Below are 115,343 nucleotides of genomic sequence, written 5' to 3' on the forward strand. Positions count from 1 at the left end.
GGGTAGTTTACAAATTATAGAAATTTCTCAAAAACTTATTTTTTACGGTTGCAAAAAATCTACGCCAATAGCGTTAATTAGTCAAGGTACTACTATAAATCAAAGGGTAGTTATAGGAAAGTTAGGTGAGACTAGTAATATGATTAAGAACATTACTACTCCATCTTTATTAATAATAGGAAGAGTAGTTTTACTACATGAAAAATTAAAATGGTTTAATTTATCTAATAGATCAAACAATATTAAGAATATTTATTCTGTAATAGATTAGATCGAAGGAAAATAAATGTTTAACAAAAGCACTACTCATTTACGTCAATTAGAATCAGAAAGTATCTACATTTTTCGAGAAGTAATAGCTGATTTTAAAAATCCTGTTATGCTTTATTCCCTTGGAAAAGATTCTTCTGTAATGTTACATTTAGCTAAAAAATCTTTTTATCCAGGTAGTTTACCTTTTCCTTTATTGCATATTGATACTGGATGGAAATTTAAGGAAATGTATGATTTTAGAGATTATATAGTTAAAAATTTTAAAATTGAATTAATTGTTCATTTAAATAAGAAAGGAAAAGCGCTTGGTTTAGATCCTTTTAAGGATGGTGGTTCAAAATATACTGAAATAATGAAAACTGAAGCATTAAAAGAAGCAATAAATAAATATGAATTTGATGCTGCTTTTGGAGGAGCTAGGCGAGACGAGGAAAAATCACGATCTAAAGAACGCATTTATTCGTTTCGAGATTCATTTCATCAATGGGATCCCAAAAAACAACGCCCAGAATTGTGGTGGAATTATAATGGTGAAATTAATAAGGGAGAAAATATGCGTATTTTCCCTCTTTCAAATTGGACTGAATTAGATATCTGGCAGTATATTTTTTTAGAGAATATTAAAATTGTTCCGCTGTATTTTTCTGATATCCGTCCAGTTTTAAAAAGAAATGGATCGTTACTAGTAATTAATGATGAACGTATTAATATTAGTTCAAAAGAAAAAATAACCAAAAAAATGGTAAGGTTTAGAACCTTGGGTTGCTGGCCTTTAACAAATGCAATAGAATCAACAGCAAAAACTATACCTGATATCATTTTAGAAATGTTATCAGTTAAAACTAGTGAGCGAGTAGGTCGAACAATTGATCAAGATCAAAAAAATTCCATGGAATTTAAAAAAAGACAAGGTTATTTTTAAAAGGCCAAATATTAAATGAGTGATATTAAAAAAATTAATTCGTATAACAGTTTTAAAACTTGGTTAATTTTAAACGAAAAGAAAATTTTATTAAAATTTTTAACATGTGGTAGTGTAGATGATGGAAAAAGTACTTTAATTGGTCGTTTATTGCATGATACAAAACAGATTTATGAAGATCAGTTATTCTCTTTAAAGAATGATAGCAGACGTCATGGAACGCAAGGACAAGAGATAGATTTAGCACTTATAGTAGACGGACTTCAATCAGAAAGAGAGCAAGGTATTACAATTGATGTAGCATATCGTTATTTGTCTACTGATAAAAGAAAATTCATTATTGTAGACACGCCCGGTCATCAACAATATACACGCAATATGGTAACAGGAGCATCTACATGTGATCTTTCTATTTTATTAGTAGATGCAGAAAAGGGTTTGTCTGAACAAACTTATAGACATGCTTTTATTTCTGCATTGTTAGGAATTAAATATTTAATTGTTGCTGTAAATAAAATGGATTTAGTAAAATATAAAGAAAAAATATTTTTTGAAATACAGAAAAAATTTCTTCTTTTTTCAAAAAAAATTAATAAAAATTTAAAATTTTTTTTTATTCCTATATCTGCATTAACTGGAGAAAATATTGTTTTTAAAAGTAAAAATATGCTTTGGTACCAAGGTTCAACACTATTAAATTTTTTAGAAACGGTAGAAATTGATGATTTATCTAATTCTGAAAAAATTAGATTTTTAGTGCAGTATATCAATCGACCTAATTCAAATTTTCGAGGATATTCAGGTATTTTAGTATCTGGAAAAATGTACGTAGGGCAAAAAATTAAAATATTACCTGAAAATATTTTTTCATATATTTCTCGTATTTTAATATTTGATAAAGATGTAAAAAAAGCAGATTCTGGAGAATCTATTACAATTGTTTTAAAAGATGAAATTGATATTTCACGCGGAGATTTTTTTGTAAATACTGATTCCAAATTAAAACCTGTTCAAGAAGCTATTGTTGATATTGTTTGGATGGATAATAATCCTTTAAAAATAGGACAATCGTACAAAGTTAAAATATCAGGGAAAAAAACTCGTATTTATGTTAAAGAAATTTTATTTAAAATAGATGTCAATACGTTAGTTAAGGAAGAAACTAATATTCTTATGTTGAATAATATTGGAAGAATAAAAATTTTATTTACTGAACCAATGATTTTTGATGATTATATTAAAAATAAAGTAACAGGTAATTTAATTTTTATTGATTTCCTACAAAATACTACTGTAGCCGCTGGAATGATCAAAAAGTCTGTAAAAAATAAAGAAAGCAATGTTTATAATACAAAAAAAGATTTTGAATCAGATTTATATAATTTAATTGTAAAATATTTCCCACATTGGAATATAAAAAGATAGATAAGGTTTTATTTAAAATGAATAATATTTTAAAAAAAAATATTGTTTGGCATAATAGCTCTATAACACGTTCTATGCGTGAGAAAAGAAATGGTCATAAAGCAATAGTAATTTGGTTTACGGGATTATCGGGATCTGGAAAATCCAGCATTTCTAATTATTTAGAAGAGATTCTTTTTAAGAATAATATTCATACTTGCTTACTAGATGGAGATAATATTAGATTTGGTTTATCCTCTAATTTAGGATTTGATATTTTAGAGCGAGATGAGAATATCAGACGTATTGGAGAAGTAGCTAAATTAATGATAAATATAGGAATGATAGTCTTAATATCGGTAATTTCTCCGTATAAAAAACAACGATTTTCTATTTTAGAAATGTTAGGAAAAAAAAATTTTTTAGAAATATTTGTTAATACTCCTATTGAAGTTTGTAAACAACGAGACCCTAAAAAATTATATAAAAAATCTCTTTTAGGTAAAATATCAAATTTCACTGGTATTAATTCTATATATGAGGTTCCAGAAAATCCAGATCTTGTTTTAGATGGAACGATGCCATTAAAAAATAATGCAAAAAAAATAATTAAAATTTTATATAGAAATAATATTATATCTTTTTTGAATATAAATTAAATGTCTTTATTTTAAATAAAAACTATTTAGAGTGATGTATGAAAATATTAAAAATATTTCTATTTTTTTTATTGTTTTTATTGCAGTATTCTCTTTGGATTGGAAAAAATGGTATTTTAGAATATATCAGTATTTATAAAAAAATTATTATTCAAAAAAAAAAAAATAAAGAAATTGAAGAAAAAAATAATCAACTAATCTTAGAAATTCAACGCTTAAATGATAAAATTAAAAATTGTAAAGATAAATCTTGCATTCATTAAAATTTTTTTTAAGTAACCCTTTTATTAGATAAACAATGAGGTTAATTCATTCATTGAAATTAAATACTATAGCAATAGTACCGGCTGCAGGAATAGGAAGAAGAATGCTATTAAATTTTCCTAAGCAATATATAAAAATTAGAAATAAAACAATTATTGAATATACACTAGAAACTTTATTATCACATCCTAATATTACTCGCATTATTGTAAGTGTGCATCAAGAAGACATTTTTTTTCATAAATTGCCTATATCATCGCATTTTCGTGTTTTATCAGTAATTGGTGGACAAAAAAGAATAGATTCTGTTCTATCTGGATTAGCTATTGCAAAAGAAGTAGATTGGATTATGATTCATGACGCAGTACGTCCTTGTTTGACTTATAAAGATTTAGATAAATTAATTGATTTAGCTCAAAAAAATAAATTTGGCGGAATTTTAGCTAGACCTTTATATGACACTATTAAATATGTTTCTAAAAAAAACAAGAAAGTACTTTATACACTACCTCGAAAAAATTTGTGGCGTGCTTTAACTCCGCAACTATTTCCAATAGATTTATTACGATTTTGTTTACAAAAAATTATTAAAGACAAAGTAGATATAACAGATGAATCATCAGCATTAGAGTATTGTGGATATAGCCCTTTAATAATCATGGGAGGTGAAGAAAATATTAAAGTAACTTCTCCCGAAGATATTTTTTTTGTAGAATATTATCTCAAAAAATTATTTAATACTTAACAGAGATATATTAGTAATGAAAATTGGATACGGTTTTGATATTCATGCTTTTGGCGATGTAAAGCCTTTAATCATTGGAGGCGTTCAAATTCCACATCATCAAGGATTAATTGCTCATTCAAATGGTGATGTATTAGTTCATTCATTAATAGATGCATTATTAGGTGCTATGGCTATGGGTGATATAGGAACTTTTTTCCCTAGCAGCAATGAAATATATAAAAATATTGACAGCAGAGTTTTATTAAAAAATGTTTGGAAGATGATTCATGAAAAAAATTATTTTATATCTAATATTGATATTACAGTAATTGTTGAAACACCTAAACTTTCATCTCATATTTTTAATATGAGATCTAATATTGCATTAGATCTTAATACTAAAGTAGATAAAATTAGTATTAAAGCCACAACTTCTAAAATGATAGGTTCTATTGGCAGAAGAGAAGGTATAGCGTGTCATTCAATTGTGATGCTTTTAGAATTTTGAGCGCTTTTTCTAGGAATTTTTTGTATAAATTTTTAATAGTTAGTTATTAACTAATATACATTTAATTATATACAATATTTTATAAAAAATTTTTTCTATTTTTTTTAAAGGATCGATATCATGCAAGATATAAAAACTATTATTTTTAAAGATTTTCAATTTGAAGCTGCACATTACTTGCCGTTTGTTTCGAAAACACATAAGTGCAGACGATTACACGGTCATTCATTTTTTGTACGATTAGAAATTGAAAATATAATTGATAAAAAAACTGGTTGGATAATGGATTATTCGCATATTAAATTAGCTTTTAAACCTATTTATAAGCAACTTGATCATTATTTGTTAAATGATATACCTGGTCTAGAAAATCCTACAACTGAAGTTTTAGCACGTTGGATTTGGGTTCGTTTAAAACCAAATTTACCTTTTTTAAAAACTATTATCGTTAAAGAAACTTGTACTTCCGGATGTATTTATCAGGGTTTTTAAAATTCATTTTTTACCTTATTTGAAGATATTTATGTATTTGTATGGAAAGTCTCCAATTTTTTTCCGTACATTTTTTTATACATATTGCTAATGCTTTTTCATTTTGACTGATTGGTTGTAAAAAAATAAGATTATTTTTTCTTTTTTTTATCATATGCAAAATTTTTTTTAAATATAAAAAGTCTTGTTCGATTAAAATAGGAAATTTTATTTCGTTAGCACGCAATATTGAAGATTTTAACGTAGTTTTTTTTTGTTTAGGAGAAAGTGTAACCCAAGTATTTAATGAACATTCAATTAGTTCTGTACCACTAGTTTCTATTTGACAAAAGTATCCTTTTTCTTCAAGAAGTGTAGTTATATCTAACAAATTATACATACACGGCTCTCCTCCTGTAATAACAATGTGTTTGGCTGTCCATTTTAACTGTTTTATTATTAGAATAATATTTTGAGTTGTCATGTAACTCCATTTTTTATTTGATTTTTCTTTTTTAATTATTTCTTCATTAAGAATTTGGTTTTCATAAGAATTTTTCCATGTATATTTAGTATCGCACCATTCGCACGCTACTTTGCATCCTTGTAATCGAATAAAAATTGCAGGTGTTCCAATATAATAACCTTCACCTTGAATGGTTTGAAAAATTTCATTTACAGGGTATTTCATAATTTTACTCATTAATAAATTTTTTTAATGAAGAAACAGGTATATTTTTACAATACCTGATTCTTTATAAAGATATTTGTTTATTTTAAAAATGTAGTTTCATTTCCTTTAATCCATTAAAAGGAGCATTTTTTTCGCCTATTCTTTCTTCTATTCTAATAAGTTGATTATATTTTGAAGTTCTATCAGATCTACTCATAGAACCTGTTTTTATTTGTCCTGATGCAGTTCCAACAGCTAAATCTGCTATTGAAACGTCTTCTGTTTCACCCGAACGATGCGAGATAATAACATTATAGTTGAATTTTTTGGCCATTTGTATAGTTTTTATTGTTTCAGTTAATGTTCCGATTTGGTTTAGTTTAATTAAAATAGAATTTGCAATACCTTTTTTAATACCTTTTTTTAAAATATTGGTGTTAGTGACAAATAAATCATCTCCTACTAATTGTGTCTTTTTACCTAATATTTTAGTTTGATATAAAAATCCTTCCCAGTCAGACTCATGTTGTCCATCTTCTATAGAAAAAATAGGATATTTTTTACATAAACTTTCTAAATAATGTGTGAATTCTTTAGAAGTAAATTCTTGATTTTCTCCTTTTAAATAATACTTTTTTTTATTTTTATTGTATAGTTCTGAAGCAGCACAATCTATAGAAAATGTTATATCTTTTCCTAGTTTGTATTTAGTTTGATGTATTGCTTCTATGATCGTATCAAAAACTTCTCTATTAGAATTAAAATTGGGTGCATATCCTCCTTCATCACCTACAGTTGTGCTCATACCTTTATTTTTAAGAATTTTACCTAATGCATGAAATACTTCTGAACCGATGCGAATTGCTTGTTTAATTGATTTGGCATTAATTGGTTGAATCATAAATTCTTGTAAATCAATATTATTATTAGCATGTTTTCCCCCATTGATTATGTTAATCATTGGAAGAGGCATTGAAAATATGCCTGGTGTATTATTTAGCTCTGAAATATATTCATATAAAGGAATATTTTTAGAAGATGCAGCAGCTTTTGCAATTGCTAAAGATACTGATAGAATTGTGTTTGCACCTAATTTAGATTTATTACTAGTTCCATCTAAATCAATCATTATTTGATCAATATCGTTTTGATTTTGAGCATTTTTGTTTTTTAAAGCATGGTATATTTCATTATTAATAAATGAAATTGATTTTTTTACTCCTTTTCCCATAAATCTATTTTTGTCATTATCTCTTAATTCTAAGGCTTCTAATGTTCCTGTAGAAGCTCCAGAAGGAGATGACGCTATTCCAAAAAATCCTCCTTCAAGATGTACTTCAGACTCTATAGTTGGATTTCCGCGTGAATCTATTATTTCTCTACCTATTATTTTTAATATTTTAGCCATGTTCTATCCTATTTTTCAAAATTATTGTATTCTGATGTTTTTTCGCTGACTTTATAAAATCTATAAATAATGGATGTCCATCGCGTGGAGTAGATGTAAACTCTGGGTGAAATTGACAACCAATAAACCATGGATGATTTGAGATTTCTACTATTTCAACTGTATTATTATTTTCAGATATTCCAGCGATTTTTAAACCGTTTTTTTCTATTTTTTTTAATAAAAAATTATTTACTTCATAACGATGTCTATGTCTTTCTATGATAATATCTTTTGCGTATAATTTTCTAGATAAACTATTAATTAATAATTTACAAGGTTGATTTCCTAATTTCATAGTACCTTTTAACTTAGAAGTTTTTTTTGTTTTTTGATTAGTATAATTTTCTATATTATTTTTTTTGTTTTTAATTAAATGAATGACAGGAAATTTGCATTGAGGATCAAATTCTGTAGAATTTGCTTCTTTAATTCCTATAACATTTTGAGCAAATTCTATAATTGCTATTTGCATTCCTAAACAAATACCGAAGTATGGAATATTATTTTCTCGAGCATATTTTACAGATAGTAATTTTCCTTTTACTCCACGATCTCCAAAGCCACCTGGTATTAAAACGCCATTAAGATTTTTAAGTAATTTAAAATTTTTGTTTTCTATGTCTTGAGAGCTAATTAATTTTATATTAATTTTTACTTTATTTTTTAAACCTGCATGTTTTAAAGCTTCTACTACGGATTTATAAGCATCAGGTAATTTTACATATTTTCCAATTATACCAATAATAATTGTTTTTTTAGAGTTGTCTTCTTCATAAATTACTTTTTCCCATTCTTGTAAATTTGCTTCTGGGATTTTTAACTGAAAATATTCACAAATATAATCGTCTAACTTTTGGTCTTTAAGTAATTTTGGGATTTTATATATTGAATCAATGTCTTTTAAAGAAATTACAGCATTAACCGGAACATTACAAAACAATGCAATTTTTTCTCTTTCATTTATTGGAACAGTTTTTTGAGATCTGCAAATTAAAATATCTGGTTGTATTCCAATGGATAATAATTCTTTTACAGAATGTTGAGTTGGTTTAGTTTTAATTTCGCCAGCTGTTTTTATATAAGGAACCAGAGTTAAATGTATATAAATTACGTTCTTTCGACCAATATCAGACGCTAATTGTCGAATAGCTTCTAAAAAAGGTAAAGATTCAATGTCGCCGACAGTTCCTCCTATTTCTACAAGAATAATATTTTTATTTTGAGCACATCGAATAATTCTTTCTTTAATAGCATTTGTAATATGGGGTATAACTTGTATAGTTGCACCCAAATAGTCGCCTCTTCTTTCTTTTTTTAAAACTTCTGAGTAAATACTACCTGTAGTAAAATTATTTAAACAAGTCATTTTTGATCGAATAAATCGTTCATAGTGTCCCAAATCTAAATCAGTTTCAGCACCATCTTCAGTAACAAAAACTTCTCCATGTTGAATAGGGCTCATTGTTCCTGGATCGACATTAATGTAGGGATCTAATTTCATAATAGTTACTTTTAAATTTCGAGCTTCTAGTATGGCCCCCAATGAAGCCGCTGCAATTCCTTTTCCTAAAGACGATACTACACCACCAGTTATAAAAATATAGTTTGTAGTCATTCTAAGTATAAAATTTTTAGTTGAGATGAATAAATAATTTAAAGAAAATTTTTTCTTTAAATTGAATTTTTTAAAATGTGTATATTAAACATTAAATTTTTTACCAATATGTAAATAAAAAAATCATAATTTATTATGAATAGTTTTTTATATTTGAAGAATCTTTTAAACGAACTGTTTGATTAAATATCAAATGGTTTTTCTTTGAATCAATTTGATCAATACAAAAATAACCAATTCTTTCAAATTGAAAAAATAAGTTAGCAATATTATTTCCTATTTTGTTTTTTATTTTTTGAGCAATATTTATTTCAATAAAACCTTTTTTTATTATTAATGAATCAGGATTTAGAAAAGATAAAAAGTTTTCTTCTTGTTCAGGATTTTTTATATTAAATAATGAATTATATATTCTAAATTCTGCTGGGAATGAATGTTTTAATGAAATCCAGTGTATTACTGAAGGATTTTTTTTATTGCTTGGTTTTTTTCCTAATGTATTTAAATCACAAAAACATACTAAAGAAATAATATTTCCATTTTTATCTTTTTTTATTTTTTCTGCTTTTATTATGTATGAATATCGAAGACGAATTTCATGTCCAATTTTTAATCTTTTATATTTTTTATCGTATTTTTCTTTAAAATCTTTTCGTTCAATATATATAGTATTAGTAAAAAAAATTTCATGAGTACCTAAACTAGGATCATTTGGATGATTTGGGACAATAAGTTTCTTTACATAATTATCATCTATATTGTATAAAAATATTTTAATTGGATCTAGTACAGCCATTGTGCGCACAGATTTTTTATTTAATTCATTTCTGATACAATATTCTAACATAGAAAATTCTATTAAATTATTTTGTTTAGTAACGCCGATTTTTTTGCAAAACGTACGAATAGATGATGCTGTATATCCTCTTCTTCTCAAACCAGAAATAGTTTGTATTCTCGGATCATTCCATCCATTAATAATTTTTTTATCAATTAATATTGAAATTTTTCTTTTAGATAAAATAGAAAATTCTAAGTTTAATCTAGAAAATTCATATTGTTTCGGATAATGTGAAATGCTAGTATTTTTTAAAATCCAATTATATATTTTTTTATTATCTTGAAATTCTAATGTGCAAAAAGAATGTGTGATTTTTTCAATAGCATCAGAAAGGCAATGTGCAAAATCATACGTAGGATATATACACCATTTTTTTTTCGTTTGATGGTGCTCTTTAAAAATAATACGATATAAAACAGGATCTCTCATAATAATATAAGAAGATTGCATATTAATTTTAGCTCTTAAACATGCTTCTCCTTCACGGAAAAATCCTTTTTTCATTTTTTTAAATAGTTTTAAATTTTCTGAGATACTTCTATTTCTATAAGGACTATTTTTTCCTGGTTTTTTTAAAGTTCCCCTATATTCTTTAATTTCTTCTTTTGTAAGTTCATCGACATAAGCTAAGTTTTTTTTAATTAATTCTTTAGCATATTTATACAATATTAAAAAATGTTCTGAAGAATAGTGAATATTTCCATCCCATTTGTAACCCAGCCATTTTATATCGCGTTGAATAGATTTAATATATTGAGCATTTTCTTTAACTGGGTTTGTATCGTCGAAACGAAGATTGCAATATCCATTGTATAATTTTGCTATTTCAAAATTTAAGCATATTGATTTAGCATGTCCAATATGAAGATATCCATTAGGTTCTGGCGGAAAACGTGTACGCAATAATAAATTTTTATTTTTTTTAAGGTCTTTATTAATAATATTATGAAGAAAATTATTGCTATTGTTTTTTATATTCATTTTTTTCCTAAAATAATTTTTTTAAAGGGTTAATAATTTATAAAAAGTATTTTATTTTCAATTTGATTATTTTTAATAATTATTGATTATTTTGTTTTTATATTATAAAATAAAAAAATATTTAATTTATATATTTTTAAAAAATAATAATTTATTTTAGGCTACGTAGCTCAGATGGTTAGAGCACAGCACTCATAACGCTGGGGTCATGGGTTCAATTCCCATCGTAGCCACTATTTTTAAGCGGGAGTGGCGAAATTGGTAGACGCACCAGATTTAGGTTCTGGCGCCGTAAGGTGTGCGAGTTCAAATCTCGCCTCCCGTATTTTGAAAAATTCTTCCTTAATTTAAGTAATTTTATGGGGTATAGCCAAGTGGTTAAGGCACCGGTTTTTGATACCGGCATCCCTGGTTCGAATCCAGGTACCCCAGCCATTCTAACATGATCCAGTTCTAATTAATTTCTATTAAAAAATTAAAATTATTTTAATAAATATATTATTATTTTTTAGATTGAAATTAAAATCTATTATTTTTCTATTTTAGAGTAGAATGAGATTTTATATCATGAATCTAAACGAATACAAAAAAAAAGCAGCATGGGCTGCATTAAACTATATTCATCCTGGAACTGTAATTGGAATTGGTACAGGAAGTACAGTATTTTATTTTATTGAAGCATTAAGTACTATAAAAAATATAATATCTGGCGCTGTTTCTAGTTCAAATGCTTCTACTGTACTATTAATTAAAAATGGAATAAAAGTACTAAATTTAAAAAAATTTGATCAATTAGAAGTGTATGTTGATAGCGCCGATGAAATTAATAATAATATGCAAATGATTAAAGGTGGTGGAGCAGCTCTTACTAAAGAAAAAATTATTGCAGCTATGTCAAAAAAATTTATTTGCATTATTGATAAATCAAAAAAAGTAGAATTTTTAGGTTCTTTTCCATTGCCAATTGAAATTATTCCGATAGCTTTTTCTTATATATCTAAAGAGATAATTAAGATAGGTGGTACACCTAAGTTAAGAAAAAACGTTGTGACAGATAATGGTAATATAATTATAGATATATATAACTTAAATATAAAAAATCCTATATCTATGGAGAAAAAAATTAATTCTCTACCTGGTGTAGTTACTGTAGGATTATTTGCTGAAAGAGGCGCAGACATTGTTTTAGTAGGAGATAAAAAAGGGGTAAAGATTTTAAAAAAATAAGTTTTTTTCAATATGAATTAATTTTAGGTTAAAATAAATATATGAAAAAAATACTACAAAGCCGTAAAAAAATTAGATCTGATATACGTATTCTTAGAAGATCATTAAGTTTTTTTGAAAAAATCAATGCAGCAAACAAAATTGTTCAGACATCGTGGGATTTTAAAATTTTTCACATAGCTAAAAATATTGGTTGCTTTTTATCATTTGATAGTGAAATTGATACATATCCATTAATTAAAAAATTGTGGTTAAATAAAAAAAATGTATTCGTTCCTGTTATACGTTCCTTTTCTAAAAAAAAAATATTTTTTGTCCCATTTACTTCACAATCTATTTTACATCCTAACAAATATAATATATTAGAGCCTTATTTTGATGATAAAGATATTATTTCAGAATTATATTTAGACATAGTAATCGTCCCCTTAGTAGGATTTGATCTAAAAGGATTTCGATTAGGAATGGGAGGAGGTTTTTATGACAATTTTTTAAGAAATTGGAAATTAAAAAAAATTATCCCAATAGGTTATGCATATGATTTTCAATTAATTAAATCTTATATGATTGAAGAAAGTTGGGATATTTCATTGCCAATTGTTTTAACACCTAAAAAAATATATTTTTTTAGTAAATTTTAAGATAAATCTCCGAATTTTATTTGTAATGCTGTAATTGAAGCAATTACTGCAGTTTCCGCTCTCAAAATTCTAGGTCCTAATTGCAGTACAATAAATTCGTATTGAATAATTTTTTTTATTTCTGAAGATGAGAATCCGCGTTCAGAGCCAATTAATAAAAAAATATTTTTTATATTTTTTTTTAAATTATTAATAGTCAATGTAGATTGTGGATGAAAAACAATTTTTGTAGATTTTTTATCTATTTTTTTACACCAAGAAAAAATATTTTCTAGATCATTAATTTTTGGAATAATATTTCTACGGCACTGCTGACAAGCAGCAATAGCTATATTTTTCCAACGTTTATCTTTTTTTAAACTATATCTTGTTTTTTTATTAAAATTATCATTTTCGAAGCATAGCGGAGTAATAGAATTTACACCTAATTCAACAGATTTTTGAATAGAAAAATTCATTTTTTCAGATTTTGAAATTATTTGTCCTAAATGTATTATTAATGATGATTCAATGTTTTTTACTTCTTTTTTTAAAATTTTTAGCTCAATAATTTTTTTTTCAATTTTAGTTATTTTAGATAAAAATATACTATTAGTATTATTAAATATTTCTAATTTTTCTTCAATGTTCATGCGAAGTACTTTTTTAATATAATGTAAATGATTACAATGAGATAACAAAACTTTTTGATGTACTTTTAAAGACTGAGAAATATAAATTCTTGGAATATTTTTTTTCATTATTAATTTTTTAAATTTTTATAAGGCAATCTTAGATTAAGACATTTTTTATAAACATAATTATTATGATTGCCCTGTTTATGAAATATTAAATTTTCTCTAATACATTCCCATTTAGTTACAGGAAATTTTATGTCCCATTTTTTAAATAACAATTTTTCATTCATGGATAATTTTATATTATATCTTTTAAGCATATAAAAATAAGTTCTAGCTATAGCTCCCTTTGATCGTTCAGGTGGTTCTGCTAATTTTTTTTTAAAATCTATTTTCATTGTGCACTTTCCATATTCTTGGAAATTATTGTTTAATTCGCTATATATAAAATTTGATCGATCACTATTAATTTCTCCAATAACAGGCTGTAAATTGTGAAGATCAAACTCTATTTTTTGATATAATTTATTTTTTAAACATTTTTTCCGACCTCCTTTCTTCCAACATTGTTTTTCATGTCCAAATTGCCATGAAGGAACTACGTGTTCCCATTCAATTCTTGTTGCTCTATTTTTATTTTTGCGTATTTTGTATCCACATGATGATAAATCAGGTATTCCCTTTTTTCCATGCCAAATAATTTTACAACCACAATAAAAAGAACCAGGTGCATTTTTGTGTATTTTAATAGCTACAAGTTTATATTTTTGAAAACTTTTTATGTTTTCTTTTTTAAAATTATTTTTTTTAATTGAGAATAAAAAAAATATAATACTTATAACAAAAAAAATTTTCTTTATCATATTTTCTACTTATTAGTATGTTTTAAAAAAGATATTCTTTATTATTTAAACAAACTCTAATAAAGTATCATTTTTAATGATATTTTAAAAATAAAAATTTTGATATTTTTTATATTAAATTATTTTTTTAATTTATAAAAATTAAATTTATCTTTTGTTAAGTATTTTAAAAAAAGGAAAATAAAATGACTGAATATTTTTTTACATCAGAATCAGTTTCAGAAGGGCATCCTGATAAAATTGCAGATCAAATTTCTGACGCATTATTAGATGAAATTATCAAACAAGATATTAAGGCGCGAGTAGCTTGCGAAACTTATGTAAAGACAGGAATGGTTTTAGTTGGAGGTGAAATTACGACTACTGCGTGGGTTGATGTTGAAGAAATTACTAGAAATACTATTAATAATATTGGTTATATTAATTCCGAGACAGGATTTGATGCAAATTCTTGTGCAGTTCTTAGTACTATCGGGAAACAATCTTTAGACATTAATAGAGGAATAGATCGCTCCAATCCCTTAGAACAAGGAGCGGGTGATCAAGGAATTATTTTTGGTTATGCAACTAATGAAACAGATGTTTTTATGCCTGCGCCAATTACGTATGCTCATTTACTAGTAAAAAAACAATCTGAAATAAGAAAAAATAATACTTTATCTTGGCTCCAACCAGATGCTAAAAGTCAGGTAACATTTAAATATAAGGATGGTGTCATTTTAGGTATAGATACAATTGTTTTTTCTACTCAACATAAAGAAAGTATTTCTCAAAAGATTTTAAAGGAAGCCGTAATGGAAGAAATTATAAAACCTGTTTTACCGAAGAAATGGTTAACAAAAAATACTAAATTTTTTATTAATCCCACTGGTAGATTTGTTGTAGGTGGTCCTATGGGTGATTGCGGTCTTACTGGTCGTAAAATTATTGTAGATACTTATGGAGGTATGTCAAGACATGGTGGAGGTGCTTTTTCTGGAAAGGACCCATCTAAAGTAGATAGATCTGCAGCGTATGCAGCTAGATATGTTGCTAAAAATATTGTTGCTGCTGGTTTGGCTGATCGCTGTGAAATTCAATTATCTTATGCCATTGGAATAGCTAAACCCATTTCTATTATGATAGAAACATTTCAAACTGGCAAAATTAGTACTTCTTCTTTAATTAATTTAGTGCGTGATACTTTTGATCTGCGTCCTTATGGATTAATTAAAATGCTTAATTTGCTTCAGCCTATCTATCTTAATACTGCAGTGTATGGGCATTTTGGGAGAGAAGAATTTCCATGGGAAAAATTAGATAAGGTAGATGCGTTATCTCAGTGGTAGTGATTTAATTGCCATACTTTTAAATTAAAAAAATTTTGTCTATAATTTTTTATTATTCACAATAAATATATTATTTTTTTAAAATATCCCATGTTGATTAGCATGGGGAAATAAATTTACATTTGAAATAATCTTCAAATTTAATTTTTTCATTTTTTTCTATTTGAGATTTTTTTTCAATTGAACATATAGTTTCTTTTTCTAACATATTTTTATGATGATTAAATGGAAAATAATTGATTAATTTATTATGATATTTGTTTGCTAAGTTTAATCCTGTTTTTTCGATGCCCTTTTCAATAAAAAATTTTAAAAACTGTCCAGAATATGTTAATTCTGGATTATAAAATAATGGCATTATTTTTTTGCACACTTGCTGATATTGAGTATTTTGAGATTGCTTATCTAAAATAATAGCAATTTTTTTTAGATCTCGAAAAATTTTTGTTGCTATTTCTATTATTGTTTTTTTTTCGTATTTTTCATTAACGTAAATTTTTTGATTAGGTTTTCTGCCTTCAAAAATGATTTTTTTCCAATTTTTCATAACTAATGAAAATTTTTTTTTATTCATTTTGGGTGCTTTAACAAGCGCACACCAAATTAAAAATAAATCTAATAAAAGTATTTGATTTTTATTGATACCAATAGGTGAAAATGGATTAATATCTAAAGAACGTATTTCGACGTATTCTATACCTTTTTTTTGAAGTTTATCTAATAAGTGTTCTCCATTTTTAATGTTTCTTTTGGGTCTTATTTGGGTATATAGCTCACTTTCCATCTGTAATATATTAGTATTAATTTGTTGTAGTACTCCATTTTTGTCTCTTAATCCTATATTTAAAAATTTATCTGATGGTGTATGAATTGCTTCATGTAAAGTTTTTACATAAGATTCTAAATCGTTGAACATAATATTAAGGTCTATAATTGAAGTACTAGTATAACCTATATCGCTTAGTCTTAATGAAGTAGACCAAGGTAAATATAGTATGTTTTCTTTATTTTTTTTAAAGCAAGGTACCTTATTTTTTAAAAAATGTTTTGATATTGCAGGTGATGATCCAAATAAAAAAGGAATAATCCATCCAAATCGATAATAATTTCTAATTAAGTTTAAATATCCAGATGATACATAATCTTTATTATTATAAATTTTTTGGCTTTTCCAAAATATTTTAGGTAATGAAAAATTATAATGCACACCTGAAATAGTATTTACTAAATCTCCATATCGACTTTTTAAACCTTGTCTATAAAGTGTTTTTATTTTTGCAATATTTGATGTACCATATTCGGCTATTTTAATATTCGTAGATCGATTATAAAGATATGGTATGCTGAATGGCCATATTCGTTCTGAATTTATTTTATAAGCTACAAAAGAATGAAGATCTGTTAAAAATTTTAATAAGTAGTTTACGCTATTGCTAGTAGGTGTGATAAATTCTAATAAGTTTTCTGAAAAATCGGTAGTAATCCATTGATGAGTTAAGGGCGCGCCAAGTGATTTCGGATGCGAAATGTCAGAAAAGCTTCCATTTTTTTTGATTCTTAAAGCTTCTCGTTCAATGCCTCTATTGATATTCTTTAAAACTATTGGATTATTTTCTAACCAAGCAATTTTTTTTGAGATATCCTCTATCAATTTTTTCTCCTAGTTTATTGTTGATTTTTTGTTTTTTAATGCTTGGTGAAATGATTAATAACGTAGATAATATTATTTGCATCCGGAAGGATTCGAACCTTCGACCTCTCGGTTCGTAGCCGAGTACTCTATCCAACTGAGCTACGGATGCAATAAAAAATTACGGTGAGAGAGGGATTCGAACCCTCGATGCAGATTTTTTCTACACACTCCCTTAGCAGGGGAGCGCCTTCATCCTCTCGGCCATCTCACCTGAGATAATAAATTTTTATTATATAATTTTACTTTTTTTTAAATATAAGTCAATTTTTTTTTAAATAATTATAAATTTTGAAAAAATAGAAATATATATTTTATTGAAGTGCATCTTGCCAAATCTTAGCAAGATGCGGTATTTTTATTTTTTTTTAATTTTTTTTTCAGCCTGAATTCGTTGATATATTTCTTCACGATGCACTGAAACTTCTTTAGGCGCATTTACACCAACACGAACTTGATTACCTTTTACCCCTAGTACCGTAACAGTAATTTCATCTCCAATTATTAATGTTTCGCCAACTCGACGAGTGAGAATAAGCATTCTTTGTTCCTTGAAAATAAAAGAATTCGGCCGATTTGATTTCTGGTTTAATAAATATGATAGAGGGCTAAATGTAAATTATAAAATATTTTAATGATGTGTAATTAGATAAACATTTTTTATTATAAGTCATTTAGTTTAAATATTTTATAATTATTTTATTTAAATAAAATTTATTTTAATTATTTAAGCGCTTATTGTTTAAAATATATTATTTTTTAATTTTTCAGTGATCCATTGTTTAATATTTTTTACAATAATGGGTAATTTAGCATTATTCATTCCTCCTCCTTCAGCAATTTCTTTTTTTCCTCCTCCTTTCCCTTGGGTTTCTTTAATAAAAATGTTAACAATATCTATTGCGGTTATAGAATGAGTTAAATTTTTTGTAACTCCACAATTAATAGTATAACTATTATTAATTTTATTTATGAGTATAATAATTGCATTTTTTAGTTCTTTTTTCAATTGATCTACTATTATTCTTACTGATTTTTGATCATATTTATGTAATATATGAGTTAACAATTTTATGTTTTTTATATTATCCACTTTTTTTAGTAATTTTTTAATTTGGTTGGTATTTTCTTTATTTTGTAGTTGATCTGCTTTTTTTTCTAAATTTTTAACTTTTAGTATTAAATTTTTTATTTTTTCTTGTATGTCAGAATTATTAGATTTTAAAATTAAAGATATATCTTTTATCAAAGTATCTTGATAATGTAAATAATTTATTGCGTACTGTCCAGTTAATGCTTCAATTCTTTTAATTCCTGATGATACATTAGATTGCCCTATAATTTTAAAAATACCAATTTTCCCTGTCCTATTGGTATGTGTTCCTCCGCAAAGTTCTATGGAAAAATCTTTTATAAATACAACGCGAACTATATTATTGTACTTATGATCAAATAATGCTATTGCTTTGTTCCGTTTAGCTTCTTCTATGTTTAAATTTTTAGTTTTAATTAAATGATTATTACGAATTTCTTCATTTATAACATTTTCAATTTTATGTATTTGTGAGAAATTTATATTTTTTGTATAGGAAAAGTCAAATCTTAAATGTGTATTGCTTACTAAAGATCCTTTTTGTAAAGCGTTATTTCCTAATATTTTTTGCAGCGCAGCATGTAATAAATGTGTAGCTGAATGATTTAATTGAATTGAATTTCTATGAATTTTATCAATTTTACAATATATTGTACTTTTTTCTTTTATCGTTCCTGATATTACTTTTCCAATATGTCCAATCATATTTCCAAAATTTTGTGTATTTTCTACTAAAAAACACGTTTTTTTAAAATATAATTTTCCTATGTCTCCTATTTGACCGCCGGATTCCGGATAAAAACATGTTTTATCAAGAAAAATAATACCTAATTGATTTTCTGAAATTGACGAAACTGCTTTATTTTCAACAAAAATATACTTTATTAATGATTTTATTCTATTTTTTTTATAACCACAAAAAACAGATCTGTCATTAATTATAATATCTTGATTGTAGTTTTTATAAAATTTTTTTCTAATATTTGATTGTTTTTTTTGTTCATTTTTGTATTTATTATAATCATCGAGGTCTATTTTTATACCCCTTTCACGGCATATATCTTTTGTTAAATCAATAGGAAATCCAAATGTATCATAAAGATAAAATGCAGTTTTTCCAGATATAATATTATTAGAAATTTTTTTAACTTCTTGATTTAGTATTTTTAACCCTTTATTCAATGTTTGAGAAAATTGAAGTTCTTCTTTTTTTAATATTTTTTGTATTATTTTTTCTTTTTCTTTTAGAATTCCAGAAGGAATATTTATTAATTTAATTAATTTAGGTATGATTTTATAAAAAAAATTTTGATTGATTCCAATTTTATAAGCGTGTCTAAGTGTTCTTCTAATTATTCTTCTTAAAATATATCCACGATGTTCATTTGATGGAGTAATATCTTCTGAAATAAGAAAGAAAATTGCTCTGATATGATCAGCCACTATTTTTAAAGAGATATTATTTAAATTTTCTATATTACTAAAATAAGATATTTTTTTAATTAATTCTTGAAATATATCAATTTTATAATTTGAATTTACATTTTGTAAAACAGAGGCTATTCTTTCTAAACCCATTCCTGTATCTATAGATTTTTTTGCTAAGGGTATAATTTCTGTATTAGAAATTCTATTAAATTCTATAAAAACAATATTCCAAATTTCGAGTAGGCAGTTGTTATTATTAAATAGTTCTTGAGTTGTTTGAGTATAATCGATTTTAAATTGATAAAATATTTCTGTAGAAGGTCCGCAAGGACCAGTATTGCCCATTTGCCAAAAATTATCAGAATTATATTTAATATTGTTTTTGTCACCAATTTTAATAATTTTTTCGATGGGTACTTTAATAATATTTTTCCATATTTTATAAGTTTCTATATCATTTTCATATACTGATATCCATAGTTTATTTTTGTCTAAATTAAACCATTTTTTTGATGTTAATAACTCCCATGCATACATTATTGCTTCTTTTTTAAAATAATCATCAAAGCTAAAGTTGCCAAGCATTTCAAAAAATGTATGATGTCTTTCTGTATATCCTACATTTTCTAAATCATTATGCTTCCCTCCAGTTCTCAAGCAATTTTGAACAGTCGCTATTCTTGAATAATTTTTTTGTTTCTTGCCTAAAAAAAAATCTTTAAATTGATTCATTCCTGCATTAGTAAATAGCAAAGTTGAATCATTTTTTGGAATTAATGAATCACCTGGTAAAATAGAATGTCCTTTTTCTTTGAAAAAATCTAAAAATTTTTGACGTATTTCATGTGTTGTATTTTTCATTTTTTTGATTTTTTTAAAATATATATTAATTAAATTAATATTTTTTGAAGTAAAATTTATTTGTTTTAAAATTACGATTTATTATAAATATGTTTTTATATCTAAAGTAACTTAAAAATTTAATAGTAACAGATAAAGAAAGAGAAACTCTGAAAAAATTTAATTACTATTTAATGAAATAATTCTGGATATTTTTTCGGAAGTATTAAATATTTTTAATGCAAAAAAAGATTTTTTTATATATTCAAGTGTATTAATTACTTCTGGAATTTCCGGATATTTTTGGAGTATTTTTTCTCCACGATTAATTACTGCTATATATTGATTATGTAAAAAATAATATTTCATTATTTTAAAATCATATGTCATTAGTCTTTTTTTTAAATAAAATAATTCTTTTTTTGCATTTCTAACATAAATACTTCTAGGATAATGATTTATCAAATTTTTTAATTGAAAAAACGCTATTTTAGCGTGAATAGGATTTATTTTATAATGTTTAATAGAAAAATTATTAAAATATATATTTTTATCTAAAGATATATTGATTAAACTTTGTATATATAAGACATAATCTATATTGGGATGTTTAGGATATAATTTAATAAATTGTATTATTTGTTTTTGTGCTTGGATAAAGTTTGAAACTTTATAATAAGAGTAAATTAAATAAATTTTAATTTTTGCAGAATTTAAATAATTAGTATTTTTTTTATTCAATAGTTCTAAATGATTTATTACATTAAAGAAATTTTTATTTTTTAATTGTTTTCTGCATTCTTGATCAAAAAATTTATTTTGTACGATTATATCTTGTACTATGTTTTTTGAATAAACTTTAAAAGTTAAAAATAATATTGTACATATGATCATAATATTTCTTTTTTTTTTCATTGGAATCGTCTTTTAATAAAAAATATTTTTGAATAATATTTATCTTTAATTATACATAGAATATCATGTCCGTTTGGAATTAAAGATGTAAATTTATAGATATATTTAAAAAAATTTTTTAATGATAAAAGGATTATTGTATTGAAGAAAGAATTATACGCATTTGTACCTTATATTATATTATCACAAAAAAGGTTAGATAAAATATTATCAAATCTTTTTACTATATATTCTCGTTCTTGTTTAAAAAAGTGGATTTTAATGAATCGTGTATATGTTGATGAAAAAATTTGCAATCAGCCCGATAAAAAACTACTTGGAGGTGAAAAAATTACCATTTATCCCATTATTGAAGAAACGATTTCTAATTTGCCTGAAAAAATTTATTTAAATATCATTTATGAAGACAATCATCTAATGATTATTAATAAACCTGATGGTTTAGTTGTTCACCCAGGAGCTGGTAATAAGAAGGGAACTTTATTAAATGGTTTACTATATCATAATAGTAATGCTAAAAATCTTCCTCGTTCTGGAGTTGTTCATCGTTTAGATAAAAATACAAGTGGTTTAATGGTTGTTGCAAAAACAATTTTTTCATATAATAAACTAGTTCGGTTATTTAAAAAAAAAAGAATTATTAGAAGGTATCAAGCTATTGTTAAAGGACATCTGCTTTCTGGTGGCACTATTAATTATCCTATAATGCGTCATTCGTCTAAAAGAACGTGCATGATGACTCATTTATTAGGAAAAAAAGCAATAACACATTATAATATTATTAATCGTTTAAAATATCATACGCATATTTCTTTACAATTACAAACAGGTCGTACGCATCAAATTCGTGTGCATATGTTACATATTGGATATCCGTTAGTAGGTGATCCTTTATATGGTGGAATTAATTACAAATTTAATCAAATTGTAAAAAATAAAAAATTTTTTATAGATGATACATTTAAACGTCAAGCATTGCATGCTAATTATATTGAGTTCCTTCATCCTGTGACTAAAAAATTAATGCATTGGGAAATTTCTTTACCTGAAGATATAAAAAATCTTCTATTACGTTTAAATCAGTAAATATATTAATTTTTTAAAAAATTTAAAGTTTTCTCTAAAATTATTTATATTATAAAAAACTAAAGAGTTGATAATTCTATGTTAGAAGAATTAATAAATAAAAAGTATTCAATAATAGATAATGGAAAAAATTACAAAGATAAAATTATTAAAAGACCTTTGTGTGTAGCTATCAAAAAATTTTTAGAGAATTATTTATTGCATATAAATAAAAACGAATATCAAAATAATTTATATCAATTATTGTTATCTGAATTAGAGCGCCCATTATTAGACACAGTCATGCAATATACGCGAGGAAATCAAACACGAGCGGCTTTAATAATGGGTATCAACCGAAGTACTTTGCGAAAGAAGTTAAAAAAGTATGGTATGAGTTAAAATTTAAGAAAATATTTTATTTTTAAATTAAATAAAATTTTCTATATCTTTTTCTTTATAAAAAATTTAATCAACTTTTAAACATCTTTTATATATTGTTTCTAATGCCCAATAATAACCATCTAAACCTAAACCAGTGATAACACCTTTGGAAATATCTGATAACCATGAATGAGAACGAAAGTTTTCTCGGCCGTAAATATTAGAAATATGAACTTCAATAAACGGAATATCTATAGCGATTAGTGCATCACGTATGGCTATACTGGTATGTGTAAAAGCGCCTGGATTAATGATAATATAATTAATTTTATCGTTTTTACAGGCGTGTATTTTTTCAATTAAAATATGTTCGGCATTAGATTGAATATGATTTAATGATATATTTAACTGTTTTGATCGTTTTTTTAAACCACTTATTAAATTAAAAAGATTTTCATTGCCATAAATTTTTGTCTCTCGAGTTCCTAGGAGGTTTAAATTAGGTCCATTAATTAATAAAATTTTTATGTTTTTTTTCACTATTTTCTCAATTTTTGTAAATTTAATTTAAATAATTTTTTAAAAGATATTATATTATATAATATGTTTTTTAAAAAATATTTTTTATTTTTATATTTTATCATTTTCATTAAAACTATTTCATAATAAGTGAGATCAAATGACATTAGAACTAGTTAGTGAACATTTATTAACTTCAAATAATATAAAGCATCAGGACATTTTATCTTCTCTAGAAGATCTTCGTATACGTAATTCAGACTACGGTGATTTATACTTTCAATCCCGTCTCTGCGAATCTTGGGTATTAGAAAAAAGTATTATTAAGGAAGGTAATTATCATTTAGATCAAGGCTTAGGAGTACGAGTAGTTTCTGGAGAAACAACAGGCTTTTCATATGCTGATCAAATTTCTATTCATGCAATAAGACAAAGCTCTGATATGGCTAAAAGTCTTTTTAATCAAAAAAATAGAAAAAAAATTCAAATTAAATCTTTATCAGAGAAAAAAAATAATTTGTTTTATTCTTCTATAAATCCATTAGAAACGTTAACTTCTAAGGAAAAAGTTGATCTACTCTATCAAGTAGACCATATAGCAAGAAATATCGATCATCGTGTTATTGAGGTAAATGCAACACTAAGCGGAACTTATGAACAAATTTTAATTGCTTCAACAGAAGAAAATTTAGCAGCAGACATTAGACCATTAGTAGAATTTTCAATTAGCATTTTAGTTGAAAGTAAAGGAAGAATAGAGCAGGGTCGCAGTGGTGGCGGAAGTCGTACTGATTATAAATTTTTTATCAATAAAGACGATGTTTCGAAAGAAATAAGAATTGATTTTTGGACAAGAGAAGCAGTTAGGATAGCACTTTTAAATTTATCTTCAAAAGAAGCTCCTTCAGGAAGTTTTCCAGTGGTTTTAGGTTCTGGATGGCCTGGTGTATTGCTTCATGAAGCAGTTGGTCACGGCTTAGAAAGTGATTTTAATAGAAAAGGAACCTCCGTATTTACAAATATGATTGAAAAAAAAGTTACCTCAGAATTATGCACTATAATTGATGATGGAACGGTACCAAATCAGCGAGGTTCTTTAAATATTGATGATGAAGGTACTTCTGGTCAATACAATGTACTTATTGAAAATGGAATTTTAAAAAAATATATGCAAGATAAAATTAATGCACGTTTAATGGGTGTAACGCCAACAGGCAATGGACGTCGTGAATCTTATTCTCATTTACCTATGCCTCGTATGACCAATACGTATATGTTACCTGGTGAATCAAAATTAAAAGACATTCTTCAAAGTATCGATTATGGTATATATGCCGTAAATTTTTCTGGTGGTCAAGTAGATATTACTTCTGGGCAATTTGTATTTTCTACTTCGGAAGCTTATTTAATAGAGAACGGAAATATTTCTATACCACTTAAAAATACAACTCTTATAGGATCTGGAATGGAGGTTATGCAAAAAATATCTATGGTTGGTAATGATTTAAAAATGGATTATGGAACAGGAATGTGTGGTAAAGAAGGTCAAAATATTCCAGTAGGAATAGGGCAACCGTCTTTAAAAATAGATATTTTAACTATTGGTGGAACGATTTAATATTTTACTGTAAAAAATAATAAGAGTGCAGTCAAGAATAAAGTCATGACTGCATATTTATTTTTTTAATAAAAAATTACATTCTTTCTTTAATACGTGCAGATTTTCCAGTTCTGTTTCTTAAGTAGTATAGCTTTGCTTTTCTTACCAATCCTTTTCTTTTGATTAAAATATTATTAATGCTGTAAGAATGGGTTTGAAAAACACGTTCTATTCCTTCTCCATTAGAAACTTTTCTTATAGTAAAAGATGAATTTAGGGAGCGATTTTTAATGGCGATTACTATTCCCTCAAAAGATTGTAAACGTTTTTTTGTACCTTCCACTACCCATACTCTCACTTCAACTGTATCTCCTGGTCGAAAATAGGGTATATCTTTTTTTAATTGTTTTTTTTCTATTTCTTGAATAATATTTTTCATTTTTTCGCCTCGAAATAAAAAATATTTAAATTATTAATTATTTTTTATTGTTTTTTTTAATTTCATTTAATAAAATTTTTTCTTCTTTGCTTAAATTTTTATTTTTTAGCAAATCTGGTCTTTTTTTCCATGTGTTTTTTAATGATTTTTTTAAACGCCATAAACGAATTTCATTATGATTTCCTGAAATTAAAACGTCTGGAACTTTCATATTTTTTATTGTTCTAGGCCTAGTATAATGCGGATAATCAAGTAAATTATGATAAAAAGAATCTTCGTTCACTGATGTTTTTTTTATAAATCCAGGAATAAATCTTGAAATTGAATCTATAATTACCATAGCGGCTAATTCTCCACCAGTTAATACATAATCTCCTATTGACCATTCTTCATCTACTTGATCTTGAATAATTCTTTGATCAATTCCTTCGTATCGACCGCATATAAAAATAATTTTTTTATTTTGAATTAATTCATGTATTGTTTTATGATTTAATTTCTTTCCCTGAGGAGATAAATAAATTACTTTTGCTTGTTTTAGTAGAGATTTTATATATTGAATAGTTAAATATAGTGGTTGAAAGCACATCACCATTCCTGGTCCTCCTCCATAAGGACGATCATCTATAGTTCTGTGTTTATTATTCGTAAAATTTCTTGGATTAAAGCACTTGATTTCAATAATTTTTTTTTGAATAGCTTTTTTTATTACTCCGTAATTATTCAGTGCTTTAAAAATTTCAGGAAAAATAGTAATAATGTAAAATTTTGTCAAAATATTATACTTTTTTAAATTTATTGTTCATTTTCATTCCAGTTAACTATTATAGTTTTTGTTTTAATATTAACATTTTGAATAATTTTTTGGTCAATGAATGGAATTATAATTTTTTTATATTTTTTTTTTGAAAGATATTCAATAACGATAATATCGTTGTATTGTGTTCTTATTAAATTAATAACTTTTCCTAAGTATTTTTTTTGAGTATTAAATACGTTGCAAGAAATTATATCATTCCAATAGTATTCATCATGTGGTAATTTAGGTAATATATTCCTATTTATAAAAATGTTTAAATTAGTTAATTTTTTTGCTTCTGATGCATCAGAAATATTTTTTACACAAAAAATAAAATTATTTTTATAATTTTTCCATGCTTTTGGTTGAATTTTTTCCATTTTTTTTTCTTTTAGAATAAACCATGGTTTATAATCAAATATTTTTTCTTGATTTTCAGTAAAGGAAAAAATTTTCATCCAACCTAATATTCCATACGTTTTTCCAATTTTTCCCATTAAAATAAAATCTATTAATTTTTTGTTAATTTTTTTATCTCTTTTTATTTAAAACTTTAATAAGTTTTTTTGATCTTTCTGAAATTTGTGCTCCCTTGCTTTTCCAATACATAATTCTTTCTAAATTCAAATTAATTTTGAAAGCGTTTGGAGCAAGAGGATTAAAATAACCTAACTTTTCAATAAATCGACCGTCTCTAGAGCATCGACTGTCTGCTACTACCATTTTGTAAAATGGACGTTTTTTATTACCATATCGTGCTAATCTGATTTTAACCATATATTCCTCGGAAATGATTAATAAAAATTAATTTTTATACATTTAAAATAAACTCAAATTTTTTGCATACACAATTAAAAATTTCTTGGTAATATATTTTTTATATTGCGCATTATTTTTCTAAAACCTCCATTCTTTATTTTTTTCATTATTTTTTTAATACTGTCAAAGTTTTTTAATAGTTGATTTACATCTTGAATTTTTGTTCCGGAACCTAAAGCAATTCTACGTTTACGAGAACCCTTTATAACAGATGGATCAATTTTTTCTTTAGAAGTCATCGAACATATTATTGCTTCTATTTTTTTTAAAGTATTTTTATCTGCACCTAATAATGGATTATTAAGTAATTGTTGATTATTAGAAAATTTTTTTGCAAAATAATTTAAACCGCCAATTTTTTTAATTTCTTGAATTTGTATTAAAAAATCATTTAAATTAAAATTTTCTCCTTTTTTAAGTTTATTAGTTAATTTTTGCACTTCTGATTTATTTATTTTTTCTTCTATATCTTTTATTAAAGATAGAATTTGATTCATTCCTAAAATTCTTTCTGCGATTCTTTCTGGATAAAAAGGTTCTAATTTGTCTAATTTTTCTCCTGTTCCTATGAATTTAATAGGTTTACCTGTTATACAACGCATAGATAAGGCGACTCCACTTCTACAATCGCTGTCAGTTTTCGTTAAAATAATACCAGATATTTTCAAGTGATCATTAAATTTTGTTGCTACATTAACTGCGTCTTGTCCCATCATAGAATCTACTATTAATAATGTTTCAATAGGTTTAGCATAGTTTTGTATTTCAGAAATTTCATTCATCATATTTTGATCAATATGCAATCGTCCCGCTGTGTCTATTAATAAAACATCGTATAATTTTAATTGAGAAAACTCTATTGCTTTTTTGGTAATATCTATAGGTTTTTGATTTATATAAGATTGATAAAAGTCTATTGTAATTTGATCAGATAAAATTTTAAGTTGTTTTATTGCTGCTGGTCGATAGATATCAGTTGATGTAATCAATATTTTTTTTTTATTTTTTTCCTTAATTCTTTTCGCTACTTTTGCTAAAGTAGTTGTTTTTCCTGCGCCTTGCAAACCAATTACTAATATAATAGCTGGCGGTTGAACAGATAAATTTAAACTATTATTTTTTTCTCCCATGATTAAAATTAGTTCATTTTTTACAATTTTAATAAATTCTTGTCCAGGAGTTAAACTTTTATTAATTTTTTTTCCAATGGCTTTTTCTGTAATGTTGTGTATAAATGTTTTAATTACCGATAGCGTTACATCAGCTTCAAGTAGCGCTTTTCTTACCTCTCTTATACTATTTTTAATATTTTCTTCTGTTAATCTTCCTTTGTTAATAATTTTTTTTAAACTTTGAGAAAGACGTTCAGTTAAGCTATTAAACATATTAATCACTCATTTTAAAATTAATATTAAATAATTATTTCAGTGTTATTTGTTAATGATAAAAAAATTAAATTTTTATTTAATAAATGCATTAAAATAATTTATTTATTCTCTGTTATTATATTACCAGTTGCATAACAACCTAAAATTTTTAAAAAATTTGATATTTTATTAATTTCTATAATCGTATTTTGCGCTATATTTGATAATATATTGTCTTTAATATCAATAAAAAACGTTTTTTCTAATTTATTATTCATTTCGTAAATTTTTATTTTTTTTTCATTCAATTTATTAAAAATATTTTTTAAATTATACTTAGACTTGAATATTAAAGTGGTTTTAGTTGGTATTTTTAAAGAAAATTGGATAGGTTGTTTTGATAACACAATAAATCTTGTAGTATTGTTTTCTTTATTAGATAAATTTTTTAATAATATTTTTAATCCATATATTTTTGCACTAATTTCGTTTCCAATTGCAGCATTAGTATTGCTGTTGAGTCGGACTATTTTTTTCATTGCACTGGATGTGCTTTTAGAATATTGAATTTTCCACTGAGGGAAACGATTTATAAAATTACTACATTGTTTAAATGGTTGAGGATGACTGTATACGTTTTTAATATTATTTACTTTAGTATTTTTTGTTGCTACTAAACAGTGATTTATAGAAATTTTAATTTCTCCAATGATAAATAAATTTGTTTTTTCTAGTAAATTGACTGCTTCATCAATTAGTCCAGAACAACTGTTTTCTATTGGTAGAATAGCATAGTCTGATATATTATTTTCTACAGAAAACACTATTTCTTCAAAATTAAAAAATTCTTTTTCTGTATATTGAATTTTACTTTTTTTTATATACTGAAGCATAGCAATATGAGAATAAGAACCTTTTGGACCTAAAAAAGAAAAATTAGTATTAGGAGTATTTTTGCTTTCATAATGATAATTTTTTTGTAACATTTTTGTTTGTATTAATACAGATTCTTCAATAATTAATTCAAATAAATTTTTTATATAACTAGGATTTAAATGATTTTTTTTTCCTAGTTTAGTTAGCTCATTTAATAAGCTTTCTTCGCGTTTTTTATCTCGTATAGGTTTATTATTTTTTATTTTAGATTGCGCTATATTCAGTACTAATTTTTTTCTCTTTGCTAATAATTTAACTATATTAGTATCAATAGTATTGATTTCACTTCGAAAGTGTAATAAATCATTTTTAGACTGCATAATTTATTTACCTATTAAATATCTTAAATTTTTTATGCTAAGTATAATTTTTTAAATATATATTTTTTATAAAATTTCTTTTAGAATAAATTATAAAGATTATATAGTATAATTTTTAATTACATGAATTAAATATCGCTATTACTAAAATTTAAATTGTTTAAATTTTTCTAAAATATTTATATGCATATCTTTAATTACGTATATTTTATTGTTGGCAATATTATATAACTATGAAATTCTATAAAATAATTTTCTGTAATTATAAAAAGTTTTTAAGATATGTATATAGAAATATATTAATTTAGTAAAATATATTAACTATATCTTATTAACGAAGATCATAGTATTATTTTTTTTAAATGAATTTTATTTTAAAAGAGATGTAAATGAAAACTTTTTCTATTAAATTAAATAATATAAAAAAAAATTGGTTTTATGTAGATGCAACTAACAAGGTATTAGGTCGATTTGCAAGTGCTTTATCTTTACGTTTACGCGGAAAACATAAAGTTGAGTATACTCCTCATCTTGATACAGGAGATTATATTATAGTATTAAATGCTTCTAAGATATTAGTCACTGGACATAAGAAAATTAATAAAATTTACTACCATCATACAGGTTATATAGGTGGTATAAAAAAATTAAATTTTTCAGAGATGTTATCTAAAAATCCTAAAAATATAATTGAAATAGCTGTTAAAGGTATGTTACCAAAAGGTCCATTAGGTCGTTCTATGCTTAAGAAATTAAAAATTTTTTCTGATGAACATCATGATCACATTGCTCAGTGTCCTAAATTTTTAAATATTTAACAAAGGAATAAACAATGATAAAAAATCAAAATTATGGCACTGGACGCCGAAAAAGCTCTTCAGCTAGAGTTTTTCTTAAATCTGGAAATGGAGAAATAACTATAAATAAACGCTCTTTAAATGAGTATTTTGGCCGTGAAACTGCTTGTATGATTGTACGTCAACCACTAGAATTAGTGAATATGACTAATCATTTTAATATTTATATTACGGTCAAAGGAGGGGGTATTTCTGGTCAAGCTGGTGCTATTCGTCAAGGAATTACCCGTGCTTTAATTAAATATGATCAATCACTATACTCAGATTTAAGAAAGTCTGGTTTTGTTACACGTGATTCTAGAAAAGTGGAAAGAAAAAAAGTGGGTTTTCGTAAGGCAAGAAAGCGTACACAATTTTCTAAGCGTTAATTTTTATAATTATTTAAAGAACTTGGTTTTTTTAATGAACCGAGTTCTTCTTAATTTTATTTAAAATAAAGAAAATTTTTATTTTTTTAAATATGAAATTATATCAAGACATAATTGATTTATTCCTATTTTTTTAGTAGCAGAAATAAAGTAATATTTTTCTTTGAGTTCAAATTTTTTTTTAATTTCTTTAATTATTTTTTTTTGATCTAAAGACTTTATTAAGTCAATTTTATTAAAAATTAACCATCTTGGTTTTTCATATAAATTCTTACTATGTTTTTTTAATTCTTGTAAAACAGTTTCTATATTTTCTATAGGATTAGAATAATTTATGGGAAATAAATCAACTATATGCAATAGTATTTTGCATCTTTCTAAATGTTTTAGAAATTGTATACCTAAACCAGATCCGCTTGATGCTCGATATATTATTCCTGGAATATCAGCTATAATAAATTTCTTATTATTTCTCACAACACTGCCTAAGATAGGTTGTAATGTAGTAAAAGGATAGTCAGCAGTTTTTGTTTTAGCATTAGATATATTTTTTACTAAACTAGATTTTCCAGAATTCGGCATGCCTAACGTTCCTACATCTGCTATTAAGCACAATTCTAATTGTAAGTATCTTTTTTCTCCTGGTATCCCCATAGTTCTTTTTCGGGGAGTTCGATTGATTGCTGATTTGAACCGAGTATTTCCTAATCCATGCCAACCTCCTTTTGCAATGAGTATTTTTTGTTCTTTTTCGGTCAAATCTGCTATTATTTCTTGTGTTTGATAGTTAATTATTTTTGTTCCGATAGGAACGTTGATTGTGATATCTTTTCCTTTTTTTCCAGAGCAATTTTTTCCTGATCCGTTTTCTCCGTTAAAAGCTTTAAATATTTTTTTAAATCTTAGATCTATCAAAGTATTTAAATTTTTATCAGATTTAATCCAAACATTTCCACCGTCTCCACCGTCGCCTCCATCGGGGCCGCCTTTGGGTATGTATTTTTCTCTTCTAAAACTAATACATCCATGTCCACCATTTCCAGAAATAACTTGAATTATTGCTTGATCAATAAATTTCATTGAATATGCCTAAATACTAAATAAATTTTTTTTATAAATTTTTAAAAAAAAGAATAACCCCTTTTTAATAGGGGCTTATTTAGAGTTTTTAACTCTAAAATTATTGTTTAATTATATTAATATATGTTCTTTGTTTAATGCCTCTTTTTTTAAATTCCACTTTTCCTTTAATAGTAGCAAATATAGTATGGTCTTTTCCGCAGCCAACATTTTTTCCTGGATGAAATTTTGTTCCACGTTGTTTAACAATAATGCTTCCTGATGAAATTAATTGACCTCCAAAACATTTAACACCTAGTCGTTGTGCATTTGAATCCCTTCCGTTTCTTGTTGATCCACCAGCTTTTTTGTGTGCCATTTTTAATTTATTCCTCGTTATGATAATTTATTTTTATAATCTTTACGTTAGTAAAATTTTGACGATGACCTTGCTGTTTTTTATAATGTTTTCTTCTGTGAAATTTTATTATTTTTATTTTTTTGGATTTTACATGACTTTCGATATAACCTTCCACTGTGCTTTTTAATAAAAATGGATTTCCTATTTTTACTAAATTTTTGTCAGATATCATTAAAATATCATTGAATTCAATAGTTTCTCCAGGTAATTTTTTTAATTTTTCTAACTGAATGGTTTGATTTTTTCTTACTCGATATTGTTTTCCGCCACTGATAAAAACTGCATACATAAAATGCTCCATTTTATTTTTATTGAATATTAAAATTAGTAATTTATTTACAATTATAAATTATGATATTATGTATTTTGAATATTCGCTCCTAATTTATTTAATTTTCTAGAGAATGACTCATAACCTCTGTTAAGGTGATAGACATTACTAAGTTCAGTTTTACCAATAGCAATGCATCCTGCTAATACTAAAGTAGCTGATCCTCTTAGATCGCTGGATGATATATTATTTGAATATAGTTTACGAACTCCTGTGCAAATTATAGATTTTTTTTTAATTTTGATTTTTGCGCCCATTTTAATTAATTGATCGACATACAGAAAACGATTTTCGAATATATTTTCTTGAATAGTACTTTTCCCTTGTGCAATAGAATTTAACAAAGTAAATTGCGGTTGCATATCTGTTGGAAAACCAGGATATGGAGAAGTTGAAATATTTACAGATTTTGGTATTTTATTTCTCATGTCTAATTGAATCCAATTTTTTCCAGTTTTTATTTGTGCTCCAGATTGTATTAATTTTGTAAGCACTTTTTTCAAATGTTTTGGTTCAGTTTTCTTACACAGAATATATCCTTGCGATATTGCGGCTGCTATCAGAAAAGTCCCTGTTTCAATTCTATCAGGTATTATTTTATGGGACCCCCCAAAAAGCCTTGATACGCCTATAATAAATATTTTATTACTTCCGGCTCCTTTAATATTAGCTCCTAATTTATTTAAAAATTCTGAAAGATCAACAATTTCTGGTTCTTGCGCAGCATTTTCAATTATAGTTAGTCCTTTGGCTAATACTGCTGCGCTGATCATAGTAATAGTTGCTCCGACACTAACTTTCTCCATAAAAATCGATGTTCCTTTTAAAAAGTTATCAACAGAAGCCATAATACAATTGTTTCTAAGGATAATTTTAACACCTAATTTTGATAAATTTTTGAGGTGTAAATTAATCGGTCTAGATCCTATTTTGCATCCTCCCGGAAAGAATATTTTAGCTTTTCTAAAACGTACTAAAAGAGGTGCTAATATCCATATAGAGGCTCTTATTTTTTTCATTAAATAATACGGAGGACAAAAAATATTTATTGATTTAGTATTAATCCATAACGTTTTCTTCTTCTGTATTATTTTAGCTCCTAAATGTTTTAATAATTTAATTGCTATAGAAACATCTGTTAATTCAGGAATATTGCTTATTTTTATAGTTTCAGGAATGAGTATAGTCATAAATAAAATAGGTAAAGCTGCATTTTTAGAACCAGAAATTACTACTGTTCCTTGTAATTTTTTAGATCCTTCTATATATAATTTATTCATCTATTATTAAATCTCTATCCAATATTTTATTTTTTCATAATTTATAATGCAAATTATTTATTGTTTATTTTCCACTCATTTGAAGTATACGATACTATAGATACAGCATGAATTTTTTTATTTGTAATCATACTAATCAAGGGTTTATAAATCATTTTCTGTCTTTCAACTGGACTAATATTTTTAAATATATTACTAACGGCAATAATTTTAATATGATTGCTATCGCCTGTAACATATATTTGTTTTAGATTTAATTTTTTTTCTAATATTATTGTTATTTCTTTTTGGAGTGTTATTTCTTCATTGTTCATTTTTGGATGCGCTTTAAATGTGTTAGTAAAAAAATAAATTTTTAAATTGAATTTTTAAAATTTTGATAAATTTTATTTTTTACATTAAAATAAATATATTATTTATTTTTTAAAATTTATTTAAATATTTTCATTTTGATAAATAATTATTTAAAATTTTTTAACTCAATCTTATCAATGATAAAATTATATTACTATATTTCAGTGATATTTTTTAAAAAACTTATCATTTTCAAAAGAAATAAAATAAATTAACTTTTAATGAAATTAATTTAATTTTTTTATTTCTTTAATAGAAAGTAATGGGGTATATGATATGGTTAATTTAATTCCAATGACTATTAGAGGTGCTGAAAAACTTCGCCAAGAGCTTGAACAACTGAAAAATGTAAAACGTCCTCGTATTATTGTAGAAATAGCAGATGCTAGAAAGCACGGTGATTTAAAAGAAAACGCTGAATATCACTCTGCTCGCGAAGAACAAAGTTTTTGTGAAGGACGTATAAAAGAAATTGAATTAAAATTATCTCATTCCCAAATTATAGATATCACAAAAATATCTAATGATGGCCGAGTGGTATTTGGCGCGACAGTTACTATTTTAAACTTAAATAATAAAAAAGTATTTACTTATCAGATTGTTGGCGATGATGAATCAGATTTTAAAAAAAAATTAATTTCTATTAATTCTCCGATGTCTAGAGGTTTAATTGGAAAAACTATCAATAATATTGCAATTATACGTACTCCTTCTGGTGATGTTAAATATAAAATTTTAAAGATAGAATATATTTAGATCAATTTTTTCTTAAATTATACTATTAAATAGCCTATTTTACAAAGATATTAACGATATGAAAAAAAAATCAAATAGTTCTAATCGTTGGTTATTAGAGCATTTTCAAGATAAATATGTTAAGGAGGCTAAAGAAAATAAAATACGTTCTAGATCTTGGTTTAAACTAGAAGAAATAGATCGAATTAATAAATTATTTCGACCGGGAATGAATGTAATTGATTTAGGCTCTTCGCCGGGTGGATGGTCTCAGTATGCATCAAAAAAAATTAAAAAAAAAGGATATGTTGTAGCTTTTGATATATTGCCAATGAAAAAAATAGAAGGTGTAAGTTTTATTCAAGGAGATGTGCGTAATAAAAAAACATTAGATTTGATTTTAAATAATTTATTTAATATTAAGTTTGATTTGGTTATGTCTGATATGTCTCCTAATATAACTGGATGTTCCCTTGTTGACATGCCGCGTATCATTGAGGTATGTAAAATTGCTTGTAATATATCTAATCATTTGTTATTTCAAAATGGTATTCTTTTAGTAAAATCATTTCAAGGAGAGGGATTTAATGAATTTTTTACAGAAATTAAAAAGTTATTTTCAAAAATTAAAATTTGTAAACCTACAACTTCTCGATCTAGATCGCGAGAAATATTCATTTTAGCAAATAAATAACATAATAATCTAAATTATTTTTTTAAATATAGATGCAATGAGAGGTTCTTCCCTTGAGTGACATGGTTAAAAACCTGATTTTCTGGTTAGTTATCACAGTTATTTTAATGTCTATTTTTCAGAATTTTAATGCTAACGATACAAGTAATCAAAAAGTAGATTACTCTACTTTTTTATCAGAAGTCAACCAAGATCAAGTTCGAGAAGTTTATATTAATGGACGAATCATTAATGTTATTAAAAAAGATAACAGAAGGTATACTACTTATATTCCTATTAATGATTCTAAGTTATTAGATAATTTACTAGTAAAAAACGTTAAAATTATTGGTGAAGCCCCTGAAGAACCAAGTCTTTTGATTTCTATTTTTATCTCTTGGTTTCCAATGTTGTTATTGATTGGTGTTTGGATTTTTTTTATGCGCCAAATGCAGATGGGTGGCGGAAAAGGAGCGATGTCTTTTGGGAAAAGTAAGGCAAGAATGTTATCAGAGGATCAAATTCAAACAACATTTGATGATGTTGCTGGATGCGATGAAGCTAAAGAAGAGGTTAGTGAATTAGTTGAATATCTTAAAGAGCCCAGTCGTTTTCAAAAATTAGGTGGAAAAATCCCTAAGGGTATATTAATGGTTGGCCCTCCCGGTACTGGAAAAACGCTATTGGCAAAAGCAATAGCAGGAGAAGCAAAAGTACCTTTTTTTACTATATCTGGATCAGATTTTGTCGAAATGTTTGTCGGCGTTGGTGCATCGCGAGTTAGAGACATGTTCGAACATTCTCGAAAATCTGCCCCTTGCATTATTTTTATTGATGAAATTGATGCTGTAGGTCGCCAAAGAGGTGCCGGTTTAGGTGGGGGTCATGATGAAAGAGAGCAAACACTTAACCAAATGTTAGTAGAAATGGATGGTTTTGATGCTAATGAAGGAGTGATTTTAATAGCTGCTACTAATAGGCCAGATGTATTAGACCCTGCTTTGTTACGTCCTGGACGTTTTGATCGCCAAGTAATTGTGGCTCTTCCGGATATTCGCGGAAGAGAGCAAATTTTAAAAGTTCATATGCGTAAAGTTCCGTTATCTAAAGATGTAGATCCCATGATAATTGCAAGAGGAACGCCAGGTTTTTCAGGTGCAGATTTAGCTAATTTAGTTAATGAAGCTGCTCTTTTTGCTGCTCGTTTAAATCATAGAACAGTATCTATGATTGAATTTGAAAAAGCTAAAGATAAAATTATGATGGGATCTGAGAGAAGATCAATGGTTATGAGTGATTTGCAAAAAGAATCTACAGCATATCATGAAGCAGGTCATGTAATTATTGGAAGACTGGTTCCAGATCACGATCCTGCTCATAAAGTTACTATTATTCCGCGAGGCCAAGCTTTAGGGATTACATTTTTTTTACCGGAATCAGATATATTAAGTGTAAGTCGTCAAAAATTAGAAAGTCAAATATCTACTTTATATGGCGGTCGATTAGCTGAAGAGATTATTTACGGTGCAAAAAATGTTTCTACTGGAGCTTTTAATGATATTAAAGTAGCTACAAATTTAGCGCGAAATATGGTGACTCAATGGGGTTTTTCAGATAGATTAGGTCCGTTGTTATATACAGAAGAAGAAGGAGAAGTATTTTTAGGGCGTTCGGTTGCTAAGGCGAAACATATGTCTGATGAAACTGCTAGAATTATTGACGAAGAAGTAAAGTTGCTTATCGAGGTAAATTATAATCGAGCTAGAAGAATTTTAAATGATAATTTAGACATTTTGCACTCGATGAAAGATGCTTTAATTAAATATGAAACTATTGATTCTTTACAAATCGATGATTTAATGGCACGACGAGATGTTCGAAAACCAAAGGGATGGTCGAGTATTGATTCTAGTAATACCCTTTAATTTTAATAAATAATTTTGATAGAATTATTTTTTAAAATAAATTAAAAAAATAAGATGAAGTGATAAAATTATTATCACTTCATCTTATTTTAGAAAAAATTTTATATTTTTATAAAATTTAGATTTTTTGAAAATATAGGTTAAGAGAAATTTAATCATGACGTTGTTAAAGTATTTTGGAACAGATGGTATTCGTGGAATTGCAGGTAAAAGTCCAATGACCCCAAATTTTATGATAAAATTAGGTCAAATTATCACAGAGGTATTTAGAAGTAATAAAAAAAAAATTATCATTGGAAGAGATACACGTATTTCAGGATCTATGCTGCAATACTCTTTAGAATTTGGTATCCTTTCCAGGGGATTTTCTACTTTATTGGTAAATTGCATACCTACTCCTGCAATAGCTTACTTAGTTAGGTTTTTCAATGCTTCTGGGGGAATTGTTATTTCTGGTTCTCATAATATTTTTTATGACAACGGTGTAAAAATTTTTTCTGAAGATGGAGTAAAATTATCTAATAAAAAAGAATTATTTATTGAAAAAAAATTAAAAAATTTTACTTATAATTGTTCTTATCAAGAAAATTTTGGTTTTTCTCAAATAATTAAGGACGCTTCTGAAAAATATATTAATTTTTGTAAAAATATTTTTTCGAATAACATTAATTTGTCTAAATTTACTATTATTATCGATTGTGCAAATGGTTCTACTTATAAAATTGCTCCTAAAATTTTCCAAGATCTGGGGGGGAAAGTAATTATAATTTCTAATTATCCGAATGGAATTAATATTAATAAAAATTCTGGTTCTACTAATATCAATCAATTGAAAAAATTAGTTATCTTAAAAAAAGCAGATATTGGATTAGCGTTTGATGGTGATGGTGATCGTGTTATTATGGTAGATCACTTGGGTAATAAAATAAATGGTGATCAAATTATTTATGTTATTGCTAAGTATTATTTAAAAAATAATCAATTATACGGCGGTGTAGTAGGTACTTTAATGACTAATATGAACATTGTATTAGCACTAAAAAAACTTGGAATTCCTTTTTATGCATCAAAAATAGGAGATCGATATATATATCAAACGCTAAAGAAAAAAAAGTGGCTTCTTGGCGCAGAACAATCAGGTCATATAATTTTATTAGATAAACATTCTACTGGTGATGGAATTATAGCTAGTTTACAAGTATTATTAATCATGATAAGAAACAATAAGTCTTTGCATTGTTTATCTAATCAAGTAAAATTATTACCTCAAGTACTATTAAATGTTATTTTTGATCGAAATAAAGATTTTGAAAAAGACACTAAATTTCAATATGTTATTAATCAATCTAAAAAATTTTTAGGTTTAAACAGTCGTTTATTTATTAGAAAATCTGGTACAGAATCTTATGTTCGAATTATGGTTGAAGGTGAAAATTATAACCGGATAAAAAAAGTAGCTCGTAGTATTGCTGATGTTATTAAATCTATTTAATTTTTAAAGATAAAAAATATTAAAAATAATAATTTATAAATTATTATATTAATTTTAGTAAATATTTTCAAATTAATCTATGCTATATATAAACATTTTTTAAATATATATTAGTGAATATATTATTTAAAAAATACTTTATAAAGGAAAAATAATTTTTTATGTATTTATTTTTTTTAAGTTTTTTAATTATGATTTCTATTGTTTTAATTTTTTTGATTTTATTACATCCTGGAAAAGGAATAAATAATGCTGTACACTTAAATTCATCAGGTACTGTGAAATTATTTAATATTATTGGCAATAATAATTTTATAACTAATACTATTAGTTTATTTGTTTGTTTTTTTTTAATTATTAGCATTGTTTTATGCAACATTAATGATAAAAAGATACATGTAGACTATTTTGGGGAAAACGATAAAAATTATTTATTAGACAATACAAAAAAATCTTTAAATAAAGAAGAATCAAGAATATCAAATAAAAAATTTTAAATTAATCATTAATATTTCCATAATAAAGCTCAAATTTTTAATAAAATATTATGCCGAGGTGGTGAAATAGGTAGACACGCTATCTTGAGGGGATAGTGCCAAAAGGCATATGGGTTCAAATCCCATCCTCGGCAAATTAAAAATATTACTATTTTTTAATAATACGCACACCATAAAACAACATTTAATATTTAATATTTTTTATAAATAGGGTGATATTACCTAACCCCGAATTGTCGGGGTTTTTTATTACAATATTTATTTAAAGTTGTTAGTTTGAGGTTGACTGAGATGAATAAAGAAATCTTAGCCGTTGTAGAGGCAGTGTCTAATGAAAAATCATTACCACGTGAAAAAATTTTTGAGGCTTTAGAAATTGCATTAGCAACAGCAACTAAGAAAAAGCATGAACATGAAATTGATGTTAGAGTTAGTATAAATCGAAAAACTGGAAATTTTAGTACTTTTCGACGCTGGATGGTTGTAGATATAGTATCACATCCTACAAAAGAAATTACTTTGGCAGCTGCATGTTTTGAAGGAGATCAAGTTAAAATTAATGATTATATAGAAGATCAGATTGAATCTGTCAATTTTGATAGAATTACTACTCAGACTGCAAAGCAAGTAATTGTTCAAAAAGTTCGCGAAGCAGAGCGTGCAATGTTAGTTGATCAATTTCGAAAATATATAGGTCAAATAATTACCGGTGTAGTTAAAAAAATTAATCGAGATAATTTAACTCTAGATTTAGGTAATAATGCTGAAGCGCTCATTCTAAAGGAAGGTATGTTACCTCGAGAAAATTTTCGTCCTGGAGATCGTATTCGCGGGATTTTATATGGAGTATATCCTGAAGCTCGCGGTGCTCAATTGTTTATGAGCCGTTCAAAAACAGAAATGCTTATTGAATTGTTTCGAATAGAAGTTCCTGAAATTGGAGAAGAAATAATTGAAATTAAAGCAGCTGCACGCGATCCAGGATCACGTGCTAAAATTGCAGTTAAAACTAATGATAAACGAATTGATCCAATAGGAGCGTGTGTGGGCATGAGAGGTGCTCGAGTACAAGCTGTTTCTAGTGAATTATGTGGAGAACGAATTGATATTATTTTATGGGATGATAATCCTGCTCAATTTGTTATTAATGCTATGGCTCCAGCTGATGTAGTTTCTATTATAGTAGATGAGGATCATCATACAATGGATATTGCTGTCGATTCTAATAACTTGGCTCAGGCTATTGGAAGGAATGGTCAAAATGTTCGTTTAGCTTCTCAGATTAGTGGTTGGGAAATTAATGTAATGACTACAGAAGATTTGCGTTCTAAACACAAAGAAGAAGCATGTGCTGCTTTTAATATTTTCAAAAAGAATTTAAATGTTAGTGAAAAAATTATTAAAATCTTAGTAAAAGAGGGTTTTTCTTCTTTAGAAGAATTGGCTTACGTGCCATTTCATGAATTATCATCAATTAATCACTTAACAAAAGAAGAAGCTATGTCAGTACGTGAAGGAGCTAGAAATGGATTACGTTTTCTCGAAATAGATGAGAAAAATAAAAAAAATAATAAAAAAATAGAAAACAATTTACTAAATATCGATGGTATGAATGATTTCTTGGTTTCAAAATTAGCTGAAAAAAATATATTTACTTTAGAAGAATTAGCCGATCAAGGAATAGATGATTTAATTGATATTGAAAATTTAAATTCTGAAAAAGCGGGTTTATTAATTATGGCAGCTCGTAACATTTGTTGGTTTAGCAATAAAACTTGATTATAGGAAGATGATATGATTGAAATAAATTTAAAGTCTTTATCTAATGAAATAAATATGTCTATCGAAGAAATCATAAAGCATTTTTCTGAGATTGGTATTTTAAAAAATAAAAATAACTCTATTTCTCAATTAGAGAAAAATTTATTGTTTAAACACTTACGAAATATAAAAAAATTTTCAGAAAATACTTTTGTTTTTCAGAGAAAAACTCGAAGTACTTTAAATATGTCTACGATAGGAGGCAAAAGCAAGTCTATTCAAGTAGAAGTTAGAAAAAAGAGAACATATATTAAGAATAACAAATCAGATTTACGATCTATGGCAAAACATCAAACATCAGTGCAAAAAAAAGAAAAAATTATTTTAAATTCATTTAAAAAAATTACTCCAAAAGAAAAAGTTCTTAAAAAAAATTATGAGAATATTTTAGAAAAAAAACCTAATAAATCTTCTTTAAATTTAAACAAAATAAATTTGTTAAAACGTTTTAGTACTATTAATAAAAAAACAGCTCAAGAAAATACTGAGATTAGTATATCAAATAAAGAAAATAATAAGAGTTACAATTCAACTTTTCTTAGAACTTATGAAAATATTAAAAATAATCACGAAACAGAAAATCATAAAAAAAATTATACTCGTGGTATAAAAAATTATCGTCAAAAAAAATATGGTAAACAAAATAATAACATAAAAAATAAGAAAGACGAAATACGTGTTACAAAAAATAAAAAAAATATTCGTCAGAAGAATAAATCAACTTTATTAAGACAAGCTTTTCAAAAACCTGCTTCTACTGTTAATAGAGATATCATTATTAATGATACGATCAGCGTATCTGAGCTATCTAATAAAATGGCAATAAAAAGCTCTGAAGTAATTAAAGTGATGATGAATATGGGTATAATGGCGACAATTAATTATATCCTTGATCAAGAAACAGCTCAATTAATTGCTGAGGAAATGGGTCATAAAGTTTTTTTAAGAAAAGAAAATGCATTAGAAGAATTAATTATGAAAGATCGAGATACAGGTAATAATATTCCTGTAATACGTGCTCCAGTAGTAACGATTATGGGTCATGTAGATCATGGAAAAACATCGTTATTAGATTATATTAGATCTACAAAAGTTGCATTTCATGAAGCAGGAGGGATTACGCAAAATATCGGAGCGTATCATGTAATTAGTGAATTAGGTTCGATTACTTTTTTAGATACTCCTGGTCATTCAGCTTTTACTAAAATGAGAGCTAGAGGAGCAGAGATTACTGATATTGTTGTTTTAGTAGTAGCTATAGATGATGGGATTAAACCTCAAACTGTTGAAGCTATTCAACATGCTCAAGCTGCTAATGTTCCAATTATAGTAGCTATTAATAAAGTAGATAAAGTCGGCTTTGATATAAATCAAATTAAAAATGATTTAACAAAATATAATATTGTTTCTGAAGAATGGGGTGGTGAAAACATATTTGTTCCTGTATCTGCTAAAACTGGTGAAGGTACTGACGAATTATTAAATGCAATTTTGTTGCAATCAGAAATATTAGAGCTTAAATCTATTTCTACAGGTATGGCAGAAGGAGTTGTTATAGAGTCCTTTCTTGATAAAGGTCGAGGCCCTATAGCTACTGTATTAGTACAAAAAGGAAGTTTAAAAAAAGGCGATATAATACTTTGTGGATGTGAGTACGGTCGCGTTAAAGCTTTGCGTAATGAAATCGGAGAATTATTAAATAGTGCTGGACCATCTATACCAGTAGAAGTTTTAGGATTATCAAAAGTTCCTTTATCTGGAGATAAAGTTACAGTTGTACGAGATGAAAAAAAAGCAAAAGAAGTAGCTTTTTATCGAAAAGATAAATATCGTGAAATAAAATTAGCTAATCAAAATAGATCTAATTTAGAAAATATGTTTGAAAATATTAAAAAAAGTAATTTTTCTGAATTAAAAGTTATTATTAAATCTGATGTTCAAGGATCTTTAGAAGCTATTTCTGGGGCATTATTAAAATTATCTACTAATGAAGTCAAAGTAAAAATAATTGGTTTAGGTATTGGTGGCATTACTGAAACAGATGCTTCTTTAGCATTAGCATCGAATGCTATTATTTTGGGATTTAATGTTCGAGCTGATTCTGCAGCTAAAAAAATAATTAATTTAGAGCGTTTAGATCTTCGTTATTATTCTGTAATTTATAATTTAATTGACGAAGTAAAGTCCTTTATGGCAGGTTTATTAAAACCTGAACGCAAACAAAATATTATTGGTTTGGCAGAAGTAAGAAATATTTTTAAGTCTCCTCAGTTTGGATTAATTGCTGGTAGTATGGTAACAGAAGGTATTATTAAGAGAAATAATCCTATTCATGTATTAAGAAACAATGTAGTTATGTATGAAGGAGAACTAGAATCGTTACGTCGCTTTAAAGAAGATGTAAGTGAAGTTCGTAATGGAATGGAATGCGGAATTGGTATAAAAAATTATAGTGATGTACGCGTCGGAGATATTATAGAAGTATTTGAAGTGAAAGAGATAAAAAGAATATTATAAGCTAACTGATAAAAAATTTTATATTTTAAAAATATTATAGATCTGGTAATAACATTATGGAAAAATTATTTAGTCGGTCTTCTCGAATTGCTCCGGAACTGCAAAAAAATATTGCTATCATAATACATTCGTATCTTAAAGACCCTCGTATCAAAACAATTATCACGGTTTCTGAAGTGAGAGTATCTAAAGATTTGTCCTACGCTCAAGTATTTATTAGTTTTTTAGAAAAGGACGATAGTTTGAATGTCAAAAAAATATTATTTTTATTAAACAAAGCTTCTGGTTATATTCGAAAATTATTATGCAAAAAAATGAAATTAAGAATTATACCAAACATTTCTTTTTGTTATGATAATTCTTTTTTTTATGGAAAAAAAATATCTTCTTTATTAAATCAAATAAGAAAATAATATTAATTTATGAATAAGGATAAGTTAATGGTTATCCATAAAAAACGCAATGTTCATGGATTTTTATTATTAGACAAACCTAAAGGTGTCTCTTCTAATAATATTTTACAAAAAATTAAAAAAGTTTTTTATGCAAAGAAAGCAGGTTATATTGGAACATTAGATCCATTAGCTACTGGTATATTACCTATTTGTTTTGGAAAATGTACAAAATTATCTCATGATTTGAATCAATTTGATAAAAAATATAGTGTGATTGCTAAATTTGGAGAAACAACCTCTACAGCTGATTCAGAAGGAATTCTATTAAAAAAAAGATCAGTATTTTTTACTTTTTCTGATTTAGAAAATGCTTTACAAAAATTAACTGGGTCAATCAATCAAATACCACCAATGTACTCAGCGATTAAATACAATGGTATTCCTTTGTATAAATATGCAAGAAAAGGATTAAATATTTCCAGAAATTCAAGAAAAGTTTTTATACACAATTTCTATTTTATAGCTCAAAAAAAAAATTTAGTTAAATTGGAAGTGCATTGTTCTAAAGGAACTTATATTAGAACATTAATTGAAGACCTAGGAGAAATACTCAATTGTGGCGCTCATGTTATTGCATTGCGTCGATTACAAGTAGGACTATTTCCTTTTAATAGATTAGTAAGTGCTTCATATTTATTTAATATAATGTCTAAAAAAAAAATTTATGACTTAGATTTTTTTAAAAAAATAGATTCCTTTTTAATTTCTGCTAAGAATATAGTTTCTTTTTTTCCTAAGATATATCTTTCTACAAAAGAGTTATCTTTTTTTGTATCTGGAAAAAAAATTCATATTATATCTGAAATAAAAAATAGTTTAGTACAAGTATTTTCGAAAAAAAGCGGATATTTTATTAGTTTAGGAAAAATTATTTTTAATAAAAAAGTATTAATATTGCATCGTTTTATCTCTATAATAAACTGATTAAGTTAATATCTATTAAATTCAAGATTGCCATGATATTATTTTGAAATAATTTTATTGAATTTTAATTGGTTAAATATAATTTAAAATATATGGAGTATTAAATGTCTCTTAATGTAACTAATGTCAAAGAAACAATTAAAAAATATGGTAAAAATAATAAAGATAGTGGTAATACTGAAGTTCAAGTAGCATTATTAACATATCAAATTAATCATCTTCAATTGCACTTTTCTCAAAATAAGAAAGATCATTGTAGTCGCCGAGGTCTTTTAAATATGGTTTCCAAGCGTCGTAAATTATTAAATTATTTAAAGAAAAAAAATTTATCTCGTTATTCAATATTGATTAATAGTTTAAATTTAAGACGATAAGAAATTTTTAAAAAAATAAGATTTAAGAATTTAAATATTTTATATTAATTAATAAAAATATTTTTAAAGGGCTTCTTAGCCCTTTTTTTATAATTTTATTAAGATATTTTGTAAACGTAGTTAATAATTATTTTTTTAAATAAAAAATTTTATTTATAATTTATATATTAAAGATTTTGAATATTTTTTTTAAATAAAAAGATCACAATCATTAAAAATTAGTTTTATATTAAGGATATTATTTTGTTAAATCCCATTATACGTAAATTTCAATATGGACAGCATACAATTACTTTAGAAACTGGAACAATGGCGCGACAAGCAACAGCAGCTGTTATGGCGAGTATGGATGACACTGCAGTTTTTGTTACTGTTGTTGGAGAGAAAAAAGTTCGTTTAAATCAAAAATTTTTTCCATTAACAGTTAATTATCAAGAAAGAACTTATGCAGCAGGTCGAATACCTGGTGGTTTTTTTAGAAGAGAAGGTCGACCTAATGAAAATGAAATATTAACTGCTAGATTAATTGATAGACCAATTCGACCTTTATTTCCTAAAGGTTTTTTAAATGAAGTACAAATTATTGCTACAGTAGTATCAGTTAATCCACAAATTAATCCAGATATTGTTTCTATCATTGGTGCATCAGCTGCTTTAAGTTTATCAGGAATTCCATTTTATGGGCCAATTGGCGCTGCAAGAGTAGGTCTTATTGGCGATCAATATGTTTTAAATCCTTCTAGTGAGGATATGAAATCTAGTTTTTTAGATTTAGTAATATCTGGAACTCAAAATGCTGTTCTTATGGTAGAGGCAGAATCAAAAATATTGAGTGAAGAAAAAATTCTTGGCGCAATTATGTTTGGTCACCAACAACAACAAGTAGTAATTAATAACATTCGTTCTTTGTCTAATGAAGCAAGTAAGTTACCTTGGGTGATATCTTATTCTGAAATTAACTCTGCATTAGAGTCAAGAATTTCAAAATTAGTTTATAAAGATATCAATTCTGCATATTTAATTTTTAATAAACAGGAACGATTTGAAAGGCTAAGCTCTATTAGAGAAGAATTAATTAAATTTCTTTCAAATGAAAATTCAAATATTGAAATATTAGAAATTGAAGAAATTTTACAAAAAATAGAAAAAAGCATTGTTCGTAAACGTATATTAAATAATGAAAATCGCATTGATGGTCGAGAAAAAAATATGATTCGCGCATTAGATGTAAGAACTGGTATTTTGCCTCGTACACATGGTTCTGCATTATTTACTAGAGGAGAAACTCAATCTTTAGCAGCTGTTACTTTAGGAACCTCGAGAGATGCGCAAAACTTAGATGAATTATTAGGAGATAAAACCGATAACTTTTTATTTCATTATAATTTTCCTCCATATTCTGTTGGAGAAATTGGAATAGTAGGTTCTCCAAAAAGACGTGAAATTGGGCACGGTCGTCTTGCAAAAAGAAGTCTTTTAGCAATTATGCCTAAATTAGATGATTTTCCGTACACTATTAGAATTGTTTCTGAAATAACTGAATCTAATGGTTCTTCTTCTATGGCATCTGTGTGTAGTGCATCTTTAGCATTAATGGATGCTGGGGTTCCTATTAAATCTGCTGTAGCTGGCATTTCCATGGGTTTAGTGAAAGAAGGTGATAGATATGTATTACTTTCGGATATTTTAGGTGACGAAGATCATTTGGGAGATATGGATTTTAAAGTTGCTGGTACAGAAAAAGGAATTACTGCCTTGCAAATGGACATAAAAATTGAAGGCATAACTAATCGAATTATGAGATCAGCTCTGATTGAAGCAAAAGCTGCTCGATTACATATTTTGAGTGTTATGAAGCAAGCCTTAAGCAAGCCTAGAAATGAAATTTCTGAATTTGCACCTCGTATTCATACAATTAAAATTAATCCTGAAAAAATTAAAGATGTTATTGGAAAAGGAGGTTCAGTGATTCGAATGTTAACAGAAGAAACAGGGACTATAATTGAAATAGAAGATGATGGAACGGTAAAAATATCAGCTTCAATTAGAGAGAAAGCAAAAAATGCCATTCGAAGAATTCAAGAAATTACAGCTGAAATTGAAGTAGGTCAAATTTATTCCGGAAAGGTAACTCGTATAGTTGATTTTGGTGCTTTTATTTCAATAGGTGTCGGTAAAGAAGGTCTTGTTCATATTTCTCAGATTTCTCATAAAAGAGTAGAAAAAGTAACTGATTATTTAAAAATTAATCAAGTTATATCAGTAAAAGTTTTGGAAATTGATCGTCAAGGACGCTTACGGTTGAGTATTAAAGAAGTATAATTTTTTATTATTTTTTATAAATCTATAAATAATTTTTTTATTTGGTATAATTAATTTTATAATTTTTTTAAATATAAATTTTATAAATAAAAAATAGATTTATTTTGTCGCAAATAGTAAAATGTACTCATTACATAAAAATATAACTTATTTATAAAATTTAATGTAATTTTTATAATTTAATAAAAATTTCTAATTTATTTATTTTATAAATATTTTAATTAAATTTTAAAATATATTTTATGTAAAAAATTTTTAGTAATAATTAATAAATATTATTAATTTTTTAGTATATTTATTAGATCATTTAATTAGCGCCGGTTCACACCTTTCAATGAGAATAAATTCATATTTTCATAAATGAGCTATGTAGACTGGCCACTGTAACTATAAAGGCATATCTATTGCATGACTCATATTGAAAGCACGTTTTCTTTTCTTGGTTTAAATCCTTTTCTTATTAAATCTTTAAATGAAATGGGATATGTTAAACCATCTCCTATTCAATCATCTTGTATTCCTTTGCTATTAGCGGGAAAAGATGTATTAGGTATGGCACAAACAGGAAGCGGGAAAACAGCTGCCTTTTCATTGCCATTATTGCATAATATTAATGTTGATTTAAAATTTCCTCAAATTTTAGTTTTAGCTCCGACAAGAGAATTAGCGGTACAAGTTGCGGAAGCTTTTTCAGTTTTTTCTAAATATATGAAGGGTATAAATGTATTACCCTTATATGGAGGTCAACGATATGAATTACAATTGCGTGCATTGCGACAAGGCCCCCAAATTGTTGTAGGTACCCCAGGACGGTTATTAGACCATTTAAAAAGAGGTACTCTTAATCTTTCTAATTTACATTCATTGGTTTTAGATGAAGCTGATGAAATGTTACGCATGGGTTTTATAGAAGACGTAGAAACAATAATGTCAAAAATACCTAAAGAACATCAAACTGCATTATTTTCAGCTACCATGCCTGAAGCAATACGTCGAATTTCTAAAAGATTTATGAAACAAGCGCAAGAAGTCAAGATACAATCTAATATTACTACGCGTCCTGATATTAAGCAGAGTTATTGGATGGTGTATGGGAAAAAAACTGATGCATTAATTCGTTTTTTAGAAGTAGAAGATTTTTCCGCAACTATTATTTTTGTAAAAACAAAAAATGCTACTCTAGAAGTTTCTGAGGCATTAGAACGAAATGGTTATAATAGCGCTGCTTTAAATGGTGATATGAATCAAGCCCTACGTGAACAAACATTAGAGCGCTTGAAAAATGGTAGATTAGATATTTTAATTGCCACAGATGTTGCAGCACGTGGTTTAGATGTTGATCGCATTAGCTTTGTTATTAATTATGACATCCCAATGGATTCAGAATCTTATGTTCATCGTATAGGACGAACTGGTCGTGCAGGTCGTGCAGGTCGTGCATTATTATTCGTTGAATATCGTGAACGTCGGTTATTACGTAATATTGAGCGTACTATAAATCAATCTATTCCAGAAGTTCAATTACCTAATATTGAACTGTTATGCCAAAAGCGACTTGAGCAATTTTCTAAAAGAGTGCAGCAACAATTAGAAAGTAGAGATTTAAATGAATATATTGATTTATTAGATAAATTGTATTCTCCTAATGACGTAGATGTTAAAACTCTTGCTGCTGCTTTATTAAAAATGGCTCAAGGAGAACGTTCACTAATTATTAAAAAAGATTTGTTTAAACGACCATCTAAAGATTTTCGTCTTAAAAATGATCGTAGATATGAAGAAAATCGTAGTTATAGATTACGTCGTGATTATCGTAATGCAAAAGATATTGATTTATATCGTTTAGAAGTAGGTCGTAATGATGGTGTAGAAGTACGTCATATAGTTGGCGCTATTGCTAATGAAGCTAATATTAGTAGTCGTGATATTGGAAATATCAAACTTTTTTCTTCTTATACTCTTATTGAACTACCTAAATCTTTATCTCAAGATTTATTTAAAAGTTTAATAAGAACTAAAATATTAAATAAATCTATAAATATAAAATTGTTAAGAAATGTCAAAAGTTATGATAACAGAAAGAATAATCGCACAGTTTTAAGTAAAGAAAAAAATTATAAGCGTCGATTTTCTGAAATTAATTCAAATCAGTCTAACAATGTTAAAAATGAATTAAAAAAGTCATTTTTTAGACGAAAAAATATCTAGTTTTTTTATGCCGCTTTGCGGCATATTGAACGCATTTAAGTATTTATTTATTTTTTATTGCTATTGCTTCTATTTCTATCTTTACGTTTTTTGGTAATTCTCGGACTTCTACACAAGATCTTGCAGGGTAAAATGATTGATTATCTGTAAAAAATTTTTCATATATCTCATTAATTATTTGAATTTTTTTCAAATGAGTAGTAAAAATTGTTATTTTAACAATATCTTTCATTTGATAATTTGCTTTTAAAATAATTGATTTTATATTTGTTAATACAACATGTGTTTGTTCTGAGATATTATTTGGTATACAACCAGATCTTACATCTATCGGTATTTGTCCAGATATAAATAAAAAATTATTCTTCATTATTCCTTGAGAATAAGGACCAATAGGTTTTGGTGCTTTTTTAGTTGTAATTATACGACTCATACATCACCGTTTTAATGACTAAGTGTAAAATTAAGTGTTATAAATTTTAAATACTTAAGATTATAAAACTATATTTTTAGAAAATTCTTTTTCACAGTATTGACATTTTAAATTAATATTATTTTGTGCATCTTTTTTGAAAATAAAGCTAGAAGTCGTAAAATTATTATGACTAATACAGTTACTATTTGGGCAAACTAAAATACGATCAATTTTTTCAGGTAAAGAAGGAAATGCTTTTCCCACTAAATTATATTTATGAATATAATTAACTGTTGCACAAGGAGCATAAATAGCTAGCTGATTAATTTGGTCATTACTTAAAAAACTATTTTCGATTTTTATAATGTCTTTTTTTCCTAGTTTTTTTGATGGTAAATTTAAACCAATGGTAATACGTTTTTCTGTTTCTGTAAATCTAAATAAAGAAAGTAATTTAAAACCAATATGTGCGGGTATATGATCAATAACGCTTCCAGATTTGATAGCTTCTACTTGTAATTTATTTATTTGCATATTTTATTTTTTTAAAAAATATTTTTTATTAGTACTAATGATAAGATTGCTTGACGAGCATAAATTCCATTTTCAGCTTGTTTAAAATACCAAGCATAGGGAGTAGTATCAACATTTTTTTCGATTTCGTCTATTCGCGGAAGAGGATGTAATATTTTTAAATTACTACGAGCTTTTTTTAAAGTAGAAAGACAAAGTATAAATTTTGATTTAGCATTCGCGTATTCAGTTGAATCTAGTCTTTCTTTTTGTACTCGAGTCATATATAAAATATCAATTTTAGAAATTATTTCTTCTATACTTTTGCATCGTTTCCAAGTAATTTTTTTTTTATCAAGCATATCATTAATATGATTTGGCATAATTAAAGCATCAGGTGAAATAAAGAAAAATTGGTTATTTTTATACTTAGCCAACGCTTGCGTTAATGAATGCACTGTTCGTCCATATTTTAAGTCGCCAACCATAGCTATATTTAAATGATCTAGTCTAGTTTGCGTTTCTTGAATAGTAAAAAGATCTAAAAGCGTTTGTGTTGGATGTTGATTCGCACCATCTCCAGCATTAAATACTGGTGTATTATTAGAGAATTCTGCAGCTAATCGTGCAGCTCCTTCTTGTGGATGTCTAATGATAATAGCATCTGCGTATGCACTTATTACTGATATGGTATCTGCTAATGTTTCTCCTTTTTTTCCTAAGGAAAGGTTATTTCCATCAGAAAATCCTATTATAGATGCTCCTAGGCGATAAATAGCTGTTTCGAATGATAAACGAGTTCTTGTTGATGCTTCAAAAAAACAGCTTGCAATAATTTTATTTTTTAATAACGTAGGTTGTTGTTTTTTTTTAAGAATTGCAGATTTTTTTAATACTAATTCTAATTCATCTCGATTAAGATCATTTATTGAAATAATATTTTTTTTATATAAAGGATTGTTCAACTCTTTTTCCTTTTTTATCGTGAAAAAGATAGTTTAAATGAAATATTATCTGAAAAATGTGACAAATATAATTTTTTTTAATATTTTTTATATTATTAATTATATAATTATTAAAAATTAACTTTTTCTAAGAGACTTGATAAAATAATAGCTTTTATCGTATGTAGTCTATTTTCTGCTTGTTCAAAAATAGTTTTTTCATGTTTTTCAAAAATTTCATGTGTAATTTCCATTCCACTTTTTAATCCATATTTTTTTAATATTTTTTTTCCTATATCTGTTTTATTATCATGTAAAGCTGGAAGACAATGTAATATTTTTACTTCGGGGTTATTTGTCATATCAATCATAGCTTTATTAATTTGATAATTTTTTAATAATTTAATTCTTTTTTCCCAATATTCTTGAGGCTCTCCCATAGATACCCAAACATCAGTATAAATAAAATCTGCATTTTTAACGCCTTCTTGTATTTTTTCAGTACATATTATACTACCTTTATTTTTTTTAATTATATTTTGACATAAAGTGATTATTTCTTTATTTGGCCAAAATTCTTTAGGAGATACTAAATAAAAATTTAATCCCATAATCGACGCTGCTTCTAAAAAACTATTTCCTATATTATTACGAGCATCACCAACATATGCACATTTTATATCAGAAAATTTCTTTTTTGGAAAGATTTCGTGCATAGTTAATAAATCAGCAATTAATTGTGTTGGGTGAAATTTATCAGTTAATCCATTCCATATAGGAACTGTAGAATATTTTGATAAATTTTTTATTGTCTTATGATTACCTCGGTATTGAATACCATCATATAATCGACTAAGTACTTTAGCAGTATCTTCAATTGATTCTTTTGTTCCAAGATGTGTACTTCCAGGACCAAGGTAAGTTACGTGTGCTCCTTGATCAAATGCTGCTACTTCAAATGAGCATCGAGTACGAGTAGATTCTTTTTCAAAGATTAAAGCAATATTTTTATTTTTAAGTAATTTAATTTCTTGATTATTTTTTTTCATTTCTTTCACTTTTTTTGACAACCTAAGTAGTTGATTTAAATCGTATGAAGTGAAGTCTAATAATCTTAAAAAATGACGTTTATAAAAAGCATTCATGATGTAAATTCTCGCAAAATATATTTGAATACTATTAAAATAGCTCTTAAAAATATTATTATATAGTATATAATATTTTTTTATATTTAATTTTATTTTTTAGTAAAAAATTTTATTTATTTTTTAAATATTTATTTCAAAATATTTATAAATTTATAATAAAATCCACTATTTAAAATAAAAATTTTTTAATTATATGAAAAGAGAAAGTATTATGAAATTTTATATAAAAAAGTTTGTCTTAGAAAAAGAACAAACCGACTGTATAATAATTGGTATTTTTGAATCACATGATTTATTAGGCTCAGCTGATCACTTAAATAAATGTAGTAATAATTATATTGGTAATTTAATAAAATCTGGCGATATTGCAGGAAAAATAGGAGAAACATTATTATTGTACAATGTTCCCAATATTGTTTCTAAAAGAATATTACTCGTTGGCTGCGGAAAAATAAATAGTTTAAATAGATTTTATTTAAGAAAAATAGTAAAGAGTGCTATGCAAGTAATAAATAAAAATTCTATTAAAAATATTATTTTTTCTATTGGAGAAATTGGTACTAAAGAATTTAGTACGTATTGGTTTTTTAGAATAATAATTAGATCTATTAAAGAATTTTTGTATGATTTTTGTTTAATTAATAATATATTTAAAAATAGTATTAATTTAAATTCGATTTTTTTTAATCTTGATAATCTTCAAGATTTTGACATTGCAAATATTTCTTTAAAACATGCACTAGCTATCGATGATGGAATCATCGCATCTAGACAATTAAGTAATTTACCACCTAATGTTTGTAATCCTTTGTACTTATCTTTACAGGCTAAAAAATTATCTGAAAAATATAAGGATAATATTAATTTTTCATTGATTGATATCAAAAAAATGAATTCATTGGGAATGAACGCTTATGTAGCAGTTAGTCAAGGTTCTAAAAATAAGCCTTATATGTCTATTCTTAAATATTTTGGAAACAAAAAAAATAATAAAGTTATAGTTTTAATAGGAAAGGGGCTAACATTTGATTCGGGCGGCATATCTATTAAACCTGCTAAAAATATGCATGAAATGAAATATGATATGTGTGGTGCTTCAGCAGTTTATGGAACCTTAATCGCAGCTGCAAAACTTAATTTACCTTTAACTATTATAGGTGTATTAGCGGGTTGTGAAAATATGGTAGGAGGTAATTCTTTTAGACCAGGCGATGTGTTGACTACTATGTCTGGAAAAACAGTGGAAGTACTAAATACAGATGCTGAGGGTCGTTTAGTTTTATGTGATGTTTTAAAATATGTAGAACGTTTTTCCCCTCATTTTGTAATTGATATTGCAACGTTAACAGGAGCTTGTGTAGTAGCTTTAGGTAATAATGTTAGTGGTCTTTTTTCTAATAATGAAGATTTGTTTCGAGAACTTAAAAAAGCTTCAGAGCAAACAGATGATAAAATATGGCGTTTGCCTTTATTCAAAGAATATGAAAAAGAATTACATTCTAATATTGCTGACTTGTCAAATATTGGTACAGGAAAAGCAGGAGCTATAACAGCTGCTTATTTTTTATCAAAATTTTCAAAAAAATATAATTGGGCTCATTTAGATATTGCTGGAACTGCATGGAGTTCTAATCCAAAAAAAGGAGCTACTGGTCGCCCAGTCGAGCTTTTATCTCAATTTTTACTAAATCAGTCAGAATATAATTTTTAAAAAATTTATATTACATTTTTATTAATCAGAAATTTCAATTTTTTAATATAGAAAAGAGTTAAAATGGAAAAAATTTATAACCCTAAAGATATTGAAGAACGTTTATATAATTCTTGGGAAAAAAGTGGTTGTTTTCAGCCTAATAATAATTTAAATAAAAAATCTTTTTGCATTATGATGCCACCTCCAAATATTACAGGAAATTTACATATGGGGCACGCATTTCAACAAACTATTATGGATATATTAATTCGTTATCACCGAATGCAGGGAGATAATACATTATGGCAGGTTGGTACAGATCATGCTGGAATTGCGACTCAAATTTTAGTTGAACGTCAAATATATTCAAAAGAAAAAAAAACTAAAAAAGATTACACCAGAAATAAATTTATTGAAAAAATATGGTTGTGGAAAAAAAAATCTCATGACATTGTTACTAAACAAATGCGGCGTCTCGGAAATTCTGTTGATTGGGATCGAGAAAAGTTTACTTTAGATCCAGATATTTGTAAATCTGTTCAAGAAGCGTTTATTATTTTATATCAAGACAAGTTAATATATAGAAGAAAAAGATTAGTTCATTGGGATTCAATATTAGAAACTGTAATTTCAGATTTAGAAGTAGATCATCGTTTAACACCAGGAAAAAAGTGGTTTATTCGATATCCAATTATTAAAAATAAACAATTTTTATCTAATGAAATTAAATATTTAATAGTTGCAACGACAAGACCTGAAACTATATTGGGAGATGTAGCTTTAGCTGTAAATCCTAAAGATTCAAAGTATAATCAGTTTATTGGTCAATTTGTTATGTGTCCAATAGTAAACAGAATTATTCCTATAATTGGCGATGAACATGCAGATTTAAAAAAAGATACTGGTTGCGTTAAAATTACTCCTGCTCATAATTTTGATGATTATAAAGTAGGTTTACGTCATAAATTACCAATAATTAATATTTTAAATTTTAATGGAACAATTAAACAACAATTAGAAATTTATGATTATAAAGGCAGGGAATCTGATATTTATAGTTTTTTTATTCCAGATTATTTAAAAAATTTAGATGTTTTAATTGCTCGTAAAAAAATTGTTTCTGAAGTAGAAAAACTGGGTTTTTTAGAAAAGGTGCAAAAATGTGATATTTTAATTCCTTATAGTGAAAGAAGTGGCGCTATTATAGAGCCTATATTAACTAATCAATGGTATTTAAAAACTTATGATTTAGCTAAATTAGCAATTAATGCTGTAAAGGAAAAAAAAATTCAGTTCTTTCCTTCTCAATATGAGAGTATGTATTTTTCTTGGATGAATAACATTGAAGATTGGTGCATTTCAAGGCAATTATGGTGGGGTCATCGCATTCCAGTTTGGTATGATAATAAAAACAATGAAGTATATGTTGGTCGCAATGAAAAAGAGATACGTCAAAAATATAATGTACAAAACGATATTAAACTTGTTCAAGATAATGATGTTTTAGATACATGGTTTTCTTCTAGTTTATGGACATTTTCAACATTAGGATGGCCTAAAAAAACGGATTATTTAAAAGTTTTTCATCCAACTAATGTTTTAATAAGTGGTTTTGATATTATATTTTTTTGGATTGCAAGAATGATTATGCTTACAATGTACTTTATTAAAGATTCTCAAGGAAATCCTCAAGTTCCCTTTAAGTGTGTTTATATAACAGGCTTGATACGTGACGAACAGGGAAATAAAATGTCAAAATCAAAAGGCAATGTAATTGATCCCATTGATATGATTGATGGTATTTCATTAGATAAGTTAATTCAAAAAAGAACAAAAAATTTATTGCAACCTCATTTTTTAAACAAAATACAGGAAAGAACTATAAAACAATTTCCTAATGGAATTGAAGGTGCAGGAACAGATGCATTGCGTTTTACTTTTGCAGCTCTTGCATCTAATACACGAGATATTCAATGGGATATGAATAGATTAAAAGGATATCGTAATTTTTGCAATAAGCTTTGGAATGCAAGTCGTTTTGTTTTAATAAATACAAAGAATCATTGTTTTTCTAATTTTACTATTGATAATAAAATGTTATTTGTAAATAAGTGGATATTAATAGAATGTAATAAAACTATAAAATTATATAGAAATGCATTAGATACATATCGTTTCGATATAGCAGCAAATTTATTATATGATTTTACGTGGAATATTTTTTGTGATTGGTACTTAGAATTTTCAAAATTAATTTTTAAATTTTATTCAGAAAAAGATATATATTGTACTAAAAATATTTTAATCTATGTTTTGGAATTATTATTGAGATTATCACATCCTATTATTCCATTTATTAGTGAATTTATTTGGAAACGTTTAAAAGATATTAATAATGAAAAAACAATTATGCTGCAATCTTTTCCTAAATATAATAACAAAATATTTGATGAAGAAGTGCTATTAAATATGGACTGGATAAAAAAAATTATTATTTTTTTAAGAAACACTAGAAATAAAATGAATTTTTCTCGAACAAAGTTACTACCATTGCTGTTTGTTAATATACATCCTAAAAAAGAAAAAATTATTTTAGAAAATATATTTTTTTTAAAAAAAATAGCTTTTTTAGATAAAATAGAAATTTTATCTAAAAATTATAATAAATCCTTACTATCTATTAAAAAAATTATTGATGGATCTGAAGTTATTATTCCTATATCTGAAATAAAAGATAAAAAGATTGATTTAGAACGTTTAATTAAAGAAATAAGTAAAATAAAATCACAAATTTTTTCGTTAAAAGAAAAGGTTTTAAATCAAAAATTTTTAAAATTTGCTCCTAAAAATATAATTTTTAGAGAACAAGAAAGATTAACTAACTTAAAAAAAACGTATTTAAAATTATGTGAACAAAAAAAATATTTTCATAAAGATTTTAAAAAAGAAAAATAGAATAATTTTGGTTTAAATTTTTATATTGATATTTTAGTTATTAAAAAATTAAAAGGATATATTATGTCAAACTTATGTAATCGTTATTCTAAGAGTCAGTTAAAAAAAAATATATTTAGTATTAAAGAGCGTCGATTAATACTTTCTTTTTATAAATATTTTTCAATTAAAGATCCTCAATATTACAGAGATGAAATTTATAAATTTTTTTTTAAAAATAATGTTTTAGGTAGAGTTTATATATCATATGAAGGTATAAATGCTCAAATTAGTATTCTTAAAAATTTTTATTTCTCTATGAAAAATTTTTTGTATAATTTTGATTCTGAATTAAATAATTTACGAATTAATGAAGCTTTAAGTCATGATAAAAATGCATTTTGGGTACTCTCCGTTAAAGTAAAAAAATATATTGTTAATGACGGTATCAGTAATCCATCATTTAATCTTAAAAAAGTTGGAACGTATATCAAAGCAAAAGAAGTAAATAATATGTTAAATGAAGGCGAAGCTTTATTTGTTGACATGAGAAATTCTTATGAATACAAAATAGGTCATTTTCAAAATGCGATAGAAGTTAAAAGTAAAACTTTCCGAGAACAACTAAAAAAAGTAGTAAAATTAATTGAATATGCTAAAAATAAAAAAATAGTAATGTATTGTACAGGTGGAATTCGTTGCGAAAAAGCTACTGCTTGGATGATATTTAATGGATTTAAATATATATATCATTTAGACGGAGGAATAATTGGTTATGTAAATGATGCTAAAAACAACGGATTACCTATTTATTTTAAGGGTAGTAATTTTGTTTTTGATAATCGTATGAGCGAAAAGGTATCAAATGATATTATATCTTTTTGTAAACAATGTAATCAACCTTCAAACAGATATACAAACTGTAAGTTTAATCTATGTCATTTACTTTTTATTCAATGTGACAATTGTCAAAGATTTTTTAAAAATTGTTGTTCTGTAAATTGTATGGAACATATTTAATATTTTTAAAAAAATAAAATTATTTAAATCTTTTAATATATTTTATAAAAAATAAATTTTTTATAATTTTTCTTCTAAGCTTTCCCAATATATTATTTTTTTTTCTAATTTTTGTTCTTCTTCATTTAATTTTTTTAAAATGGGCAACTGATCGTTAATATTTTTTTTAAAAAAATTAGGTTCATTTGTTTTTTTTTGCAAAATTATTATATTTTTTTCTATATTTTCTATTTTATTTAATGTTTTTTCTAATTCTTTTTTTATATTTTTTTTGTAAAGCAACAATAAAGGTATATTATTTTTTTTGTTTTTTAATAAAGATTTTTTTTGTTTTTTTTGTGTTTTTTTTTCTTCAAAGGAATAATCAAGTTTTTCAATATGTTTTGTTATTAATCCATTACCTTTAAAAAACCAGTATTTATTTACTGTTTTATGAATAAAATATCTGTCATGACTGACTATGAAAACTGTTCCTAAATATTGCATAATAATTTTTTCTAATAATTCTAAACTATTTATATCTAAATCATTTGTAGGTTCGTCTAGAATTAAAACATTACTTGGTCTTAAAAAAATTTTTGCTAAAAGTAATCTATTACATTCTCCGCCAGATAGCGTTTTGACTAAACGTCGTAGTTGATTTGGTTGAAATAAAAATTTTTTTAAATATCCTATTAAATTTTGTTCTTTTCCATTTAATAAAAAAGTTTCTTTTCCGTGATCAATATTTTCAATAATAGATTTTTCCGGATTTAATTCTGATCGATCTTGTTTAAAATACGCTATTTTGATATCTTTTCTATGATAAATGTTTCCGCTTTTTACACTTTTTTCTCCCGTGATTATTTCTAACATAGTGCTTTTTCCAGAACCATTGCTTCCAATTAATCCTATTTTTTCTCCATATTGTATTATTTCAGAAAAATTTTTAATAATTTTTTTATCTTTTATATTAAAACTTATATTTTTTAATTCAAATGTTATTTTTCCAGAATATTCTTTAATTTGATTAATTTCAATTTTATTTAAATTTTCTATTTTTTTATAGTTATTTTTTTCTTTACGTAACTTTTCTAAAAATTTTACTCTGCCTTCGTTTCTTGTACTACGCGCTTTAATTCCTTTTCGAATCCATTTTTCTTCTTTTTTTAATGTATAATCAAATAATTTTTTATGAATTTTTTCTATTTTTTTTTCTTTTCTTTTTAAACTGATATATCTTTCGTAATCTCCTGGAAAAGAATTTAACTTTCCTCGATCTAAATCAATAATCCTCGTACATATATTTTGAATAAAAGCTCTATCGTGTGATACAAATAATACACTTCCAGAAAATTTTTTTAAAAATTTTTCTAACCATTGAATAGTGTTAATATCTAAATGATTAGTAGGTTCATCAAGTAGCAATATATCAGGATTATCTATTATAGATGCTCCTAATAATACTTTTCTTAAAAAACCCCCAGATAATTCTGAAAGCAATTTATTTTTTTTTAATTTTAATTTTTCAATAATTTTTTCTATTTCTATTATTTTATTAAAATTTTTTGTTTTTTTATCTTTTTTAAAAATTTTTCTTTTAAAGAAATCATATGTAGAAATATTTAAATTTTCTGGATTTTTTTGGTTTAAATAAGATATTTTTATGTTTTTTTTATACGTGATATAACCATTGTCTAAATCTTGTTTTTTATTGATAATTTTTAATAGCGTAGATTTTCCAGATCCATTTTTTCCAGTCAAACAAATTCGTTCATTCGCTTCAATAAATAGTTTTTCATCGATTAAGATTTCTAAATCACTAAATGTCAAAGAAGCGTTTTGCATACTAATTAAAGTCATAAATATCTCTTTCTTTAATTTAAATATATTTTATTAACTAAGAATGTGATATTTTTTATTTAAATAACTTTTTATATTAAATAAAATCAATAATATTTTTTTCATGATAAATATTATCACATTATATTTATAATATTTAAGATAATTAATTATTTTTTTTATATTTTTAAAAATATTGTATACTTTAATAGATATTTTTTATTATTTTATGACGTCATGCATTTTAATTATGCATAAAAAAATTCTATTTTTTAAATTTTTTTATTTAAATATATAAAATCAGATAATTAATTTTCACTTTTTTATACACTAAACTAGAAATTAATATTTTATATGTTTCATTAAATTTATTTTTTAGAGTATTTAAATTGCATTTTTAAATTTAATTAAATTTATTGTATAATTTTTTAATTTGTTTTTATATTTATTTCAATATTACTCGTATTATAAAATGTTTTATTAAAAAACTATAAAGAGAGGTTTTTATATCAACTTTAAAAATTTTTTATTAAAAGATTAAAAATATACTATTTTTTTAATAAAATCTTTGTTTTAATTTAAAACAATAGATATCATATTTATATGATAACATGTTATAAATATATCGTTTATGAAAATATTTAGATTATTTTAAAAATATTTTTTATATATACTAAATAACTATATTTTCATTATTAATGTTTTAAATAAGTTATTTATAAAAATATTATTTTTTTTAAAGTTAAATAAAAATGTTTTTTAAAAAAATATTAATTTAATTAACACCAATCTTTATTATAAAGATTATTAAGATTTTTATATAAATTTTTTATTAATAAAAAAAATTCCTAAAGAAATTTTATTTTGTACAAAGATTGTATATACAGGTACATCTATTTTTCTATGATTAAGGCTGTTTTTTAAAAATTTCAAAGAACTTTTATTAATAAGTAAATAATTTATTTTTTTATATATTTTTAAATATCTATTTTGTAAAAATTACGTTATATATTTTAAATATTTTATAAACCTTTAATTATTTTTCTAATTAACTTTGGGCCATGATATATTAATCCAGAATATATTTGTATTAAATCAGCCCCTGATGAAATTTTTTCTTGAGCGGAATTTAAAGAGTTAATACCTCCGACTCCAATAATAGTTACCTTGTTTTTAAGATGTTTATTTAATATTGATATTACATTAGTACTTTTTTTTTGCAGAGGTAAGCCACTTAAACCGCCTTTTTTTTTTGTTTTTTGTTTAGTAGATAGAAGTGAATAATCTAATGTTGTATTTGTAGCAATAACTGCATCTATATTATAATAAATTAATTGACTAGAGATATAAATTATTTCTTTTTTAGATAAATCCGGAGAGATTTTAATAGCTATTGGAACATATTTATAGTGTTTTTTATGCATTTCTATTTGTTTTTTTTTAATATTTTTTAACAAATTTTTTAATTCACTACCGTATTGTAATTTTTTTAGATCAATGGTATTGGGCGAAGAAATATTAATTGCAATATAATCAGCATATAAATATATTTTTTCTATACATATTAAATAGTCATTTACTGCGTTTTCAATTGGAGTATTTTTATTTTTTCCTATATTGACTCCTATTATTCCAGTAAATTTAGATTTTTTTAAATTTTTAATTAAATTATCTATTCCTAAGTTTGGAAAACCCATCATATTAATAATGCCTTCTTTTTCATTTATTCTAAATAATCTGGGTTTCTTATTTCCATATTGAGGTAATGGTGTCACTGTACCAACTTCAATAAAGCCAAATCCAAGTTTTGACAAAGAATCTATATATTCTCCATTTTTGTCTACTCCGGCAGCCAAACCAATTTTATTATTAAATATTAAATTCATATATCTATTTTTTTTTAAAGGTAAGGATTTTAAAAAAAAATTCATTATTATTTGAATAATTTTAAAATTTAAGACTTTTAATATAAATGTATGTGCTTTTTCTGGTTCTATTAAAAATAAAAGTTTACGGATTAAATAGTAAAACATTATAATTTCTTTTTAGTTAAGTTAAAAATAAGTGTAATTAAAAATTTTTATTATTTTCAGATTCATATAAATAATTAATTATGTTTTAAAAAATATTAAATTTTACGTATTTTGAGTTATGAATTTTATTTTTTCTAAAATTGATAACTTTTTTTTTTATGTTATATTTTTATATGTAAATTTATATATTTAAAGTGTATTTGATAATTTTTTTAATATTTTTATGACTTTGAATATATAATTATTTTGAATTATTATGCTATAAAAAATATAGAATATAAATATATTATGAAACAATATAATTATCCAATAATTAAAACATTACTTGATACTGATGCGTATAAACTCCATATGCAACAAGCTGTATTTTATAATTATAGTAAAGTTAATGTAGTGGCTGAATTTATTTGTAGAGGGCCTAATATTTTAGGATGTTATTCTAATATTTTATTAGATCAAATCAACATGATGACATCTTTATCTCTGAGTGATAAAGAATATATCTATATGACATCTTTTCCATTTTTTAGAAAAGAATATTTACATTGGTTAAAAAGATTTCGTTATAATATCACACAAGTGCAAATTAAAAATAAAAATGGTCAATTGAATATCCGCATCAGCGGTTTATGGAAAGAAGTAATTTTATGGGAAGTACCTATTTTATCTTTAATCAGCGAAATTTTTCATAAAAATTCAAATCCTGATATTACTTCAGATATAGCTGTTCAATATTTAGATTATAAATTAAAAAAATTTTTTCAGAAAACAAAGAATTTAGATTTATCTCGTTTAAAAATTATTGATTTTGGCACTAGAAGACGATTTTCATACGATGTACAATATTTAATTGTAAAAAGATTAAAACAAAAATTTCCTTTTTTAATAGGTTCAAGTAATTATCATATATCACGTATTTTAAAAATATTACCAGTAGGCACACAGGCTCATGAATGGTTTCAAGCTCATCAACAAATCAGTTCTAATCTAAAAAACAGTCAAATTTTAGCACTTAGTACTTGGTTGAATCAATACAAAAATCATTTAAGTATTGCTCTTACAGACTGTATTAACATGGATTCTTTTTTACGTGATTTCAATTTATTTTTTTCTAAATCTTATCAAGGTATAAGACACGATTCTGGAGATCCCATAAAATGGGGTGAAAAAGCTCTTAAACATTACGAAAAATTAGGTATCGATCCTAATACTAAAACATTGTTATTTTCAGATAATTTAAATTTTAAAAAAATTATATCAATTTATAAAAAATTTAACAATAGAACAAATGTTATATTTGGGATTGGAACTCAATTGACCTGTGATATTCCAAATGTTAAACCATTAAATATTGTAATTAAATTAGTTAAATGTAATGGAAGACCTGTTGCTAAATTGTCTGATAGTCCTGGAAAAATGTTTTGTTTAGATAAAAATTTTATTAAATCTTTATATCACGCATTTAAATTGCCTTTTAACAATAAAATTTAATTCTATTTTTTACTTTATTATTTTTTTCTTATTTGATTTTAATGACCTCTTAGAAATAAAATAGAAGGAAAAACTATGAATGTAGTATCAATATTACAAATACATAAAAATGATATCGCCACAGATACTTTAATTACTGTACGTGGTTGGATTAGAAGTTCTAGAATATCTAAATCTGGTTTTTCTTTTATTTCGGTTTACGATGGTTCGCATTTTGATTCTATACAGGTTATTGCTAATAATCATCTATGCAATTATCATAATGAAATATTACGTTTAACTATCGGTTGTTCTGTTATAATTACTGGAGTATTAAATTTATCTCTTGGAAAAAAACAAAAATATGAAATTCAAGCAACAAAAATTCAAGTAATTGGGTGGGTTAAAAATCCAGATACATACCCGATTTCTGCAAAAAGACATACTATTGAATATTTAAGAGAAGTAGCACATTTACGTGCTAGAACAAATGTAATAGGAGCAGTAGCAAGAATACGTAATCATGCATTTCAAGCATTACAAAAATTTTTTTGTCAAGAAGGTTACTTGTGGGTACCCACGCCTATTATTACGTCATTGAATGCAGAAGGTGCCGGAGAAATGTTTCGCGTTTCAACCTTAAATATAGAAAATATTCCTAGAACAAGAGATGGTTCCGTGGACTTTAAAAAAGATTTTTTTTCAAAAGAATCTTTTTTAACTGTTTCGGGGCAATTGTATTTGGAGACATATGCTTGTTCTTTGTCAAAGGTATATACTTTTGGTCCTACGTTTCGAGCTGAAAATTCTAATACTAGTCGTCATTTAGCAGAGTTTTGGATGCTAGAGGTTGAGTCATCTTTTTGTAATTTAAACGAAATGTTAATTTTTGTTGAAAAAATGTTGAAATATGTTTTTAAATCTCTTTTAATAAATTGCATAAAAGATATTAATTTTTTTAAAAATTATTTTGATAGTGATATAATCATACGTCTTAAAAAATTTTTATTAAACGATTTTATTCATCTTAGTTATTCAGATGCTATAAAAATTTTAAAAAATAATCAAAAAAAATTTGATAAAAATATTGATTTCGGAACTGATTTAACTACAGAACATGAACGCTATCTTTCTGAAAAGCATTTTAAAAACCCTATAATAATAATTAATTACCCAAAAGAATTAAAAGCATTTTATATGAGATTAAACGATGATCAAAAAACTGTTGCTGCTATGGATTTGTTAGTTCCAGGTATTGGAGAGTTAATTGGAGGATCTCAGCGCGAAGAAAGAATAGAAGTATTAGATTCTCGTTTGCTAGAATTAGGAATGAAAACACAAGATTATTGGTGGTATAGAGATATTCGTCGTTATGGAACTGTACATCATTCAGGTTTCGGGATGGGCTTTGAGCGTTTATTATCTTATATTACTGGAATGTCAAATATAAAAGATACTATTCCATTTCCACGTTCTGTTAAAAATGCTAATTTTTAATTAACGCAATTAATATTTTTTTAATTTAATTTTAGTTATAATCATTGATGAGGAAATTTAAAAATTATGAAAAAATCTAAGTCATTATCAATTTTAATACCTATTTTGTTTGCCACAAGTGCTACAGTGAATGCTGTTGAAATCTTTAATAAAGATGGGAATCAATTAGAATTATACGGCAGTATAAATCCAAGTCACGAGTTTTCTAATAAATTTTTATCGACTAAAGTGACTTCTAAAGATGATAGTACAAATGCTATCATTGGTCTTTCAGGAAGAGTTAATATTACTGATAAATTATTAAGCTATGCAAAAATTGAATATAAAACTAATCTTTTTATGCCTGAAGAATTATTAAATCAACAGCCTAATATTATTCGGTTAGGATATGCAGGTTTAAAATATGGTAATTTAGGATCGATAGATTACGGTCGTAATTATGGTATTATTCATGACGCACAATCATTAACAAATCGCGCTCCATATATAATTAATAATAGTGTATTTGCATATAATGATAATTATATGATCGGTAGAAATAATAGTTTATTAACCTATAAAAATGATAACGTTTTTGGTTTAATAGATGGTCTGAGTTTTTCCTTGCAATATCAAGATGCTAACAAAGATAGAGTAGAATATCAAAAAAATGGTACAGGATGGGGCGCTTCTGTAAAATATGAAACTGATTCTGGATTAACCGCTATTGGTTCTTGCTTTACATCTAAGAAATTACAATCAGAATCTGATTCATCAAAAAATTTAAAAAATTTATCTGTTGATACATACGGATTAGGCTTTAAATATGATACTGATAATGTATATGTTGCTGCTTTTTATGGTGCTGCTCGAAATTTAACGCCATATAAACTAAAAAATGATACTTCTTATATCGATGAAACGCAAAATATTGAAGCAATTGCTGAATACAACTTTAAATCTGGATTTCATCCTTCTTTAAGTTACTTAGATTCAAAAGGACAAAATTCTGGTAGTGGACAAACGCCTGAAATAAATTTAGCCAAACAAATTAATATTGCTACTCGTTATGAATTTAATAAAAATATTTCAACATATATGAATTATAAAATTAATTTGTTAAAGGAAAATGATTTTAGTAAAAATAATAAAATTTCTACAGACAATATTATAGGTGCTGGAATAGTATATCGTTTTTAATATTTTTTTGAATATTTCTACATTTTATATTTAATAAATAAAATTTGTTCTAAGAGTTAGAGCTTTCTACTGATTTTTTAAAAGAAAAAATATTTTATATGTTTATCATATAAATAAATACATTTTTTATAGTTAATTTCAGTAGAAAGAACTGCTCTTTTTTATTAATTTTTTTATATTTTTTAAAAATAAATTTTTTTTGTTTTATAGAATAAAATTTCTCCAGTTTTAACAAGTATTAATTGTACTTTTAAAAAAAAAGGTTCTTTTTTTCCTGATATACAACTATTAAGGTAATATGTGATATTATTACTACGAGATAGTAAAATAGAAGTAGGAATATCCAATGCATTATTATTTATTGACGAACCTAGTTGTTTTTTTGTTTTATTTATAGTTTTATAATCAATAATTTTTATTTGATTTATTTTTTTTAAAATTTCCTTTTTTAGAATATTTGTTAATTTTTTATTTTCTAAAAAAATATTGCTTTTATTATTTATAATTCCGACATATAACGATATTTTTTTAGAAAAAATTATGTTTTTGTTATTTAGCATTGTTTTAATAATATCTTGAGCAGAAAGTTTGAAATTTAAAAATAGAGTTTTTTTTTCTGGAAAAAAATCTATTTTCTCTAAAAAAGAACAATTATTTAAAAAAAATATAATAATAATCCAAAATAATAAATTTTTATTCAAATCCTATCCTTTATATTTTAAAAATAATTTCATATCTAATACAGAGATTTTAATTTTTTACCTCCTAATAAATGCATATGAAAATAATTAATTTCTTGCCCTCCATTTTTATTGCAATTAATAATTATTTTGTATCCTTCTTTGCTAATTCTTTTTTCTTTAGCTATATTAACGATTACATATAACATATGTGCAAAAATATCTTTATTTTTTTTATTAATATCATTAGCTGATTTAATAAAATCGTTGGGTACAATTAATATATGTATAGGTGCTTTAGGTTGAATATCTGTAAATGCTGTCACAATATTATCTTGATAGACAATATTTGATGGAATTTCTTTTCTAATTATTTTTTGAAAAATCAAATGTTTATTCATGATTAAATTTTTTATATTCTAAGTGATTTTTTTAAAAGAAGTATTGAGGGCGAGTTAACTTTGACTCACCCTTATAGTTATTTATTATTTATATACTGATCCATTGCAGTTTTAATATTTTCAGATCTTGTGCCAAATACCACTTGTACTCCTGAACCTGAAATAACTATTCCCGCTGCTCCAAGATTTTTTAAAGAATTCTGATTGACTTTTGATATATTTATTACTGTAACGCGTAATCTAGTAATACATGCATCTAAATTTTTAATATTTTCTTTCCCCCCTAAAGCGATAATAATATGAGGTGCAATTTCATTATTGTTTTTTATCTTTAAAATATTATTTTCGTTCTTTTCTCGACCAGGTGTTTTTAAATTTAAAGTGATAATTAAAAAATAAAATAAAATATAGTATAACAAACCATATAAAATACCAATAATTGGAAAAAGAAATATATTATTACTATGTCCACTAAGAACTATAAAATCTATAAATCCATGAGAAAAACTAGTTCCAGCTCGCATATTTAAAAAAATACATAATGGAAACGATAAACCCGCTAAACAAGCATGAACAAAATATAATATGGGTGCGACTAATATAAAAGAAAATTCAATTGGTTCAGTAATTCCCGTTAGAAAAGCAGTTAAAGCCGCGGAAATCATAATACTACCTATTTTATTTCTGTTGCTTTTTTTAGAAGCATGCCAAATGGCTAAAGCAGCACCTGGAAGTCCATACATTTTAAAAATAAATCCTCCTGATAAATTTCCAGCAGTTGTATCTCCTGCCATATATCTTGCGATATCTCCATGAAAAACTTGCCCCAAAGAATTAGTATATTCTCCAATTTGCATTTGAAATGGAACATTCCATATATGGTGCAAACCAAATGGAACTAGTGCTCTTTCTACTAATCCATAAAGAAAAAAAGCAAAAATGGGATTTTGATAAGCAGCCCATTTAGAAAAAATTTGAATTTTATTTCCAATAGATGGCCATATACAAGATAAAATTAATCCTACAAATATTGCACATAAACCTGAAATAATAGGAACAAATCTTTTTCCTGCAAAAAAACCTAAATATTCAGGTAATTGAATTTTATAAAATTTATTGAACATGCATGCTGAAATTGCACCTGCTATAATGCCACCTAATATACCAATATCAGAAAAATTATTTTTTGTTTTTATATTAATAAAGTTGTGCAGTATAATTGGTTCAACAGCATGCAATGTTTGAATTAAGATGCTATATGCAACAACCGCAGCTAATGCAGCTACTCCGTCATTATTACTAAATCCAAGAGCTACTCCGATGGCAAAAATTAATGGCATATTAGAAAAAACAGATCCTCCTGTTTCTGCCATGATTTTTGAAATAATTTCTGGTATCAAACTAAAATGAGCCGATCCTATTCCAAGAAGTATTCCTGCTATAGGTAGCACCGAGACAGGTAACATAAGCGATTTACCAATCTTTTGAAGATTTGCAAATACATTTTTAAACATGTTAAAACTCCTAAATATATGTAAATCTCAAATTAATTAAATAGTATATTTTTAAAAGTTTAAATTAAATAACGTACAAAAATTTGTTTTTAAAATTTCAGTAAATTTTTTCAAATTTATTTTTTTTATGAATGAAATATTTTTTGCTATTTCAATTAGATATGCGGGTTGGTTTTCTTTTCCTCTATAAGGAACTGGTGATAAGTATGGCGAATCTGTTTCTATTAAAATATTTTTTAATGGTATTGTTTTTAATGTTTCTCGTAATTCTATTGATTTCTTAAAGGTGATGATTCCAGAAAACGAAATATAAAAATCTATATCTAATAATTTAAATGCTGATTTTTTATCTTCAGTAAATGAATGTATAATGCCCCCGCATTCTCTTGCATTTTCTTCTTGGAGTATTTGTATTGTATCGTTTATAGCATTTCTAGTATGTACTATAATTGGTTTTTTTAATTTTTTTGCAATTTGAATATGTTTTCTAAAAAAATATTGTTGTATTTTTTTACTTTGAGGTGAATAAAAATAATCCAAACCTGTTTCACCTAACGCTATAACGCGTTTTATATTAGATTTTTTTTCTAATTTATTTAATTCGTTTATTTGCTTTTCACAATATAAAGGATGAATTCCGCATGAGTAAAAAATAGATTTATATTTGTCAAGAAAAATTTTTATTTTGTTAAAATTATTTATAGAAGTTGATATTGTTAAAAATTTTTTTATGTTGTTTCGGTATGATTTTTCTAACATATTTTCTATACTTCCATGTAATAGACTATAGTTTAATCGATCAATATGGCAGTGGGAATCAATTAAGAACATAATTTTGTCTCTTTTTAAAAATTATGCAGAAGCTTGCTTAGTTTGCAAAATATAAAGTTTTTTCCCATATGAGCAATTTTTCTAGCAATAGCAATTCTTTATCAATTGTAGGAATTTTTAATGCTTGATTTTTACATTGTATCCATATATCAATACTTTTATTTAAAATAATGTTATTATAATGAGTAGACAAAAAATTAACTAATTCTAATTGATCAAGATTAATTATTTTTTTTTTGTCTTTAAAATTTGTTTTGATTGCATCAAATAATATAAAACATATCCAATCTATTTTAGAAATCATATTTTTTTGACATAAAATTGGTAATATTTTTAACAAATTTTTATTTTTAATAGATTCAAATAAATTTTTACATAGAATTTTTCTTTCATTCCATAAATCTCCATTAATAAACTTTTCAGAAGATAAAGGACATGACTGATTAATTCGTAGTGCTGTTATATTTGATGTATTTTTTTTAGTATTTTTATTAGATAGCCATTTTATACTATTTTTCTCTTTTGGAGGTAATAATCTGTATATAATGCATCGACTTCTCAACGTAGAATGTGATTTCAAATAATTGTAATCTATAAAAAAAAACCAAGTTTTTTTAGGCGGTTCTTCTAACGTTTTTAATAGTGCATTCATTGCTTGTTCTGTTAACTTTTTTGTATTTGAAAAAAAAATAATTTTAGATTGTCCTTGTTGTGCACTTTGAAATATTTTTTGATTTATTTTTCGAATATCATCAACACTGACAAAATTATTTTTTTCTATAGTAAATTCGTGCCAATCTGGATGATTTTTTGAAGACATTAATGTGCATCCATGACATCCTTCGCAAGGATATATTCCTTTTGGTTTAAGACATAGTAACCATTTACTGACAGCCCAAATTAAGCGAAAAACACCTATTCCTTTATAAGTTTTTATTAGAATAGCATGATGCGCTTTTTTTTCTTGGTGTTTTTGAATAATTTCTTCATATTTTTTTTTTAGCCAAGGATATATTTTCATTTGACCTTTTTTTGAAGCCAGTTTAAAATTTGTTTTTTTACTGTTTTCATAACGATTTTAATATTAAAATTAGCATTTATTTTTATGCTTTTGTTATCTAACTTTATATTTTTTAAATAAGCTTTTCTCGTTTTATAAAAAAATTTTAATGATCGACTTTCTATTCTATCTAAAGAATTTCTTTTTAATGCTCTTTGTAATCCAATTTTAGGATTAACATCTAAATAAATAGTTAAATCTGGATTAAAATTTTTTAAAAATAAATTTTTTAATTGCATGATTAGTTTTTTCTTTATTCCTAATCCTCCTCCTTGATAAGCCAGAGAGGATAAATCATGACGGTCTGAAATTACCCACATTCCATTTTTTAATGCAGGTTTTATTATAGTTTCTACTAATTGTATGCGCGCGGCATATATTAATAAAAGTTCTGCTTCATTAGTCAATTTTTCAGAATAAGAATTTTTTTTTATTAAATTTCTTATTTTTTCTGAAATTTTTGTACTTCCAGGTTGACGTACTAAAATAATTTTTTCTATATTACATTTTTTTAAAATTTTTTTTATATATAAACATGCATGACTTTTTCCAGCACCTTCTAATCCTTCAATTACAATAAATTTATTTTGCATTATTTGTTGTATTAATTGTTTATAAATTTTTAAAATTTATTTTTATATGTTGAATTAATATAATCAATAGCTTCTTGAACTGTATTGATTTTTTGGGCATGTTCATCCGATATTTCAATATTAAATTTATCTTCTAATGCCATAATTAATTCGACCACATCTAAAGAATCGGCGCTGAGATCTTCTGTAAAAGAAGAATTATTAAGAATTTTTTTGATATCAATATTTAGTATTTTGGAAATTATTTTTTTTATTTTTTGTTCATTATTTTTCATTTTTATTTTCTCTGTTATAAAATTTTATTTTATCATAAAAAAATAATATTCGACTAATGAAAAATTAACTCATATACATTCCTCCGTTTATATGTAATGTTTGTCCAGTTATATACGATGCTTTTGATGAAGACAAAAAAATTACAGCATTTGCGATATCTTGAGTTGTTCCTAACCGTTTCATAGGTATGAGAGATAAGTATCTTTTGTATTGAAAATAATTTAAATTTTTAATTAAATCAGTATTAATTAACCCCGGTGATACAATATTTACAGTAATTCCTTTAGAAGCTACTTCCAACGCTAATGATCTATGAAATCCAATCAGCCCTGATTTTGCAGCGCTATAATTTATTTGACCTTTATTACCAGTATAAGCAACTACAGAACTTATAGTAATAATGCGACCTTTTCTTTTTTTTATCATTGAACGTACGATTGATTTGGACATATAAAATACTGCTGTTAAATTCACTTTTATTGTATCCTCCCATTGCCTTGGGCTCATGTAAATTAATAAATTATCTTCATTGATTCCAGCATTATTTATTAAAATATCAATAAAATTTATTTTTTTAAATATTTCTTTAATTTTTTCTGGAATAGAATTTGTATTCTTAAGATCCAAAATAAATCCAAATCCATTTTTTTTTAAATATGAATTAATAACATTTACTCCATTTTTTGTTCTAGATGTACCAATTACTTGAATACCTTTTTTTATTAATTTTTTAGAAATTTCTCGTCCTATTCCTTTATTAGCACCTGTGACTAATGCAGTTTTTCTTTTTTTCATAATTTTTATTAATTATTTTAAATGATATTAAAAAATTTTTTAAGTTATTTGTGCTAAACGAAGTTATATTATTTTGATTTCGATTTAAATTTGTCAAAATCTTATTTGGGCCTATTTCTAACATTATAAAAACTTTATTTAACTTTATTAAATCAATTGTTTCACTCCATCTTACAGTGTTATACATTTGCTTCATTAATGCCATCTTAATAAGATGGCTAGAATGTTCTTTTTTAGCGTAAACATTGTTAATAACTGGTATTTCAGGTGATTTAATTTTAATAAGTTTTAATATATTATAAAGTTTTTCAGCTATTGGTTTCATTAAAATACTATGTACAGGAAAATTAATATTTAGATCGAATATATTTTTAACTCCGTTTTTTTTAAAACTTATTATTGCTTTTTCAATTGATGACTTTTTTCCTGAAATAATAATTTGATTTTTATTATTAATGCTTGCTATATAAATGTTTTTAGATGAAAATCTTAAACAGATATTTTCAATTATTTTTTGATCTAACCCAATAATTGCTTTTGTTTGATATAACTTTTTTTTAGCTAATTTTTCCATCCATTTTCCACGTAAAGAAACAATTTTTACAGCATCAGAAAATTGCATTGCGTTAGAACAAACCAAAGCAGAATATTCTCCCAAACTATGTCCAGCCATAAATGAAGGTATTTTTCCATTTCTTTCGACCCAAAAACGATAAATAGCAATTGATGAAGTTAATATTGCTGGTTGCGTATATTCGCTATAATTTAATTTTTCTTTAGGGCCTTCTTGTATAAGTTTTAGTAAATTAAATTTTATGTATTCTGATGCTTCATTGAAAGTTTTTTTAAATATATTATTCTTTTTTTGAAAAAAAGAAGATAACATATTTATATTTTGAGAACCTTGACCTGGAAATAACATGGCAAATGAACACATTAAAATAACCTTTTTTAACATATTACTTTTTTTTGAATAAAATTAAATATTTATTCCATTTTTTAAAAAATTTTTATTTTTTGGTATTAAAAATATTAATTAGATAAAACTTTTAAAATATATATTTATTTCTTAAAAACGACACTTATAAAAAGAGTCGTTTTAAACTTTAAATTACTTTTTTTCCTTTATAATATCCTTTAGCAGTAATATGATGACGTAGATGTGTTTCTCCTGAAAATTTATCTATCGATAATAATTTTTCTGTTAAAAAGTCATGAGAGCGTCTCATGCCTCTTTTAGAACGAGTTGGTTTGTTTTTTTGAACAGCCATTTTATTTTCTCTTATTAAATATATATTTAAAAATATTTCATAATTGTCATACAAGAGCATTTAAATATTTTTCAAGATTTAAATCTAATGGTGCTTTTATATTTATATTTTTACCATTTTTAGGATGTATGAAATTAATAGAGTTAGCGTGTAATAATAGTCTACTTAGTTTATTTTTATGTTTTATTTTTAAATCTAAATTATGATTTCCATAGCGTTTGTCAAATAATATTGGATGTCCTGCATATAAAGTATGTGCTCGAATTTGATGTGTTCTTCCTGTTATAGGTATAGCAGTTAAGAGCGTTGTTAAAGAATATTTTTTTTTTATTCTAAAATGAGTTTCTGAAAATTTTCCAGATGCATGAACTAAAACTTTTTTTTGTGTGTTATTTAACTTTTTTTTTAATAAAGGTTGTGATATTTTTTTTAAATTTTCTGGCCATAAACCATGTACTAATGCTATATATTCTTTTTTTATTTTTCTATCTCTTATTTGTTCATGCAACGATATAAGAGCCATTCTTTTTTTAGCTAACATTAAAATACCAGATGTTTCTTTATCGATGCGATGCACTAATTCAAGATATTTTTCTAATGGTCGCAATTTTCGAAAAGATTCTATAATTCCATGATTTATTCCACTTCCACCATGTACTGCAATACCAGAGGGTTTATTAATAATTAATAAATAATTATCTTCATATAAAATATTATTTAATAATTTTTTTTCTGAATTTTGTATTGAGATATTATTATTTTTTCGACATTTTATTTTTATTGGTGGGATTTTTAATTGATCTCCATTTTTTAATTTATAATCTGGTTTGATTCTTTTTTTATTAATTCTGATTTTTCCCGTTCTTATAATACGATAAATCATACTTTTAGGAACATTTTTAAATTTTTTCTTTAAAAAGTTATCTATTCGTTGATTTATCATATCCTCATTAATATATATAATAGATATAGGTAATATTTTATGTTTCATTAAAAAAATCTCTGTGATGAAGTAATTTTTTTAATTTTTATCAATTATAATATAATTAAACATATAAATATATTAGTATCAGCAATTAAATTGTATTTTAAGATTTAAATAACTTATTTTTATATATTTTAAATAACAATTATAAGTCGAATTTAAGAAAATAGATTTACTAAAGTTATATATTTTTTTGTTAATGTATTTGCTTATTTATAAAAATAAGAGAGAAAATGTTATAATGAAAAGAATGTTAATTAACGCAACTCAGCAGGAAGAGTTACGTGTAGCTCTTGTTGATGGTCAGCGTTTATATGATCTTGATATTGAAACTTCTAGATCAGAACAGAAAAAATCTAATATATATAAAGGAAGAATAACTCATATTGAACCTAGTTTAGAAGCTGCTTTTGTAAATTATGGAATAGAAAAACATGGTTTTTTGCCATTAAAAGAAATTTCTAGGAATTATTTTCCAAAAAATTATAATTTTGATGAAAAAATAAATATTAAAAAGATTTTGCATGAAGGCCAAGAGATTTTAGTTCAAATTAATAAAGAAAAAAGAGGTACAAAAGGTGCTTTTTTAACTACTTTTATTACGTTAGCCGGAAGTTATTTAGTTCTTATGCCTTATAATCCAAAAACTATCGGCATATCTAGACGAATTAAAAAAAATGATAGAGTAGAATTAAGAGAATTATTAATTTCTTTAAAAGTACCTGAAAATATGGGAATAATTATTCGTACTGCTGGGGTAGGAAAATCTATTGAATCATTACAATGGGATTTGTCTCTGCGATTAAAACATTGGGATACTATTCAAAAAGATTTGAAAAAAAAACCTACGCCATCTTTGATTTATCAAGAAAGTAACGTTATTGTTCGCGCTTTTAGAGATTATTTAAAAAAAGATATTGGAGAAATATTAATTGATAATCCTAAAATATTAAATTTGGCTCGTGAACATATTATTAATTTAGGTCGTCCAGATTTTATTAATAAAATTAAATTATATACTGGGGATATACCATTATTTAGTTATTATCAAATTGAATCACAAATTAATTCTGCTTTTCAAAGAAAAGTAAGATTACCTTCGGGTGGTTCGATCATGGTTGATAATACAGAGGCTTTAACAGCAATCGACATTAATTCATCTCGTTCTACACGTGGATTAGATATTGAAGCAACAGCATTTAATACTAATTTAGAAGCTGTAGAAGAAATTTCTCGGCAATTAAGATTAAGAGATTTAGGTGGTTTAATAGTTATTGATTTTATAGATATGGCATCAATTAAACATCAAAAAATTATTGAAAAAAAATTGCGTAATATTGTTCGAGAAGATAGAGCGCGTATTCAAATCGGAAGTATTTCTAGATTTGGTCTTCTAGAAATGTCTCGACAAAGATTGAGTTCATCTTTAGGTGAATCTAGTCATCATATTTGTCCAAGATGTACAGGTACGGGTGTAATTCGAGACAACGAATCTTTATCTTTATCTATATTAAGGTTAATTGAAGAAGAGGCTTTAAAAAAAAATACGTATGAAGTTCATGCAATTGTGCCAATTGAAATTGCTTGTTATTTATTAAATGAAAAAAGAGATGCTGTACATGCAATTGAAAAACGTCAGGCTGGTGGAAAAACTATAATTATTCCTAATAAAAATATGAAAACTCCACATTATTTTGTATCTAGAATAAAAAGAGGTGAACGAGTAAAAGCTACTAGCTATTATCTTTCTAATATAGAAAAAAATAGAAGTATAAAGAATTTAAAAAAAGAAGTTTTTGATAAAAAAATAATATCACGACCAATTTTAACTAATTTTAATTTATCTAATTATATTTTTTATCAAAAAAAAAATAATTTTATAAAAAAAATCAACTATATAAATTTGTTTTTAAATATTTTTTTAAATAATAAAAATATTTTTAAAAAATTTATTTTTTGGATAAAAAACAAATTTTTAATCAAGTGTCTTTTGATTAAAAATGAAATTTTAAACAAAAATATTTGTCAAAATAAAAAAAAAGAAATTTATCTTGAAAAGCCAAAAAAGATTCGTAAAAAATTTAGCATTGGTTTCGGTAAGAATACAAAGCTATTTTCAAATAAATTGCATCAAAATTATTTACCGAAGAAATATGACTTATTTAATAATCTTGAGAATATATATTTAAACAATTTTTTTGCTATAGAAGTAAAAGATTTAAAGAAATATTTTTATATATCTGATTGGTACAAATTTTTATTTCAGAAAATTAATAATGAAAATTTACTTAAAATATTATTGTTTTATAGTTTATTTAAACAAGAAAAATTTTTATTTGAAAAAAAAATAAATGAATTTTTTTTAAAAAATAAGTTATTATTAGGAAGTTTTGTGCCAAGCAACATAAATATTATACAAAATTTATATGATGATTTTTTTTGTTTTCCTGTTTTTATCCCAGCATCAGTAAATCGTTTTTTTATTTACTTACGACGTTTTTTAGCAACAAAACAACTAAAAAAATTATGTATAAATAAAATAAAAAATAATAAAAAATTAAATACTTTTTTTCAAGGAAATAACCTGATTAGTCCTATAACAGCACGTTTAAAAAGTTCTAACAATAAAATAATTTTATTAAATCATTTTTCTAAAGAAAAAATATCAATTTTTTATAAATATTTTTTAAATAACGATTTAAAGAAAAAAAATATAATTCAAAAAAACGTAAAAATCAAGTTAAAAATAATATCTAAAAAAAACAATTTTCTAATTTTAAATAAAAAAAATATTTTTCAGAAGAATAATTTTAGAAGAAAAAATCAAACAAAAATATCGAGCGCACCTATTACAAAAATTTATAGCAATAAATTTAACAATGAAAATAAATTTATAACTCAGTCTTTTAATTTTTCTTTTAAGTCTAAAACAACATTTAAAAGTTCTGCAGGAGCTCATTCTGCAATAAATTTTTCTACCTCTCCTATAACCAAAATAAAATAAAATTTTGGGCAAAATAATTTTTTTAATTTCATAAAAATAAAAACTTACCATAAAAGTAAGTTTTTATTTTTTAAGAATTTAAAGATTGTATATTAACTATAACATTCAACAATTTCATTAAAAATATTTTCGGCAAGTTTTAAAATTTTAGCATTTGCAAGATAACATTTTTGTTCGTAACTTAATTTTTGATAGTTTTCATCAATATTATCATCGGATGTTGATAATTTTTTATTATCTAAAATTTTAATCATATTCCGTTCAAAGGGTACTTTTTCTTCTAAATCATTGCATTTATACGACAAATATTTAAGAAATCTAAGGTAAGATTGAAAAAGTGTTTCTGTTTTATCAACTAATTCATCTTTATTGAGATTATGTATTATAATTGCATTATTTTTGTTAATTTGACTTAAATCGTTTGTTGATGACAGTGCTAATGGATTATTTTTTACAATTAATAGTCTTAATTCGCTTAGCGTATTAAAATACGGTTTTATCATGTAAATATTACCTTCAGTGCTATTTTTTGTGCGGAATCTTAACTCGATTCCATCAAAGGTAATAAATGTATTATCATTATCTTGGTATATTTCAGGATTAATTATTTTATGATCTTTTAATCTTGTTATTGTCCAATGATTGTTTTCGGATAAAACTACATAGTTACTATCTTGTGCATTGCTAGTATTAACCCATTTTATAGAAACAGATGGATGGAGCTCGTTTGTCGAACTGGAGATAATTTTTGGATCACTAATATTAAATACTTGTTTTCCAGGATTGCCAAGACTATCATATCCTATTGTATGATAACGATTTATGCTATCAGCAAAATTAATAGTTAATTGTCCAATTTTATTCCTAGAATTTTCTAAATCTCCGTTACGAAATTCAAACAGTGCTCCCAGCGAACCACTTAAAATCATATGTTCTATTTTTTTTAGTTTATTTTCGTCATCCCAGCATCCTACACTGATATACTTATCATCTAAACTAGATGTTAATGTAATTAAATTATATTTTTTATAATCGTCAATGATACACATACCACTATTTAAAAAAACTTTAAATTCGTCATGATCTTTAGTTACTTTAATTCCTATTATATTGTTTAGTTCATCAATTAAATGATCTCGTTTTTCAATATAGCTTTCAATTCTATTTGGGAGTTGTTTAATTGGAAAGTAACGAATATCAATATTGATATCATAAATTTTATTGATTAAAATATTTGCTTTTTTTATTTTTTCTGCTATTAATTCTTTAGTACTTTTTTCTAAATCATTTAATTTATTGTCAAATTCTTTTAATGAAATAATAATTTTATTTAAATTGTTTTCTATTTCTTCATTGAATACATTTTCATTTTTATTAATGATATTTTCTTTAATGGAGGAAAATAATTGGTTTATTAAAGAGCTAAAAATATTTGATTTTTCGCCAAATAAATGTTCTAATTTTAAATATTGTTCTATTTTTGTTTCTTCGTTTTCTACTTTTTCACTAGTTTTTCTTTTTTCTTCTTGGATAAAATCATTGTATTCATCATATATTTTTTGTATTTGTACCCCTGGATTTAAATTAGATTCATCTATTTGATTTTTTATTAGAATTTTTTCTGTTGTAATTCTTTTGTGTTTTGGATACATTATTTTATTAGAAGTATCATCAATTAATATTTGAATTGCATGCATGTTATTAATGATAGAATTTAATATGGAACTCATCTTTTTGCTCCTGTTTAAATTATTTGTATGATCTTGTTTTTTTGATTTGTTCTAAAATTATTTTAGTTAATCCTATACCTTTATTAGCTATTTCTGTTGAAATTTTTTCATCATATACTTCTGTATACAATTTACTTTGATTATTACTTAAAATATCGTCTTTTGTTAAAGAATTACGCATGTTTTTTAATAAAATATAAATAAAAAGACCTTCTACTTTTCGAGCTGTTTCTAGTGCGTATTTTTTAGAGTTATTATGGACTCTATATTTGAGATCATCAATAAGTTTGACTTGATAATTTATCATATTAAAAAAAGATGCATTTTTTTTCATTAAACAATTTCCAATTTAGCATGTAAACAACCAGCGATTTTCATTGATTGTAAAATTGATATTAACTCGTTAGTTTCTGTACCGATAGCATTTAAGGATTGTACTATATTATTTAAATTTGCATTATTAAAAGTGTTATTAATAATATTTTTTTTAAAAAAACCAGAATTCATTGAATTTTTATTTTCTAATTTATTTATTATGACAGATAAATTTTTATGTGAAATAATACATGTGCCTAATTTTACTTCTTTATTTATAACAATTGAACCGGTTTTAGGATTAACAATAATTTTTGCGTCTTGAAATGGCATAGGAATATCTATATTTTGAATATTTGAAAGCATGTGTACTTGTACGGTATTATTTGGGTAAGTGTTTAGTTGTATTGTTTTTGAATTAATAGGAGTGGCTGTATCTGGATATTTTAAATTAATCATATCACTAATTTTTTGTGCTATGCTAAAATCTTCTTGATTTAATTGAAGATTAATTGTATTTCTTTTGCCAAAATTAGTTTTTATTTCTCTTTCAATTGTAGCGCCTTGATTAATTCTTCCAGAATTTTCTTGGTTTGGAAAAAGAAAATTGTTATTTTTATAAAAATTTATTTTATCAGAAATTAATATATTTCCTTGCGCAATAGCGTAAATTTGATTATCTGCTCCTTTTAAAGGAGTCATCAACAATATTCCTCCTTTTAAGCTTTTCGCACTTCCTATTGATGAAACTATTACATCTATTTTCTCTCCAGAATGACTAAATGGGGGAAGCTTAGCTGTGACTATTACGGCTGCTGTATTTTTTAAATGCATATTATTATTTAAAGGCATAGTCACGCCTAACTGAGTTAGCATGTTATATAACGATTGATTTGTAAATGGAGTTTGCGCTGTTTGATCACCCGTTCCATTCAAACCAACTATTAAACCGTAACCAATTAATTGATTATCTCGTACACCTTGTATACTTGTTAAGTCGCGTATTTTTTCAGCATATGCACAAAAACATGTACTTATTAAAATGCAGGTAATAAATTTTAATAATGATATTATTTTAGACATAAAATACCTTATATATATTTACTTTATTAAATCTATTTACAAAATTATTATATGTAATAATATTTTACGTATTATATTCAAAATTTATATGCCTCATAAAGGATTTTATTAAAATCCTTTATGAGTTTTTTTAATTCTCAAGACGATATTTTTTATAAATATTAAATAGGAGATATTTTTAATAAAAGTCTTTGCAACCATCCCATTTTTTGTATTTCGTTAATGCGACCGCTACTTATGTATTCAATACGTGCATCAGCTATTTGAGTAGATGCGATTAAATTATTTTTATTGATATTATTAGGATTAATTACTCCTGAAAAACGAATAAATTCAATACCTTCATTAATAGAAACTTGTTTTTCACCAATGACCTTTAAGTTTCCGTTAGGTAAAACTTTTTGAACGGTAACAGAAATTAGCCCATTAAATGTATTTTTAGCTGAATTACTTCCTTTTCCGATAAAATCATTTTTTCCTATATTATCTAATCCTGTTTTTCCGCCGTTATTAGGTCCGAATAAAGGCATGAGTTGTCCTGGAATTATTGTTACTCCTACATTTGATGTACTATCTCTACTTAAATCTGAAGATGAACTATTACTCGCGCTAATACTTTCTTGTAATACAATAGTTATTGTATCTCCAACATTGCGTGGTTTATGATCTTCAAAGAGCGATTGATATCCATAGTTTACAGGTGTATTTTCCTGGAACAAAGATCCATTTATAGTATTAGGCCAAGTATTAGGAGCCATGGCAGTTGTAATTCCATTAATCAATGGTTTGTGCTCAATAGAAGCGCAGCTCTGAAGTGCTAATAAAAAAAGCACAGTTAAATGATATTTAATTTTATGAATAAACAATTTTACCACGGAAAAATAATCCTTAATAAAAAATTATGATTACAAATTTTTAAATTTATTTTTTATAAAGATCAATGATTATAGTTGAGATAATTTTTGTAACATTTGATCTGAAGTATTTATTGATTTGCTATTAATTTCATATGCTCGTTGTGTTTGAATCATATTTACTAACTCTTCAGCAACATTTACGTTAGAAGTTTCTACATATCCCTGATATAACAAACCTGTGCCATTTAATCCTGGAGTGCTATCTATTGGATTTCCGGATGCCTGAGTCTCTTGGTATAAATTTTCACCTAAACTTTCTAATCCAGAATGATTAACAAAATTAATTAAATTTAATTGTCCAATTAACATTGGTTGTGTTTGTCCTTGAATAGTTACGCTTATCACTCCATCCCTTGAGACATTTATATTTGTGGCATTAGGTGGAATACTGATTTCAGGAAGAACAGGGAAACCACTATGTGTAACTAATTGTCCATTTTGATCTAATTCAAAAGAACCATCTCTCGTGTATACAACATTGCCATCTGGTAATTGTACTTGAAAAAAACCTGGCCCATTAATTGCTATATCTTTTGAAGAATCTGTTTTAGAAAGATTACCTTGACTGTGAATTTTTTCAGTAGCAACAGGTTTAACGCCAGTTCCCAACTGTAACCCGGAAGGCAATGTAGTATAAGATGATGAATTAGTTCCTGCTTGCTTTATTGTTTGGTACATTAAATCTTCAAAAATTGCTCTAGATCGTTTAAATCCGTTTGTACTTACATTTGCTAAATTATTAGAAATGACATTCATATTAATTTGTTGAGCATCAAGGCCTGTTTTGGCAATCCATAAGGAAGGAATCATAATTCATACCTCAGTTAAATGGTAATATTAAATAATTGATTAGCATATTCTTCGTTTTGATCGCATACTGATATAATTTTCATATTCATTTCATATTGTCTGGCATTAGATATCATATCGATCATATTTTTTACAGAATTGACATTACTTTCTTCTAACATTCCTGATTGTACATTAATGTTTTCAGAATGCGGTATATTTTGATTATTTGATTTTTCATTAATATAAAATAGACCGTTCTTATTTTGAATAAGATGATTCATTGGAAGGGCTACTAATTTTAAAGATCCTATCTTTACTGTATTAAAACGATTTTTATTTTTTTTAATTGCTTCAATAACTCCGTTAGATAAAATTTTTATATCTGCGTTGTTCGGAATTTTTATTGCTCCATTTCGACCAACTACTTCGTGTCCTTGAATTGTAAGATCGCCTTGTTCATTAATTTGCAAGTGTCCATTTTTTGTATATGCTTCTTTACCATATGAATCTTTAATTACTAACCAACCATTATTTTTAACAATTAAATCTAAATTATTTTGTGTGCTTTGTATATTTCCAGAAGAAAAATTATAATATTTTTTTATTTTTTCATCTAATGTGTGATCAAAATTTTTTTGGTTGTTTTTTTTAATAAAAAAATCAAAAGATTCTTTGAAACCCGTTGTTGATATATTTGCTAAATTATTTGCAATAATAGCTTGTTTATCTAATAATTTAACAGCACTAAGCATTGATTGATATATTGCATTTTCCATATTTTACCTAAATAGGATCTGATGATACTGATATTTAAATTTTATCTTAAGTCAATTAATGTATTAATTAATCGATCTTCTGTTTTAAATGCTTGCGCATTAGATTGATAATTACGTTGCGCTATAATCATATTAATAAGTTCTTTATTTAAATCAACGTTTGAAGCTTCTAATGATTTTGGCATTAAAACCCCAAAACTACTGTCTCCTGCTATTCCTATATTTTCTGGTCCCGATTCTGTTGTAGTCGACCAAGTACCTCCGCTTTCTGGTTTTAATTTTTCTGGATTGATAAATTTTGATAAAAATATTTGTCCGATTTTTCTTTCTTGTTGATTTGTGTATTGTCCAATTATTTCGCCATTATTTAAAATATCAAAATTTTTTAAAGAACCTTCTAAATATCCATTTTGAGATAGTCTGATTAAAGAGCGATCAATATCTGATTTCTTAATAACACAATTTAAATTCATATGAATTTTATCAAAATTTTCTAATTCAAAATTTAAATCAGAAACGTCGGAAATTAATTTTCCATGAGAATCAAATTTTAATTTAAAATCTTTTTTAATAATTTCTTTTTTTATATTGCTATTAATTTTATTTGATTCAATATTCATGTTCCATTCAGAAGAATTTATTTTTTTGAATGAAATACTAACTTTATAAGGATTGGAATTTTTATCGTAAATAGTAATGTATGATGATCCTACGACAGACGTATTTAATTCATCATTTTCAATATTTACTGTTTGTTCATTAGAATGTATATTGTCAGTTAAATTGGCATATATTGTGATTTTATTTGTAGATTTAGCCTTTAATGAATCAGATTTTTTTAAATTAATAGGTTCTAAATTGGATATATTATTTAGTTCATCTTTTAAATCAATTTGATTTTGACCAGTTAAATACATTCCTTGTGTATTGACAATATTTTTATTTTTATCAAGTAAAAATTGACCATTGCGCGTATAATGTACATGACCTTCATTATCCAAGATTCGAAAAAATCCATCTTTTTCAATTCCTAAATCTAAATCTCTGCCTGTATCCATTAAAATTCCGTGATTAAAATTTTGAGTTACATTTGAAATTCCAACGCCAGAATGTAACGTTTTTTTAGAATAAAATGAATCAGAAACTACATCAAAAAATGATGGGGCGCTGGATTTAAATCCAATAGTAGAAGCATTCGCAATGTTGTTTGATATAATATCTATATAATCGCTGCTTGCCATTATTCCATTCATTGCTTCTATACTTGACATATCTTACTTAATCCTTATTTTTATTTAATTTATTTTTATTCTAAAATAGCACGAATTTGTGAAAGTTTTGTAGTTCCCATAGCACCTAAGTCAATAATAGGATCTCCAGAAGAAGTAATGATACTATTAACTAAAGCTGCGGTTAAAACTTGCGCAGGAACGTTTTTAGAAGCATTCATAGCAGTTACAGTAACATTATATTTTCCGGTTTCTGCGCTTTTTTTATTTAAATCCGTACCATCCCAAACAAATTTATATGTACCAGGTGTTAAATTTTTTATTTCTTTTGTATGTACAACATTTTTATTTTCATCTGTAATTTTTATCACTACTGAGTCTGCGTTTCCAAACAATTCTATACCAAACGGTGTATTAATGTCTTTTGTATGTATTATTTCTGGACGAGGTATCATTACATGATGTTTGATTAAAGAAGATACTTGAATATTTTGATTTTGATGAATTTTATACGAAAAATTTCCAACAGTATTATTTAATTTTTCAATTCCACTAGCTGTATTAATTTGAGCTAATTGTGAAGTAAGTTCGCTATTTTTTATAGGATCTGTTGGATCTTGATTTTTAATTTGAGCAACTAGTAAACTTAAGAAATTTTTTTGTAAATTCAATGCATTATAATTATCTTCTGAGGTATTAGTATTGTTTTCAAAAATATTATTGTTTATAGCAGGATTAATATTAATATCACTCATATTTTTTATTCTCCGATAGATAATGTTTTCATTATCATTGATTTTGCTGTTTTTACCACTTCAATATTAGCTTGATAATTTCTAGAGGCTGTAATGTGATTTACCATTTCTGTAATTGGATTAACATTAGATTTTAAAATGTATCCTTTTTTATTGGATAAAGGATTATCTGGATCGTATACAATTTGGGTGGGTTGAGGATTGTTTATTATAGAAGCAACTTTTACACCTCCTACCATAGAATTTTTTACAGGATTGAATTTGAAAATTACTTGTTTTGCAAGATATGGATAAAATTTTCCATTTTTTTCTACGACGCTATCTATATTAGCTAAATTGCTTGCAATAACATTTATTTTTTCTGATTGAGCCTGCATTGCTGAACCGGCTATTTCCAATATATTAAATAAAGACATTTTTTATCCTTTTAGTACGCGCATCATATTTTTGATTTCGTTTTTGAGATATATTATTTGTTCTTCATATTTTAAAGAGTTTTTTATAAATTCAATTCTTTCTCGATTCATATCAACTGTATTGCCATTTGAGTTTATTTTTTTAGTATTTATAGGTTCAATTTTTAATTCTAATTTATTATCAATTTTAGAATCTAAATGATCAGGAGAAGTTTTTTTTAATGTAATTTTATGAATTTTTGTTTTTCTTTTTTTAAGTATTTTATTAATTTCATTTCTAAAATTAATATCTACTGCTTTATAGTTTGGTGTATCAGCATTAGCTATGTTTGATGAAATAATTTCTTGTTTTTTAGAAAAAATATTCAATAGACTTTGATTAAAGTCAAATAGTTTATTTATTTGGTTAAACATTTTTAATATCTACCATATTATAAATTGTTGTTTTTTTAATATAGATTCGATTAAATTATTTTAATTATATTACAATATTATTAATATTTTAATTATTTGCATAAATAATGTATTTTTTAATTACATTATATATCTCTTAATTAATATACTTTTAATTATATTATATCTTTATTTCAGGTTGTATCAATATACAACTATTAAAAATGTACTTTTTAAAAAAATTATAAAATCTGATATTAATTTTTATAGGAATAAAAATGAAATTAATAAAATTTTTTTTATTTATATTTTTTTTATTTTTTAAGTGTTTTTCGTTAGTTTATGCAAGTGATTTAACGAATCAGTTAATTCATTTCTTTCATAAAGAATATCATATTGAAGAAAAAAGTATAAAAATACTAACATATATACCGTTTAAGAAAAATCAATTTTGTAAAAATCCTATTTTTTCCTTAATGGACAATGTTCATCGTTTTGGTTGGATTAATTTGGTGTTTATTTGTGGTTCTGAAAATAAATATTTAAAAGTTAAATTGCAAGTTAAAGGAAAATATGTCATAGCAAATAAAAAGATTATTCGTGGAACTAAAATAAAAGAGTCTGATTTAAAAATAAAGATGGGTTTTTTAGACGCTTTGCCGAATGGTACTTATTTTAATATAAAGGATGCAATTAATAGAGTAAATAATCGTGATATTTTCCCATTTCAACCAATTACCTCATTTATAACTCATCCTTTGTGGTTAATTAAAGCAAATCAACAAGTAACTATTCGTATTAGTGGATTAAATTTTGAAATTATTTCTATAGGAAAAGCTTTAGATAACGGATCTAATAGAGAAATAATACGTGTTCGAATGAATAATGGAAAAGTCATTAAAGGGATAGTTGATTCAAATCGTGAGGTAATAATTATATCTTAGTAAAAATATATTTTTTTAAAATAGTAAAAATTCTTTAGTTATATAAATTTTATTTTAAGTAAAATAAACAATGAGAAATAAAATGAAAAATTTATTGGTAAATTTAAGAATAATAAAAAATACGTTAATAATATTAGAAAATTTAATTAACAAAGAGTATATATGCTTGTTAGAATCTGAAACTGACATAAAAAAATTAAATTTAATCACAGAAGAAAAACATTTTTATTTAAAAAAATTTATTTATTTAAAAAAAAAACAATCTTCATTGGAAGAAAAATATAATATTTCCCCACCTTATTTAAAATTTTTTAAAATGAATAATTACTGGAATTGGATTTTTAAAAAATCTTTATTTTTAAACAAAATAAATTTAAAAAATAAGATTCTTTTAAATCAAAAATTCTATTTAAATCAGCGTTTTCTAAATATCTTAAAATCGCATAGAGAGAATCTTACTTTTGGTATTTCGGAAATTTAGAAAGTTAAATTTATATATCTTATAAAAAATTTATTTTTCTTTTTTAAAACTTTCTTCATTAGTTTCAAGAGACCAATTTAAAGTTTTTCCCGCTAAAAAAGGTATTATTTTATTATTTCCTATATTAATTTGATTTAAATTTTTATAGGGTTTTTTTACTAAAGTAATGGTTTCTTGATTTATCGGTATATTATAAAAATTAGGACCATTTTCAGAACAAAAAGATTGAAAATTTTTTAAAGCGTTCATTTCTTCAAAAATAGTTATATAACATAGTAGTGAAACAGGAGCATTAAATATTCCTGCGCATCCATTGCTAATTTTTTTTTGATAGAAATGAGGCGCTGTATCACTGCCTAAAAAAAAGTTTTTTTTTCCATTTGATATAGCTTTTTTTAAAGCTATTTGATGTATATTTCTTTTTAATACAGGAAGGCAATAAAGATTTGGTTGAATACCTTTTATAAACATATCATTTCTATTACACATTAGATGATGTGGAGTAATAGTAGCAGAGAGATATAAAGAATTATGCTCTTCTACGTATGATACTGCTTCTTTGGTGGTAATATGCTCTAATGTTATTTTTAATTCTGGAAATTTTTTGCGTATTAAAATTAAAGTATCATCAATAAATTTTTTTTCTCTATCGTATATATCAATATTATTATCTATTTTTTCTCCATGGATTAGTAATGGCATTTTTATTTTTTCCATGAGTTCTAAAATATGATAAATTTCATTAATATTTTTTATTCCTTCTAAAGAATTAGTTGTAGCTCCATAAGGATATAACTTAGCTCCTATGAATATTTTTTTAGAAAAACCTATTTGTAAATCTTTTAAAGAAGTATTTTTAGTTAAATAGCAAACCATTAGTGGTTCAAAATTGCTGTCTAATTTTCTAGCATTTAAAATTCTTTTTTGATATGCAATTGACTTGGTGCAATTAGTAACAGGATTTTCAAGATTAGGCATTATTATAGCTCTTTTGTAGTATTTTTCAGTATATTGAATTACTTTTTTTAAAGTTTCTTTATCTCTTAAATGAACATGCCAATCATCAGGTTTTATAATAGTAATTTTTTTTATTTTTTTAAGCATTTTAGTGTTTTAATTTATACTTTAATATAGTGAATTTTAAAAATATTTTTAATATATAACATTTAAATATTATACTTTTTTTACGTAAAATATTTATGAATCAGTGATATAATATTTTAACCTAATAATTTAATTGTAAATGAATATTCTAAAGTCTTTACTATCATTAAGCATTATAACATTAACATCTCGTATTTTAGGTTTTATACGTGATCTTATGATTGCGCATATATTTGGCGCCTCAATTTTTACTGATGCTTTTTTTTTAGCTTTTAAAATTCCTAACTTATTACGTCAGTTTTTTTCTGAAGGAATTTTTTATCAATCATTTGTCCCTATTTTAATAGATTATAAAGTGAAAAAAAGAGAAATTGATATACAGAATCTTATTGCATCTATTTCTGGTTTTATCATTTTTGTTTTATTTATTATAACAATATTCGGAATAATTTTTTCTTGTTTTTTAATTTCACTAAATGCTCCAGGATTTTTTAAATCACCAGAAAAATTAAAATTATCTTGTGTTTTATTAAAAATTATGTTTCCTTACGTTTTGCTTGTATCTTTATCGTCTTTATATTCTTCAATATTAAATAGTTGGAATTATTTTTCTATTCCTGCAATTTCTTCAATTTTATTAAATGCTAGTATTATTATATTTTCATTTTTTTTTCATTCATATTTTCACCCTTCTGTTATTATATTGGCTTGGTCAGTTATTATAGGTGGTTTTTTTCAACTATTTTACCAATTTCCGCATTTATATAAAATAAATATGTTAGTCATTCCTAAGATTAATTTTAGAAATACTGATCTTTTAAAATTTTTAAAAAAAATCGGTCCTTCTTTTTTGGGAGTTATAGCAAATCAAGTTTCTCTAGTTTGTAATACTATTTTCAGTTCTTTATTGATTTCTGGTTCAATATCCTGGATGTATTATGCCGATCGATTAATTGAATTTCCTATAGGAATGCTAGGTACTTCTTTAGGCACTATTTTATTTACATATTTATCTAAAAGTCGTTCAAAAGGTATTAAATTAGAACAAAAAAGATTGTTAATTTGGGGATTTCGTTTAAGTTTAATTTTATCGATACCAAGTTCTGTTGTTTTATTTATTTTAGCTAAACCATTAATTATTGTTTTATTTAAATATGGTAAATTTACAGACTTTGATGTTTTGATGATTGCAAAAGCATTAAAATTATATTCTTTTGGATTAGTTTCATTTATTTTAGTAAAAATTTTAATTTCTATTTTTTATGCATATCAAGAAATTAATATTCCAATGCGAATTTCTATTATAATTTCGTTACTTACGCAATTAATAAATCCTTTTTTAATCTTTTATTTTCAACATGCAGGACTTGCTTTATCTTTTAGTATATCAGGATGGATAAGTTTTTTTTTACTTTATAGAAAATTATCTCAAAAAAATATATTTTTTTTTAAATTTAACGATTTTATATTTTTTTGTCGTTTATTATTTGCAACATTTATAATGATAATTTCTATAAATATTATGTTATATTTTGTTCCAGCATGGGATATTGGTTCTATTTTTGATAAAATAAAACGTTTATTCAGTATATTATTTATTTCTGGAGCAGTATATTTAATCTCTTTATACAGTATGGGAATATATTTATTAGATTATTCCAATATTTCTTCTGTACATAATAATACTAAAAGATAGTGCTAAAAAAAATTTTATTTTTTTTGAAAGTAAATATAAATATTATAAAAACTAAATGAACTGATATATATTATTCATTTAATATTTATTATATAATAAATATTGTTTTATTTTTTAGTATAAATTAAATAATATTTTAATCTATTTAAAACGGAGTTTTTGATGAAAAAGAAAGTTTTTACTGTTTTTTTATTGCTAACTAGTTTAATTAGCAATGTTCAAGCGAAAGATAAAGATGATGATGGATGGTATTTTGGTACAAAAACAGGATGGTCGACTTTTAATCTCTTAACTTATAATAATAGTAATAATTCTATCACTAAAGAAGCTAAAGATAACAATGCAAATGCTCCTGTTTTTGGATTGTTTTTAGGTTACGATTTTAATCCATATATTGGTTTAGAGATAGAAAATGATACAACTGGTTTTGTGCCTCATTTCTTATTTCAAAATAATAAAAAAAATATTCATGCTAATAGTTTGCAAATATCTACAAAAATGTCATATCCAATAACAAATGATTTTAAAATTTATACCCGTTTAGGAAGTATGATGTTTTGGGATAACTTATCTTCTAAGGAAGATTTAAAAAATATTTTTACTAAAAAAAGTTCTTTGTTTCCTAATTTATCTTTAGGGGCGGAATATATTATAAATGATAAATTTATTACTAGACTAGATTACACTTGGAAGACTAGTATTGATAATATTATAAATTTATCAATGAAACCTTCTTTGGGTGATACAATGTTATCATTGGGATGGAAGTTTGGAGCATCTAATATTAATGATATGTTTGCATCATATATTCCAGAAGCATTAAATAAACAATATGTTGCATTAAATGAAAATATTAATTTTCCATTTAATAGTACGGAAATAAAACCTGTAGCTTATGATAAGCTAAAAAAAATAGATAATGAAATAAAAAATATAAAATCAAAAAATATTTATATTATGCTTTCAGGCCATTCGGATCGAATAGGAAATAAAGAATATAATCAAAGATTATCTGAAGATCGTGCATATAGCATTAAAAATTATTTTACTTCGCATGGAATTTCTAATGATAAGATAACTGTTCAAGGTATGGGTAATGGTTATCCTTTAACTGATCAAGTATGTAAAGACATAGAAAACAGATCTTTACTAATTAGTTGCTTAGCACCTGATCGTCGTGTAGAGATTGAAGTTTTAGCAGATTAATAATATTTTAATATAGTTAAAAAAATAATATTTAAATATTTTGTTGTTTATTCATTTTAATTTTTCGGAGAGAGAGAGATTCGAACTCTCGGACGATTTCTCATCGGCGGTTTTCAAGACCGCTGCCTTAAACCACTCGGCCACCTCTCCAGAATTTAAAATAACATAATTTTATTTAATTATATAAAATATTTTACAATTCTAAATCATTACATTACTAAATGTAAAGAAAATTTTTTATTATATCATTTAAATTTTATTAGATTATTTTAATTTAAATATTTTAATAAAAATTTTATTTGTAATTTTATTTTTTTTTTTCTATAATGTACTATAAAGATTAAGGCGTGTTGACAGATTGGCTATGTAGCGGATTGCAAATCCGTATAACCCGGTTCGATTCCGGGATACGCCTAAAAAAATATTTTAAAGCCCGGATGGTGAAATTGGTAAACACAAGGGACTTAAAATCCCTCGGCTTTTAAAGCTTTGCGGGTTCAAGTCCCGCTCCGGGTAAAAAAAAATTATAAATTAGCTTGATAAACTTTATATTTATTTGTTCTACTTATGATAGAATACTTTTTAAAAAACTTTTTTAAATAAAAATCATAGTTTAAACAACTATTCGTGACAAATCTCAGTTCACCTTTTTTTTCTAAATAGTACACAGATTGAGTAATAATTTTTTTTGTTATATTAAAATCTTTTTTTAAATCGTTATGCAGTGGTGGATTAGAAATAATTATGTTAAATTTTTTAAAAATATTTGAATAAAGATCACTTAATATGATATTGGCACTTAATTGATTATATTTAAGCGTTTCTTTACTTGATATTAAAGCAGATTCTTTATTATCTGTCATTGTTAAATAAGAATTAATTGAATTTTTTAATATAGATACTGATAACACTCCTGATCCGCATCCCATATCTAGTATTTTACCATAAATTTTTTTAGAAAAAGTAGATGCAAGTAATTTACTCCCTTCATCTATTTTTTTATATCCAAAAACTCCTGGTAATGATTTTATAACTAAATTTTTCCAAACATGTGTGTTAAAAAAATCCTCTAATTTGAATTTTGGTTTTTTTAAAAGAACGCCCGAAAATAAAATAGAATGCTTCGCATTTTCTACCTTTTTTAAATTAATCCATTTTTTTAATATTTCTCCTGCACTTTTAATACCACTTGATTTTTTACCTATAATAAAAATTTTACTTCCAATTTTAAAAAATGATAGCAAATGAAATAATTGAAATCTTGCTTCATTTTTATTTTTAGGCCAATAATAAATCAATACCTCATATTCTTTAATAATTTTTTGAGAAATTAATAAATTTTTATATAAATGAATAATTTTTACTTTATTTGTATTTAGTTTTTTTTGATATGTCTGAAAATATATTATTTTTTTTGAAGCTAACAAATATTCAGGCAATTGATCTTGTATATTACCTGAAAAGAAAATTTTTTTTTCTTTTAGAATATCTTTATGACGTAGTATCAGTTGACTATCTTGAGAAAATAACAAAATTTTATTTTTCCTTATAAATTTATGTATTTTAATTTAGAGTTAAATAAAATTTTTTTAAAAAAATACATGTACTATAATATAGATAAATTAATTAAGTATTTATTATTTTTTTAAATAAAAATTGAATATTGTTATCATATAATATTTATATTATAATTTAAAGATACACTCATAAATACCAATTTATATTTAATAAATTAGAATTTATATTTTATGTGCATATAAGTAAATATTATTGAGCAATATATATGCAAAAAATTCCTATTGAAATAAAAGGTAGTAATTTTACCTTGCTAGTATTATATCTAAATACTGATAATATAGATTTAATTAATGCTGCTTTATATAAAAAAATTCAAGAATTTCCTCAATTTTTTAAAAATGCTCCTATTATTGTTAATGTATCTAGTGTATTAAGTGAAACAAAATGGAAAAAAATACAAAAAATTATTATTAAATATAATTTATTTATTGTAGGCGTAAGCGGCTGTAAAAATACTGGATTAAAAAAAGTTATTATTGATTCAGGTTTACCTGTTTTATCAGAATTTGAAAAAGAGCATATGCATCAAGATGCAAATGTTTTTTATAAAAATTATATTTCTAAAAAAATAAAAAAAGAAAAAAAAACTCATATTGTTAATAAACCTGTTCGTTCAGGACAAAAAATTTATGCTAAACATTCTGATTTAATAGTAATAAATAATGTAAGCGCTGGTGCAGAAATTGTTGCCGATGGAAATGTTCATATTTATGGATCAGTGCGTGGAAGAGTACTTGCAGGCGCTAATGGAGATATAACTAGTCAAATATTTTGTAGTGCATTATTTGCTGAATTGATATCAGTATCTGGGGAATATTGGTTATCGGATCAAATACCTTCAAAATTTATTGGTCAAGCAACTCAAATTTACTTAAAGAATAAGTTATTAACTATTAGTTTTCTCAATTAGATTTTGTTTTAGGAACAGTTATATTATGGCACGGATTATTGTAATTACTTCAGGGAAGGGAGGCGTAGGAAAAACCACTTCAAGTGCTGCTATTGCAACTGGTTTAGCGAAAAAAGGAAAAAAGACGGTTGTTATAGATTTTGATATAGGATTAAGAAATTTAGATCTTATTATGGGATGCGAGCGTAGAGTAGTGTATGATTTTGTTAATGTTATCCAAGGAGATGCAAAAATTAATCAGGCTTTAATTAAAGACAAAAACACACAAAATTTATTTATTCTTCCGGCTTCACAAACTAGAGATAAAGATGCTCTAACTTTATTAGGTGTAGAAAAAGTACTAAATGAATTAATAAATATGGAATTTGATTTTATTATTTGTGATTCTCCCGCTGGCATTGAAAAAGGTGCTTTTTTGTCAATATATTTTGCAGATGAAGCTATTGTTACTACCAATCCGGAAGTATCTTCTGTTCGAGATTCCGATCGAATTCTGGGTATTATATCTTCTAAATCACGACGTTCTGAAAAAAATATGCCTCCTATAAAAGAATATCTTTTATTAACACGTTATAATCCTACGCGCGTTAAAAATGGAGAAATGTTAAGCATGAAAGATGTTTTAGATATCCTTCGAATACCAATTATTGGTGTAATTCCTGAAGACTTTTCTGTTTTGCGAGCTTCTAATCAAGGTGAATCAATAATTTTAGATACATCTTCTAATGCTGGATGTGCTTATTGTGATACAGTTGATAGACTGTTGGGTAAAAATCATAAATTTCGTTTTATTCAAGAAGAAAAAAAAAGTTTTTTACAACGTTTATTCGGGAGATAGAGATGGCTTTATTAGATTTTTTTTTATCCCGGAGTAAAAGTACTACTGCTAATGTAGCAAAAAAAAGATTGCAAATTATTGTTGCAGAACAAAGAAAATTTAAAAACGAACCAGATTATTTTCCGCAATTAAAACGTGAAATACTTTCGGTAATTTGTAAATATGTTAATACAGACCCTAATTCTATTACAATACAGTTAGAACATAAAAATGAAGATATTTCTATATTAGAATTGAATATAATCTTGCCTGATTAACATTTGACATTTTATAAAAAATAAATTTTTTAATATATTTGTTATATTTTTTAAAGAGAATATTAATTTAATATAATCAATACTGAAGTATATTAAATATTTCAGTATTGACTTTAATTTTATATTATTTTTTTGTGAATAAATTATCTAAATATTTAATATTGAATTGGTTGTAATTCATAAACTTTTTTAAATTAATATTTAATAATGCTAAAGGAATAATATCTTTTGCATGAGGAAAAAAAATATCTTTTTGATCAAATATTTTTTTTTTGTACGGGATGTGATTCCAACTATTTCCTACTAATGTCCAATTTTTATGAAGATTGTTTATCTTATTTGATATTTGATTTTCTCTCAATAAGGATTCTGTTTTTTCTCCTATCCACAATGATTTACTATTTTTAATATATTTTGCATAATAAAATTTGTTTATCTGAGCATTCATTACTACTAATACTTTTTTTGCTTTGTATTTACGCCAGGCTTGTTCTGCTAGAATGGAAAAAGTAGATATTCCTAAAATAGGTATGTTTAAAGCGCAAGATAGTCCTTGAGATATTCCAGTAGCAATACGTATTCCAGTAAAATTTCCTGGTCCTTGTGAAAAAGCAATATAATTAATTTCTTGTAATTTTGTATTAGAAATTTTTAATATTTTATAAATTATTGGTAATATTTTTACAGTGTGTTTTTTTTCGCATTTTGTTAAAAATGAATAAATTTTTTTTTTATATATAGCAACAGAACAGTAATTCATAGAGCATTCAATTGCTAAAATTATATTAGACATGTTTATCTCAAAATATATTTTTGACGCAAATAAGATTTTTAAATAAAAAATTTAATTATTTTTTATTTTTTTAATCCTGACCAAATCAATGCGATATTCTGTAGCTTTAACGATATGAAAACTAAAAGAATTAATTTTTATAATATCTCCAGGCAAAGGTAATTGACCTTTTTCTGCAATCAATAAGCCTCCTAGAGAAGCGCAATCACTTTTTTTAATTAATTCTTCAGTATTAAATAATTGTTGCAATGAATGTAAATCTGTTTCGCCTTTAACCAGCCAGCTATTATGTTCTTTAATTATATCCGGGGTTTCATCTGCGTCTGGAAATTCTCCTGCAATAGCTTCTAGAACATCTAATGGAGTAATTAAACCTTGTACTACACCAAATTCATTACTTACAATAACAAAGCTACCTTGAGCGCGACGAAGAACGCCGAGTAAATTAATAGAATCTAAAGTATCAGGTATAATAATTGGTGGTATTTTAGAAGAAAACTGATAAACATCAATATTATTTTCGATAGCTACTAATAATTCTTTAGCTCTTACAATGCCTATTATTTCATCTAATTCGCCCTTGCAAACTGGGAATAAACTGTGTGGGGTATCCAACAATTGCATGCGAATTTCGTTTTTATTTTTTTCTATATTTACCCAAGATATGTTGCTTCGAGGAGTCATGATGCTTTTAATCGATCGGCCAGCTAAATTAAGAACGCTATTAATCATATATTTTTCTTCATCTTTAAAAGTTTCTGTTTCTAATGACAAAGTTGATGTTTTTCGTTCGTAAATTTCTTTATTGTTTTTTTCTTTTATAGTCTTATCTTTTTCTTTTACCATAAGTCGTAAAATGGCTTCAGCTACTCTTTGTCGCATAGGTTTTCTAGATTGATTTTTCATAAAATTATGGCGTGCTATTTGATTAAAAATTTCAATTAAAATAGAGAAACCAATAGCCGCATATAAATATCCCTTGGGAATATAAAACCTCAATGCTTCTGCAACTAAACTAAAACCAATCATTAACAAAAAACTAAGACATAAAACAACTACAGTTTGGTGTAAATTAATAAATTTTGTTAATTTTTTAGATGTTAATAACATTAATATCGTTGCTAATATTACAGCAATCATCATGATTGATAATTGATTAATTATTCCAACCGCTGTAATAATTGCATCTAAAGAAAAAACTGCGTCTAATATAACAATTTGAATCACTACAGGCCAAAAACTAGCATAGTTTTTATTTCCTAAATTTTCATGATCTTTACTTTCTAATCTTTCGCGAAGTTCAATCGTGGCTTTAAATAATAAAAATAAACCGCCGATTAGTAAAATCAAATCACGTATTGACAGAGAAAAAAAATAATTTTCAATAATAGGTGTAGTTAACGTGACAACCCAAGATATTAATGTTAATAATGCTAATCGCATCAGTAATGCTAGCCCTAAGCCAATTAAGCGAGCTTTATCTCTTTCACCAGGAGGTAATTTTTCTGATAAAATTGCTACGAAAACTAAATTATCAATTCCTAAAACTACTTCTAAAACAATCAGCGTTAATAAGCCGGCCCAGGTTGACGGGTCTAAAAAAAACTCCATCAGAAAACTCCATAAAAAATAGGACAGCATAGTATTGAATTTATTCAAGATAAAAGTTAATCTTGTATATGTAATTTTTTGTATCAAAGAAGATTATAAAAAATAGTTCAGATAAAAACAGATTATATATTTATATATATTTAATGAATAGATTTTACGAGAATTCACATATGAAATTAGAATTTTATTAAAAAAAATTTACTTTATTGTTTTTTTATTCTAACATAAAAAATATTTGAAATAAATTTTATATTAAAGTTATTTAAGGTACAATATATTACTTTTTTAATAAATAGATATTTAGTAATTTTTCAACAAAAATTTTAATATTTTTATAAATTATAAGCATTTTTTAATTAAAAAACAAGTTTAAAATTATTAAGATTAAGTAATTAATTTTAAAAATTTTTTCTCTTAATAGACGTGATTTTCTATTAAGAGAATTATTTTTTATATTACATATATTTTTTATTTTCTAACGCCTTTATTCTCTTTTCTATTGATGGGTGCGATGCAAACCACTCTATTTTTGTTTTAGATTTTCCATTAATACAAAACGCAATAATACTGTCTGATTCTTGAGGTTCTTCTCCCTTTTTTAAACGATTTAATGCAGCAATCATTTTTTTTCGACCAACTAGTTTAGCAGAACCAGCATCTGCATAAAATTCTCTATATCTAGAGAAGGACATAGTAATTATGCTAGCAAGAAGACCAAAAAAGAATTCTAAAATTATTGATATTATAAAAAATATGAATGAATTTTTTTCATCTTCATTATTGTCTTTATTGTTTAATAAGACATTACTTAATATTTGTGAAATAATATGAGATATAAAAATTACAAATGTGTTTACTACACCTTGTATTAATGTCATTGTTATCATATCACCGTTAGCAATATGACTAATTTCGTGAGCAATTACTGCCTCTGCTTCTGAAGGAGTCATACGTTCCAACAGCTCGCTTGAAACCGCGATTAAAGCTGAATTTCGGCTAGAACCTGTTGCAAAAGCATTAATATTAAAAGAATCGTATATTGCAATTTGAGGAGTTTTAATTCCTTTTTTTTTAGATTGGTTCTTAATGGTATTAACTAACCAATGTTCTATATCATTATTAGGGCAATTAATTAATTTTCCATTAACTGAACGTAATGCAATCCATTTAGAAATAATTAAAGAAATTATGGATCCACTAAAACCAAATAAACCAGACATAATAAAACAAGCATATATACTATTAGACTGAATTCCTGTTATATAAAGAATCAGACTAAATGTTGACATAACTGCTAAGTTAGTTAGTAAAAAAAGCATAATACGTATCATGGGATATTATTTTCCTCAATAATTAGAGAAAATAGTTTTAATAAAAATAAAATTTTATTTTAAAAACAAAGATGTATTTATTCAATGCGTTTAAAATGAAAGATTAAAAATTATTTCAAGCTATCACAGTTTTCTTAATTAAGTCAAGTAAGTCAAGATAGATGAATTATTTAGATTTATTTATAATTAAATTTATTCCAAAAACGATCATCACGAGTCATTATAGAATCTAAATTTTTTGGCCCCCACGTTCCAGAAGCATATAATTGAAGATTATTTTTATTAGATATTTTCCAGTAGCTGATAATAGGATCGATCCAATTCCAAGCTTCTTCTATTTCATCTCGACATACAAATAAAGATTGTGTTCCTTTCATACTTTCTAATAATAATCTTTCATAAGCACCAACTAAATTTTTAGAATCGAGTATTTTAGAATAGTTAAATTCCATTTCATCATTTTTTAATTTATATTTTTCATTTATTCCAGGAATTTTATTTAAAAAATTTATTTTGATACTTTCATTAGGTTCTAAACGTATAATTAGTTTATTTGGCAATAAATCTTTATTGAATTTTTTGAATAAATTTTTAGGTATATCTTTAAAAACAACTACTATTTCAGAATATTTACGCGCTAAACGTTTTCCAGTTCTTAAATAAAAAGGTACTCCTGACCATTTTTTATTGATAATATTTACTTTAAGAGCGACAAAAGTTTCTGTTAAACTATCTATATTTGCTCCGTTTTCTTCTAAATAAGAAACCACTTTTTTCCCGTTTACTATACCTGATGTATATTGACCTCTAATAGATTGAATATTAATGTTTTTTTCATTTATCGGATCAAGCGCTTTTAAAATTTTTAATTTTTCACATCGAATACTTTCAGATGTTAGATCATTAGGTTGATTCATTGCAATAATAGTTAAAATTTGTAATAAATGATTTTGAACCATATCTCTTGTTTGTCCCATTTGATCAAAATAATTCCATCTATTTTCAATGCCTACTTCTTCAGACACAGTAATTTGAATATGATCAATTATTTTATGGTTCCAATTGTGAAAAAAAAATGAATTAGCAAATCGTAAGGATAATAGATTTAATATTGATTCTTTACCAAGATAATGATCAATACGAAATATTTGTGATTCCAAAAAATACTTAGCAATTTGATTATTAATTTTTTTTGATGTTTTTAAGCATGTTCCTAATGGTTTTTCTAATATTATTCTTGACGGATAAGAGTTTAAATGCGCTTTTCCTAGTCCTGTAAAAATAGCATTAAATGTACTAGGGGGGACCGCGCAGTAATAAATAGCTATATTTTTTTTTTGATTAATTATGTTCTTTAGCTCTAAGAAATATTTTTCTTTGTAAACGTCAATGTTAAAAAAAACTAAACGTAATCTTAATTTTTTCCAGATATTATCTTTCATTTTTTCGTTTAAAAAATTTTTTATTGCTTCTCGCACCATATCAATATATTTTTCCTGAGTCCAATCTGCTCGACCAGCGCCAATTATTCTTGTATCAGGATGCATTCTTTCGTATTTTTCTAATTTATACAACGCAGGTAACAGTTTTCGTTTTGCTAAATCTCCTTTAGTTCCAAAAATAATTAAGTCACATGCTTGATTAATATTTGTAATCATAATTGTCTCGTCTTAAAATATAGATATATACACAATATTTTTTTAATTTGATGAAAATAAATTTTTATATCTGTAATTTTTATAAAAATTTACATTTAGTAATATAAATTACTAATTTTTTATTTTTAAAATAATAGTGTTATTAATATTTTTTGTTATTTTTAATATAACTATTTTTTGAAATATTTTTTAATATTACTAAATAAATAGATAAATATAAATTAATATTTTATTCTCTGTTTATTTGATTATTTTAAATTAAAAACTTAAAATATTGTATAATAATATATTATTTATATTTATTAGTTAAAAAATAAAAATAAGATTAAATTATAGGGGTTTTATGTTAACTCGACTAAGAAGAACTAAAATTGTAGCTACACTAGGTCCTTCCACGGATAAAGATAATAATCTGGAAAAAATTATTCGATCAGGCGCTAATGTTCTTCGTTTAAATTTTTCTCATGGTTTACCTAATGAGCATAGAAAAAGAGCATGTCAAGCACGTGAAATAATGCGTCAACTAAACTGTCATATTGCTTTGCTTGGTGATCTTCAGGGGCCTAAAATTAGAATTTCTAAATTTAAAAAAAATAATGTTTTTTTGAAGAAGAATGAAATTTTTATTTTAGATGCAAATTTGGAAGAAAATTCTGGAAATAATACAAGAGTCGGAATTGATTATAAAAAACTACCAAGTGACTTACAAATAAATGACATTTTATTATTAGATGACGGAAAAATACAATTAAAAGTCACTAAGGTAACTACTTCAAAAATATACACACAAGTTATTATCGGGGGCAATCTTTCGAATAATAAAGGTATTAATAAACTCGGTGGCGGACTATCAGCGAATTCATTAACAGAAAAAGATAAAAAAGATATTATATTAGCTTCTGAAATTAATGTTGATTATTTAGCAGTATCTTTTCCTCGTTCTGGAAATGATATAAAAGAAGCTAGAAAACTATTAAATCAAACTGGCAGCAAAGCTAAAATTATAGCTAAAATAGAACGCGCTGAAACAGTAGCTAGTGAAATTTCAATCAAAGACATTATATCATCTTCTGATGTCATTATGATTGCCAGAGGCGATTTGGGAGTAGAAATTGGCGATGCAGAATTAGTAGGAATTCAAAAAAAATTAATTAGAACTGCTAGAAAGTTAAACAAAATAGTTATTACCGCAACACAAATGATGGAATCAATGATTTTCAATCCTTTACCTACTAGAGCAGAAGTGATGGATGTAGCAAATGCTGTATTAGACGGTAGTGATGCAGTAATGTTATCTGCTGAAACAGCATCTGGAAACTATCCGTCCGAAACAGTTGCAAGCATGGCAAAAGTTTGTAAGGGAGCTGAAAAAGTTCCAAGTATAAATGTATCTAGGCATCGCCTTGATATAAAGTTTAATGATATAGAAGAAGCTATTGCTATGTCAGCAATGTATGCAGCTAATCATTTAACGGGAATTACAGCAATTATTACTATGACTGAATCTGGAAAAACAGCCTTAATGACTTCTAGAATTACTTCAGGATTGCCTATTTTTGCGCTATCAAGACATAAAAAAACTTTGAATTTAATCACTCTTTATAGAGGTGTAATTCCAGTGTACTTTAACAGTAAAAAAGAAGGAGTAGCTGCTGCTAATGAAGCTATTATTCTTTTGTGCAAAAAAGGCTTTCTTTTTCGCAATGATTTAGTAATTTTAACTCAGGGTGACATTATGGGAGAAACAGGAAAGACAAATACTGCTAGAATTTTAAAAGTTTTATTATGAAAAATATTTTTATGAGTTTAAAATTATTGTAATTCTAATAATATTAATTTTATTTTTATAAATATATTATTTTTTATGAGTTTATTTAAAAAAAATTTGCTTCTATAGGGTTTATTGGATAATTATTCATCCAAATTTAATAATATAAGTGTGGATTAGTAGTTCGTCCAGTATTTCCTAATAAAGTAATTTTTTTGTCTTATTTTTATGTTTTTCCAATTTTGATAAAAATATTTCTAAGATACATATATTTAATTAAATGTTGATTATTATTTTTTTTATTATCATTTATAATCCTTTAATTTCACTTAATTATGTTTTTATGATTTTTTTTGATGAGTAGATTACATAGTAATCTCTCTTTTTTTAAGATATAAATAAATCTAGTCTTACACGACAATCAATACGATGCGTTATAAGGTAGTATTGATACAAATTAAATAAAAATCAATTCTATTTATTAATCGATAAGTATTAAATTTATTATAAAAATTTTTATTAGATGCTTTTGGGATAATATTTTTTATTAATGTCACTTAATTTTACTTTTAATAATTCATTGTTATTTTTTTATTGTCATAATTTTTATTTAAAAAACTAAATTGAAATAGCTTTCAGTTTTTAACTAATGAAAATCTATTTGCTATTACATAGCTTTTAAAGTAGTATTAATATCGAATTTTGTTAATCCTAATTGATGCTTATTTTTAAAAAATTAGCACTTTTTACAATGTAAATTATTTTATTTTCTAAAAAATTCTTAGAAAATAAATCAACTAAATAAAATTAATTATTATGTTTTGTATATTTTTAAAAAATTAAATAAATTCTATTGCAGTTTTATTTATTAATTGAATTAATTAATTTTTTAAAAGATATTGTAACTAATTTTAAGGCAATTCAAATTTTTATCAATCTTCAATATATCTAATTTTTTGACTCCTAATTTTTTTAAAATTTTATATTTTTTTAATTAATTTAGTCAAGAAATTTTTATTTTTAGTTTATCTATTATTTTGTTTGATTTAAAAAGTTTAAATTTATTATCTATTAATATGAAAAATATAAATTTTTTATTTTAATTGAATTTGATAATTATAAAATATAGTTATTTAATCTATGATTAACTCATAATATAATTTTTATGAAATGAATTTTTATGTATGATTTTTCTATGGTAAAATTCAATAATTTTAAATCTTATATGATATAGATACACGAAGGATGTAGAAATATATGTAATTAATATTTTAGTAGTATATAAAGATATTTTATTTTATTTAATATAATATTTGTGTAAATCTTAAAAAATATTTTATAATACTTTATGATTAAATAAAAAGTTTATTTTATATGCTAGATTTTTTAGTTTTAAAAAATGTTTCTGTAAATTTTTCTAATCGACCTATTTTATCTAAAATATCACTTTCTTTAGTTCCTAATCGTATTTTTACCTTAATAGGACCAAATGGAGCGGGAAAATCTACTTTAATACGTGTTATGTTGGGATTGATACGACCAGATTGTGGGCATGTTTATCGGTCATCTAATATATCTATTGGTTATGTCCCTCAAAAATTAAATTTAAATAATTTACTTCCAATCACAGTAGAACGTTTTATGAAATTATCTAAAACGAAAAACAACGCAAACGTATTAAATATATTAAAATGGGTAAAAGCAGAATCTCTTCAGTATCTTAAATTGCAAAAATTATCTTCCGGAGAAATGCAGCGTGTTCTTTTAGCTAGAGCACTATTAAAAAAACCTAATTTATTAGTTTTAGATGAACCTGTACAAGGTGTTGATATTATGGGGCAGCTTGATTTGTACAAATTAATTAATAAAATTAGATATAAAATAAAATGTGCTATTTTGATAGTTTCTCATGACTTAAATTTTGTTATGGCTCAAACAGATTATGTTTTTTGCTTAAATAAACATATCTGTTGCTCTGGTACTCCAAAATCAGTTATTAAAAATTCAGAATTTATCACTATGTTTGGTTTAAAACGTATAAAAGAATTTGCTATTTATCAGCATGATCATGATCATATACATGAATATTGATTTTATACATTAAAATTATAGAGTACTTACTATGTTTGAATTAATTTTTCCGGGGTGGTTAGCCGGGATGTTATTATGTTTTTCAAGTGGACCCTTAGGTTCTTTTATAGTTTGGCGTCGTATGTCATCTTTTGGCGATACATTATCTCATTCTTCTCTTTTAGGTTTATCTATATCTGTAATATTTGGAATGAATTCTTTTTACGTTATTTTGACTTTTATCAGTCTTATGGCAATTGTTTTAGCATGCCTAGAAAGATTGTCGTTAATATCATTAAATACTATACTTGGTATAGTATCACATAGTTCGTTATCTTTAGGTATAATTTTTATCAGTTTAACATCTACTTCAGAGCAGATAGACTTAGATACTTATTTATTTGGTGATTTGTTAGCTGTTAGCACATATGATATTATTTATATAGCTTTTGGAAGCCTAATTGTATTGAGTATTTTGATATATAATTGGAATGCTATTTTATTGTCAACAATAAATGAAGAATTAGCTCAAATTGATGGTATTAACCTTTTTTATATACGTTTAATTTTTATGCTGACAACAGCTTTAGCAATTTCTATTGCTATTAAATTTGTAGGTGCGTTATTAATTACTTCTTTGCTAATTATTCCTCCAGCAACTGCTCAATATTTTTCTGATTCTCCAGAAAAAATGGTTTTTATTGCAATTATAGTAAGTATAATTTCTGTAACAGGAGGGATATTTTTATCTATTTTAGCAAATACCCCTACTAGCCCATCTATTGTTTTATGTTCTTCTATTCTGTACTTACTAAGCAGCATTATTAAATAATATAAAAAATTTATTATTAATTTTTTATTAATATCTAATGTTTAATTAGATAATTTTATCCCTAATTTTTTCAAAGTAGACATTTTTAATTCACTTGGTGAATTTGTCATTAAACAAGTAGCTGAAGTTGTTTTGGGAAAAGCAATTACATCTTTAATATTATTTTTTTGTGTTAAAATCATAGTTATTCTGTCTAATCCTAAAGCGATTCCAGCGTGAGGTGGTGCTCCATATTCTAAAGCTTCTATTAGAAATCCAAATTTTTCTTTTTGAAGTTTTTTATTTATTCCAATAAAATCAAAAATTTTCTTTTGCACATCAGATTTATGAATACGTACTGATCCGCCCCCTATTTCATATCCATTAATAACTAAATCATAACTATCTGATAAAGAAAGTTCTGGTTTTTTTTCAAAGTTTTTTTCATGATTTTTTTTAAAAGAAGTAAATGGGTGATGTACAGAAGAAAATTTTCCTAAAGAATTTTTTTTAAACATAGGAAAATTAATAATCCAAATCGGTTTCCAAGTTTTTTTGTTATAAAAATTAAAATCGTTACCTAATTTTTCTCGTAATATTCCTAAATATTTATTAACTATTGTTTCTTTATCAGCGATTAAAAATAGAATATCACCATCTTTAGCATTTGTTTTTTTTAATATTTTTTGAAAAATCTGATCATCTAAAATCTTTTTTATTGAACTTTGCGTGCCATTGATTCCTAATTCACGTTGATTGATTTTTATATAGAATAATTTTTTTAATCCTATTTTTTTTAAATCATTAGAATATTTATCAATATTTTTTCTACTAAATTCAGAACCTTTTGGAAAACACAATAACCCTATTTTATTTTTATATTTATTATTGATATTAAAAAATAATAAAAATTTTTTTTTAATAAAAATGTTAGATATATCAATAATTTTCATTGGATTTCTCAAATCTGGTTTATCTGAACCGTATATTTTCATAGCTTGATTAAAAGATATTGTAGGAAATTTTTCTAAACGAATATTTAGTATTTTAAGCCAAATTTTTTTTATTAGTTTTTCTATAAGACTACGTATTTTTGTAGAACTCATAAAAGATACTTCAATATCAATTTGAGTAAATTCTGGTTGTCTATCTGAACGCAAGTCTTCATCGCGAAAACATTTTGCTATTTGATAATATCTATCAATCCCAGAAATCATTAATAATTGTTTAAATAATTGTGGTGATTGTGGTAATGCATAAAATTTTCCTGGATAATTCCGACTGGGTACTAAATAATCTCTTGCGCCTTCTGGAGTGGATTTTGTTAGAATAGGTGTTTCTACATCTAGAAAATTTTTTTTACTCATAAAATTTCTTATCAAACAAGTAATATTATTTCTAATTTGCATTATTTTAAATGATTCAGGACGTCGGAGATCTAGATATCTATATTTTAAACATACATCTTCTGTTTTACTGTTTGAATAATCTAATGGAAGCGGTTTTGAAAGATTTAAAATATTTATTTTATTTCCTAAAATTTCTATTTTTCCTGTATTTAAATTTTTATTTTGTTTGCTTCTTTTTTGAACAACACCAAAAATTTGAACACATGATTCATGTTTTAATTTCAAACATTTCATAAATTCTAATTTATTTATTGACTTAAAAATTATTTGTACAATTCCGGTGCAATCTCTAAGATCAATGAAAATAAATTGACCAAAATTTCTTATCTTATGAATCCAACCTGATACAACAATTGATTTGTTTAGATCACTTGTTTTAACATTTCCACAATATTTAGTACGCATAAATTCTCTTTGACTTAATACAATTGTCTTAAATGATTTTATAATTCCTGTAAAATGTTTATAATTAATAATATAAAAAATTAGTTAAAAATTTTCTAAAAAATAAAATTCTTTGATTTTAATAAATTAAACTTTTAACGACTTCTAAAAATAATTCTACCTTTTGTTAAATCGTACGGAGTTAATTCAATTGTCACTTTATCCCCTGTTAAAATTCTAATATAATTTTTTCGCATTTTTCCAGATATATGGGCAGTAATCACATGTTTATTTTCTAGTTCAACGCGAAACATAGTATTTGGTAAAGTATCAATTACAGTTCCCTGCATTTCAATATTATCTTCTTTAGGCATATTTTTAATATTTTTTAGTAATTTATTATGTTTGAGTATATCTGATACTAGTCAATTTGACTAGTATGTTTTTATAGTTAAATTCTGTTTTATCTCAATTTAACTTAAATTACTAAGATATCTTTCGCTATCTAGGGCTGCCATGCAACCACTAGCAGATGATGTAATTGCTTGTCTATATACATGATCTGTTACGTCACCGGCAGCGAATATGCCAGGTATACTTGTTTGTGTATAATTTCCATGCATTGCACGTTGAATTTTAATATACCCATCTTGCATTTCTAATTGTTTGATAAAAATATCCGTATTTGGTGTATGACCAATAGCTACAAATAAACCAGACAAAGAAATTTTTATTTTTTCTTGTATATCTTTTTTTTGAATAATTAAATGTGTGACTCCGGTCTGATTGCCTAATATTTTTTTTATAGTGCAATTTAAATAAAGAATAATTTTTTTAGTTTTTAAAGCTTTTAGAAGTCTATCAATTAATATTTTTTCGGCTTTAAAAATTTCACGACGATGAATTAAATACACTTTTTTAACAAAATTAGATAAATACAAAGTTTCTTCAATAGCTGTATTTCCACCTCCTACTACTGCAACTTCTTTGTTTTTATAAAAAAATCCGTCGCATACAGCACAAGTAGAAACTCCTCTACCCTTAAACTCGTCTTCTGATTTTAATCCCAAATAACGAGGATTTGCTCCTGTAGCAATAATCACTGAATCAGATGTATACTGATTATTTTCGCTCAATAAAAAAAATGGTTTTTTATGAAAATCTACAGAGATAATAGTATCTGATATAATTTTTGCTTTAAATTTTACTGCATGTTTATGCATACGATCCATAAAATTTATACCAGTAATTTTATCAAAGTCTCCTGGCCAATTTTCAATTTCATTAGTGTTAATTAATTGTCCTCCTTTATTGATTCCAGTGATTAATATAGGATTTAAATTAGCTCTAGCTGCATATATTGCAGCAGTATAACCTGCTGGTCCTGATCCCAATATAATTATTTTATTATGATTAGTAAATTTCATATAAATTTTCCTTTTTGATTTATAAAAATAAGTTTTATATTTTAGGATTATTAAAATATTTAATTTTTTTAAATAAAAATTTTTTAATAATTATTATATAATATAAAAACTCATAAACATTTTATTTTTTAAATAAAAAATATATTATATATAGAGTATAATTAACTATTTTATTTTAAAAATGTAATTATTAAATTATAAAGATACATAATTATGTTAAATCCTTTTTTATTACGAACTGAAATAAACTCAGTAGCTAAAAAATTATTAAAAAAAAATTTTAAATTAGATATTTCCTTAATATCTTCAATGGAAGAACAACGAAAAAAACTTCAAATTCAAACAGAAAAATTACAACATAATCATAATTCTTTATCTGATTTAATTAGAATAGAAAAAAACCTTAATAGAAAAAATCAAAAATTACATAATAAAATTTTAAAATCTAGTGAGGTTTTAAACCAACTAAAAAAAGATTTAACTTTGTTAAAGGAAAAAATTTATAATATTTCTATTTCTATACCTAACATTCCATCCGATGATGTTCCAGAAGGAAATAATCTTTCTGATAATAAAGAAATAAAATATTGGGGAAAAAAAAGACAATATAACTTTAAAGTTCAAGATCATATAGAAATAGGGAAAAAACTTCATCAACTGGATTGGGATGCTGCAGCAAGAATATCAGGTTCTAGGTTTGTTGTGATGAAGGGAAATATTGCTTTTTTACATCGTGCATTAAGTCAGTTTATGTTAGATTTACATATTAAAAAACATGGTTATATGGAAGTATATGTTCCTTACTTAGTGAATTATGAAGCATTGCATGGAACAGGGCAATTACCAAAATTCAGTAATGATTTATTTCATATCAGTTCAATTAATAAAAAAAAGTATGCATTAATTCCTACAGCAGAGGTACCATTAACTAATTTATTTTATAATAAAATAATCGATGAAAATAGTTTACCTATTATGCTTACAGCTCATACACCTTGTTTTAGATCAGAAGCTTCTTCTTATGGTCGTGACAGTAAGGGATTAATTAGATTACATCAATTCGACAAAGTAGAACTTGTACAAATTGTAAAGCCAGAGCTATCTATGAAGGCTTTAGAAGAATTAACTGATCATGCAGAAAAAGTATTGCAACTTCTAGAATTACCATATCGTAAAGTTCTTTTATGCGGAGGAGAAATGGGTTTCTCGGCGGCTAAAACATATGATTTAGAAGTATGGTTTCCTTCGCAAAAAAAATATAGAGAAGTTTCATCTTGTTCTAACATGAATGACTTTCAAGCACGACGTATGAAAGCGCGTTATCGAAATAAATTAAAAAAAAATAATATATTTGTTCATACCTTGAATGGTTCTGGTTTAGCTATAGGAAGAACGCTTGCAGCTATATTAGAAAATTATCAATGCAGTGATGGAAGTGTTAAGATTCCAAAAATATTACAAAAAAAATATATGAATGGTATAAAATTTATAAATTAAAATATTACAGATAATTATCGGTGAAATAATGAGTTCAATCTATAATTTTAGTGCTGGGCCTTCTATGATTCCGCAAGACGTTCTTTATGAAGCTCAAAAAGATTTTCTTAATTGGAATCAATTGGGTTGTTCTATTATGGAAATTAGTCATCGTAGCAAAGAATTTATTCAAGTGGCTTTAGAAGCCGAAGAAGATCTACGAGATTTATTAAATATACCTGATTTTTATAAAGTATTATTTTGCCCCGGAGGTGCACGAGGTCAATTTTCTGCTGTTCCTTTAAATTTATTGAATAAGTATAAAAACGCAGATTATATTAATAGTGGTTATTGGTCGTATTGTGCTTTTTTAGAGGCGCAAAAATATTGCATACCTAATAATATATTAATTAAAAAAATAATCAATGGAAAGGTATCGCTTTTAAATTCTACCGATTGGAATATTAGTAATAATTCGGCATATATTCATTACTGTCCTAATGAAACTATAGATGGTATTTCTATTTATGAAGAACCCTATTTTCATGAAAAAATAATTGTTGGTGATTTTTCATCATGTATTTTGTCTCGCGTAATTAATGTAGAAAAATATGGATTAATTTACGCTGGTGCTCAAAAAAATATTGGTCCTTCAGGAATTACAATTGTTCTTGTAAGGGAAGATTTAATACATTATGCTTCTAAAAAATCACCTTCTATTCTTACTTATCATACTTTATCAAAGTATAATTCTATGTTTAATACTCCAGCTACTTTTTCTTGGTATTTATCAGGATTAGTTTTTAAATGGTTAAAAAAGAAGGGAGGAGTAAAAAATATTGAAAGAATTAATCAAAAAAAATCAAATTTACTATATAAAATAATAGATAGGAATGATTTTTATATTAATAAAATAGATAAAAAAAATAGATCACAAATGAATGTTGTATTTGATTTAAAAAATTCTAAATTAAATAAAATTTTTTTAATTGAAGCAAATAAACGAGGATTAAAATCTTTAAAAGGACATTGTATAGTTGGTGGAATGCGCGCGTCTATTTATAATGCGATGCCTTTTAAAGGTGTTCAAGAATTAGCAGATTTCATGTTATATTTTGAAAAAAGATATGGCTAATTAAATAATTAAGTAAATTTAAAAAAAATAGTTTACTTTATGGAGTATGTATTTATTGTGATTGAATATTTAAAATTAAAACCAGTATCTCGAATTGATGGAATTATTAATTTACCGGGATCAAAAAGTATATCTAATAGAGTTTTGCTATTATCATCTATGGCATGCGGAAAAACTCATATTACTAATTTATTGAATAGTGATGATACTATGCATATGTTATCTGCATTAAAAAAAATTGGTATTCAATATATTTTATCTGATAATAATAGAACATGTCATATTATTGGTTTTGGAAAAGCGTTTCAATTGTCTTCTCCTATTAAATTATTTTTAGGAAACGCAGGTACCGCTATGCGTCCTCTTCTCGCAGCCTTGTCTTTGAATAAAAATAATGTAATATTAACGGGAGATGATCGCATGCAAGAAAGACCTATAAAACATCTTGTAGATGCATTAAGGCAGGGAGGAGCAATTATTGATTATAAAAATAACGTTGGATACCCTCCAGTACATAGTAAAGGTGGATTTATAGGAGGTAATATTGAATTAAATGGGAGTATTTCTAGCCAATTTTTAACTTCTTTATTAATGATTGCCCCATTAGCTTTTAATGATACTTTGATCATTATCAAGGGGAATTTAGTTTCTAAACCTTATATTGATATTACATTAAGTTTAATGAAGTTATTTAAAGTCAATGTTGAAAATAATTTTTATTCATCTTTTTTTATTAAAGGAAATCAAAAGTATCAAACTCCAGGATATTATTCAATAGAAGGTGATGCTTCTTCAGCATCATATTTTTTAGCAGCCGCAGCTATTAAGGGAGGTTCAGTAAAAGTTACAGGAGTAGGTAAAAATAGCATCCAAGGTGATGTAAAGTTTGCAAATATTTTAAAAAAAATGGGAGCTTCTATTCATTGGGGAGATAATTTTATCATATCTTCTCGGAATAGTTTAAAAAGTATAGATTTGGATTTAAATAACATTCCTGATGCAGCTATGACAATTGCAATTGTAGCATTGTTTTCTAAAGGTACTACAGTAATCAGAAATATATATAATTGGAGAGTAAAAGAAACTGATCGATTATCTGCAATGTCAATAGAGCTAAAAAAAATAGGAGCAATTATTATAGAAGGTAAAGATTTTTTATCTATTACTCCTCCAAAACACTTTAAATTTTCAGACATTAATACATATAACGATCATCGAATGGCTATGTGTTTTTCTTTAATATGCTTATCTAATGTAGGTGTTGTTATTTTAAATCCAAATTGTGTTAAAAAAACTTTTCCATCTTATTTTTCAGATTTTTTAAAAATCAGTAAGTTTTAAGCACGCTTGATTATAAATATCAATTTCAACTTTTTATTTTTTATAAAAAATATGAATATTAATGATAAAATTCCTGTAATTACTATAGATGGTCCTAGTGCTGTAGGAAAAAGTGCTTTATCTAAAGTAATAGCTCGTAAACTAAATTGGTTTGTTTTAGAATCTGGGATTCTATATCGAAAAATAGCATTATTAATTTTACAAAAAAAAATTCCTATATCTGAAAGATATGTCATACCCTTAATAAAAAATTTAAATTTTAAAAAAAAAATAATTAATCATATTCATCTAAATGCTGTTAGTGAAATTGCTTCGAAAATAGCTAATTTTTATGAAGTTAGAAAAATTTTATTAGATCAACAAAGAGCTTTTCGTATTTTTCCGGGATTAGTAGCAGAAGGACGCGATATGGGAACAGTAGTTTTTCCTGATGCCATTGTTAAGTTTTTTTTATATGCTAATTTAAAATCGCGTGTTCATAGAAGAATTTTACAACTTAAAAAAAATGGGGATCATATTAATTCTCAAGAATTATATAATCAAATAAGAATTCGAGATCAACGAGATCGAAATAGATTAATTTCTCCTTTATACCCATCAAAAAATGCTATAATATTAGATTCTACTAATATGAGTTTTTCTGAAGTAATTAACATTTCTATGATATATATTTTTGAAAGAATTCATAAAAATGCATTATATAAAAATATACTCTTTAATAAGGATTATTATAAGAAATATTCACAACCTCATTTTAGCATGAAGTTAAAATGAACGTTAATCAAAGTGTTTTAAAATCATTAATATGAATGAATCTTTTGCACAATTATTTGAAGAATCTTTAAAAACAATCAAAACACGTCCAGGTTCTATTATTCAAGGAACAATTGTTGCTATAGAAAAAGATACAGTTTTAGTTGATGCTGGTCTTAAGTCTGAATCTGCAATTCCTTCTGAACAATTTAAAAACGCTCAAGGTTTTTTAGATATTAAAATTGGAGACAAAATTGATGTTGCTTTAGATGCAATTGAAGATGGATTTGGTGAAACTTTACTTTCCAGAGAAAAAGCAAAACGACACGAAGCATGGTTAATTTTAGAAAAAGCGCATGAAAATTTAGAAACAATAACAGGAGTTATAAATGGAAAAGTTAAAGGCGGATTTACTGTTGAATTAAATGATATCCGAGCTTTTTTACCAGGATCTTTAGTCGATATTCGTCCTGTTCGAGAAACGATTCAACTGGAAGGAAAAGAGTTAGAATTTAAAGTAATAAAATTAGATAAAAAGCGTAATAACGTTGTTGTTTCGCGCAGAGCTGTCATCGAATCCGAAAATAGCGCTGAAAGAGATCAATTACTTGAAAGTTTAGAAGAAGGAATAAAAATTAAAGGTACTGTTAAAAATTTAACAGATTATGGAGCTTTTGTTGATTTAGGTGGTGTAGACGGACTATTACACATTACTGATATGGCTTGGAAGAGAGTAAAACATCCAAGTGAAATAGTTAGCGTTGGTGAAGAAATTTATGTAAAAATTTTAAAATTTGATAAAGAAAAAACACGTGTTTCTTTAGGATTAAAACAATTAGGAGAAGATCCATGGATAAATATTTCTACTCGCTATCCAGAAGGAGTTAAATTAAGTGGTCGTGTTACAAATTTAACTGATTATGGATGTTTTGTAGAAATCGAAGAAGGCGTAGAAGGTCTTGTTCATGTATCTGAAATGGATTGGACTAATAAAAATATTCATCCTTCTAAAGTAGTATCAGTAAATGATAAAGTAGATGTAATAGTTTTAGATATTGATGAAGAACGTCGACGTATTTCACTAGGTTTAAAACAATGCAAAACTAATCCTTGGAAAGAATTTTCTGAAAATCATAAAAAAGGAGTTTGTGTTGTTGGAAAAATAAAATCTATTACAGATTTTGGAATTTTTATTGGATTAAAGGGCGGTATAGACGGATTAGTTCATTTATCCGATATTTCTTGGATTATATCTGGTGATGAAGCTGTTAAAAATTACAAAAAAAATGATGAAATATCTGCTGTTGTGTTACAAGTAGATGCTGAAAGAGAACGTATCTCCTTAGGTATTAAGCAATTACAAGAAGATCCTTTAAACCAATATATTTCTACGCATAAGAAAAATTCAATTATTACTGGAAAAATTAAGTCTTTTGAAAAAAATTACATCATAGTAAAATTGTCTGAAGGTATTGAAGGTAGTATAAAATTACCTGATTCTTCTAATACAAATCAAAGCGAATTGTTTAAAAATTTAAATGTTAATAGTGATATTTTAGTAAAAATATTAAGCTTTGATCGAAAAAAT

Annotated in this window: 109 protein-coding genes and 9 tRNA genes (2 of these 118 running past the window's edge); 56 read left to right on the top strand and 62 right to left on the bottom strand. The window is 25.0% G+C overall.

All coding sequences use genetic code 11. The features are described 5' to 3' along the window. From cysG to queD, 8 genes are all read left to right on the top strand, one after another. On the top strand, window positions 1-271 hold the end of the coding sequence (gene cysG, locus DD681_RS00910) for a siroheme synthase CysG (protein ID WP_158341146.1). The gene continues 1,145 nt to the left of window position 1, outside the view; the window shows 271 of its 1,416 coding nt (coding positions 1,146-1,416); its start codon lies off the left edge, out of view; it ends in the stop codon at window positions 269-271. Between the two features lie 15 nt (window positions 272-286). Further along, window positions 287-1,195 carry a sulfate adenylyltransferase subunit CysD gene (gene cysD, locus DD681_RS00915; protein ID WP_158341147.1) on the top strand — a complete coding sequence of 303 codons (909 nt, stop codon included), beginning with the start codon at window positions 287-289 and terminating at the stop codon, window positions 1,193-1,195. Between the two features lie 15 nt (window positions 1,196-1,210). Further along, the gene (gene cysN, locus DD681_RS00920) at window positions 1,211-2,620 is read left to right on the top strand and encodes a sulfate adenylyltransferase subunit CysN (RefSeq protein ID WP_158341148.1); all 1,410 of its coding nucleotides are present in this window, start codon (window positions 1,211-1,213) and stop codon (window positions 2,618-2,620) included. A 17-nt stretch (window positions 2,621-2,637) separates the two neighbouring features. After that, window positions 2,638-3,258, top strand: a complete 621-nt coding sequence (cysC, locus tag DD681_RS00925) for an adenylyl-sulfate kinase (protein WP_158341149.1) — start codon at window positions 2,638-2,640, stop codon at window positions 3,256-3,258. A 38-nt stretch (window positions 3,259-3,296) separates the two neighbouring features. After that, window positions 3,297-3,521, top strand: a complete 225-nt coding sequence (locus tag DD681_RS00930) for a septum formation initiator family protein (RefSeq protein WP_158341150.1) — start codon at window positions 3,297-3,299, stop codon at window positions 3,519-3,521. 35 nt (window positions 3,522-3,556) lie between these two features. After that, window positions 3,557-4,267 (top strand): 2-C-methyl-D-erythritol 4-phosphate cytidylyltransferase, encoded by a 711-nt coding sequence (ispD, locus tag DD681_RS00935; RefSeq protein WP_158341151.1) that lies wholly within the window; start codon window positions 3,557-3,559, stop codon window positions 4,265-4,267. A gap of 16 nt (window positions 4,268-4,283) precedes the next feature. Continuing rightward, entirely contained in the window at window positions 4,284-4,757 is a 474-nt protein-coding gene (gene ispF / locus DD681_RS00940) for a 2-C-methyl-D-erythritol 2,4-cyclodiphosphate synthase (protein WP_158341152.1), read from the top strand. 129 nt (window positions 4,758-4,886) lie between these two features. After that, window positions 4,887-5,249: a 6-carboxytetrahydropterin synthase QueD gene (gene queD / locus DD681_RS00945; RefSeq protein WP_158341540.1), complete on the top strand. Its 363-nt coding sequence runs from the start codon at window positions 4,887-4,889 to the stop codon at window positions 5,247-5,249. 10 nt (window positions 5,250-5,259) lie between these two features. Here the strand turns inward: queD and queE are convergent, their stop codons facing one another. From queE to glnS, 4 genes are all read right to left on the bottom strand, one after another. Beyond that, window positions 5,260-5,919, bottom strand: coding sequence for a 7-carboxy-7-deazaguanine synthase QueE (queE, locus tag DD681_RS00950; protein WP_158341153.1), 660 nt, complete (start codon window positions 5,917-5,919; stop codon window positions 5,260-5,262). An 85-nt stretch (window positions 5,920-6,004) separates the two neighbouring features. Continuing rightward, window positions 6,005-7,309: a phosphopyruvate hydratase gene (gene eno / locus DD681_RS00955; protein WP_158341154.1), complete on the bottom strand. Its 1,305-nt coding sequence runs from the start codon at window positions 7,307-7,309 to the stop codon at window positions 6,005-6,007. Next, complete coding sequence (locus tag DD681_RS00960; protein ID WP_158341155.1) at window positions 7,302-8,966, bottom strand: CTP synthase; 1,665 nt, start codon at window positions 8,964-8,966, stop codon at window positions 7,302-7,304. The genes eno and DD681_RS00960 overlap by 8 nt, the downstream gene beginning before the upstream one ends. Window positions 8,967-9,099: 133 nt before the next feature. Next, window positions 9,100-10,788 (bottom strand): glutamine--tRNA ligase, encoded by a 1,689-nt coding sequence (gene glnS, locus DD681_RS00965; protein ID WP_158341156.1) that lies wholly within the window; start codon window positions 10,786-10,788, stop codon window positions 9,100-9,102. Window positions 10,789-10,947: 159 nt separating this feature from the next. Here glnS and DD681_RS00970 point away from each other — a divergent pair. From DD681_RS00970 to DD681_RS00990, 5 genes are all read left to right on the top strand, one after another. After that, window positions 10,948-11,021 (top strand) — tRNA-Met (locus tag DD681_RS00970). 10 nt (window positions 11,022-11,031) lie between these two features. Next, a tRNA-Leu gene (locus DD681_RS00975) sits at window positions 11,032-11,113 on the top strand. Between the two features lie 35 nt (window positions 11,114-11,148). Then, a tRNA-Gln gene (locus DD681_RS00980) sits at window positions 11,149-11,223 on the top strand. A gap of 132 nt (window positions 11,224-11,355) precedes the next feature. After that, on the top strand, window positions 11,356-12,015 hold the full coding sequence (gene rpiA, locus DD681_RS00985; RefSeq protein ID WP_158341157.1) for a ribose-5-phosphate isomerase RpiA: 660 nt from the start codon (window positions 11,356-11,358) through the stop codon (window positions 12,013-12,015). Window positions 12,016-12,056: 41 nt separating this feature from the next. After that, window positions 12,057-12,656, top strand: coding sequence for a 5-formyltetrahydrofolate cyclo-ligase (locus DD681_RS00990; protein WP_158341158.1), 600 nt, complete (start codon window positions 12,057-12,059; stop codon window positions 12,654-12,656). On the opposite strand, the gene DD681_RS00995 is transcribed toward DD681_RS00990, so the two are convergent. Both DD681_RS00995 and DD681_RS01000 read right to left on the bottom strand, forming a co-directional pair. Beyond that, window positions 12,653-13,396, bottom strand: coding sequence for a 16S rRNA (uracil(1498)-N(3))-methyltransferase (locus DD681_RS00995; protein ID WP_158341159.1), 744 nt, complete (start codon window positions 13,394-13,396; stop codon window positions 12,653-12,655). The two genes, DD681_RS00990 and DD681_RS00995, sit on opposite strands and share 4 nt — an antisense overlap. Window positions 13,397-13,398: 2 nt before the next feature. After that, window positions 13,399-14,136, bottom strand: coding sequence for an endonuclease (locus DD681_RS01000; protein WP_158341160.1), 738 nt, complete (start codon window positions 14,134-14,136; stop codon window positions 13,399-13,401). A gap of 185 nt (window positions 14,137-14,321) precedes the next feature. On the opposite strand from DD681_RS01000, the gene metK reads away from it, so the two are divergent. Beyond that, window positions 14,322-15,464, top strand: coding sequence for a methionine adenosyltransferase (gene metK, locus DD681_RS01005; protein ID WP_158341161.1), 1,143 nt, complete (start codon window positions 14,322-14,324; stop codon window positions 15,462-15,464). A gap of 97 nt (window positions 15,465-15,561) precedes the next feature. Here the strand turns inward: metK and gshA are convergent, their stop codons facing one another. The 7 genes from gshA to DD681_RS01035 form a co-directional block, all read right to left on the bottom strand. Continuing rightward, entirely contained in the window at window positions 15,562-17,115 is a 1,554-nt protein-coding gene (gshA, locus tag DD681_RS01010) for a glutamate--cysteine ligase (RefSeq protein ID WP_158341162.1), read from the bottom strand. After that, window positions 17,072-17,197, bottom strand: a complete 126-nt coding sequence (locus tag DD681_RS03120) for a hypothetical protein (RefSeq protein WP_261788361.1) — start codon at window positions 17,195-17,197, stop codon at window positions 17,072-17,074. Before DD681_RS03120 ends, gshA begins: the two co-directional genes overlap by 44 nt. Continuing rightward, a tRNA-Arg gene (locus tag DD681_RS01015) sits at window positions 17,193-17,266 on the bottom strand. Before DD681_RS01015 ends, DD681_RS03120 begins: the two co-directional genes overlap by 5 nt. Window positions 17,267-17,278: 12 nt before the next feature. Further along, a tRNA-Ser gene (locus DD681_RS01020) sits at window positions 17,279-17,368 on the bottom strand. A gap of 144 nt (window positions 17,369-17,512) precedes the next feature. Then, window positions 17,513-17,695, bottom strand: a complete 183-nt coding sequence (csrA, locus tag DD681_RS01025) for a carbon storage regulator CsrA (protein ID WP_158341163.1) — start codon at window positions 17,693-17,695, stop codon at window positions 17,513-17,515. A gap of 201 nt (window positions 17,696-17,896) precedes the next feature. Continuing rightward, a complete protein-coding gene (alaS, locus tag DD681_RS01030; RefSeq protein ID WP_158341164.1) occupies window positions 17,897-20,536 on the bottom strand; it encodes an alanine--tRNA ligase in 2,640 nt (879 codons plus the stop codon). Between the two features lie 159 nt (window positions 20,537-20,695). Beyond that, window positions 20,696-21,430 carry an outer membrane protein assembly factor BamD gene (locus tag DD681_RS01035; protein WP_158341165.1) on the bottom strand — a complete coding sequence of 245 codons (735 nt, stop codon included), beginning with the start codon at window positions 21,428-21,430 and terminating at the stop codon, window positions 20,696-20,698. Between the two features lie 141 nt (window positions 21,431-21,571). Here DD681_RS01035 and rluD point away from each other — a divergent pair, with 141 nt between their 5' ends. Both rluD and fis read left to right on the top strand, forming a co-directional pair. Continuing rightward, window positions 21,572-22,516: a 23S rRNA pseudouridine(1911/1915/1917) synthase RluD gene (rluD, locus tag DD681_RS01040; protein ID WP_187151985.1), complete on the top strand. Its 945-nt coding sequence runs from the start codon at window positions 21,572-21,574 to the stop codon at window positions 22,514-22,516. Window positions 22,517-22,594: 78 nt separating this feature from the next. Beyond that, complete coding sequence (gene fis / locus DD681_RS01045; protein ID WP_158341167.1) at window positions 22,595-22,897, top strand: DNA-binding transcriptional regulator Fis; 303 nt, start codon at window positions 22,595-22,597, stop codon at window positions 22,895-22,897. Window positions 22,898-22,963: 66 nt separating this feature from the next. Here fis and aroQ read toward each other — a convergent pair whose 3' ends face one another. Further along, window positions 22,964-23,419, bottom strand: a complete 456-nt coding sequence (aroQ, locus tag DD681_RS01050) for a type II 3-dehydroquinate dehydratase (protein WP_158341168.1) — start codon at window positions 23,417-23,419, stop codon at window positions 22,964-22,966. A gap of 139 nt (window positions 23,420-23,558) precedes the next feature. Between aroQ and tldD the strand changes: the two genes are divergently transcribed. Further along, window positions 23,559-25,016 carry a metalloprotease TldD gene (gene tldD, locus DD681_RS01055; RefSeq protein WP_158341169.1) on the top strand — a complete coding sequence of 486 codons (1,458 nt, stop codon included), beginning with the start codon at window positions 23,559-23,561 and terminating at the stop codon, window positions 25,014-25,016. Between the two features lie 76 nt (window positions 25,017-25,092). Here tldD and rplS read toward each other — a convergent pair whose 3' ends face one another. The 6 genes from rplS to DD681_RS01085 all read right to left on the bottom strand — a co-directional run bounded on the left by rplS (window position 25,093) and on the right by DD681_RS01085 (window position 29,678). Beyond that, window positions 25,093-25,437 carry a 50S ribosomal protein L19 gene (gene rplS / locus DD681_RS01060; protein WP_158341170.1) on the bottom strand — a complete coding sequence of 115 codons (345 nt, stop codon included), beginning with the start codon at window positions 25,435-25,437 and terminating at the stop codon, window positions 25,093-25,095. Window positions 25,438-25,474: 37 nt separating this feature from the next. Then, window positions 25,475-26,236, bottom strand: coding sequence for a tRNA (guanosine(37)-N1)-methyltransferase TrmD (trmD, locus tag DD681_RS01065; protein ID WP_158341171.1), 762 nt, complete (start codon window positions 26,234-26,236; stop codon window positions 25,475-25,477). Further along, window positions 26,233-26,733 (bottom strand): ribosome maturation factor RimM, encoded by a 501-nt coding sequence (gene rimM, locus DD681_RS01070; protein ID WP_158341172.1) that lies wholly within the window; start codon window positions 26,731-26,733, stop codon window positions 26,233-26,235. Before rimM ends, trmD begins: the two co-directional genes overlap by 4 nt. Window positions 26,734-26,767: 34 nt before the next feature. Beyond that, entirely contained in the window at window positions 26,768-27,013 is a 246-nt protein-coding gene (rpsP, locus tag DD681_RS01075; RefSeq protein WP_158341173.1) for a 30S ribosomal protein S16, read from the bottom strand. Between the two features lie 74 nt (window positions 27,014-27,087). Next, window positions 27,088-28,440, bottom strand: a complete 1,353-nt coding sequence (gene ffh, locus DD681_RS01080; protein WP_158341174.1) for a signal recognition particle protein — start codon at window positions 28,438-28,440, stop codon at window positions 27,088-27,090. Between the two features lie 101 nt (window positions 28,441-28,541). Next, a complete protein-coding gene (locus tag DD681_RS01085; RefSeq protein WP_158341175.1) occupies window positions 28,542-29,678 on the bottom strand; it encodes a chorismate mutase in 1,137 nt (378 codons plus the stop codon). A gap of 389 nt (window positions 29,679-30,067) precedes the next feature. Here DD681_RS01085 and rplM point away from each other — a divergent pair, with 389 nt between their 5' ends. Continuing rightward, a complete protein-coding gene (rplM, locus tag DD681_RS01090) occupies window positions 30,068-30,496 on the top strand; it encodes a 50S ribosomal protein L13 (RefSeq protein WP_158341176.1) in 429 nt (142 codons plus the stop codon). Window positions 30,497-30,510: 14 nt separating this feature from the next. Next, entirely contained in the window at window positions 30,511-30,903 is a 393-nt protein-coding gene (gene rpsI / locus DD681_RS01095; RefSeq protein ID WP_158341177.1) for a 30S ribosomal protein S9, read from the top strand. Window positions 30,904-30,981: 78 nt separating this feature from the next. Here the strand turns inward: rpsI and cgtA are convergent, their stop codons facing one another. From cgtA to DD681_RS01120, 5 genes are all read right to left on the bottom strand, one after another. After that, on the bottom strand, window positions 30,982-31,983 hold the full coding sequence (gene cgtA / locus DD681_RS01100) for an Obg family GTPase CgtA (RefSeq protein WP_158341178.1): 1,002 nt from the start codon (window positions 31,981-31,983) through the stop codon (window positions 30,982-30,984). Window positions 31,984-32,083: 100 nt separating this feature from the next. Then, complete coding sequence (gene rpmA, locus DD681_RS01105; protein WP_158341179.1) at window positions 32,084-32,341, bottom strand: 50S ribosomal protein L27; 258 nt, start codon at window positions 32,339-32,341, stop codon at window positions 32,084-32,086. Between the two features lie 7 nt (window positions 32,342-32,348). Continuing rightward, window positions 32,349-32,672, bottom strand: a complete 324-nt coding sequence (gene rplU / locus DD681_RS01110) for a 50S ribosomal protein L21 (protein WP_158341180.1) — start codon at window positions 32,670-32,672, stop codon at window positions 32,349-32,351. 68 nt (window positions 32,673-32,740) lie between these two features. Beyond that, complete coding sequence (gene murA / locus DD681_RS01115; protein ID WP_158341181.1) at window positions 32,741-33,994, bottom strand: UDP-N-acetylglucosamine 1-carboxyvinyltransferase; 1,254 nt, start codon at window positions 33,992-33,994, stop codon at window positions 32,741-32,743. 53 nt (window positions 33,995-34,047) lie between these two features. Beyond that, window positions 34,048-34,308, bottom strand: a complete 261-nt coding sequence (locus tag DD681_RS01120) for a BolA family protein (protein WP_158341182.1) — start codon at window positions 34,306-34,308, stop codon at window positions 34,048-34,050. A gap of 316 nt (window positions 34,309-34,624) precedes the next feature. Between DD681_RS01120 and greA the strand changes: the two genes are divergently transcribed. From greA to DD681_RS01185, 13 genes are all read left to right on the top strand, one after another. After that, complete coding sequence (greA, locus tag DD681_RS01125; protein ID WP_158341183.1) at window positions 34,625-35,104, top strand: transcription elongation factor GreA; 480 nt, start codon at window positions 34,625-34,627, stop codon at window positions 35,102-35,104. Window positions 35,105-35,162: 58 nt separating this feature from the next. Next, window positions 35,163-35,777 (top strand): RlmE family RNA methyltransferase, encoded by a 615-nt coding sequence (locus DD681_RS01130; RefSeq protein WP_158341184.1) that lies wholly within the window; start codon window positions 35,163-35,165, stop codon window positions 35,775-35,777. 62 nt (window positions 35,778-35,839) lie between these two features. Continuing rightward, window positions 35,840-37,681: an ATP-dependent zinc metalloprotease FtsH gene (gene ftsH, locus DD681_RS01135; RefSeq protein ID WP_158341185.1), complete on the top strand. Its 1,842-nt coding sequence runs from the start codon at window positions 35,840-35,842 to the stop codon at window positions 37,679-37,681. A 157-nt stretch (window positions 37,682-37,838) separates the two neighbouring features. After that, window positions 37,839-39,173, top strand: a complete 1,335-nt coding sequence (gene glmM / locus DD681_RS01140) for a phosphoglucosamine mutase (RefSeq protein ID WP_158341186.1) — start codon at window positions 37,839-37,841, stop codon at window positions 39,171-39,173. Between the two features lie 161 nt (window positions 39,174-39,334). Further along, complete coding sequence (gene secG / locus DD681_RS01145; protein WP_158341187.1) at window positions 39,335-39,670, top strand: preprotein translocase subunit SecG; 336 nt, start codon at window positions 39,335-39,337, stop codon at window positions 39,668-39,670. A gap of 52 nt (window positions 39,671-39,722) precedes the next feature. Continuing rightward, window positions 39,723-39,804: transfer RNA gene (locus tag DD681_RS01150), tRNA-Leu, on the top strand. Between the two features lie 157 nt (window positions 39,805-39,961). Beyond that, window positions 39,962-41,449: a transcription termination factor NusA gene (gene nusA, locus DD681_RS01155; protein WP_158341188.1), complete on the top strand. Its 1,488-nt coding sequence runs from the start codon at window positions 39,962-39,964 to the stop codon at window positions 41,447-41,449. 15 nt (window positions 41,450-41,464) lie between these two features. Then, window positions 41,465-44,008, top strand: coding sequence for a translation initiation factor IF-2 (gene infB, locus DD681_RS01160; protein WP_158341189.1), 2,544 nt, complete (start codon window positions 41,465-41,467; stop codon window positions 44,006-44,008). A 56-nt stretch (window positions 44,009-44,064) separates the two neighbouring features. Further along, window positions 44,065-44,421: a 30S ribosome-binding factor RbfA gene (gene rbfA / locus DD681_RS01165; protein WP_158341190.1), complete on the top strand. Its 357-nt coding sequence runs from the start codon at window positions 44,065-44,067 to the stop codon at window positions 44,419-44,421. Window positions 44,422-44,448: 27 nt separating this feature from the next. Further along, entirely contained in the window at window positions 44,449-45,387 is a 939-nt protein-coding gene (gene truB / locus DD681_RS01170) for a tRNA pseudouridine(55) synthase TruB (RefSeq protein ID WP_158341191.1), read from the top strand. A 104-nt stretch (window positions 45,388-45,491) separates the two neighbouring features. Further along, entirely contained in the window at window positions 45,492-45,761 is a 270-nt protein-coding gene (gene rpsO, locus DD681_RS01175) for a 30S ribosomal protein S15 (protein WP_158341192.1), read from the top strand. Between the two features lie 243 nt (window positions 45,762-46,004). Then, entirely contained in the window at window positions 46,005-48,083 is a 2,079-nt protein-coding gene (gene pnp / locus DD681_RS01180; protein WP_158341193.1) for a polyribonucleotide nucleotidyltransferase, read from the top strand. 408 nt (window positions 48,084-48,491) lie between these two features. Further along, complete coding sequence (locus DD681_RS01185) at window positions 48,492-50,291, top strand: DEAD/DEAH box helicase (protein ID WP_158341194.1); 1,800 nt, start codon at window positions 48,492-48,494, stop codon at window positions 50,289-50,291. Window positions 50,292-50,334: 43 nt separating this feature from the next. Here the strand turns inward: DD681_RS01185 and DD681_RS01190 are convergent, their stop codons facing one another. The 4 genes from DD681_RS01190 to argF form a co-directional block, all read right to left on the bottom strand. Beyond that, complete coding sequence (locus DD681_RS01190) at window positions 50,335-50,724, bottom strand: Rid family detoxifying hydrolase (protein ID WP_158341195.1); 390 nt, start codon at window positions 50,722-50,724, stop codon at window positions 50,335-50,337. Window positions 50,725-50,784: 60 nt separating this feature from the next. Further along, a complete protein-coding gene (pyrI, locus tag DD681_RS01195; RefSeq protein ID WP_158341196.1) occupies window positions 50,785-51,240 on the bottom strand; it encodes an aspartate carbamoyltransferase regulatory subunit in 456 nt (151 codons plus the stop codon). 11 nt (window positions 51,241-51,251) lie between these two features. Then, entirely contained in the window at window positions 51,252-52,184 is a 933-nt protein-coding gene (gene pyrB, locus DD681_RS01200; protein ID WP_158341197.1) for an aspartate carbamoyltransferase, read from the bottom strand. A gap of 110 nt (window positions 52,185-52,294) precedes the next feature. Beyond that, window positions 52,295-53,308, bottom strand: coding sequence for an ornithine carbamoyltransferase (gene argF / locus DD681_RS01205; protein ID WP_158341198.1), 1,014 nt, complete (start codon window positions 53,306-53,308; stop codon window positions 52,295-52,297). 214 nt (window positions 53,309-53,522) lie between these two features. On the opposite strand from argF, the gene DD681_RS01210 reads away from it, so the two are divergent. The 3 genes from DD681_RS01210 (at window position 53,523) to DD681_RS01220 (ending at window position 58,958) form a co-directional block, all read left to right on the top strand. Then, complete coding sequence (locus tag DD681_RS01210) at window positions 53,523-55,022, top strand: leucyl aminopeptidase (protein WP_158341199.1); 1,500 nt, start codon at window positions 53,523-53,525, stop codon at window positions 55,020-55,022. Window positions 55,023-55,085: 63 nt separating this feature from the next. Beyond that, window positions 55,086-57,959, top strand: a complete 2,874-nt coding sequence (locus tag DD681_RS01215; RefSeq protein ID WP_158341200.1) for a valine--tRNA ligase — start codon at window positions 55,086-55,088, stop codon at window positions 57,957-57,959. Between the two features lie 63 nt (window positions 57,960-58,022). Beyond that, complete coding sequence (locus DD681_RS01220; protein WP_158341201.1) at window positions 58,023-58,958, top strand: rhodanese-related sulfurtransferase; 936 nt, start codon at window positions 58,023-58,025, stop codon at window positions 58,956-58,958. A gap of 60 nt (window positions 58,959-59,018) precedes the next feature. Here DD681_RS01220 and DD681_RS01225 read toward each other — a convergent pair whose 3' ends face one another. Both DD681_RS01225 and pyrD read right to left on the bottom strand, forming a co-directional pair. Then, complete coding sequence (locus DD681_RS01225; protein ID WP_158341202.1) at window positions 59,019-60,800, bottom strand: ATP-binding cassette domain-containing protein; 1,782 nt, start codon at window positions 60,798-60,800, stop codon at window positions 59,019-59,021. Window positions 60,801-61,801: 1,001 nt separating this feature from the next. Beyond that, window positions 61,802-62,812 (bottom strand): quinone-dependent dihydroorotate dehydrogenase, encoded by a 1,011-nt coding sequence (pyrD, locus tag DD681_RS01230; RefSeq protein ID WP_158341203.1) that lies wholly within the window; start codon window positions 62,810-62,812, stop codon window positions 61,802-61,804. 288 nt (window positions 62,813-63,100) lie between these two features. On the opposite strand from pyrD, the gene pncB reads away from it, so the two are divergent. The 3 genes from pncB (at window position 63,101) to DD681_RS01245 (ending at window position 66,958) form a co-directional block, all read left to right on the top strand. Continuing rightward, entirely contained in the window at window positions 63,101-64,303 is a 1,203-nt protein-coding gene (gene pncB, locus DD681_RS01235) for a nicotinate phosphoribosyltransferase (RefSeq protein ID WP_158341204.1), read from the top strand. 75 nt (window positions 64,304-64,378) lie between these two features. Then, window positions 64,379-65,779 carry an asparagine--tRNA ligase gene (gene asnS, locus DD681_RS01240; protein ID WP_158341205.1) on the top strand — a complete coding sequence of 467 codons (1,401 nt, stop codon included), beginning with the start codon at window positions 64,379-64,381 and terminating at the stop codon, window positions 65,777-65,779. 66 nt (window positions 65,780-65,845) lie between these two features. After that, window positions 65,846-66,958 (top strand): porin, encoded by a 1,113-nt coding sequence (locus tag DD681_RS01245; protein WP_158341206.1) that lies wholly within the window; start codon window positions 65,846-65,848, stop codon window positions 66,956-66,958. A gap of 182 nt (window positions 66,959-67,140) precedes the next feature. Here DD681_RS01245 and DD681_RS01250 read toward each other — a convergent pair whose 3' ends face one another. The 11 genes from DD681_RS01250 to rluC form a co-directional block, all read right to left on the bottom strand. After that, a complete protein-coding gene (locus tag DD681_RS01250) occupies window positions 67,141-67,659 on the bottom strand; it encodes a hypothetical protein (protein WP_158341207.1) in 519 nt (172 codons plus the stop codon). Window positions 67,660-67,694: 35 nt separating this feature from the next. Then, entirely contained in the window at window positions 67,695-68,039 is a 345-nt protein-coding gene (locus tag DD681_RS01255; RefSeq protein ID WP_158341208.1) for a histidine triad nucleotide-binding protein, read from the bottom strand. 77 nt (window positions 68,040-68,116) lie between these two features. Further along, the gene (ptsG, locus tag DD681_RS01260) at window positions 68,117-69,553 is read right to left on the bottom strand and encodes a PTS glucose transporter subunit IIBC (protein WP_158341209.1); all 1,437 of its coding nucleotides are present in this window, start codon (window positions 69,551-69,553) and stop codon (window positions 68,117-68,119) included. A 51-nt stretch (window positions 69,554-69,604) separates the two neighbouring features. Then, a complete protein-coding gene (locus DD681_RS01265) occupies window positions 69,605-70,384 on the bottom strand; it encodes a TatD family hydrolase (protein WP_158341210.1) in 780 nt (259 codons plus the stop codon). Between the two features lie 37 nt (window positions 70,385-70,421). Beyond that, the gene (locus DD681_RS01270; protein WP_158341211.1) at window positions 70,422-71,405 is read right to left on the bottom strand and encodes a DNA polymerase III subunit delta' C-terminal domain-containing protein; all 984 of its coding nucleotides are present in this window, start codon (window positions 71,403-71,405) and stop codon (window positions 70,422-70,424) included. Then, window positions 71,402-72,040 (bottom strand): dTMP kinase, encoded by a 639-nt coding sequence (gene tmk, locus DD681_RS01275; protein ID WP_158341212.1) that lies wholly within the window; start codon window positions 72,038-72,040, stop codon window positions 71,402-71,404. Before tmk ends, DD681_RS01270 begins: the two co-directional genes overlap by 4 nt. A gap of 26 nt (window positions 72,041-72,066) precedes the next feature. After that, a complete protein-coding gene (gene acpP, locus DD681_RS01280; RefSeq protein WP_158341213.1) occupies window positions 72,067-72,312 on the bottom strand; it encodes an acyl carrier protein in 246 nt (81 codons plus the stop codon). 64 nt (window positions 72,313-72,376) lie between these two features. Further along, window positions 72,377-73,108 carry a beta-ketoacyl-ACP reductase gene (locus DD681_RS01285; RefSeq protein ID WP_158341214.1) on the bottom strand — a complete coding sequence of 244 codons (732 nt, stop codon included), beginning with the start codon at window positions 73,106-73,108 and terminating at the stop codon, window positions 72,377-72,379. Further along, window positions 73,071-74,066 carry an ACP S-malonyltransferase gene (gene fabD / locus DD681_RS01290; protein WP_158341215.1) on the bottom strand — a complete coding sequence of 332 codons (996 nt, stop codon included), beginning with the start codon at window positions 74,064-74,066 and terminating at the stop codon, window positions 73,071-73,073. Before fabD ends, DD681_RS01285 begins: the two co-directional genes overlap by 38 nt. Window positions 74,067-74,214: 148 nt before the next feature. After that, complete coding sequence (rpmF, locus tag DD681_RS01295) at window positions 74,215-74,379, bottom strand: 50S ribosomal protein L32 (RefSeq protein WP_158341216.1); 165 nt, start codon at window positions 74,377-74,379, stop codon at window positions 74,215-74,217. Between the two features lie 46 nt (window positions 74,380-74,425). Beyond that, window positions 74,426-75,370 (bottom strand): 23S rRNA pseudouridine(955/2504/2580) synthase RluC, encoded by a 945-nt coding sequence (rluC, locus tag DD681_RS01300; RefSeq protein ID WP_158341217.1) that lies wholly within the window; start codon window positions 75,368-75,370, stop codon window positions 74,426-74,428. Between the two features lie 235 nt (window positions 75,371-75,605). On the opposite strand from rluC, the gene rne reads away from it, so the two are divergent. Further along, window positions 75,606-78,368, top strand: coding sequence for a ribonuclease E (gene rne / locus DD681_RS01305; protein ID WP_158341218.1), 2,763 nt, complete (start codon window positions 75,606-75,608; stop codon window positions 78,366-78,368). A 92-nt stretch (window positions 78,369-78,460) separates the two neighbouring features. On the opposite strand, the gene DD681_RS01310 is transcribed toward rne, so the two are convergent. From DD681_RS01310 to flgB, 10 genes are all read right to left on the bottom strand, one after another. Further along, window positions 78,461-80,098 (bottom strand): FlgK family flagellar hook-associated protein, encoded by a 1,638-nt coding sequence (locus DD681_RS01310; RefSeq protein WP_158341219.1) that lies wholly within the window; start codon window positions 80,096-80,098, stop codon window positions 78,461-78,463. Window positions 80,099-80,117: 19 nt separating this feature from the next. Further along, window positions 80,118-80,432, bottom strand: a complete 315-nt coding sequence (locus tag DD681_RS01315; protein ID WP_158341220.1) for a rod-binding protein — start codon at window positions 80,430-80,432, stop codon at window positions 80,118-80,120. Then, on the bottom strand, window positions 80,432-81,496 hold the full coding sequence (locus DD681_RS01320; protein ID WP_158341221.1) for a flagellar basal body P-ring protein FlgI: 1,065 nt from the start codon (window positions 81,494-81,496) through the stop codon (window positions 80,432-80,434). The genes DD681_RS01315 and DD681_RS01320 overlap by 1 nt, the downstream gene beginning before the upstream one ends. Before the next feature lie 161 nt (window positions 81,497-81,657). Beyond that, entirely contained in the window at window positions 81,658-82,371 is a 714-nt protein-coding gene (locus tag DD681_RS01325) for a flagellar basal body L-ring protein FlgH (RefSeq protein ID WP_158341222.1), read from the bottom strand. A gap of 69 nt (window positions 82,372-82,440) precedes the next feature. After that, on the bottom strand, window positions 82,441-83,223 hold the full coding sequence (flgG, locus tag DD681_RS01330; RefSeq protein WP_158341223.1) for a flagellar basal-body rod protein FlgG: 783 nt from the start codon (window positions 83,221-83,223) through the stop codon (window positions 82,441-82,443). 14 nt (window positions 83,224-83,237) lie between these two features. Further along, the gene (gene flgF / locus DD681_RS01335) at window positions 83,238-83,981 is read right to left on the bottom strand and encodes a flagellar basal-body rod protein FlgF (protein ID WP_158341224.1); all 744 of its coding nucleotides are present in this window, start codon (window positions 83,979-83,981) and stop codon (window positions 83,238-83,240) included. A 41-nt stretch (window positions 83,982-84,022) separates the two neighbouring features. After that, window positions 84,023-85,252, bottom strand: coding sequence for a flagellar hook protein FlgE (locus DD681_RS01340; protein ID WP_158341225.1), 1,230 nt, complete (start codon window positions 85,250-85,252; stop codon window positions 84,023-84,025). 35 nt (window positions 85,253-85,287) lie between these two features. Continuing rightward, window positions 85,288-85,965: a flagellar hook assembly protein FlgD gene (locus tag DD681_RS01345; RefSeq protein ID WP_158341226.1), complete on the bottom strand. Its 678-nt coding sequence runs from the start codon at window positions 85,963-85,965 to the stop codon at window positions 85,288-85,290. A 5-nt stretch (window positions 85,966-85,970) separates the two neighbouring features. Then, a complete protein-coding gene (gene flgC / locus DD681_RS01350; RefSeq protein WP_158341227.1) occupies window positions 85,971-86,381 on the bottom strand; it encodes a flagellar basal body rod protein FlgC in 411 nt (136 codons plus the stop codon). A gap of 3 nt (window positions 86,382-86,384) precedes the next feature. After that, window positions 86,385-86,795, bottom strand: coding sequence for a flagellar basal body rod protein FlgB (flgB, locus tag DD681_RS01355; RefSeq protein ID WP_158341228.1), 411 nt, complete (start codon window positions 86,793-86,795; stop codon window positions 86,385-86,387). 257 nt (window positions 86,796-87,052) lie between these two features. Here flgB and flgA point away from each other — a divergent pair, with 257 nt between their 5' ends. Next, entirely contained in the window at window positions 87,053-87,718 is a 666-nt protein-coding gene (gene flgA, locus DD681_RS01360) for a flagellar basal body P-ring formation chaperone FlgA (RefSeq protein WP_158341229.1), read from the top strand. A gap of 82 nt (window positions 87,719-87,800) precedes the next feature. After that, window positions 87,801-88,199: a flagellar biosynthesis protein FlgN gene (locus DD681_RS01365; protein WP_158341230.1), complete on the top strand. Its 399-nt coding sequence runs from the start codon at window positions 87,801-87,803 to the stop codon at window positions 88,197-88,199. 30 nt (window positions 88,200-88,229) lie between these two features. Here the strand turns inward: DD681_RS01365 and pyrC are convergent, their stop codons facing one another. Continuing rightward, window positions 88,230-89,303: a dihydroorotase gene (pyrC, locus tag DD681_RS01370; protein ID WP_158341231.1), complete on the bottom strand. Its 1,074-nt coding sequence runs from the start codon at window positions 89,301-89,303 to the stop codon at window positions 88,230-88,232. 139 nt (window positions 89,304-89,442) lie between these two features. On the opposite strand from pyrC, the gene murJ reads away from it, so the two are divergent. After that, window positions 89,443-90,999, top strand: a complete 1,557-nt coding sequence (gene murJ, locus DD681_RS01375) for a murein biosynthesis integral membrane protein MurJ (protein WP_158341232.1) — start codon at window positions 89,443-89,445, stop codon at window positions 90,997-90,999. Between the two features lie 162 nt (window positions 91,000-91,161). Then, on the top strand, window positions 91,162-92,205 hold the full coding sequence (locus DD681_RS01380) for an OmpA family protein (protein WP_158341233.1): 1,044 nt from the start codon (window positions 91,162-91,164) through the stop codon (window positions 92,203-92,205). 65 nt (window positions 92,206-92,270) lie between these two features. Here DD681_RS01380 and DD681_RS01385 read toward each other — a convergent pair. Continuing rightward, window positions 92,271-92,355, bottom strand: a tRNA-Ser gene (locus tag DD681_RS01385). Between the two features lie 194 nt (window positions 92,356-92,549). Between DD681_RS01385 and DD681_RS01390 the strand changes: the two genes are divergently transcribed. Both DD681_RS01390 and DD681_RS01395 read left to right on the top strand, forming a co-directional pair. Continuing rightward, window positions 92,550-92,620: transfer RNA gene (locus tag DD681_RS01390), tRNA-Cys, on the top strand. Between the two features lie 16 nt (window positions 92,621-92,636). Then, window positions 92,637-92,721: transfer RNA gene (locus DD681_RS01395), tRNA-Leu, on the top strand. Between the two features lie 8 nt (window positions 92,722-92,729). Here DD681_RS01395 and rsmC read toward each other — a convergent pair. Next, the gene (rsmC, locus tag DD681_RS01400; RefSeq protein ID WP_158341234.1) at window positions 92,730-93,737 is read right to left on the bottom strand and encodes a 16S rRNA (guanine(1207)-N(2))-methyltransferase RsmC; all 1,008 of its coding nucleotides are present in this window, start codon (window positions 93,735-93,737) and stop codon (window positions 92,730-92,732) included. 251 nt (window positions 93,738-93,988) lie between these two features. Here rsmC and minC point away from each other — a divergent pair, with 251 nt between their 5' ends. From minC to minE, 3 genes are read left to right on the top strand one after another with little or no spacing between them, the layout of a single operon-like run. After that, entirely contained in the window at window positions 93,989-94,693 is a 705-nt protein-coding gene (gene minC / locus DD681_RS01405; protein ID WP_158341235.1) for a septum site-determining protein MinC, read from the top strand. A 25-nt stretch (window positions 94,694-94,718) separates the two neighbouring features. Beyond that, window positions 94,719-95,531, top strand: coding sequence for a septum site-determining protein MinD (gene minD / locus DD681_RS01410; RefSeq protein WP_158341236.1), 813 nt, complete (start codon window positions 94,719-94,721; stop codon window positions 95,529-95,531). Between the two features lie 2 nt (window positions 95,532-95,533). Next, a complete protein-coding gene (gene minE / locus DD681_RS01415) occupies window positions 95,534-95,788 on the top strand; it encodes a cell division topological specificity factor MinE (RefSeq protein WP_158341237.1) in 255 nt (84 codons plus the stop codon). Between the two features lie 124 nt (window positions 95,789-95,912). On the opposite strand, the gene tsaB is transcribed toward minE, so the two are convergent. From tsaB to zwf, 4 genes are all read right to left on the bottom strand, one after another. Further along, window positions 95,913-96,581 carry a tRNA (adenosine(37)-N6)-threonylcarbamoyltransferase complex dimerization subunit type 1 TsaB gene (gene tsaB / locus DD681_RS01420; RefSeq protein ID WP_158341238.1) on the bottom strand — a complete coding sequence of 223 codons (669 nt, stop codon included), beginning with the start codon at window positions 96,579-96,581 and terminating at the stop codon, window positions 95,913-95,915. 51 nt (window positions 96,582-96,632) lie between these two features. Continuing rightward, a complete protein-coding gene (locus DD681_RS01425; protein WP_158341239.1) occupies window positions 96,633-98,192 on the bottom strand; it encodes a TerC family protein in 1,560 nt (519 codons plus the stop codon). A gap of 455 nt (window positions 98,193-98,647) precedes the next feature. Next, the gene (gene htpX, locus DD681_RS01430) at window positions 98,648-99,523 is read right to left on the bottom strand and encodes a protease HtpX (RefSeq protein ID WP_158341240.1); all 876 of its coding nucleotides are present in this window, start codon (window positions 99,521-99,523) and stop codon (window positions 98,648-98,650) included. Window positions 99,524-99,699: 176 nt separating this feature from the next. Beyond that, the gene (gene zwf / locus DD681_RS01435; protein WP_158341241.1) at window positions 99,700-101,181 is read right to left on the bottom strand and encodes a glucose-6-phosphate dehydrogenase; all 1,482 of its coding nucleotides are present in this window, start codon (window positions 101,179-101,181) and stop codon (window positions 99,700-99,702) included. A gap of 343 nt (window positions 101,182-101,524) precedes the next feature. Here zwf and pyk point away from each other — a divergent pair, with 343 nt between their 5' ends. From pyk to znuB, 3 genes are all read left to right on the top strand, one after another. After that, entirely contained in the window at window positions 101,525-102,970 is a 1,446-nt protein-coding gene (pyk, locus tag DD681_RS01440; RefSeq protein WP_158341242.1) for a pyruvate kinase, read from the top strand. A gap of 1,353 nt (window positions 102,971-104,323) precedes the next feature. Next, window positions 104,324-105,040, top strand: a complete 717-nt coding sequence (gene znuC, locus DD681_RS01445; RefSeq protein WP_158341243.1) for a zinc ABC transporter ATP-binding protein ZnuC — start codon at window positions 104,324-104,326, stop codon at window positions 105,038-105,040. Between the two features lie 31 nt (window positions 105,041-105,071). Then, window positions 105,072-105,851 (top strand): zinc ABC transporter permease subunit ZnuB, encoded by a 780-nt coding sequence (gene znuB, locus DD681_RS01450; protein WP_158341244.1) that lies wholly within the window; start codon window positions 105,072-105,074, stop codon window positions 105,849-105,851. A gap of 41 nt (window positions 105,852-105,892) precedes the next feature. Here the strand turns inward: znuB and aspS are convergent, their stop codons facing one another. The 3 genes from aspS to trxB all read right to left on the bottom strand — a co-directional run bounded on the left by aspS (window position 105,893) and on the right by trxB (window position 109,050). Continuing rightward, window positions 105,893-107,644 carry an aspartate--tRNA ligase gene (gene aspS, locus DD681_RS01455; protein ID WP_158341245.1) on the bottom strand — a complete coding sequence of 584 codons (1,752 nt, stop codon included), beginning with the start codon at window positions 107,642-107,644 and terminating at the stop codon, window positions 105,893-105,895. A gap of 134 nt (window positions 107,645-107,778) precedes the next feature. After that, entirely contained in the window at window positions 107,779-107,997 is a 219-nt protein-coding gene (gene infA / locus DD681_RS01460; RefSeq protein WP_158341246.1) for a translation initiation factor IF-1, read from the bottom strand. A gap of 99 nt (window positions 107,998-108,096) precedes the next feature. Continuing rightward, on the bottom strand, window positions 108,097-109,050 hold the full coding sequence (gene trxB / locus DD681_RS01465; protein WP_158341247.1) for a thioredoxin-disulfide reductase: 954 nt from the start codon (window positions 109,048-109,050) through the stop codon (window positions 108,097-108,099). 213 nt (window positions 109,051-109,263) lie between these two features. Between trxB and serS the strand changes: the two genes are divergently transcribed. The 5 genes in view from serS to rpsA are tightly spaced (at most 57 nt apart) and all read left to right on the top strand, a layout consistent with a single transcriptional unit that may run on beyond the window. Continuing rightward, window positions 109,264-110,547: a serine--tRNA ligase gene (gene serS, locus DD681_RS01470; protein WP_158341248.1), complete on the top strand. Its 1,284-nt coding sequence runs from the start codon at window positions 109,264-109,266 to the stop codon at window positions 110,545-110,547. Window positions 110,548-110,575: 28 nt separating this feature from the next. Further along, window positions 110,576-111,661 (top strand): 3-phosphoserine/phosphohydroxythreonine transaminase, encoded by a 1,086-nt coding sequence (gene serC / locus DD681_RS01475; protein ID WP_158341249.1) that lies wholly within the window; start codon window positions 110,576-110,578, stop codon window positions 111,659-111,661. Between the two features lie 57 nt (window positions 111,662-111,718). After that, complete coding sequence (gene aroA, locus DD681_RS01480; protein ID WP_158341250.1) at window positions 111,719-113,002, top strand: 3-phosphoshikimate 1-carboxyvinyltransferase; 1,284 nt, start codon at window positions 111,719-111,721, stop codon at window positions 113,000-113,002. Between the two features lie 51 nt (window positions 113,003-113,053). Next, the gene (cmk, locus tag DD681_RS01485) at window positions 113,054-113,776 is read left to right on the top strand and encodes a (d)CMP kinase (RefSeq protein WP_158341251.1); all 723 of its coding nucleotides are present in this window, start codon (window positions 113,054-113,056) and stop codon (window positions 113,774-113,776) included. Between the two features lie 31 nt (window positions 113,777-113,807). Beyond that, window positions 113,808-115,343, top strand: partial view of a 30S ribosomal protein S1 gene (gene rpsA / locus DD681_RS01490; protein ID WP_158341252.1) — the 5' portion only. Its footprint extends 147 nt past the window's final position; only the first 1,536 of its 1,683 coding nucleotides appear in the window; the start codon lies at window positions 113,808-113,810; its stop codon lies beyond the right edge, outside the window.

This window comes from Buchnera aphidicola (Melanaphis sacchari), from assembly GCF_003096055.1.
In the GTDB taxonomy this organism is placed as follows: domain Bacteria; phylum Pseudomonadota; class Gammaproteobacteria; order Enterobacterales; family Enterobacteriaceae; genus Buchnera; species Buchnera aphidicola_P.

Coding starts and splice junctions, on each gene's coding strand:
- DD681_RS01120 (WP_158341182.1), bottom strand. CDS start 34,308: ATGAACAATGAAGAAATAACACTCCAAAAAGAAATAACAATAATATTA.
- pyrC (WP_158341231.1), bottom strand. CDS start 89,303: ATGCTTAAAAAAATAAAAAAAATTACTATTATAAAACCTGATGATTGG.
- glmM (WP_158341186.1), top strand. CDS start 37,839: ATGACGTTGTTAAAGTATTTTGGAACAGATGGTATTCGTGGAATTGCA.
- DD681_RS01000 (WP_158341160.1), bottom strand. CDS start 14,136: ATGATAAAGAAAATTTTTTTTGTTATAAGTATTATATTTTTTTTATTC.
- flgA (WP_158341229.1), top strand. CDS start 87,053: ATGAAATTAATAAAATTTTTTTTATTTATATTTTTTTTATTTTTTAAG.
- cysD (WP_158341147.1), top strand. CDS start 287: ATGTTTAACAAAAGCACTACTCATTTACGTCAATTAGAATCAGAAAGT.
- pyrD (WP_158341203.1), bottom strand. CDS start 62,812: ATGTTTTACTATTTAATCCGTAAACTTTTATTTTTAATAGAACCAGAA.
- ispD (WP_158341151.1), top strand. CDS start 3,557: ATGAGGTTAATTCATTCATTGAAATTAAATACTATAGCAATAGTACCG.
- rne (WP_158341218.1), top strand. CDS start 75,606: ATGAAAAGAATGTTAATTAACGCAACTCAGCAGGAAGAGTTACGTGTA.
- DD681_RS01215 (WP_158341200.1), top strand. CDS start 55,086: ATGGAAAAAATTTATAACCCTAAAGATATTGAAGAACGTTTATATAAT.
- flgG (WP_158341223.1), bottom strand. CDS start 83,223: ATGATTCCTTCCTTATGGATTGCCAAAACAGGCCTTGATGCTCAACAA.
- rpsO (WP_158341192.1), top strand. CDS start 45,492: ATGTCTCTTAATGTAACTAATGTCAAAGAAACAATTAAAAAATATGGT.
- flgC (WP_158341227.1), bottom strand. CDS start 86,381: ATGTCTTTATTTAATATATTGGAAATAGCCGGTTCAGCAATGCAGGCT.
- serC (WP_158341249.1), top strand. CDS start 110,576: ATGAGTTCAATCTATAATTTTAGTGCTGGGCCTTCTATGATTCCGCAA.
- rpmF (WP_158341216.1), bottom strand. CDS start 74,379: ATGGCTGTTCAAAAAAACAAACCAACTCGTTCTAAAAGAGGCATGAGA.
- DD681_RS00960 (WP_158341155.1), bottom strand. CDS start 8,966: ATGACTACAAACTATATTTTTATAACTGGTGGTGTAGTATCGTCTTTA.
- csrA (WP_158341163.1), bottom strand. CDS start 17,695: ATGCTTATTCTCACTCGTCGAGTTGGCGAAACATTAATAATTGGAGAT.
- rbfA (WP_158341190.1), top strand. CDS start 44,065: ATGGAAAAATTATTTAGTCGGTCTTCTCGAATTGCTCCGGAACTGCAA.
- rimM (WP_158341172.1), bottom strand. CDS start 26,733: ATGGGAAAAATTGGAAAAACGTATGGAATATTAGGTTGGATGAAAATT.
- DD681_RS01345 (WP_158341226.1), bottom strand. CDS start 85,965: ATGAGTGATATTAATATTAATCCTGCTATAAACAATAATATTTTTGAA.
- rpsI (WP_158341177.1), top strand. CDS start 30,511: ATGATAAAAAATCAAAATTATGGCACTGGACGCCGAAAAAGCTCTTCA.
- DD681_RS01265 (WP_158341210.1), bottom strand. CDS start 70,384: ATGTTCTTAATTGATTCCCACTGCCATATTGATCGATTAAACTATAGT.
- DD681_RS01190 (WP_158341195.1), bottom strand. CDS start 50,724: ATGAGTCGTATAATTACAACTAAAAAAGCACCAAAACCTATTGGTCCT.
- infA (WP_158341246.1), bottom strand. CDS start 107,997: ATGCCTAAAGAAGATAATATTGAAATGCAGGGAACTGTAATTGATACT.
- tsaB (WP_158341238.1), bottom strand. CDS start 96,581: ATGTCTAATATAATTTTAGCAATTGAATGCTCTATGAATTACTGTTCT.
- pyk (WP_158341242.1), top strand. CDS start 101,525: ATGTTAACTCGACTAAGAAGAACTAAAATTGTAGCTACACTAGGTCCT.
- DD681_RS01270 (WP_158341211.1), bottom strand. CDS start 71,405: ATGAAAATATATCCTTGGCTAAAAAAAAAATATGAAGAAATTATTCAA.
- DD681_RS01425 (WP_158341239.1), bottom strand. CDS start 98,192: ATGGAGTTTTTTTTAGACCCGTCAACCTGGGCCGGCTTATTAACGCTG.
- murJ (WP_158341232.1), top strand. CDS start 89,443: ATGAATATTCTAAAGTCTTTACTATCATTAAGCATTATAACATTAACA.
- fis (WP_158341167.1), top strand. CDS start 22,595: ATGTTAGAAGAATTAATAAATAAAAAGTATTCAATAATAGATAATGGA.
- flgB (WP_158341228.1), bottom strand. CDS start 86,795: ATGTTTAACCAAATAAATAAACTATTTGACTTTAATCAAAGTCTATTG.
- DD681_RS01365 (WP_158341230.1), top strand. CDS start 87,801: ATGAAAAATTTATTGGTAAATTTAAGAATAATAAAAAATACGTTAATA.
- znuC (WP_158341243.1), top strand. CDS start 104,324: ATGCTAGATTTTTTAGTTTTAAAAAATGTTTCTGTAAATTTTTCTAAT.
- zwf (WP_158341241.1), bottom strand. CDS start 101,181: ATGATTACAAATATTAATCAAGCATGTGACTTAATTATTTTTGGAACT.
- truB (WP_158341191.1), top strand. CDS start 44,449: ATGGTTATCCATAAAAAACGCAATGTTCATGGATTTTTATTATTAGAC.
- rpsP (WP_158341173.1), bottom strand. CDS start 27,013: ATGGTTAAAATCAGATTAGCACGATATGGTAATAAAAAACGTCCATTT.
- minD (WP_158341236.1), top strand. CDS start 94,719: ATGGCACGGATTATTGTAATTACTTCAGGGAAGGGAGGCGTAGGAAAA.
- DD681_RS00995 (WP_158341159.1), bottom strand. CDS start 13,396: ATGAAAAAAAATATTCCAAGAATTTATATTTCTCAGTCTTTAAAAGTA.
- DD681_RS00990 (WP_158341158.1), top strand. CDS start 12,057: ATGAAAAAAATACTACAAAGCCGTAAAAAAATTAGATCTGATATACGT.
- aspS (WP_158341245.1), bottom strand. CDS start 107,644: ATGCGTACTAAATATTGTGGAAATGTTAAAACAAGTGATCTAAACAAA.
- DD681_RS01035 (WP_158341165.1), bottom strand. CDS start 21,430: ATGAAAAAAAAAAGAAATATTATGATCATATGTACAATATTATTTTTA.
- nusA (WP_158341188.1), top strand. CDS start 39,962: ATGAATAAAGAAATCTTAGCCGTTGTAGAGGCAGTGTCTAATGAAAAA.
- ftsH (WP_158341185.1), top strand. CDS start 35,840: ATGGTTAAAAACCTGATTTTCTGGTTAGTTATCACAGTTATTTTAATG.
- znuB (WP_158341244.1), top strand. CDS start 105,072: ATGTTTGAATTAATTTTTCCGGGGTGGTTAGCCGGGATGTTATTATGT.
- DD681_RS00930 (WP_158341150.1), top strand. CDS start 3,297: ATGAAAATATTAAAAATATTTCTATTTTTTTTATTGTTTTTATTGCAG.
- fabD (WP_158341215.1), bottom strand. CDS start 74,066: ATGTTAAAAAAGGTTATTTTAATGTGTTCATTTGCCATGTTATTTCCA.
- DD681_RS01220 (WP_158341201.1), top strand. CDS start 58,023: ATGTCAAACTTATGTAATCGTTATTCTAAGAGTCAGTTAAAAAAAAAT.
- DD681_RS01320 (WP_158341221.1), bottom strand. CDS start 81,496: ATGTCTAAAATAATATCATTATTAAAATTTATTACCTGCATTTTAATA.
- glnS (WP_158341156.1), bottom strand. CDS start 10,788: ATGAATATAAAAAACAATAGCAATAATTTTCTTCATAATATTATTAAT.
- queE (WP_158341153.1), bottom strand. CDS start 5,919: ATGAAATACCCTGTAAATGAAATTTTTCAAACCATTCAAGGTGAAGGT.
- flgF (WP_158341224.1), bottom strand. CDS start 83,981: ATGGAAAATGCAATATATCAATCAATGCTTAGTGCTGTTAAATTATTA.
- DD681_RS01285 (WP_158341214.1), bottom strand. CDS start 73,108: ATGAAAAAAAGAAAAACTGCATTAGTCACAGGTGCTAATAAAGGAATA.
- DD681_RS01130 (WP_158341184.1), top strand. CDS start 35,163: ATGAAAAAAAAATCAAATAGTTCTAATCGTTGGTTATTAGAGCATTTT.
- rluC (WP_158341217.1), bottom strand. CDS start 75,370: ATGAAACATAAAATATTACCTATATCTATTATATATATTAATGAGGAT.
- DD681_RS03120 (WP_261788361.1), bottom strand. CDS start 17,197: ATGCAAATAATATTATCTACGTTATTAATCATTTCACCAAGCATTAAA.
- eno (WP_158341154.1), bottom strand. CDS start 7,309: ATGGCTAAAATATTAAAAATAATAGGTAGAGAAATAATAGATTCACGC.
- rplS (WP_158341170.1), bottom strand. CDS start 25,437: ATGAAAAATATTATTCAAGAAATAGAAAAAAAACAATTAAAAAAAGAT.
- pncB (WP_158341204.1), top strand. CDS start 63,101: ATGAAACAATATAATTATCCAATAATTAAAACATTACTTGATACTGAT.
- secG (WP_158341187.1), top strand. CDS start 39,335: ATGTATTTATTTTTTTTAAGTTTTTTAATTATGATTTCTATTGTTTTA.
- DD681_RS01380 (WP_158341233.1), top strand. CDS start 91,162: ATGAAAAAGAAAGTTTTTACTGTTTTTTTATTGCTAACTAGTTTAATT.
- DD681_RS01315 (WP_158341220.1), bottom strand. CDS start 80,432: ATGAAAAAAAATGCATCTTTTTTTAATATGATAAATTATCAAGTCAAA.
- metK (WP_158341161.1), top strand. CDS start 14,322: ATGACTGAATATTTTTTTACATCAGAATCAGTTTCAGAAGGGCATCCT.
- acpP (WP_158341213.1), bottom strand. CDS start 72,312: ATGAAAAATAATGAACAAAAAATAAAAAAAATAATTTCCAAAATACTA.
- DD681_RS01225 (WP_158341202.1), bottom strand. CDS start 60,800: ATGACTTTAATTAGTATGCAAAACGCTTCTTTGACATTTAGTGATTTA.
- minE (WP_158341237.1), top strand. CDS start 95,534: ATGGCTTTATTAGATTTTTTTTTATCCCGGAGTAAAAGTACTACTGCT.
- htpX (WP_158341240.1), bottom strand. CDS start 99,523: ATGATACGTATTATGCTTTTTTTACTAACTAACTTAGCAGTTATGTCA.
- asnS (WP_158341205.1), top strand. CDS start 64,379: ATGAATGTAGTATCAATATTACAAATACATAAAAATGATATCGCCACA.
- ffh (WP_158341174.1), bottom strand. CDS start 28,440: ATGTTTAATAGCTTAACTGAACGTCTTTCTCAAAGTTTAAAAAAAATT.
- cysC (WP_158341149.1), top strand. CDS start 2,638: ATGAATAATATTTTAAAAAAAAATATTGTTTGGCATAATAGCTCTATA.
- DD681_RS01210 (WP_158341199.1), top strand. CDS start 53,523: ATGAAATTTTATATAAAAAAGTTTGTCTTAGAAAAAGAACAAACCGAC.
- cmk (WP_158341251.1), top strand. CDS start 113,054: ATGAATATTAATGATAAAATTCCTGTAATTACTATAGATGGTCCTAGT.
- pyrI (WP_158341196.1), bottom strand. CDS start 51,240: ATGCAAATAAATAAATTACAAGTAGAAGCTATCAAATCTGGAAGCGTT.
- serS (WP_158341248.1), top strand. CDS start 109,264: ATGTTAAATCCTTTTTTATTACGAACTGAAATAAACTCAGTAGCTAAA.
- argF (WP_158341198.1), bottom strand. CDS start 53,308: ATGAATGCTTTTTATAAACGTCATTTTTTAAGATTATTAGACTTCACT.
- DD681_RS01340 (WP_158341225.1), bottom strand. CDS start 85,252: ATGTCAAGTATAGAAGCAATGAATGGAATAATGGCAAGCAGCGATTAT.
- DD681_RS01085 (WP_158341175.1), bottom strand. CDS start 29,678: ATGCAGTCTAAAAATGATTTATTACACTTTCGAAGTGAAATCAATACT.
- trxB (WP_158341247.1), bottom strand. CDS start 109,050: ATGAAATTTACTAATCATAATAAAATAATTATATTGGGATCAGGACCA.
- greA (WP_158341183.1), top strand. CDS start 34,625: ATGGTTAATTTAATTCCAATGACTATTAGAGGTGCTGAAAAACTTCGC.
- minC (WP_158341235.1), top strand. CDS start 93,989: ATGCAAAAAATTCCTATTGAAATAAAAGGTAGTAATTTTACCTTGCTA.
- tldD (WP_158341169.1), top strand. CDS start 23,559: ATGACATTAGAACTAGTTAGTGAACATTTATTAACTTCAAATAATATA.
- cysN (WP_158341148.1), top strand. CDS start 1,211: ATGAGTGATATTAAAAAAATTAATTCGTATAACAGTTTTAAAACTTGG.
- alaS (WP_158341164.1), bottom strand. CDS start 20,536: ATGAAAAATACAACACATGAAATACGTCAAAAATTTTTAGATTTTTTC.
- rplU (WP_158341180.1), bottom strand. CDS start 32,672: ATGTATGCAGTTTTTATCAGTGGCGGAAAACAATATCGAGTAAGAAAA.
- cgtA (WP_158341178.1), bottom strand. CDS start 31,983: ATGAAATTTATTGATCAAGCAATAATTCAAGTTATTTCTGGAAATGGT.
- rplM (WP_158341176.1), top strand. CDS start 30,068: ATGAAAACTTTTTCTATTAAATTAAATAATATAAAAAAAAATTGGTTT.
- DD681_RS01310 (WP_158341219.1), bottom strand. CDS start 80,098: ATGAGTTCCATATTAAATTCTATCATTAATAACATGCATGCAATTCAA.
- DD681_RS01185 (WP_158341194.1), top strand. CDS start 48,492: ATGACTCATATTGAAAGCACGTTTTCTTTTCTTGGTTTAAATCCTTTT.
- ptsG (WP_158341209.1), bottom strand. CDS start 69,553: ATGTTTAAAAATGTATTTGCAAATCTTCAAAAGATTGGTAAATCGCTT.
- murA (WP_158341181.1), bottom strand. CDS start 33,994: ATGAATAAATTATATATAGAAGGATCTAAAAAATTACAAGGAACAGTA.
- infB (WP_158341189.1), top strand. CDS start 41,465: ATGATTGAAATAAATTTAAAGTCTTTATCTAATGAAATAAATATGTCT.
- DD681_RS01245 (WP_158341206.1), top strand. CDS start 65,846: ATGAAAAAATCTAAGTCATTATCAATTTTAATACCTATTTTGTTTGCC.
- DD681_RS01255 (WP_158341208.1), bottom strand. CDS start 68,039: ATGAATAAACATTTGATTTTTCAAAAAATAATTAGAAAAGAAATTCCA.
- rpmA (WP_158341179.1), bottom strand. CDS start 32,341: ATGGCACACAAAAAAGCTGGTGGATCAACAAGAAACGGAAGGGATTCA.
- rpiA (WP_158341157.1), top strand. CDS start 11,356: ATGAATCTAAACGAATACAAAAAAAAAGCAGCATGGGCTGCATTAAAC.
- ispF (WP_158341152.1), top strand. CDS start 4,284: ATGAAAATTGGATACGGTTTTGATATTCATGCTTTTGGCGATGTAAAG.